The organism is Streptomyces hygroscopicus subsp. hygroscopicus (assembly GCF_030269125.1).
GTDB lineage: Bacteria > Actinomycetota > Actinomycetes > Streptomycetales > Streptomycetaceae > Streptomyces > Streptomyces hygroscopicus_C.
Window position 1 is genome coordinate 228,032 of record NZ_BSSM01000003.1, and the last position, 115,343, is coordinate 343,374.

Here is a 115,343-nt window from a genome sequence, read left to right on the forward strand (position 1 = left end):
ATCGTCACCTCACGGTGGACACCTGCGCGTAGCTCTCACGGGGGACAGGCCCCCGCGCCCAGCCCCGGAACCAGAGCGCACGAAGTGCGCGCGGTGCGCCCAGGAGCACCCGTTCCACCTCGGGCAGGGCCTCGTAGACGGCAGCCGGGACCGGCTCAGCGGTCCGGACAACTCGCTCCGGCTCGCGGCGCTGAGGCGTTCGACGAACGCGGTGTCTCTTACGACCTTGGGGGAAATTGAGATCTGGGTGTGTTGGCCTGGCGGTTTGGCTGGTGGGTGATCAGCAAGCGGTGCCACGGACGAGGACGAGTTCGGTTCTCGTCTGCCGACGGGTAGCGCGCTGGGCGGATCGGTCGGAGACGAGACCGGCGATCGCAAAGTGGGTTTCGGCATAAGCGTCGCGTCGTCCGCCGAACCTCCGCAGGGGCGCCCATTGCCGGAGCTCGGCGTTGGTGTGCTCGACGCAAATCCGGGCCGAGGACTGGCGGCGCCTGGCTTCCTGCCAGGCGTACCTGTCGCCGTTGCACACCTTGTCCGTGGGCTTCTTCGGGGGTGCGCTGACCTGGTCGGGGAACTCCTTGGCCAGCCCCTGGTACCCGGAGTCGACCCGGGCCTTGACCGTGGGACGGGTCCGGAACTGCTCGGCGACGCCTTCCGTGCGTAGGGCGGTCTGGTCGTGCATGCGGCCCGGCCGGACCACGCCGGACAGCAGCATGCGGCCTTGGCCGTCGCTGAACGTGGTGGTCTTGACGGTGTTCTGTCTGCGCTTGCCGGAGACGAACGCCCGGCGGCCCAGGGCGCCCTGCCTTCGGCGGCGGACCTGGGTCTCGGCTCCGTCAGTCCGCAACTCGATGCCCTCGGCGTCCGCATAGGCGAAGACGTCCTCCAGGGTCTTCAGCCGCAGTCCCGCCCGGTCGGGTACGGCGAACCCGCGGGCCGCGAGAAGCGGACGGATCTGACGGACAGCCTCGGAGACAGTGGAACGGTCCACGGCGAAGAGTCCGGCGAGGACCGCGTGCGGCAACTGGTGGCGCAGGTGGACCAGAGCGACCAACAGCCGATCGACGAAGACCGGCTTGGGCTTGCGCCCCCTCCGGCCGCTCGCTGACGTGGCCCGCCACGCCTTTCACGGAGTGCGGACTCACGAGCGGCCTCCCACGATGAGCGATTTCCGCGAGCAACTCGCCGAAGCGCGCGCGGGAAACGCCGGAAAGAGCAGGATGGGCACAGCCCGCACGGGCCCAGGTCGGCTTCACAACTCACCAAACCCGTACAGTCCTCCACGTCGGGCAGACGGACTCCGGGAGGGCGTCGAGCAGGTCGGCCTGGGCGGCACGGACGCTGTGCGGGGTCTGAGCCAAGGAGAAGCTCTGCCTTTGACCTCCTCGCGCTCACCCGGCTTCATCGCAGTGAGTGCGGACGCTGCCGGGCACGACCTCGGTCGGACAGCGTGACCGGGGACCACATGCCGAACCACTGCTCGGCGCCCCAGTCCTCATACCGTTGCACCTCGGCGAACCCCAGCTTCGCCGCGAGGCGCATCGAGCGTTCGTTGGCGGTCTGGTGGTGAGCACCACCGGCTCGCCGGGCAGCGCTCCGGCGCACCAGTCGAGGGCCGCCGCACCCCAAGCCTTGCTGTCCGGGTCGGCATCCCCGGCCGGATAACCGCGCCACGGCTCAAGCTATGAGCAGGCGGAGGCCGCCACGGTTCAAGCTATGAGCAGGCGGAGGCCGAGATCTGCCGCGTCGAGGTCGGCGATGTCGCTGTTGCGCTCGGCCCACCGGCCAGAGTCGAGGTCGTCGCTGAGGCTTCGTACCGCCCGCTGCTCGGCCTCCGGCCCGACCCGCGTCCACACCGACATCGCACGGCGCACGTGATCCTCCAGATAAGCCCCCGGGCGGCGCCAGTACGCCTCGAACAGGCCGTCGGCGCAGTCCCACGGGATGGGCACCGGCTCAGCACGGGCGCCGATCGCGTCGGCCATCCCAGCAAGCGAGGGAAATCCTGCGAGGACGTCGGCGAATTCGGGCAGGTAGTCGCGGGTAAGCCAGAACCGGTCCTGCCATCCGGGCTCGTCAGTGTCGAACGTGAGCACCACCACTCGGCGGGCCACACGCCGCATCTCGCGCAACCCGGCTATCGGGTCCCCCCAGTGGTGAACGGTGGAGACGGCCATGGCGACGTCGAAGGAGTGATCCTCGAACGGCAGACTCTCCGCGGCGGCGGCCACGCACGGCGCCGAACCGGCAGGCCGCTGCCCCCGCATGACCGCCGACGGTTCCACCGCGGTCACGTCGCGATCAGCAGGCTCATAGGAGCCAGTGCCTGCCCCGACGTTCAGCACCGTCCGCGCGTCCCCGAGCGCGTCCCAGATCTGTGCGGCGATCCGCGGCTCCGTACGCCGTGTCGCGGTGTAAGCGCCGCCGATCGCGTCGTACAGCCGCGCGCCGAGCATCTCCAGTTGCTCCTCCGGAGTCACCTTCAGTCCCTTCGCCCGTGCATCAAGTTCCCTGTCGATGGCCGTCACCATGGCGTCAGCGCGATCACGCCGTTCCAGCAGCAGTCCGCGAAGTCGGCGCAGGTGCGCGACCGCGTCGGTGGACGGGTCGCCGACCAGTTCGGCAACCTCGCGCAGCCCGAAGCCCAGTCGCCGATAGGCCAGCACCTCCCGCAGCCGCTCCACGTCGCCCGCCGAATATGCCCGGTACCCGGCCACGGTCCGCGTCGACGGCCGAACGAGCCCGATCTCGTCATAGTGATGCAGCGTGCGGACGGTCACACCGGCCAGCTCGGCCACGCGTCCCACGGTCCAGTGATCTTCCACGGCACCGACTATGGAGCCTGACGCCAGGTGAGGGTCAAGAGCCAGGCGTTGACTGCGGCCCGATGTCCGTCGGGGCCATCTGCCAGCCCTCATCAGGGCCAGCAACAAGTCTTCGCCAGCCTCTGGCCGCCTGCTACCGGACGCCCCGGGGCCACCTGTCGGTCTTTGTCACATCGCGCAGACGGGCGGCCCGGCCGATCAGGGACAGCGGGCGGCAGCAGCCGTCCGCGCTCAGGTGGATCTGGCTGGTGACACCGCCCCGAGAGCGGCCCAGGCCCCCACCGCCTGCACCACCTCCACCAGGCGGGCGACGAGGCTCACGCCATGGCGTCTCGTCCTGGTGTTCTCCCGGCCCGTCCCCCTTTGAGGAAAAGGCTGGTGACGGATCGGTGCGAGCGCCGGCCGCTGCGCTTGCCCGTCTTGGGATCGGCCGATTCGGCCTTGTCACCGGTCTTGATCTTGCCGATGGCCTTGGTCTCGCCGCCGGCCGTCAGGACGGGAGTGCTGGGCGAGACGCTGCAGCGCGAGCGGTCGCCGCCGGAGTTGCCGGTGGTGCCCGAGTTGCCGGTGCTGGGCTCGTCAGGTGCGGCCGCGGCCTTGCTCGATGCGGCCGCCTTGTCCTGGGCGTCGGCCTTCTTCGGTGCCGCCGCGTTGCTGCCGACGGAGTCGGTGCTGGATTCCTTGCCCGCGCCGGAGGCGGCCGCCGCGTCGCCCGAGCCGCTGCCGGCCTCGTGCGGTGCGGCGTCGGCCGGGGCCTTCGGAGCTTCGCCGGAGCCGCCCGAACCGCCCGTGGAGGGTGGGGAGTCGGCGTCGTCCTCGGCTGTCGGTTCACCTTCGCCGCAGCCCATCGCCATGCAGTCGGCGCCGCCGGCCAGACCGCCGACCGCTCCGATCGCCTCTCCGGCGGCCATGACACGTGCGGGGGCCGCGACCACCGTCTCGGTGCAGGCGGCGACCGCGACTCGTTGGCGGCCGCGATGACGCGGGCCTGCTCCAGGCGCGTCTTCGTCGCCCAGGCCGACGGCTCCGTACCTCGACGGGGACAAGTGCCGTATCGAGGCGGCCGACTCCGGCCCCGGCTTCCAGCACACCGCGAACTGCGCCCCGGCCGCCCGGACGACCGAGCACGGCCGCGGCCTCTGCCTGATCCGCGAACTCGCCGACCACGTCCACCTCGGCCCCAGGCCCGGCCGGCACGGCGCGGTGGTCGGCTTCGACGAGATCCTCAAGTGGCGCGACGACGCACCGCTGCCGGCGGTGTAGGCCGGTCCCGTCCGGCGACCAGAGCAGCCTGAGCACGAAATGGACGTCACTCGCCCACGCCGAAGCCCTGAGGGCTGTCGCAGAATGACTTCAGGATTTGATCTTGGTCTTTCCGAGTCTTCCCGACGGCTCCCTGGGCCGATCAGGGGTCGGCCGGGTCCGGCGCATGCGTTCTCGGCGTTCCCTCAGGCCGGGACCGAGAAGTAACGCGGCCTCAGATGGTCGGGGTGTCGTCAACAATCGGCCTGTGAATCTCAACGACCGGCTTCCACCCCGGGGAGAACTCGATGAAGTCCGCACGGGTGGGGTAGGTGTCGATCGCGCGACGGTCGCGCTTGGGGCTGTCGCTCCCCTTGCGCCCCCGGGGAATCTGCTCCTCGAAGATGTCGACCTTCACGTCGGGAACCTCCTTGAGGCCCTGGCGCCAGATCTGCACGACGTCGGCGCCGAACGCCTGCCGGGCCGCAGCGTAAAGGGCCGAGAGGGCCCCCTTGTCCCCACCCGGGACGAAAAGCGCCAGGTCCAGCACGACGCCGGCGGACTGGATGACCTCGATGGTCACCGAGCCGTTCTCGTCGGCCATGTAGATTCCGGCTTCATTCTCGTCGTCGGGAAGGCAGGACACCTCCTCCTGGAATACGGTTCTCGCCGTGATCGAGCCACCCTCGAAATCCTCACCGGACTTGGTCAGAAAAGCAGGGACATAGCAGTCGGGAAGCTTGAGTTCTGCGGTGTCGGCGGAAACGAAGAGCCTGTCGTTCACGCCGAGCTTCGTCACCTCTTCCAGCGAGAGGCGGCGAGCGGCGATCTTCTCCGTGTTCACGATTTCCCTTTCAGGTTGCACTGTCCCTCCGAACAAGACGCTACCACGAAACCCCGAGGTCAACTGCCCAGCAATCTTTGGGTAAATGGGCTCCGACGACCTGCACGGAAGGATACCGAAGCGAGTGCCAACGCATCCGCCAGGTAGTGGCCATCGTCATGGCGTTGGGGATCAACTGGCGGTTGCATTGCGGTGCATTGGGTAGCACGGTGGAGTTTACGGTGAATATCACCCATATCGCCTTCGGGGAGGTGGCGGCGAGGTAAGGCGATCCATTCGTCGTGCGTCTCGAAGAGCGCAGCGGAAACAGACCGGATGGTCCGGCAACGCAACAACGGAGACCCCACCGGCAACATCTGGATGGAGCGCGAACCGGAAGTCGCGTACTCCCGCGCCCTCTTCGGTCAGGACTAACGTCGTAGTCGGCTGACGCATGTTGCCGAGTCGCTCGTCCGGCACACCGGTTCGAGCAGTCGGCCCCAGCGCGTACTCCCGCAGCTGGGCAAGGGCGCCCGGCCAGGGCGCGGTGCGCTCGGCCTCGGTCAGCGGCAGGGCGGTGCCGTGCTCGTGCAGCGGCGGGTAGGGCGGCGGTGCCTGCTCGGGCCGCCCCAGGGCGCGTGCCTGGTCGAGGTAGGCCCGGGGGCTCAGCTCGTGGCGGGGATCGACCGGACCGCCGTCCCACGCCGCGGCAACTCCCGCCGGGGCAGCGGCCCCCGGCGGCTCCGGTGGGCGGTCAGCTCCACGTGAGGGCCGTGCAACCAGCCAGGCCGCAGTCGGATCATGACGGCGCCGTGGCGCTCCCGCAGCTCGTCCACCAGGGGCAGTACTCTGCGGCGAGCCGCCTGGGGCTGATCGGCATACGACTGTGCAGCCGGACCCCGACACATGCGCTGCACGCCGGACTCGCCCTCTCCGCCTTCCTCGTCTCCAAGGGGCCGCACGGCCCCTGCGGCGCGAACCGTCGTGAGCCCGCACAGGGCGGAAACGAGGTGGCTGGCGGGCGAAGACGAGCCGAGGACGCCCCAGCACCCCGTTGAGCGGTCCGCAGCCGAAGCCGATCAGCACGGCCTGCACGACGATCAGCGGCACGAAGCCCGGCCGGGGAGGCGGGGCTCTCGGCCCGCCGCCCGGCGCCCCGCTACCAGGACGGTTACCAGCACGGCCGCGGCGGCCGGCACTGCCGCGACGCGGTACCGCACCGGCGTGCCGGCCGTGCACCCCGGCCACCCCGATCGCGCACCACACGACGCCTAAGACCGACCCTGCCAAGGGCCCCGCGGCACGGCCCGACCGTGCGAAAGAGCTGGGATCCGGCCTATCGACACGGTGTTCGGTCGAGGTCGCGCCGAGTGCCCGAGGCCATCTGCGTAGGGGCAGCGGCGACCAGCAGTGCGGCGAAGATGATGGGGGCGGCCGTCTGGTAGCCCATCCAGACTTCGCCCCCGGCGCTGTAGCCCTGCCGCGCCATCAGAAAGCCGGTCAGGGCAGTCAGCATCCAGCCGCTGTCGTAGGCAATCATGAGCTGCGTGTAGGTGCGCATCGACCGGTAGCGCGTGTACCTGATCTCGATGCCGCCGCCGACCAGCAGGGCTAAGCCTGAGGCGACCATCCGCCGCACCAGGTCGTCGTGGACCGGCGGCTCGGCCTTGGCGTTCTTCCCGTGGCCCCTGCGTTTGCCGAAGGCACTCCACCAGCCATCGTCCCGGCGGATCCGCCGGGCGATACGCTCGGCCATCGCCTCACCGGCGGCCTGGGCCTCGTCGGGAAGGAAGCGGTGCCCGAGCTCGGGATCGTCGCGGTGCGCGTCGGACGAACGTTGGCCCGGTACGCCGCAACACGCGGTCGGCCGCCACCCCGGCAGGTCAGGATCCGCCGAGGTAACCGACGTTCCCGCAGGGGAGCCGGCGCCGTCGAGCCCGTCCTCGGGGTACTGCTCCCCGGCGCGCCGGCCGCGCCCGCCCCCGTTCCGGCATCCGGCCTGGGACCCGGCGGGCACCACGTGTGAGACTCAGGGCATGATCCGTACCGCGACCCCCGCCGACATCCCCGTCATCCACAGCCTGATTCGCGAGCTCGCCGAGTACGAAAAGGCACTCGACGAGGCCAGGGCGACGAAGGAACAGCTCACCGAGGCCCTGTTCGGCGAGCGCCCGGCCGCCTACGCACACGTGGCCGAGGACGCCGACGGCGAGGTCGTGGGCTTCGCGCTGTGGTTCCTCAACTTCTCCACCTGGCGGGGCGTGCACGGCATCTACCTGGAGGACCTCTACGTCCGACCCGAGGCCCGCGGCGGCGGCCACGGCAAGGCCCTGCTGACGGAACTCGCCCGCGTCTGTGTCGCACGCGGCTACGAGCGCCTGGAATGGTCGGTTCTGAACTGGAACCGCCCCGCGATCGACTTCTACGAGGCACTGGGCGCCCGCCCCCAGGACGAGTGGTCGGTGTACCGGCTCACGGACGAAGCGCTGAACGCCCTGGGAGACCAGGGCGGCCGGCCGTAGCCGAGTCCCTTCGGCCGGAACTCGTGAGCGGGTGCCCACCCCCGTGCCGGTGACACGTCCACGAGCGGAGCCGGTCCGTCGAGCCCCCGGCCTGGAGGAGCGGATCAGCAGGAGTCGCTCGGCTTCGGTCGAGGAGGGACTCGGCGACGACAGGGAACCGCGGATACCAGTCGCTGGGTTCCCTGTTACTCCTGATGATCAGGGACCGGCCCTGCCGCTCGGAGACGAGTTCGTAGAGGTCGTCGGTCTGGGGGCGGGCAGTCGGCGCATCGCGAAGTCGCCGAGGACGAGCAGGTGGCGGGGCGGGTGGGCGCGCATGCGTCTGTCCCAGGTGCGGTCTGTGCGCCCGCCGGCGAGTTCGGCGAGGATGCGGTCGGCCTTGGCGAGCAGCCGCAGTCCCTCCACGGCCCGCGCCGTCCACGGAGCCCGAAACGGTCACCCGACCGCGAGATCGCGAACCGGGGCTGGAGTGTCGGTCGTAAGAGACATCGTCCAAAGATCTCGTAGACGATCTGACGCAGGTACCCCATAGTTCAGAGGTATCACTTCGCCTTGGTCGGGGCACGGGGGTCAGGTTGGCGGATGAGCACACACCACATGAAGATTCACCGCTCGCGTCGCGGAAGGAAGTACACAACAAGATCGAGGATGGAGATTTCCATGGCCCGGTGATCCAAGCAGGCATCGTCCACGGTGGGGTGCACACCTACAGCCGTCCCCCGAGATGGCGTCCATCGAAAGAACAGTTGTGGCGTGCGGCCCGGATCACCGCCACCGTCCTGGCCTTGGCAGCTGTCGCGACATACTTCACCAAGCGCGAGTTGGATGATCGTAAGTTCTTGTCACCGCCATACGTCTGTGGCACGATCTGGCAAAACCCAAATTTCAGGAGATGGGTACCCGACGCAAAAGAAGGTGGCCCGCCAGAAATCGGACCCGAAATCACCTCCTGCTCCTGGACGAGCAGATCACAAAAAGCCGAGGTTTCCATTATCGTCAGTCGGCAGGGGGATCGTGGAGAGGCTACTGAGCTTCTGGATAAGTTGAAGAAGGGGCCTGACGTCCAGAGCGGTCAGACCCTCATCCATAGCTACGAACCAGGAATTGGGGATGACGCGACGATCGGTGAATCGATCGCCAGCACCCAGGACATTCTGTCGGACAAGGAAATCTGGCAGGTTTGCCAGCTGAACTTCCGACGGTACAACGTGGTGGTCGAACTCCGTCGGGTGAAAAATCCAGGCGAGTCGACCGGGGAATCGGACAGTATTCTGCGGGAGATGGCTTTCGTGATCGACAAACAACTCAAGAGCTGATCGACATTTCTACGTGGTCGCTGCGCCCCCGCGGGGCCCACTGCACCATCCGGGACAAGGCCGACCAGGCACGCAACCGCCAGAAGCTCGGCTCCCGTGGCGGCCGACCGCCACGCTTCGACCCGACCGGCTCCCGCGAACGCCACGCGATCGAGTGTGCCATCAACCGCCTCAAGAGAAACCGCGCTGCCCCCACGCGCTACGACAAGCTCGCTGTCCGCTACGAGGCGACCGTGCCGGTCGTGCCCGTCAGCGAGCGGATGTGACCAGCACCGTCGCAACGGCCCTCAGACGACGTCGAACTCGTTTCCCTCGGGGTCCTGCATGGCCGCGGCGTAGAGCCCCGTGTCCGGCTCGTCCTTGATCCTCAGCAGGGTGGCACCGGCCTCGACCAGCTGATCCACCGCGGCCCTGACCCGCCGCGCGCGGACGTCCAGCGGGACGTCACGGCCGCCACCGACCTTGAGGTCGAAGTGCCACCGGTTCTTGGCGGTCTTCGGCTCCGGAACCTGCTGGAACCACACGCGCGGTCCGCGACCCACCGGATCGACGATCGACTCCGGAATGTCGCCGGCCCCCGTCGGCAACTCCTCCGCGGGCACCCCCATGGCCTCCCAGTAGGCACGCCACGTGGCGTGCCCGTCCGGCGCGGGCTCGGGCACGTAGCCCAGGGCCTGGGCCCAGAACGCCACCATTCTCTGCGGATCGGAGCAATCGATCGTCAGCTGCACTCTCATCTCCATGCCCGAAGCTTCCCAGACAGGTCTGACAGACGGTCCGCTTTCGCTACATGGCCTATCTTGATCATTAACGCCCCGCGTCCCGGAGTGGAAAGACGGACGACGGCTCCTACGCAACCGCGAGGATCTCACCGACGGCCCGTTCACGCGCATGTGGAACACGCCGCTCGGCGAGGGGAAGACCGGGCAGACACTGCTGACCGCGTGGATCGCCGAGGAGAACCTGCGCAACCTCCTCGCCCTGGCCCGCACCGTCGCCGACCGGCACCAAGTCGGCCACGCCCGCTGGAAGTTCCCACCTGGTGCGCGGACGCCGACATCCCCGACGTGCGGCAGCTCGCCGTCACCGCGGACCGCTGGTGGACCGAGATCGCCGCGTTCATCGACACCGGGCACCACAACGCCGACAGCAAAGGCATCAACCGCGTGATCAAGCTCGTCGCACGAGTGCGTTCGGCTTCCGCAACGCCGAGAACCAGCGGCTGCTGAGACGCTGCGCCACCACCCGCCGAGCCCGCGGATGCCTCCGCACCGCCCCACTTCGAAGACCCAGATTGCCCCGGTCGCGGTCCGCCAGGCCGTCGCACAACTCGCCGACCAGCGTGACGAGCATCGCCGCTGCCGAGGCCGATCGGGCCACGGGCCCTTGCGCCTGCCTGCGGCCCCGTAGCCGAGCGGGGTGGCCGAGCGGGGTGGCCGAACGGCCGGCACGGGGCGTCGGGGATGTCCGACACGGTCGGCCGGGGCAGCGGGGTGCGGCGCGGCGCTCGGGGCGGTCGCCGAGGGCGGCGCCGGTCCCGGTGCCCGGTGTCGACCGCGACCTTGTAGCCGCTCTGCGCAGACGGAAGCCTTGTAGCCGCTCTGTGCCGACGGAACCGGCGCCGGCGTCTCCCCCACGGAGCGCTGGACGGACATCCCACGCATCCCTGGCTTGGGACCGGGCGTTCAACGGGGTCGGCGCCGGCGGCCACGCCCCGGGGGCGGGGCATGGCCGTCGGCTCAGGCGCGGTTGCCCGCTCAGCGGTGCAGCAGGTCCGGGTTGAAGGTCAGCACCGGGGAGGCGTTGGCGGCCAGAGCGTGGGCCTGGTCGGGCCACCAGGCGCCGGCGATCGGGTCGACCGCGCCGTACTCCGGATCGGTCGGGCCGGCGGTGCCGCGGGTGCAGCTGCCGTCGGACTCACCGGGCACCTTCACCCACAAGTAGGCGTCGAGCAGCGGGTTGCCGGTGTCGGTGGTGGGGCGCACGCCGAGGCCGCGGCCGGGCGGGTTGCACCACTCCTGGGCGTCCGGGTAGGAGGCGGTCGGCGTCCACGGGCCCTGGCCGTTGCGGCTGCTGTCGATCACGAAGTGGGTCAGCTGGGCGTCGGCGGGCACATGCGAGGCGTACCACGCGTCGGCGTCCGCAGCCGGCCACGACTGGTCCGCGCAGTCGCTCGGTTGGGCGCCTGCGGTGTTCCGCAGGTACCAGACGCACTTGGAGATCTGCGTTCCGTAGCGGACCAGATCGCTGTCGGTCTGGTAGTTGGAGACATTGAGGAAGAAGCCCTGCGCCCGAGCCACCCCGCCGTCGATCAGCAGCTTGGACATGGTGCCGACGGGCTGCCAGGAGCTGTGGCCGGCGTCCAGGTAGACGACCGCACCGGGCTGCTGCTCCAGCCGGTCCACCGCGCCGTTGATCTCCGCGAGCCGGGCGGTCTGCTGCTCGGCGGTGCCGCCGCAGTACGCGGGCGAGAGGGCCAGCCCGTCGGGCTCCAGGATGACCACGGTCTTGTGGTCGTCGATGCCCTTGGCCAGGGCGTCGACCCAGGCGGCGTACTCCTCGCCGGTGGCGGCGCCGCCCGCGGAGTACTGCGAGCAGTCGCGGCCGGGGACGTTGTACGCCACGGTGACCGGCACCCGCTTCTCCACCGCGGCCTTGGCCTGGAGCTTCGCCATGTCGTCCGTGGTCTGCGCGGGGTCAGCGGTGCCGGTGAACCACTGGGCGACCGGGTACGAGGCCATCGCGGCCATCGCGGCGGCGTCCGCCTTGTCGCCCGCCTTGAGGTCGGCGAGGGACTGCTTGGCCGCCTTGCTCGCGGGCTCGACGTAGAACCTGGTGCCCTGGGCGAGCATGTGATCGTCGGCGGGGGACGCCTTCGCCGCGGCGGCCGGCGCTGCGCACAGGCCGACGAGGGCGGCGGTCGCGGCCGCTGCGGCGAGGAAGGGCCCGGCCTTACGGGTATGGGGCACGGATGGACTCCTCGGGTCGAATGAGATGGGAGCGCTCCCAAACGTTAGTCCCACATCAACTCAGGCAGCCAAGGCGGCGTCAAGAGAGCTGTCGGCCCGATTTCCTCATGACTCCTCCAGCCCCCGCGACGCCGATGATGCGCTGAAGGTCCATCAGGCTCACTTGCTCCTGCCGCAGACAGCCCGCGACCTCCGCCTACGCCAGGATCCGCGGACCGGTCCTCTGCCCGTCCGGGAGCCCCCCCCCGGCCGTGCCCGTCCCGTCGGAGACGACGATCTCGTGCAGATACTCGGCCGGGGCGCGCGCGCCGCCGCCATCGCTCCCGAGGCCGCAGTCGAAGCCGCTCTGCGGCAACAAGGACAGCGTCCCATCCCCGGTCCGCGCCCACAGCACCCCGGGACCGGCCCGATCACAGCGTCCTGACGATCACGGAAGCGATGGCACACTGATGGGCCCGACTCGCCTATCCGGCTTGGGAGAGCATTGATGGACGTCACCCCCGCCGCCGACTTCCAGGGAGCCGAAGAAGCCGAGGGACGTACTGGCGGCTGCCTGTGCGGCCGCATCCGCTTCACGACCCGGGGTCCGGCGGTCTTCCCTCACACCTGCGCCTGCGAGCATTGCCAGAAGCTCGGCGGCGCCCCCGTGATGTGGTGGGTGGGCTTCGAGACGGTCACCTGGACCGGCGAGAGCGAGCCGACATGGTTCGAGACCTTCGAAGGCGAGGCGAAGCGCGGCTTCTGCCCGACCTGTGGCAGCCGCGTCGCGGCGATCGACAGAGACGTCCCGGAGACCGGCATCAACGTCACCGCCCTTGACGACACCAGCGGCACAGACCTTGTGCCCGTTCACGCGTCCTTCCGCGACAAGGCCGTGCATTGGCCGGCGCCGGAGACCGAGGACAGCGCGGCCGGTTGACGGGGCGTCCGCTGGTCGGCGGCTACACCCGCATCCTCAATCGTCCCGGCGAGCATCGTGCCCTCGCCCGCCGGCAGGCGCCACTCCCCCGCCGCTCAGCTCAGTAGCTGGTCAGATCTACGACCACATCGCCCGGGGGCGTCGATCGGCTTCTGCTCATACTCGTTGGCGAGGTACCCAGAGTGATTCCGGCGAGCAGGCCGGGGGGCCGGTGTGGCTGATGATTACGTCGGCGCCGTAGGTGACGCTCCCGTCCACCCTCAAGCCGTACGGTTGTGCGCCGGGCGACGGCATCACGGAGCCGGAACAGAAGACGAGGGCGCGCGCGAGGTCGGTCACGTCCCTCTCCTGAGCCTGAGGCGGGCCCACGATGGCAGTCGCTTCCGTCGAGGGGGGCGGCGCTCGCCGGCGGCGCTCCCCGGTCGCCGAAGATTCACGTCAAGATTGTCTGGTCGTCCTGTCGATCCTTCCCGCGGCCGTTCGTCATACCTGTGCAACCAGCCCGACGCCCCAGGAGGAGCGCACCGTGAAGTACCTCTTGCTGATCAACACGCCGTCCCCCGAATCCACCGGAGAACGTCCGGCCGATGGGCCGACCGTGGAGGAGTTCATGGCGTTCGACAAGGCCGTCTCCGATGCCGGCGTCAAGCTGGACGGCAACGCACTGGACATCTCGAACGCGACGACCGTACGCGTCCGCGTGGATGGTGAACGAGTCGTGACCGACGGGCCGTTCGCCGAGACCCGGGAGATCGTCGGCGGCTACTACCTGATCGACGTTCCCGACCTGGACGCCGCGCTCGACTGGGCCGCTCGCTGCCCGGGTGCCCGGTACGGCACCGTCGAGGTCCGCACCGTCTGGGAGCCGGACCTGTCGTGAACGGGCAGCGAGCGACCCGCTCCGTGGAGGCCGTCTTCCGTGAGGACCGGAGCCGGCTGCTCGCCCTGCTCGCTGCCCGGTTCGGGGACCTCGACCTCGCCGAGGAGACCACCTCCGAGGCCATCGAGGCAGCACTGCGGCGGTGGCCGGTCGACGGAGTGCCGGACAAGCCGCTGGCGTGGCTGCTCACCACGGCACGCCGCAAGGCCATCGACCGGATCCGACGCGATCGCGCGTACGCCGAGCGGCTGGCGGCTCTGCAGGTGGAAAGCGACCGGGCCGCCCCCACGGTTCCGCCCGAGGCCGGCTTCGGCGACATCCCCGACGAGCGGCTGCAACTGTTCTTCACCTGCTGTCACCCCGCGCTCTCCGCGGAGGCCCGAGCCGCGCTGACGCTCCGCTTTCTCGCGGATTTGACCACCTCCGAGGTCGCACGGGCGTTTCTGGTGCCCACCGCGACGATGGCCCAGCGCATCGTGCGCGCGAAACGCAAGATCCGCACCGCGCGCATCCCGTTCCGCGTTCCGGGACCGGACGAACTGCCCGCGCGGCTGCCCAGCGTGCTCCGAGTCGTCTACCTCGTTTTCACCGAAGGGTACGCCGCCAGTTCCGGCGGCGACCTGATGCGCCCCGACCTGGCCGAGGAGGCGATCCGGCTCGCCCGGATCCTGCACCGGCTGCTGCCTGGGGAACGAGAGGTGACCGGGCTGCTCGCGCTCCTTCTGCTCACCGATGCCCGGCGCGCGGCCAGGACCGACGCCGCGGGAGGCCAGGTGCTGCTCGAAGACCAGGACCGCGCTCTGTGGGACGCCGACCTCATCGCAGAGGGACAGCGACTTGTCGTGCCGGCCCTGACCGGTCCCGGCGTCGGACCGTACGCGGTGCAAGCGGCGATCGCGGCGCTGCACGACGAGGCCACCGACTTCGAAACGACCGACTGGCCGCAGATCACCGCACTCTACGACGTGCTGTTCCAGATCGATCCGTCCCCGCTCATCGCACTGAACAGAGCCGTGGCCATCGCCATGCGCGACGGCCCGCAGGCGGGCCTCCCACTCCTGGACGCCCTTGCCGACACCGAGGAGCTACGCGGTTACCACCTGCTTCCCGCCGCGAGGGCCGACCTGTTGAGAAGACTCGGCCGCACCACCGAGGCGGCCGCCGCCTACCGAGCCGCCCTCGACCTCGCGAGCAACGAACCGGAGCGAGCCACGCTCATCCGCAGGCTCGCGACACTCGCCGGTCGGTGACCCGGCCCGCCGACACCAGCTCTGACCGACAGGTCACCGGCACCCGGACCGTTCGTGATCGCTCGGTCTGCGGCTATCCGTCCTCGATGTCCCGGGCCTCTGCATCCGCGTGCGGTCGCACCGTTGCCGCAGGCCCAGCGTCGCGCCGTGGCGTGCCGTCCATGTCTCCGACTGCAAGTCTGCGGCAGGTCAGCCACGGTGCACCCCTCATGCAAGGAACCTTTGCGGGCGAAGATGACCAAGCTCGCCGCCCGGGGCTGGCTGCACAAGCGGGGCGACGGGCGGTTCACGGCACGTCCGTAGGCGCGCGTCGTGGGCCCGTAACTGACGGGCCCACGACGGCAATGGGGATCGCCCTCCCGCTAGAGCACTAACGGCCGCTGAAGAAGTCGGTGAGGGCGGCGGCGACGGCCTCGGGCTGCTCCTCGGGGATGTAGTGACCGGCGTCGGGCACGATGACGCCGGTCACGTTCTCGGCCCACGGGCTGATGGAGGCCGCCATATCCGGGATCGAGCCGTGGCTGCTGGAGATTCCGAGGACGGGCGCGGTCAGTCGCCGTTGCTCGAGCGCCGCGCGGTTCTTGCGCGCGGACTCGGCGGCGTCGCGGTAGTAGGCGAGGCAGGCGCGCAGGCCGCCATCGACGGCGAGGGCCGCGCCGTAGTGGTCGAGCTCTGCTTCCTCGAACGCGTCGGGCGCGAGGGACTTGGTCCTCAGGAACCAGCTGATGTACTCCCGCTCGCGGCCGGCTATCAGCGTCTCGGGAAGATCGGGCACCACGTGGAACGCGAAGTGCCAGGTCTTGAACGCCAGAGTCGGGTCGAGGGGGATCGCTTCCGGCATGGTGATACCGGGAATTCCGGCGTCGAGCAGCGCGACCCCGTGCAGTCGGCTCTCGTAGTTCAGGGCGAGGGAGAAGGCGACCCAGGCGCCGATGTCGTGCCCGGCGAGCCAGTAGTCCCGCACGCCGAGGGCGTTCACGGCGGCCTGGACGTGCGCGGCGACCGTGTGCGTGTCGTAGCTGAGCTCCGGATGCTCGGAATTGCCTTGGCCCGGCCGGTCGATCGCTATGACCCGGAACCGATCGGCGAGAGCAGGCATGACCTTTCGCCAGGCCCACCACGTTTGCGGGAACCCGGTGAGCAGGACGACGACCGGTCCGTCCGGCCGACCGCCTTCGACGGCGTGCAGGCGGACGCCGTCGGCGTCGACCCAGCGGTGCGTGAATCCGGCCAGGTCATGCAGGGGCAGGGTGGGGACGGGGTTGGTCATGGGAATCCTCCATCGAGGCGGGTGGACCGTGCTTCGACGCTAGCACTTCTTGAACTGATCAGTCCAAGATGGGAGGATGGGCCGCATGGCAGGCAAGAAGCAGTTCGACATGGACACGGTGCTCGACGCCGCGATGATCCAGTTCTGGCGCTCCGGCTACGCCGACACCTCGCTCGACGACCTGTCCCGGGCGACCGGCCTGAACCGCAGCTCGATCTACTCCTCGCTCGGCGACAAGGACGCGCTCTTCCTTCGCTGCCTGGATCGCTATGCCACGCGCTACGGCGACAAGTTCGACGCCGCCCTCTCGTGCGCGGCCGAGGACCCCGTCGCCGCCGTCCGTGCGTTCTTCGACGTCACCCTGAGGCGCATCGCCGACCCCGCCGTGCCCGACGGATGCCTGATGGCCCAGTCGGTCATGGCGAGTCCGGCGCTGAGCCCGAGCGTCGCAGAGCATGTCAAAGAGTTGTTCGGCCTCCAGCGCCCGCGCCTGCGCACCGCGCTGAAGGCCGGCGGAATGTCCGACGAGAACGCCGAGGACTTCGCCGTACACATAGCGGCCGTGAACCAGTCTCTCGCGGTGATGGGTAGGGCCGGGTCGAGCCCGGAGCAACTCCGGGCGATCGTCGGGGTGACCGTCGACGCGCTCGCGCGGGCGCTGAGACCGGTCGGATAGCCGGCATGTCAAATGTGCGGAGGGCAGCGGCTGCGGCTGCCTCGTCTTCCTCATCTTTTTGATCTTCTCGCTCTGGGCCTCGATCCATCAGGGACGCTGATCGTTTCCCGGCTCGGGAATCGAACGGTGACTGCGCGAGAGGGGCGCCGTTGCCCAGGTGCGGAAAGCCACCAGCAACTCGACTTCGCCTGCGCCGGTTTCCTGGAGTCGCTCACCTGAACCGGGGAGAGGTAGCTCCTGCCCCGCACCTACACCGAGCTTCTGGACCGCTGGGCGCAGGCGAGGACGAACGGTGTCGACCGCGAACGGATCTGCTCCAGCTGCGGCCTCCAGGGCCCCGAGCCGGGAGGGATGGCGGACATCGACCAGCCAGGGTTACGTCATGAGGTGTCCGCCATGCTCCGGAGCAGCGTTCCGCCCTTACGCCGGCCCCCTGCGTGGGGTGCGGCACGAGTCAGCCCGCAGGCGAGGCAGGGGGCCGGCGGCCGCGGGCGGGCAGCAGGAACACCGTCAGCCACTCACGCTCTGCCACCAGCTCCCACGGCGCGGGAGGCGTTGTGGTCAGGCGGTCCCACACCAGCACGGCGGGCACCTTGACGAGCTGGTGGACGCCGTCGATCAGCGCCGTGAAGTCCCGCTCGCCCATGCTGCGACGTCCGCCTTTGCCCGCCTGGTGGGTACACAGGCGGTGGCACAGCCGGGTGCGGGAGCCGGTGCGCATGGCAATCAGCCCGGTTGCGGACGGGCGTCCCGCCAGCCGTCCGCTCACCGCCACCCGCGGGGTGCGGCCGCGCCGGCCCCAGATGCGTCCCCTGGGCCTCCGACGGGTGAAGCCTGCCTCGTCCCGGAGCAAGATGCTCAAAGTCAGGTCGGCCTGCTGGTCGGCTCGTTACGGGAGCACCGCGCGGATGCCGCGTCTGCGCAGGTGACCATGGATCTCGCGGGAGGAGTACGCCTTGTCGGCCAGGACCACGTCCGGCCCGGGTGCGCGGCCGCCCCCGGCGCCGGGGAACGCGCAGGCGGGCCATCACCTCCGTGAAGGCGGGCGCGGCACCGGCCTGGCCTGCGGTGAGACGGAAGACCAGGGGCCGACAACGGCCATCAGCGGCGAGGTGGATCGTCGTGGTCAGTCCGCCGCGGGACCGGCCGATGGCGTGGTCGTCCGGCTCGCCGGCCGGGGCACCTCTGTACGGGCCCGGCCGCGTGCTGGTGAGTCCGCACGATCGTCGAGTCCACCGAGACCGCACAGCTCAGGTCCTCGACCGCGTCGGCCTGGACCACGGGCCGGTGCACATCCGCTCCCACGTGCCGTCGACGGCGCACATCCGCAGCCGGTTGCAGACGCCTCGCCGGTCGTCGTACCTCTCCGGCGGACGCACCCACTGCGTGCCGGTCCGGAACCTGGAGGCGAGCGTCGATCACTTCACGGTGGCCTCGCCGGCGGCCACCCCGCTTCGCGCCCGCCCCGGAAGCGACGGCTCGATCCGCGCCCACTGCGCATCGAACAACGGCACCTTGTTCCTGCGGCCGATCCGACCGTCACTTACAGCTCGGCTTGGTTCCAACGCATCATGTTTTGGAACAGCTCGGCCTGCTCGATCGCGTCGTCCAACGCATGGTGCGTATGGGGCCGCGAAGAGAGCAGATGCCGCGGCATCGAGCGCTTCGTCGATTCGATGATCGGCGAAGCGGACTTGGCCGCGTAAAGAGTCTTGAGATCCAGACACCGAGAATGCCCGAACGGTGAACCGCCAGCGGCGAATTGCATGAAGTACCAGTACATCCACATCCAGTCATAGCCCAGGGGGTAGGCCAGGAAAACTGGAGCGGCGGCCAGTTCGCCGGAGACAGTTGCGAGCCAGGCAGCCGCAGCATCCATGGCGAGGGTGGGCTCCTGCCCCTCTCGTGCCAGTCGATCCCGATCCAGACCGCTGACCGCCAGGGCTTCCGGGTCGTATGCCTCACTGATCGGTTTAAGCTCGGCATAGAACGTGCGCTCAACCGGGTCGAGCGTCCGGAACGCGGTGCCGTCGTGAAGACCCGCGACTGCCAGACCGAAGCTTGACATCGAGAACGGACCCGGCACAGGGCCGTCGGCCTCCACGTCAGCCGAAACGTAAAATTCCGCTTTCGTCATTTCCACTGCTCACTGAAAAGTCTGCGTGGGGAACTGGGCGGTTACCGTCAGCCCGGCCGCAGCAGCGGCGTCCAGGATGTTCCGACGCAAGGCTTCAGCCTCGTCCGAGGGTAGCGGATCCCGCTCGTAGGTGAGCGCAATCATCCAGTCGTCGTCGGCGTAACGCCAGAGCGTCAGCTTCACATGACCCTGTTCTTTAGATCGCAGGTCTCGCTGTCCGAATTCCTCATCCCAGTCATCATCAAGGCGACCACGCCGGCTCAGCCCCACCTGCTCCCGAAACCTGGAGAGCTGTCCCCCGAGGTGGCCCTTCATTCGAATCCGTAGCTGATCATTCATTGACATCCCCTCCCGGGCGGTTGATGATCCAATCATTCTCACGGAAATGCGTGGAGATTCCGCTGCCTACGTTCGTCCTGTCCGGAGGTCCGGCCGAAAAGAACAACGCTGGTGCAACTTCGCGGCCGAGTTCTCCCTCCCAGCGCGCCTTCCAGTCCTGCAGCGCAGGGAATGCCTGTGCGGCAACTTCTTTGTTCACGAAATCGTATTTCGGGTGGATGAGGTGCGGGCTCCGCGTGCCAGGGTCAGTAGCTTCCCATATCTCCTTGGCCTTGTCGACCATGGCATCAGAGGAAAGCTGGACATCATAGTCACTCGGCGGTTCGGGTGTGCCATCGCCGTCCACCACTCCGAGTACGTGCTTGGCGTCGAACGGGATTCGGGCGGGCCGTTCGGATTCTGCTCTACCGCCCATCCATTGCTCCAGCCTGGCTCGCGCTTCAGGCTGTTCGGCCAGGCTCTGCTCAGTGGGAAAATCCTTGTGGGATCCGGAAAAGAAATGCGCCGACGAGCCCTGCAGTCGAATATCGACCTGCTCTGGATCAATTCCGTCCACTGTCAGCGCTTCTTTAAGGCTTCCCGTGAATCCCTCGAATTGTTCGGGGGTCATGCCCAGCGGCGCCTCGAATCGCTGCCAGGATTCCACCTGGGTGTCGGAAAGTCCCAGGACCCTCAGGTCTTCGCCCCTTATCTCATACCCGGTGTCATCGCACGGCCAGCCCCGCACGCGGTCGCCTGATTCGAGCTCTTCGACCGGAACGCGCCCTGTTTCGTCGATAAGTCCGTTGGCCTGCGCCTCGCGCCTTCTGGCATCCATGGAGTCGACGGACTCTGCCCTCGCTTCCTGCGGGGCCAGTTCCTGGTCGACATCATTCGCCGTGGAATCCCACGGCTCTTCCGGTTCCGCTGGTGTGTCGCTGTCGGCCGGCTCCGCGGACACGTCCGGCTCCACGGGTCCAGGCGCTTCGTCCAGCGTGGCTGACGAGACGGATGCCGACTCCGCCCGTGCTTCAGAAGCTCCGGGAGCATCCGGATGGTCGGGAGCCCCCGATGGAGCCGGCTCGAGTAGACCGGGTGGTTCAGAAGGATCCGGTGCCTCTCGGGCGTCGTCGGTCTCGGCCGGAGGGAGGGTGTCCGCGTCAGCGACCTCCGGTGGGCCCGGGAGATCCATGACGTCCGTCGGGGACGGAGCCTGCGCGGCGTCCGGCGCGTCATGCCCGGTGAGGCCAGAATCGGGCGTCGCGAGCGCCTCGGGTCCGGTGGAAGGCTCGGCGGCCGACGTCGTGTCGGCGGAGCCTTCGAATCGCCCGCTCGTCCTTGACCGCAACCCGTGCTCCGGGCCTGCCGACACGTCCTCGTTCTCCAGCACTTTCCTCGCCCGCGGACGTGGCGGCCCCGCATCCGGCCATCCCGATTCCAGTCCCTCTGGAGCGGGAGAGAGCGTTTCGGGCGTAGGTTCCGCGGCTTCGGGTGACGGCTTCGCACTGCCTTCGTCCCCGGACCCTGAAGCGTCAGCGGGACTGTCCGGGCCGTGATCTCCTTCCATGCTCTGACGGAGATCGTCGGTCCAGGAATCGAAGGCCGCGCGGGCAGCCGCCTCGTCCAGGGCGTTCGCCGTTTGAGCGGCGATATCCGCGCCGGCCTCGGCCACGGCGAGGGCGAGGTCGCCCACACCTTTCGCCACTGCGGCCATGGCCTCTGCCGCTTCATCGGCCGGTGATGCCTGCTCGTCCGTTCTCTCGCCCGCCGGTCCATCGTCAGTGTCCCGGCGTAGTGCGTCGGACTCCTCGGGCATGCCGGACCGATCGGTCCGAGCGGCTTCCTCCAGTGCCTCCTCTGCGGCATCGTCCTTCTCTGGGCGCTCGGACTCCTCCGGCACCTCGGACGGGTCTTCCGTCGGGCCGTCGGGCGGGTCTTCCGTCGGGCCGTCGGGCGGGCCGCCCCCCGGGTCCCGGGTGTCCGTTTCTGGTCCTGGTTCGGGTTCCTGTTCGGGCCCTTCCTCGGTCCTGGGGTCAGATTCGCGTTCGAATGCGTCTTCCGGGGCGGGTACGGGTGTGGTTTCGGTTTCCGAGGCGGCTTCAGGTACCCGGGCGGCTTCGAGTTCCGGCTTGGCTTCAAGCTCCGGCTTGGCTTCAAGTTCCGGCCTGGCTTCTGTGTCCGGTTCGGCTTCCTCCTCGGGCTCGGGCTCCGGCTCGGGCTCGGGCTCGGGCTCGGGCTCCGGCTCCGGCTCGGGCTCGGGCTCCGGCTCCGGCTCCGGCTCGGGCTCGGGCTCGGGCTCCGGCTCCGGCTCCGGCTCCGGCTCGGGCTCCGGCTCCGGCTCCGGCTCGGGCTCCGGCTCGGGCTCGGGCTCCGGCTCGGGCTCGGGCTCCGGCTCGGGCTCGGGTTCGGGCTCCGGTTCGGGGGAGTCCGACGCGGGTTCTTCGGGAGTGAGGTCCTCCTGGGTAGACGGAGTTTCGGAGGGGTCGTCGAATGCCTCGGCGGTGGGGCGGTCGGGGCCGTCCGGGGGGCCCTGTCCCCCCGACGACGTCTCGGTCTCGGGCTGTCCGTTCTGCGCCTGCGCCTCCTGCATGCCGGCGTCGCCGTCCGTCGGCTGCTCGGAGGTGGGGGTGGGGATGCTGCCTGTTTCCGGTTCAGGTTCAGGTTCGGTTTCGGGTTCGGGTTCGGCTTCGGGTTCGGCTTCAGGTTCAGGTTCAGGTTCAGGTTCGAGGGTCTCGGCGTCCGGGTCCTCTTGGAAAGTGTCCTGGGACCCGGTGTCCTCGGTCCCCGCCTCGTCCGGTTCGTCCCCGTCCCGGTACGCGTCGGTCGGCGGCGGTGGGGGCGGTGGAGGGGGCGGCGCGTCGAACGTGCCGCTGAGTTCGCTCACGAACGGGTCTCCCTTCCCTCGGCGCACACCATGGCGACACGCACCGCCGTCTCGGCGACCACCGCGCTGAGCAGCGGACCGTCCGCGCAGGCCAGTTCGAAGGCCCGTGTGACGTGCTCTTTCGTCGTGCCGCCCGTCACCGCCGCCACCGCGTCGCGCAGGCCGCTGCGGTCCACGTCGCCGACCCGGGCGTGGAGCTTCTCCGGTCCGTAGCCGGGGAGGGCGTGGACCTGGAGGCGGTGATCCGCGCCCGAGGTCCCGGTCAGGACCAGACCTCGGGCCGCCCATTGAGCCGCGTGTTCGGGGTAGCTGTGCGGGCCGTCCGGATTCGCCTTACGGGCTCGCGCGATCACCGAGATGACGTCCCGGAAGCGGTAGTTGGCGTACGTGTAGCGGCGCCGGTCCCCGGTCGGCGGGTCCGTGCCGCGCAGGGCGCAGGACAGCACCGCGTGCAGCCGCTCCGCGAAGTCCGCCGGGTCGACCTCGTCCCGCATCAGGGACTCTCGGGCGCCGACGGCCCGTTCGACCGCGTACACGAGGGTGCACTCCAGGTCACGTTCGGACAGGGCGCTCAGCGAGGAACGGACCACCTCGCTCGGTCCGGGAGCGGCCATGCCCATCGCCTGGGCCATGGCGGCCACTTCGGCCCAGATCAGGTGGAGCGGTACCACAGAGCGGTGGTGGGAGTCGTTCATCGTGCGCAGGGTGCACGGTTCGCGGCGGCACGTGGTCCCGCACAGCGGGCTGCGACTGGTGAGCAGGGGTGGCGCCGTCGACGTTCCCTTCGTGCTCTCGTCGTGTTCACCGTGCGGGATCGCCGTCAGCACCGGCCGGTCCATACCGTCGGCGGCCACCGCGGCGCGTCCCGGCGGCAGGGCGACGACGTTCTCGCTCTGCTCCTGCTGGAGGTTCATGGTGGCGCCCACGGACCGGCGGTCGTCCTCCGCGGGAAGCCTGTGCATGATCTTCAGCGCGCTGTTCTTGATCACGTCGGGCAGGATCTTGCTGGGTATCTGTTCCACGATGACGACGCCCTCGCCGTACGCGCGGATCTCGGCGAGGAGCGAGGCGAAGAGTTCGACGGCCGCGGCCGCGGGGCCGTTCTCGACGTTCTTGAGCAGCCGGTGCGCCTCTTCCACCACCAGGACGTGACGCAGAGGCACGCCTCCCGCGCCGTGGTGGACCCTCAGGTGCTCGACGAGCCGGATCAGTACGGCACCGATGAGGAAGGCCTTGTCCTGGTCGTTCGTGATCGATTCCAGTTCGAGGACCACGTTCCGGCTCAACAGGCCCGCGATGTCCAGCGGATGGCCGCCCTCGAAGAACCGGCCCGGCGTGCCCTCCCGCAGCGAACCCATGCGGACGTCGACGAACCCCCTGACGTCCGCGGTGACTTCCTTGCCGTACCCGATCATCTCCACGACCTGCCGAGCGGTCGACTGGAGATCGCCCAGAGTGGGGTAGACCGCCACACGAGGCTCGTCCGGCTCGTCCAGCAGGTATTTCGGTTTGTGCGCCGGGCGCGGCTCGCCGGTGACCAGGTCCCACCCGGCCGCCGTGTAGCACTGGGACAAGGCCCTGGCCAGCACCTGCGGGAACGGCTCGTGACCCTCGAACGCCGCCAGGAAGAGGGCCCGTACGAGGTCCACGTGGCTCTGAAGCGGAAATCCCGGCTCCGGCTCCAGCGGGTTGAGCGAAGCAGGCGGGACGTCCACGCCCCCTGGCCGGATGACGGTGACCCGGCGCGCCGCCTCCGCTCCGCGCGCCGAGGCGAGGCGCCCGGCCATGCGCGCGTACTCGGCCTTCGCCGGCTCGACCGCCAGCCAGGGGACCGGCCGCTCGTGGGTGGACAGGGCGGTGAGCAGGCTCCGTACCGTCTGGGACTTGCCCGACCCGGTGGCCCCGCAGACGAAGGCGTGCCGGTTCAGGGTCGAGCGCGACACGTGAAGCCGGCCCGCGGCGGACAGTGACTCGTCCAGGATGTCGCCGATCAGGAAGCCGTCGTCGACGGCGCCCTCCCTGGGGTCGTCGGCGGTGACGTCGAAGCGGTTCGGGGCGACCGTACGGATGCCGGGCAGTTCGCGCTCCGGCGGCCTGGCGAGCGCCGCGACCAATTCCGCGGTGGCGATGAAAGGAGTGGTTCCCGGCGGTCCGGATCCGGTGGCGGCGGGAGCGGACACGGCCAGCGCGTCCGCCAGGGGCACGGGACACCGGGCGGGTACGAGAACGTACGGCAGATCGTCCAGGTCACCCGCGCCGCACAGCAGCGCCGCCGAGGCGAGAGCGGACTCGGGCCGCTCGGCACCGACCAGTACGCGCACGTTCCACACCCCGGTGGCGAGCGCCCGCGTCAGCTCGCGATAACGGGCCTCGGCCCGTTCGGCCGCCACCCGGTCGGCCTCGGAGCTCTCCCGCTGCCGCAGCCGGGGCAGCCGCACGGCCAGCGCGCCGCGCTCCCGCTCCAGCCGCTCGTACGGGACGGGCTCGGCCAGCACCAGCCAGGCGAAGGCTTCCGGGAGATGGGCCACGGCGTCGTCGAAGGAACCGCGCCGCTCCGTCGGCAGGGCGCGCTCGTCGTCGCCCATGCGCAAGGCGTCGTGGGACCCGAGGCAGGGCAGCCAGTACGGCATCCGCTCCAGCAGCGTGGAAGCCTCACCCGCCGGGACGGCGCGGGCGGTCGCCCCCGGCGGATAGCTCAGGGGATGCTCGCCTTCCGGACGCGGTTCCCGCCCGGCGGGCGGGAAGTGCGGGGCGCCGCCCACGAGGAAGTGCATCGGCTGGTGGGGCCCCGGGCGGACCCACGCCGCGGCGAGCCCCACGGGGGGACCTTCGTGCGTGTTCTCTCCCCTGAGGTGGCCGAGTACGGCATGGGCCGCCGCCACGGCGGCGGTGAGCTGCGCCGCGGTACGGTCCTCGGCGCGCGGGTCCTCCGGGCGGCGGGGCACGGTGAGCAGCCGGTGGAAGCGGTACGCGGCAAGCCCCGCGGGTCCGGCCGGGGCGCCGAAGTCGCCGGTCACCTGAGGCTCGGACGCAGTCGGGTCGACACCCGGGGCAGGACGTCGATCCACGGATCGCAGTCCCCGAGCACGACACGGCGGTCGCTCGGGCCGGCCTCGACGAGCACCGGTCCGGTCAGCGGACCGCCGAGCGTGGCGAGGGGACTCTCCCAGCCGCTGCCCGTGCCGACGACGACGTCGATCCGGCTGGGCTTGGAGGTGAGCGAGATCGGGAAGCAGGTGTCCAGCGTCTCAGTGTGACGAACGTGCTCAGGGTTGTGGGCGGCGAGCCGGCGCCGCCGGGCATTCGTGCGCGCCTCGTGGTCGCTCCGCGCCCGCTCCCTCGTGGAGGCCAGTGTGCGTTCGGCGGCCCGCAGCCCGGCCTGAGGCCGCTCATCCCCGGTGAAGACACGCAGCGCCGACTCAGCGCCGCCTGCGTCTTCCTCCCGGCCCCCCGGACCGCCTTCTTCCCCTAGCTCGGTTCCACCCTCGGCAGCGCTCATCACGACCCCCGTTGAATGTCGGAACATCGTGCCCGCCGCAGGGGTGTCTGTCAGCGCCCGGATCCAGGGTCGGACCACGTTTTGACTCGAACCCACCTGCAAATGACGAGAACCAGGTGGTGCCCGCTCGGCCAGTCGGCGCCGGGGGCGCCTCGATGTCTTCGCTCAGCGCGGTGAACGCCGACAGGAACATCGCGCGCCTCAGCTGACGGTTGCCGCGCCGTGGCGCGTGTGCGCCGTGGATGGAGGTACCCGGCGACTTGGTCGTCGCGCGGCGAGGAGTCTGCGCTGGTCGAGGACGGCTTGGAGCGAGTTGGCGAGGCCGGGGACGATCAGTGCGGCCGCGTCGGTGCCGGGCACCACGACGGTCTGCTCGTCCAAGGCCCTGAAGATGTCCTCGACCAATCGCTCGGCCATGCGCGGTGCCTGGGACGTATCAGGCTGACCAGTCGTCGGCGCCCGGCCTTGCGCTGTCCTTCGGCAGCTGGTCGGCGCGGCGACGGACGTCGGAGGCAATGGGGCGGGCGTGTCGGCTGCAAGGACGTCCAGGTCGCGGTGAAGACCCGCGGCAGACCGGACCGGTGAGCCGGAGGGCGATCTGCTCGTAGTCGCTCCTCCTCATCTCACGGGGCCGGGTCCTCTTGGCGCCCGGCCCTCCCTCGCCTCGCAGGTTCCGGTGCGGCGTCCGGACCGACGGGCTCGTCGGCGGCGTCCGGGGCGCGGGAACCGGGGTCGTCGAAGCCCCGGAGGGCCGGGGCCAGATGGTTCGCCACCGCCAGCAGCACGAACACGCCCGCGAGGCCGAGGACGGGCACGGTCGGCGAGAAGCTGTCGGCCAACGCTCCGCAGGCCAGCGGGGCGAACCATTTCAGGGACTGGGCCGCCATCGAGACCGCCGTCATCACCCGGCCAGACATCCGGTCGGGAACGATCCCTACCATTTGAGCCCTGAACGTGACGTTGAGCGGCGCCATGAACAACACCATTCCCCCGAAACACAGCGCGGCCAGCCAGGGCCGGGCCGCGAGTGCGGCGACACCGACCGTGCCGGCGACCATGAGCCAGGACATCGTGAGAACGATTCGATAGCCCGACACCCACTGCACGAGCCTGCTCGCGACCAGCGCGCCCAACAGGCCACTCGCCGCGACGATCGACTCAGAGGTTCCGATGACCGACGCCGACGCGCCGTGGTCCCGCAGCGCCACGACGAACATGAACGCCAGACCGGCCAGCGTGCAGTTCGACAGTGCCGCCCAGAGCAGCAGGAACCGAAGAAAGGAATTTCGCCACAGGAACCGGAGCCCCTCCCCCAGGTCCCGCCGCACAGAGGCCGGTCGGTTTCCCGCCTCCTCCGCTCGGTCAGGCCCCAGGGAGCTGCGGACGAACAGCGCGGCCAGCGTGACGAAGAGGTAGGACACCGCATCGAACATGAACGGGATCCAGCGCGCCAGGGCGAACAGCACTCCGCCGAACGGCGACCCCGCGAGCTGCGCTCCCATGTCACGCGCTTGCTCCCTGGCGAAGGCCGCCTTGAGCTGAGCGGGCAAAACGATTCGGCGCAGGGCCGGCGTCGTCACCGCGTCGTGCACGGCCGACATGACTCCCTGCACCAGTGCGGTGACGGCTATCTGCGGCACCCACACGTGTCCGGCGGCCACAGCGGCGCCTGCGGCGGCCATGAACACCAGCTGCACCACAGAGGACACAATCAGCAGAGCACGCCGCGACACGCGGTCAGCCGCCACCCCGGCGGGTAACGAGGCACCGAGATAACCGGCGTTCGCGCAGGCCGCGACGATGCCCGCGGAGGAGGCGGATGACGTGACACCGAGGATCAGCAGCGGGTAGGCGAACTGGCCGACGCTGCTCCCCAGTTGAGAGACGGCGGAGCCGCCCCACCACAAGTTGTAGTCCCGGTTGCGCCAGAGCGGCGGTGTCTCGGACTTCGATCCCGGCACGCGGATTCCCCCTTTTTCGTGAACTCCCCTTAAACCCAGGGTCGTTGCCGCCCGTGACTCTAACTTCGCCCCCCTGTGATCCGGTCAGCGGACCGTCATACTGACCAGTTGTGCGCGGCGCACGTCCGGTAGCACACATGAAGCGGGGCCGGACGATCGCCGTGAGGGAGGACCCCTTGTCCGCCGACCAGAAGCGATGGGTGTCCTCTTTCTCGTTGATCATCTCTTAATAGGATGATCTGCCCGTAACTAACGCCATATCTTCCAGCTGGAGTTCAGCGGGCGGGGCGGATGGACGGCGAGGCCCCGCGCCGCCGGTCCGAGGGCGCGTAGTGCTTGAAACAGGCCGGGCAGGCGCCCGGGTACGCGTCGCGCACCGAGCCGCATGGGATGGGCTTCGACTGTGGTCTCCGGCGCAGAAGCTGCCACACACCGGCGTCGTTCCCGTCCCGCAGGCGCCGCCAGCTCGCCATGCCAGTCAGTCCCTCAGTCCCTCAGTCGGTCAGTCGGTCAGTCGGTCAGTCGGTCAGTCGGTCAGTGCACGCGTTCCCCGCACCCCGCTGGAAACAGCACGGCACCCGGTGGCAGTTCGCGCGGATGCCGGGCGATCAACGCAGGCAGGCTTCGAGAGAGCCCTCCGCGGGCGGGTAATCGAGGGTTGACTCGCTCAGCACAGTAACGGCACCGGCGACATGCATTTCCGCCGACCGCACGCCGTCGGCGAGACAACCGGCCAGGGTGCCGAAGGCTGCCGTGCCGCTGCCGTCCGCGACGCACTCGCGGATCTCGAAGCGTCAGTGCGCGGCCGCGTCCGCCAGCAATGACTTGCCCCTCCTGCCCAGTCCGACGAGGAAGTCGGTGCGAGCTCGCAGGTAGTGGGCGATGGCACGACAGAGGGGAACCGCGGCGCCGTCAGGAGCCGCCACCCGCGTGTACCCGGCGTGTGGATAGGACGACAGGGCCTCATCGATCAGCGTCAATACGGTGGCCTTTGCCGCCGGGTGACCCTGCTGGGCGATGTCCAGGAGCAGCGGGGTCACCATCACAGCCGCTGGGAACACCGCCGCGCTGTGGCCATGAACGACTGTCGCGGGCAGTGGTGCCGATCCGGCCGGGCAGCGCGCCGGTGTGCTGCCCGGCCCCGTCCTCATCCCCGGCCCAGCCGCCGCGTGATGGCCTGGAGCAGTTCGTCCAGCGCCGCCTCGTGCGTCCGCTGTCGGGGCCGGGCCAGCCCCACCCGGCTCGGTGAGACCCCGCGGACCGGACGGAACACGACATCCGGGTGGGAGTAGAAACGGGCCGCCGACGCGGGGGCCAGCGCCACGCAGCCGCCGGCCACCGCTCCGAGCCACTCGTCGGGACGGCTGGTGACGGCGCCGACCCGCACGGGGTGCCCGTCCCGCTCCTCCGCCGCCAGCCAGTGCTCCCTCCAGGCTCCGGTCTCGGCTCCGGCCGCGACGAACGGCTCGTCCCAAAGCTCCCGGAACTCCACCGTCTCCCTGTCCGCCAGCGGATGCCGAGCCGGCAGCAGCACTCCCCGCTCTTCGGCGAACAACTCCCGCACCGCGAAGCGCTCCTGCCCCGGAAACGGCAGGCGCACCACTGCCGCGTCGACCTCCCCCCGGGCCAGGCCGGCGCTCGGTTCCGACCAGTCGAACTGCCGCAGTTCCACCCGCCACTCCGGCTGCGCCCGGCGGAACTCGGCGATGACCTCGGGGACGGCACCCACCGCGCCCGCGTCCAGGAAGCCCAGGCGCAGCACCCGCGCCGCCCGGCCGGTTGCCCGCACCGCCTCGTCCCAGCCGTCCAGCAGTGCGGGCACCCGCGCGGCGAGCTCACGGCCGGCCTCGGTCAGCGCCATCCCCGATCGCGAACGCGCGAAGAGCCGTACCCCGAGATCGTCCTCCAGGCGTCTGATCTGCTTGGTCAGCGCAGGCTGCGAGACGAACAGCCTCTCCGCCGCCCCGGTCAGGCTGCCCTCCTCCGCCACTGCGGCGAAGTACCGGAGCAAGCGTGTGTCCACGTCCATGCCACCAGGTTATAGAAGCAGGTATTGGACGGTGCGGAGGTGCCCGCACACCCTGAAGTCATGACCGGTACCCAGCTCGCGCTCGTCGTCGTCCCCCTGCTCACCGCCGCCGTCAACGTCGGTATCGCCGCCGCCGACCTCGCCGGGGCGCGCTTCGTGCTGGCCAACTCGGCGGAGGTGGGTGTCCCCCGGTCCTGGCTGCCCTGGCTGGCCACCCTCAAGCTGGCTGGTGCGGCGGGCCTCCTCCTCGGCCTCCTCGACGCCGCACTGCGCCCCCTCGGCGCCGCCGCGACCTGCGGTCTCGTCCTGCTCTACCTGGGCGCGCTCGCCTTCCATCTGCGCGCCCGCGTGCTGTACAACCTCGCGTTTCCCGGTTTCTACTTCGTCACCGCCGCCGCCTCGCTGGCCGTGACGGTGTTCTGCTGATGGCGGCACCACCGCGAGCGGGCAGGAGCAGCGTGACGCGCGGATGCGGCCCTGGGGGCGGTTGTCTGGGGGGCCCTCTGCGGCCAGGGCTGGCGGCCGTTGGGCAACTGGGCTGACGTGCGGTTCACCGTCTCCAGGGCGCCGGGGCACGGTGCCAGACCGTCGTCGTCTTGGGGCACGTCGTCGCCCGGCCCCGCACCGGCCGGCTGGGCCGTGCTGGGGAAGTCGGTCACCTGGTCGGTCGGCCGTTCGGAGAGGTGACGGGCGGCCGCTCACCGGGTCTCCGGCGGGTGACCGGGGCGGAGCATGCGCGGTACGGCCCGTTCGGCGGGTCCGCGGGTGGCGGGGACGCCGTAGGGTCCTTCGTCGCCGAGCCGGGGCGGCGCGGCGGCGACCGTCACCCCTTCCTCGTACAGTTCGATCACCCGCGGGTTGATGTAGGAGGCGCGGCAGACCGCGGGGGTGTTGCCGAGGTACCCGGCCACCTCGCGCGCTGCCCGCGCGATGGCGCGGCGGCAGGCGGTCTCGCTGGGTGCGACGGGCTGCGAGACGGCGAGGGCCACGGCGGCCATGACGGTGACGTGCCAGGTGCGGATGTCCTTGGCGGTGATCTCCAGGCCGGCCAGTTCCTTGAGGTAGGCGTTGATGTCGTCGCCGCTGAGTTCGTGCCAGGTGTTCTGCTGCCAGTAGGCCAGAAGTCGGTCGCCGCCGCCCCAGCGCTGCCGCAGCGCGGTCAGGGTGCGGCAGGTGGCGGGGTCAGCGGCCGTCTTCATGATCTCCCTGCCGTGCTTGCCGGTGAAGGCGAACAGCACGGCCCCTGCCTGGCGGTGAGAGTGCTCGCGCAGCAGCGTGGTGAGGCCGTAGCTTTGGTTCAGCTCGGTGTAGCGGTCGCTGCCGACGCGGAAGAAGCCGAGGTCGAGCAGGCGTACCGCCGTGGCCGGGACCCGCTGCCGGGTCAGCCCCCGATCGCTCATATGACCCTCGACCGCCTCCCTCACCACGGGCAGGACTTCCGCGACATCGAGCACGTGCTCGTGCTTGGCCTGCTCCTGCTCCGCACGGAACTGTGGGTGATACAGGTACTGGCGGCGGCCGGCAGCGTCCGTGCCCACGGCCTGGAGATGCCCGCTGGCCCGGGTGCAGATCCACACCGGCCCGAGCGCTCCGCCCATGAGGATCAAGAACATCACCGCCGTCACCGGATGAGTGCCGACCGAGTACAGGCCGAGCATGCCCACTGCCTGCGTGGCCACGGGGGTGAGCAGCGCAAGCTGCGGGAATCGGTCCAGCAACGCCCCTGTGATGGTCACACCGGCCAGACAGGCGAGCGAGGAGGCCGGCAGGACACGGTGGGGGCGCGAAAGTTCGTGGGTGCCGGTCAAGTCCCCAGCGCGGCAGACCCGGCGGGCGGCTGCTGGTCGACATGGCGACACCGGCCGACGCTCTGCCGTCGCCGGGGGACCTGATCGGTAGCCAGCGCCGAAGGCCGACCACCCCACCGTGCTGACCGGCAGCGATCGGCCGGGGGCGAGTTCTGCCATCCGTTTCGGCTTTGACCGTCTCTCGACTGACCCTCTACGTACATGCCCGGCCGGGCCGCCCCGGGCCGCGGGGCCCCTGAGTACCCTCCGCTCAGCCGGCGTTGAACGCCTCGGCGACGGTCAGCGTGTCCTCGTATAGGTGCATGCGAACGATCTGGCCGCCCTCGACCGCCAGGTGCATGGCCACCGGTGTGGTGAACTCCTTGCCGCTGGCCGCGACGGTGTGCGTGAAGACCGCCAGCAGCACCACGTCACCACCGTCGACGATGAAGCGCTCCAGCACGACCTTGCTCCTGCCGTGCGCGAAGTGCGGCCACATCGTGGTGAAGTACGGCGCGACCTCCTCCCGGCGGGTACGGCGCCCGGTCCAGGGCAGCGCGTCACTGCCGGGGACGTGCCAGTCGATCTCCTCGGAGAACAGTTCCTGGATGCCGTCGGGGTCCTGCCTGCCGAGGCGTTCCAGGAACTTCTCGGCCACGGTCCGCGAGGTCTGAGTATCTGTTGCCATTGTCCTTTGTCTCTTCGTCTGCTTGAGGTGTCGGTCGGGCCCCGGCCCTGGAACAGGAAGTGCTTGCCGCTCAGCGGCCCGCCGAGTTGCACACTTCTTGCCGTGTCGTTGTGTCGCAGCCGTCGCCCTGGCGACGGTCGCAGGTACGCGGGTCAGACGCCCCGGAGCGTCGAATGTGTCCCTGTCGCCGATGTGGCGCCTAGAGCTGTGTGGCGCCGCCGTCGACGAGCAGTTCCGCGCCGGTGGTGAAACTGCTTTGATCGCCGGCCAGGTAGAGGGCGGTGGCGGCGACCTCGTCGGGATGGCCGAGGCGGCCGAGCGGGGTCGGTGGGGCGGGCTCGGCCGCGGTGGGCCGATCGCCGTGCGGGAAAGCGGCGAGAAGCTCGTCCAGGCCCGGGGTCTCGACGGGGCCGGGGGTGAGGGCGTTGACACGGATTCCGCGGCCGACCAGTTCCGCGGCCCAGGTGCGGGCGAGGCTGCGGATCGCGGCCTTGGTGGCGGCGTAGACGCCCAGGCCCGGGGCGGCCCGCAGGGCCGAGCTGGAGGAGAGCAGCATCACCGAGGCGCCGGCCGTCAGCAGCGGCAGCGCCTTTTGGACAGTGAAGACCGTGCCCTTGAGATTGATCGAGGCAGTGCGGTCGTACTCCTCCTCGGTGATCGCGCCGAGCGGGCCGTAGTCCCCGACCCCTGCGTTGGCCACCACGATGTCCAGGCGGCCGCTGCGGTTCGAGATCTCGGCGAAGAGCCGGTCGAGGTCGTCGAGGTCCGAGGCATCGCCCTGGATGGCGATGCCTCGGGGACCGACCTGCGCGACGGCGGCGTCCAGCGCGGCCTTGCGGCGCCCGGTCAGGTATACGGTCGCGCCCTCGGCGGCGAAACGGCGGGCGATCGCCAGGCCGATGCCGCTGGAGGCGCCGGTGACGAGGGCGGTCTTGTCGTCCAGTTGTCCCATCAGACTCTCCAATCTCTTGATGTAACCATTTTGGTTACATCGATGCCGCGGGAATGCGATCCCCCTCGATCAGGGGAATCGACGGTCCGAGGTCAGGCGGCTTTCAAGACGTCCCGCAGCACGTCCTCCAGCGTGGTCTTGGCCAGCTCCCTGCGCAGGGCGGCCTCCACATCGTCGTACACGGCGGTCATCGCCGGCCCGATGCCGTGGCCCACGACGCACTCGGGGTCCGGTGTCGCGCGATGCAGGGCGAAGACCGGTCCCGGTTCGATCGCCTGGTAGACGTCGAGCAGGGTGATCGCCGCCAGGTCCCGCGCGAGCATCCAGCCCGCCCCCGCACCCCGCCGCGAATCGGCCAGGCCGGCCTTGCGCAGCTCGCCCAGCAGGCGGCGGATCACCACCGGGTTGGTGTTGACGCTCGTCGCGATCTGCTCGGAGGTGGCGACCTCGTGGCCACGCCGCTGATACAGCCCGATCCATGTCAGGGTGTGCGCCGCGATGGTCAGTCTGCTGTTGGCACTCACGTCGGACTCCACCTCCCTCGCCCCTCCACTCCGAGTCGTAACGATAGCTGTTACAACTATATGCGGCAAGTCCTGCGGGGCTGGCCGGACCGGCCTCGTCAAGGAGCACGCCACCCGCGAGCACACCATCGCCGAGTTCGTCTCCGCCAGCCGGGCCACCGTGCTCGTGTTCGAGCTTCCTGTCGGCCTCTGTGAGTTCGCTGATCCGTTCGGTCAGTTTCCTGTTGCTGATCTGGTCCAGTTGCAGCGTCCTCCGGCTCGGACCGTTCGTCCTCGGGCAAGGCCGTCATCCGTTCGCGCGTCTTCGTCGCGACGTCTTCGTAGGAGGTGATCTGGGCGGTGAGGTTGTCGATGCCGAAGCCGGTCGCGTCCATCGCCATCGCGCGCTCCCGGTCCGCGCGGAGGCTGTTGGCGTGATCTTCAATCGCAGGCAGGTAGGACGGTTCTGGTCTGTTCGGCGAGCTTGCGGGCGTGCGCGGTGGTGTCCTCGGCCCGGCGGCGGGCTTCGCGGACGGCCCGGTCGGCGGCCCGCCTGTGGTCGCGGGCCTTCCGGGCGGCCTCCCGGGCCCGCTGCTGCTCGCGTTCGGCGTCCTCCAGCTGCCGGGACAGGTCGTCGACGCGCCGCTCGGCCTGCTGCTGCTCTTCGTCCGCCCGGCTCAGCTCCTCTTCCGCGGTGGCCAGCTCCGCCTCCCGGTCGCGCAGCTCCTGCTCGGCGTCCGTGACCTGCTGCCGGGCCCGCTCAAGGCGTTCTTGCTGCTCGCGGCGACGTGCGCGAGCGGCATCCGGATCGGCCGGATCGCCGGCGGGCTCGGTTCGGCGGGCGGCTGAGGGCGGTGCGGGCTGCCGGGAGAGGGTGGGGAAACCGGCCGGGGCGCTCAGCGGCTTCGCCAGACGGCCCTTCGCCCACTGCTCGGCCGCGTCGGGGTCGGCCAGTACCGCGTGCAGGGTGTCCTGGACCTCCTGCCGCACGTCGTCGCTGATGCGCTGCCCGGCCTGGGCGGTGAGCCGGCCGGCCTGCCGCACCAGGGCGGAGGTGACCTGGTGCTGCTGCGCCGACAGTTCCCGCAGCTGCTCGCCGTCGAGATCCTGGTGGGCCTGACGCAGCGCCTCGCCCAGTTGCAGGAGACGCCGTACTTCGTCCGGCTGCTCGCGCACCAGCAGGTTGCTCGCCCACGCCGCCAGGGTGGGGCGGCGCAGCCGGTGGATCCGCTCGGCCAGTTCCCGGTCGCCGGCTGCTCGCGCGGCCTTGGCACGTTCGTCTCTGGCGGCCGTGAAGTCGCCCGGGGCCAGGGCGTACAGCTCATCGGCGACAGCGTCCAGGTCCATCCTTGCCTCCCAGCCATCACCTCCCTGCGTGTCGATTTTGTCACTATTTGATCTGATGTGGATGGATATGAATTCGGGAAGGCGACCAGCCACCGTGAAAGGCATCGAGCATGACCTGGACACGGCCGGAGCCGATGCTCGCCTCCCCGGCCTCCAGTCCTGATCTGCGGCCGGACCGGGCAGGCGAGCCGAAGTGGGATGGTTCTCGGGCTTACGCACGAAGGGGTGAGGCGCGAGAGCCACGCACTGGCCGCGTGGGTCCGTCCAGGACAGCGTGCCGGACGGCTAACGCTTCGTGCGGCCGGCTGAAGCCTGCTGGGTGTCCGCGCCGGAGCTGACGTGCCGCAGGGTCTCTTGGGGGCCGTGCCAGTCCAGGCACATCACGGTTGCATCATCTGCGAGCCGGCCCCCGGCCGCGTCCCGGACCGCGGACGTCAGCGTCAGCGCCGCCTCCCGCGGGTGCAGGTCCAGGGTGCGCTCCAGCAGGGCGAGCAGGTCGACCGTCTCACCATGACGTTCGAGCATGCCATCGGTAACGATGAGCAGACGGTCACCGGGGCACAGGTCGAGGTCCTGTACACGGTAGGGCTGGGGCGCGGACACGGCCAACCCGAAGGGATGGTCCACCTCGCAGGTGATCGCTTCGGCAGTCCCGTCCCGTACGCGCAGTGGCCAGGGGTGGCCGGCGTTGACGAGTTGGGCGCGACCGGTGTGGAGGTTGATGCGTAGCAGTTGCCCGGTGGCGTGGCCGCGGCCGTGTTCTGCCAGGGCCTGGTCGGCTAGGTGGGCCTGCTCGGCGAGGCCGGCTCCTGTGCGACGGGCGCCACGCAAGGCGCCCACCAGGACGGTGGCGGCCAGGGCGGAATTGATGTCGTGGCCCATGGGGTCCGTCACCGACACGTGCAGGGTGTCCCGGTCCAGCGCGTAGTCGAAGGTGTCGCCGTTGAGGTCTTCCGAGGGCTCCAAGCTCCCGCACAAGGTGAACTGAGCAGCCTCGCACGACAGTGACGGGGGAAGGAGCTGGTACTGGATTTCGGCTGCCAGCGTGGGGGGCCTGGAGCGTTTGCCCCAGGTGTAGAAGTCGGTGAAGCGTCCGTTGGCGATCACGACGTAGGCCAGGATGTGGGCGGCTTCACCGACCTCGTCAAGGACGTCGTCGCCGGGGCTGATGGGCAGGAGCAGTTCCAGCAGTCCGATGGCGTCCCCCCGGTTGGTGACCGGCACGATCACCCGCAGTCCCTGGCCGGTCGCCTCCTGGAACAGCCGCTGGGTACGGATCACCTGCTCGTAGACGCTGCCGAACATGGGAATCCGTTCCGCCTCCCGCCCACCCTTCGCACCGGGGGCAGTCGCCAGGCGCGCCACCGCCTTCCCCGTCAGGTCCACGATGAGGAACGACACCTCCGTGGCCCCGAACCGCCGCCGCAGGTCCTCAGCGACCACCGCGACGGCATCCACCGGCGCGGCCCTCTCCGCCGCGATCAGCAGCCGGGGAAGTCCACTCTGCCCACCGCTCACGATCTCGGCCCCTTCCGCCGACCCCGTCTCCAGCTTGGGGACCGTTACAGCAGGCGTCAATCAGCGCTTGGTATCGCGCGGTGGTCAAGCTGTTCGTACACGGAGATGCATCGGCTCCGACGTCCGTCCCGGGGCACCGCCGTCTGGTCACGCGACTCGACGAGGCCTGCCTTGTCCACCCCCACCGCCGCACTCGCAGCCCCAGTCGTCTCAAGGGGCCCATGTCTCATGAGAGACGGCAGAGTCTGGAGAAGGACGGCTTCAGGACGCTGGTCTCCGTCGACGCGGGCAGGGTCGTACTGCGCTCCAGGCGCGGCACCGAGATGGCGGCGTCGCTTCCGGAGATCGTGGCGGGGACCGTGCGGCTGCCGGACCGCGACCGCGCCGGGCGGCGAGCTGGTCGTATGGGATACCGCGGGTCGGCTGGCCTTCGAGCAGCGTTCAAGTCAGCCAGGTCCAGGATGGAGCGCAGCCAGCCGCGGCAGACGTCGCGCATCTGCTGAGCATCGCCGAACCCGAACGGCTCGCCCATGCCCTCGTGGCCCTCCTCCTCGGTCGACGTACGAGAGCCGGCGCAGACCTCCCATGCCTCCCAGAAGGCGCCCGAGTCACCGGTCAGTCGCTCATGGCCATGGCGCTCGACCGGGACCACAGCCGTCCGGGCCGCGTGACAGGCAGGGTGGGCGACGTGGTGTTGCGGCCGCTGCCGCACATGCCGCCGTCAGCGCGGTGTCCTCAGCGCCCTCCCTCGTTTTCGTCACACGATTCCAACGTTGGCCCGTCGGAGCACCCCGGTCCTGCTCGCGTCGCATCGCTCCGGACACCGAAGTCACGGCTCACAGGCGGATGGTGAACCGGCCGTCGGGCGGATTCCGTGAGCCGGTCACGGTCAGTCAGCCCGACCGGGTTTCCGCGCTTGTCCCTCCCCCAGGGGCAGGGGGCACAGTGGCCCCGTGCAAAAGGACTTGATCACCATCGGCGAGCTGGCCACGAGGACCAGGCTCAGTCTCAAGGCCCTGCGGCTCTACGGGGAGCGGGGGCTGCTGCCGCCCGCCCAGGTCGATCCGCGGACAGGTTTCCGCCGCTATCGTCTCGCCCAGGTCGAACGGGCCCGCCGCATCGCACTGCTGCGCGCCGCCGGTATGCCGCTGGCGCGGATCGCGGAGGTGCTCGATTCGAGCGGTGAGGAATCGGTACGGCTGCTCGCCGCGTACTGGCGACAGCAGGAGTCCCTTCACACCGCTCGCCGGGACGCCGTGACCTATGCCCGGCAGGTTCTGGCCGGAAGGAGTCCGACCGCGTACGAGATCTCCGAACGCGATGTGCCGGAGCAGAAAGTCCTGTTCACCCAGCGCCACGTGACCGCCGCAGACCTGCCCGGCTTCCTCGCGGAGTCGAGCGAGCTGCTCTTCTCCCACCTGCGGCAGGCGGGAGCGTGCTTGTCCGGACCGCTCTTCGCCGTCTACCACGGCCTGGTGAGCGAGGACTCCGACGGCCCGGTCGAGATCTGCGCTCCCACGCAGAGCGCGGTCGATCCGGCCGGCCGGATCGGGGTACGCGTCGAGCCTGCGCATCGGGAGGCGTACACCCCCTTGACGAAGCGGCATGAAGGCTACTCCGCGACGGCTGCCGCCCATGACGCCGTCGGCGCGTGGCTCGCCGAGCACGAGTACGCCGTCAGCGCCTCCAACCGGGAGGTGTACTACCCGAACTGGGCGACCGCCGAGCCGGGCGAGCATGTGGCCGATGTCGCCATACCCTTCCGCCCAGGCTCCGTCGGACAGGGGGCTCCGAGCGTCGTCCCGAACGGAGTTCCGTGTCCGCCCTGCCCGGCGCAGACGCTGTAGGCCGCGTAGGGGCCTCTTCGGCTTCCAGGACTCGTCGCCCCGGCCCCCAGGCCCTGGATCTCACAAGGCGCGGTTGCTCTGAAGGGAGGGTTGAGCAGGTCACCGCGCATGGGCCGGGCCATGGTCACCCGGTCCTTGATCATCGAGCTGCCTCTCGCGCTGCTCAAGCCCTTCGAGGTACCAGCTGCGGAAGGTGTGAGGACTTCCGTTCGTATCGGTGCACGGCTCGAAGGGCGGGTTGACCGCGCAGTCCCGGTCGCGCAGCTCCCCGCGGTGGGGGCCGACGACGATGAGCCAGCTGGTCATTCCGCATCCGTTGTCGCTGATGGGAATCGCACCCCGTCCGCGTTCCAGGAACCAGAGATCCTCGCCGGCGTCGCCGAAGACCTTGCGGTAGTCGTCCAGGTAGTCGTCGTCCTCGTCACGTGGGGTGGGTTCGTACCCGGCGGCGCGAAGAGTCGCGATCTGCTGGTCGGTCCAGTCCTCCGTCTCGACGAACGGCCCGCTGGGGTCGAGCAGCCAGGGATGGTCCTCGTCGTTCTCCCAGACCCATCCCCACTTCCCGTCGATTCGGCGCAACGACGTGAGATCGAAGGCCGGCCCGGGGCCACCGGCTCCGACCTCCGTCAGAAACGTACGGTATTCATCGGGCAGCGGGACACCGAAATGCGCTTCCACCTCGGCGATGGCGGCGGGAGTCAGGGCGGGTTCGAACGTCGGGCGTCGAGAGGGCCCACGGCCACGGGCTCGGCGCTCGGCCTCCTCCACCGCGATGACGCGTTCCCGAACTCCCGGCCACTGCACGCGCGTGTTCACGGCTCTCCTGTCGACGGTGAGCACGGACATTAGTCCTGCCGCCGGCATCCGGCCTCCGTCTGGGCTGTGATCGCGAGCGCCCGTCTGCGTCGTGGTCGTGGAGGAGGAGTGCGGATCCGGGACGCACGCCGGGGCCTGGCGCCCGCGCCGGCGGCCGGAGGAGGCCCGTGCGAAGACCTTCCGCGTGTCTCGTCGCGGGGGGCCGCGGACGGATGCCGATGGTCTCGGCGTCGGCGATCCGCCGCGCCAGGCGCGCCAGGCGCGGCAGGAGCGGCAGGAGCGGCAGGAGCGGCAGGAGCCGAGGGGACCAGGCGGCAGACAGGGCATGACGAGCCCCCATTACCTTCTTGGTGGCCCGCAACGCGGCCCACGCCCGCGCGGCCCGGCCTTGGCCCCATCTCGGCGCGGTCCTCGCAGCGTTGCCCGAGGGGGGATCAGTGGAGTTCGTCCGGGAGGCACCGGACGGCACGGTCAGCCACGTGGTCGTCGACGAGACCGAGTACCGGCAGCTCGCCGCCCTGGTGGCCGGCGCGCGGGCGGCCCGTGCCCTGCCCCTGGATCTCGGCGAAGCCACCCGCGGGCCGGTGCCGGTGGTGGGCGGGACGACGGCAGTGGTCGGCGTGGCCGGGCCGCAGCGCCACTCGAAGGGCGTCTCGGGCGGGAGGTCGTAGTCGTCGTCGAAGCCGGTGAAGCAGCCGGAGCGGGGGCACCTCGTGTCGGGCGGTGGTTTCGTCCGCGCTTGGGCGCTCACGTGGAAGGGAGCGCCGGGCAGAGACAACGATTTGCCAAGTCCCGTGCATCGCATGGGGGTTGTGCGGTGTACTTGCTCCCGGAACGAAGCCGCCGTCTGGTTCGTACGGCGGCCGGAGGGGGGAGACCGTGCCTGATCCGCAGAACACGCAGCAGATGGCGGAGGCGCTGGCGATGACGGGTGCCTCGACGCTGGTCGCGGCGATGGCGACGGACGCGTGGCACACGGGGCGCGGCGGCTTCGCGCGGCTGTTCCGCCGCGGCGGGAACGGCCTGCGCGAGATCGAGAGCCAACTGGACAACGACGCGGTTCTGGTGAGCGGAGACGACGCCGCCTCGGCGCGCGCCGAGCTGATCGGCCCGTGGCGGCTGCGGCTGCTGCGCCTGCTGCGCGACCACCCGGACGCGGCGCCGGAGCTGACGGAGCTCATCGACCGGATCCGGGAACGGCTCCCGGAGGACGGCCGCCGCTGGACGCAGGACGTACGCGCGTACGACCGCTCCGTCGTCAACGCCGTGCAGGGCGGCAACCAGTACAACCACTACATGGACAGGCCCCGCCCGGACGGTGACGTGGACGAGGCATGAGCGGGCCGGACGGCACGGTCTTCATCCAGAACCTCTCGGTGCGCGGCGGCCGGATCAACGCCGTCCAGGGTGGCGACCAGTACAACTACATCTATCGCAGCGCCCCGCCGTACCGGGTCGAGCCGTACCCGCTGGGAGGCGGGACCGTCCCGCCGGACCTGCGGCGCGTGCCCAGCCGCCTGCTGACAGCCCGCCACCGGCTGGTCCCCTTCGCTCCGCGTGCGGAACTGGAGCTGCTGGAGGCGTGGCGCGACGACACCGCACCGGGACTCACGGTGCGGCTGCTGCACGGCGAGGGCGGCCAGGGCAAGACCCGGCTCGCGGCCGAGTTCGCCGCCCGGTCGGCCGGGGCGGGCTGGACGGTGGCACAGGCCCGGCACCGGAGCGAGGTCGCCTCCGCCGGCGGCGGGGACGAAAGCCTGACGGTCCGCCCGCCCGGCCTGGTCATCGTCGTCGACTACGCGGAGCGCTGGCCGCTGCCCGATCTCATCACCCTGATCCGGCAGCACAGCGCTGCCGCACGCGACCGACTGCGGATCCTGCTCCTGTCCCGGCCCGCCGGGGACTGGTGGCAGGACCTGGCCCACCAGCTGTCCAAGCTCGACATCCTCGACGCCGACGCCGTCCGCCTGCCCGGCCTGCCGGATCACCTCGAGGCGCGCGGCGCTGTCTACGCCTCGGCCCGGGACGCGTTCGCCGCCGCCCTCGGCCTCGCCGACACCGCCTCGGTCCGGGTTCCCGCCGAGCTGGGCGATCCCCCGTTCGACCTGATGCTCGCCGTCCACATGAAGGCGCTGGTGGACGTGGACGCGGCCGTGCGCGGCGTCACCCCGCCGTCCGGCCGCGACCTGGCCGCCCTGTCCACCTACCTGCTGGACCGCGAGCACGACCACTGGCGGTCCAGCCACGACGGCGGCCGCGGGCCGGTGCGCACCGGCCCGCGGGAGATGCGCCGCGCGGTGTACGTCGCCACGCTCACCCCGCCGCTGACGGCCGATGCCGCCACCGAGGCCCTGACCCGCACCGCCGCCGCCGAGGCGGCCACCGCCGGGCAGGTCCTGCGCGACCACGCGCGGTGCTACCCGCCGCAGGCGGAGCAGCTGCTTTTCGAGAGTCTCTCACCCGACCGGCTGGCCGAGGACTTCCTCGCCCTCACCCTCCCCGGCCGGGAGGACCGGTACGGCTACCACGCCACGGACTCGTGGGCCGGTGTCGCCCCGGCGATGCTGCTGGAGCACCCGGAGGACGGCCGGCCGCCGCCGTACGCCCGTCAGGTGCTCACGGTGCTCGTCGAAACCGCCCGCCGCTGGCCGCACGTCGTCGACCGCCATCTGATCCCGATGCTGCTGCACCGGCCCGCCCTCGCACGGGCCGCCGGCGGCGCCGCGCTGAGCCGCCTGTGCGACCTGGACGGTCTGCCGGACGCCGTGCTGGAGTTCATCGCACCGCACCTGCCGCAGGGTCGCCACGTCGATCTGGACACCGGCGTGGCGGCCGTGACCCGGCGCATCGTCCGGCACCGGCTCGGCACCGGAGACCTCGGCCCGGCCGAGCAGGCCGCGCTCCTCTCCCACCTCGCCTGGCGGTACGGCAACGCGGGACTGGTCCACGAGGCCGCCGACGCGGCGCGGGAAGCGGTGGCGCTCCTCCGCCGGACCGACGCCGACGGCACCGCCGCGCTGCCCGCCCTGCCCGCGCTGGCGGACGCCCTCAACAGCCTCGCCGCGCAGCTCACCACCGCGGGCCGCTTCGACGAGGCGTCCGAGCCCCTTCGGGAGGCCGTCGACGCGTACCGGGCGCTGGCCGCCGCGGACCGCGCCGAGCACTCCACGGGACTGGCGATGGCACTGAACAACCTCGGTGTCCACCTGGTGCGCACCGGCCGGGCGGCACAAGCAGCCGAGTGCTCCGCCGAAGCCGTCGAACTGCTCCGGCCGCTGGCGGACGGCGACCCCGGGACGCACCTGCCCGCGCTGGCGACCGCGCTGACCAACCTGGGGAACGCGCTGTCGCAGGCCGGGCGCCTGGACGAGGGCGTACACGCCGTGCAGGACGCGCTGGAGCTCAACCGGCGACTGGCCGGCGCCGACCGGATGCGGTACCTGCCCGACCTCGCGATGACGCTGCTCAACTGCGGCCAGTGGCTGAAGGCCGCCGGCCGGGCGGGGCAGGCCCGCGAGGCCACCGAGGACGCCGTGCGCCTGTACCGCGAACTCGCCGAGGCGAACCCGGCAGCCCACCTCCCGCATCTGGCCATGGCCTGGGACAACCTCGGCAACGTCCTCGCCCGTCTGGGGCAGCCCGACGACGCCCTGGAGGCCACGCGGAAGGGTCTGGAGATACGCGAACGGCTCACGGCCGCCGACCCGGAGCGCCACCAGCCCGACCGGGCACGGTCGCTGACCAACCTCAGCATCCGCCTCTCCCAGCTCGCGGAGCCGCACGACGGCCTCGCGCCCGCGGAGGAGGCGGTCGGGCTCTGGCGCCCGATCGCCGCCGCCAATCCGGCTCATCTTCCCGACCACGCCACCGCCCTCCACGCCCTTGACCACTGGCTCACCCGGGAAGGACGCCACGGCGAGGCCCTGGACGCCGCCGAGGAACTGCTCGCCGTGCGGCGACGGCTGGCCGAAGCCGACGCGTCCCAGGCGCCCGTGCTCGCCACCGACCTGCACTCCGTGGGCGCACGTCTCGCCGGTGCCGGCCGCCGGGAGCAGGCCATGGCGTACCTCTCCGAGGCGGTCGACCTGCGCCGCGGGCTCGCGCGGACCGGGACTCCCGCCGACGCGTCACCACTGCTGGACTCCGTGAACCTGCTGGGCACCCTGCTGGTCGAGACGGGCCAGGCACCGGAGGCGGTACGCCAGTCCACCGGTGCCCTGCTCGCCCTCGCGGAACCCGCCAGCGCCGATCCGGATTCCTACCGTCCGCACCTGGCGACCGCGGCGACGCTCGTCGGCATCAGGCTCTCGGAGGCCGGTCATCCGGAGCACGCCGTCCAGTCCCTGAACATGGCGCTGCTGATGCTCCGGCGACTGGCCGAGGCGGACTCGGCGTACCTCCCGCAGTTCGTCAACGTGCTGCGCATCCTGGCTCTGGTCCGGGTGAGCGCCGGCATGGACCTGGAGCCGGCCCTCCAGGCGAGTACCGAGGCCGTCCGCATCGCCCGTGGGATCTCGGAGCACCTTCCCCCGGAATCGCCCCTGCTCACCGACGCCCTGACCGCCCACTCCGTGGTGCTCCAGGCCCTCGGCGACGACGCCCCGACGGAGGCCGGGCCGACGGAGGACGCGCCGACAGGGGCAGCGCCGACGGAGGACGCCTGACCCGGATCGTCCTCTCCGGTCCGCTTCCCGCGGGATCGGCCAGACGGCCGGCAGCGGCGGCTCGTCTACGGACCAGCAGCTCGCGGACGCCCTGAACCGTGCAGGTCAGGTGGGACCGCCGACCGTCAACGCCCTGACCCCATGTCAGCGACCGGCGCCGGTCCTCCCAGCCCCGTGCTGCCGGCCCCTTGGCCGGCTCCGCCGCCGGCTGCGCTGCCTGCTCCTCGCTCAGCCTCGGCAACGACGCCGGCCCTGCGACCGCAACAGCCTCGGCGGGAATGCGGCCGGGGTATTGGTGCGTCGAAGTGGTCAGTCCCAGTTGCAGGTTTGGAGCAGGGCGAGCGTGCTCGTCGCGTAATCCTCGCCCTTGTGCGAACGCCAGGACTCCAGGTCCCACGTGTCATGGGAAAGGTGCTCGCCGAACAGCTCGAAGTCCCACTTCGCATGGCAGGCGAGCTGATCCCTCGTCGAGTCGAGCTGTGTCTGGCTCAGTTGCGTCCCGTCAAGCGGCAAGGGTCCGGGTACCACGTTCCACACCTGCTGCCACAGCGAGTCGTAGTCGGTGGACGCCTGGTCGTATCCGGTCTGCGTCGGCTTGACGCTCACCTCGATATGCCGAGCATCCCCGTTGGGCAGTGCGAACTTGACGGAGACCGAATCAACCCACCGCTCCCCCGCACTCAGGACGTAGCCGACGCACTCCCCGGCGCATACTTCCGCGCCCTCTCCCATTCCGGCGCTCCAGAACAGGTCCGTGTTGCGGACGGAGAAGGTCTGCCGGTATCCGTTCAGGGTGTCGTCGCGCCGCTCGTCCGTTACGGGGTATCCGAACCGGCTGGCGAACTTGCCGTAACGATTCCACAGCCTCCCGATCTGCCCCCACACGGGGTGCGCCCCGTAGGAGGGATGCCAGGCCATGATGCCGCCCTCGAATTGCTGCCCCTTGCCCACCCCGTCAAGGTTGGTCAACTCGTCGTCGACCGGATAGCCCAGGGGCCCGGCCTCCCAGTCGAGTTCGCGCCACTTGTCACCGATGGCACCCCATACGGGGTGCGCACCCGTCGAGGCCTTCCAGTAGATGGTTCCGCCCTTGAACTCCTGCCGTCTGCCGACACCGTCCGGATTGGGCAGCTCACCGGCGACCGGGCAGCCGAGGACACCCTTGTCCCGGTCGAGACTGGTGTACTTGGCGAGGATGTCGCCGCCGACGTTGAACCCGCAGATCGACTCGTCGGCCGCTGCGGGTGCCACCTGAACGGTGAAGGTGGCGGCGAGGATCGCGAGAACCGTGAAGGCTGTCCTGATTACGGGAATTCTCCGTGAAGAACAAGGAGTGAATGTGGGCATATCGGGCTCCTTTCCCGTGCATGACCGTACGGGGGAGGAGGAAGCCGGAAAAGGTTGAATCCGGTCACGCCGCGTGTCGGGAAATCGGCCGTCCCACTCCACGTCCTGGAGGCGGATCCGGGCGCGACTCTCCCTGATCTCGACGAGGCCGGAGCCCGCGGCTCACCGCGTGCGGAACCTCAGCAGTTGTCTTCGACATAGAGCATGCGGCGTCCCGGCTCGGCGCGGAACTCGTGGGCGAGGTATCGGCCGGTCGGCGACGTTCCGCCGGGGCCCATGTACTCGCCCTTGAGCCGGTCCCAGAGCATGGGACGTTCGGTCTCCGTCGTCAGCCGGGGGCTCGTACCGCCCATGTCTCCCCAGATCACAGGCGTGCAGGCGTCCTTGACGAGCCGACGGACGACCCGGAGGTCAAGCCGCTTTCGGTGGAGAACCCAGCTCGTCCCCTGGTCGTCAAGGAGCGTCAAGGGTCCGTTCACGCTGTCGGGGTTCACGGGAAACTGCTGCATACGAACGAGTCTTCCAGACGCCCTCACTGCGGAGCCTCCGGCGGCGGGCCCTCTCGGACGCCGGCTCCGCCGGCGCCCGGGTGAAGTCCACCCCCAGAACATTGCGCGTCCACACTCACCAGGCCCAGGGCTGCCTGGACACGATCTTGAGTGGTCCTTTTCGCGCGCCGTCAGTCATAGCCCCGTCAGTGGTCCAGCTGCGGCCGACCACATTCAGCGACACTGCCCGCCGGCCGCGTCCTCGCCACGCCGACAACCGCAGACGGCCACGGTGACCGGGTCGGCGCCGTTCATGCCCGCGCCGCCGGCGGCGGACGCGTCCGCAGGCGCGACGGCGGACCGCCGCGGTACGGCGGCGGGTTTCCGGGGCGCCGGTGGCCGGAGCACGGCCGGCGACGCGGCGGGCAGGTCGGCGACGGCGTCGACCGCGTGCGGCAGACCGGCGGCCGCCGGACCTCACGCCACCGCCGCGGCGGGCCGCCGGGCAGGCACACCCTGTCCGGCCACAGCCACCGCCGGCACCGCCTCTTCGACTACTGGTGATCACCGGCACCAGGCATGCGGGCAGTTCCGACACCCCACACGCCCCGCCCCGTGGGCGCGCTCGGCTCCCGTCAGCCCGCCCCGCCGTCCGAATCAGCCCTGTCCCCGGCCCCGCCGGTGCGGCCCCTCGACACCAGCGCCGTACCGGCGATCACGGCGCCGATCGCCACGACCTTGCCCGCGCCGTAGTACAGGCCCCATTCCTCGTCGGCGCTGTGTCCGCCGAGGAACAGCCAGGCCAATAGGGACAGTCCGGTCACGACGAGGATGCCGCCGCCGAGCGGACCGAGCCCCGCCCACCAGGGAGCGAGAGCAGCCGGGGGAGAGCTGGGCCGACGCCCGTGCCCTGCGTCCTTCATCCTGGGTTCCTCCTGCCGGTGACACCTGCACACATCTTGTCCAGACGATCACAGGCGGTTCGACGTTCCGGCGTCCGAGCACGATCCGCCGCTTCGCGAGGACACCAGACACCCGGGCTGTCACCAGGCCGCGGCGGCGCCCGGCCCTGCGAACGTCCCCGAACCACAGAACCACCACTGCGCCACGGGGAACAGGACGTCACCCCCGAAGGGCGCCTTGTCCCCAGGCCCCCGCCGGCGCCGGGGAGCAGAGCCGGCCGTGCTCGCGCGGCGCGAGCCTTGGGGGGACCATCCCACGGGTACCGGGGTGAGGATCGCTGCCACCGGGATCTTGCGGCGTTCCTCGAAGACGTCCTCGATCGTCATCGTGCGGCGCTCACGGCTACCTCAGGAAGCGGCGGATCAGCTCGCCGGTCTCCTCAGGGGCTTCGAGATACAGCATGTGGCCCGCGTCCACTTTCGCCACCGTCAGGCGTTCGCCCAGCGTCGCCCGGCACGCCCGGACGTACTCCGTGGAGACGAAGCCGGATCGCCCGGCGATGACGAGGAGCGTCGGCACGGCGGGTGGTGGAGTGACGGGCGGTCCCGCCATCTCGGAACAGGCCGTCACGACGGCCGCGGGCTCGAAGCGCCAGTGCCACCGTCCATCGCCGCGTCGTACGAGGTGTTCGGCGACCTCCTCGTCGGCGGCCGCGGCAAAGGCGGCCGGCCACGCCGACCTCCGTTCCGCGCGCGCCTCTTCCGGGCTCGCGAACGATCCGGGACAAAGGGTGCGGCGGGCCTGTTGGTGCAACTGCCCGGCGGGGAGCCCGACCGAGGGGTCGAGCAGGACGATGCGGCCCACACGTTCGGGGGCCGCGTGGGCCAGACGCAGCGCGATCAGCCCACCGAACGAGTGCGCGAGCAGATCCACTCGGTCCACAGCGCGGGCGTCCAGCACGGCGAGCATGTCCGCCACGTGGGCCTCGGTGTTCCACGGCGGCGCGTGGTCGGAGCGTCCATGCCCGCGCAGGTCCGGCGCGATGACCGAGAAGTCGTACAAAGACGTCTCGGCGATGCGCCGCCAGCGAGCGCCGTGCCCCTTGATCCCGTGCAGTGCGAGCAGTGCGGGTCCTGCGGCCGCACCGTAGTCACGGACGTACGGCGCCGTCACGCGTGGCCGCCCCCTTCGGTGCCGGAAGGCTGGGGCATCGGACCACGTGGTGTGGTGGAGCGGTAGGAATGGCCGAGCTCCGGGCCGAGACCGAAGTAGTGCCGGAAGTTGTAGATGAGCGGGCTCCACGTGGCCGGGTCGATGTGATCGGTACCGGGGACGACGATGCGGGGGTCGGCGTGCACCTTCAGCACGTGGGCCTCGACGATGAGGAACTCGCCGGAGGCGTCCGGCCGGAGGCGTTCCGCTCGTGCCTCCAGCTGGAGCGGGCAGCCGTCGACCCGCGGCGGCCGGACCGTATGGGACGGGCGGCTGCTCAGCCCCGCCGCGCCGAACTTGTCCTTCTCGAAACGGCAACCGTCGTGCTTGGTCGGGGGAACCGGATGGCGGCCGGTGAGTGGAGCCAGGCGCTCCACGGCCTGCCACTGACCGGGGGCGGCTAGGTTGATCACGAGTTCGGGACGGGTGGCGAGGTTGTGCGCGGTCTGGCCGTCCGGGCCCAGGCCGAGCACGACCACCTTTCCCAGGGCCCATGCGGAGGAAATCGGCGCGACGTTGACCGAAGTGTCCGGGTTCTCGGTGGTCAGGAGCACCACAGGGGTGCCGAAGTACAGAACGCTCGGCTCTATGGAGACACAGGGTTCGCTGTCGGAGCCGGGCCGGACGAGGGGCTCGATGATCTTCATGGCCGAAGCGTACGAGCGGATCACTTCGGCACCCGCCGAACCGTTCCCGTCCCATGAGACCGAGAACTGTGCACGGGCAGTCACGGGATGACCGGGAGGATTCGACGGGGCCGGCGGAGTCCGGTCGGCGGCGTCCACGACAGCTCAGGGACCGTGGCGCGGCCGGACCGCCATGTGTCAGCGAAGTCCGGGCCCCGTCCTCGTCTCAGTTCCTGCGGCGCCGTGCGGCGACGAAAAGGGTGCCGCCCGTGATCAGGGCGACCAGGGCCGCCGCGGCCGCGTACCAGGGCAGCGCGCCGGTGCCCGTGTCGGCCATCGAGCCCTGCCCGGTGCTGCCCGAAGCCGCGGTGCCGGAGCCGGTCGAGGCGGAGCCGGAGGTGCCGCCGGAGGCCGAGCCGGAGCCGCCACCGGAACCGGAGCCGCCACCGGAGGAGGAGGACCCGGAGCCGTGGCCCGGGGAGCCGTCGGCGGTCACCGTGATCGCCGCGGTGTTGTCCTTGGGGTTGCTGTCCTGGGTCGACAGCGTCACCTTGATGGAACCGGGTGCGAGGTCGGCCGGCTTGTCGATGCGGAGGCCGAACACGAACGGCGTGAGCTGTCCGGCGTCGAAGTACGAGTCGTTCTCGTCCTGGAAGCAGGTGTAATGCCTGGCGCCGGGCTCGCCCTGCCGCCAGTCGTCGTCCGAGCGGCAGAGTCTCGGGACCTTCACCGCCGTCGTGCCGGGCGGGATCGTCACGTGGGCCTCGGAGGTCGGGCCGTCGCCGGGGCCCTCGCCGCGGTCGTACTGCTCGATGGAGGCGGGCCCGTTGTTCCGGACGCCCAGCTTCGCCTCCACCACCTGGCCGGCCGTGCCGTGGACGGTGGCCCCCAGCGCTTCGAGGTCGAACGGGTTGTTCGTGTCGACCCAGCCGGTCCCGTAGTTCCGGTCGAACGGCATGGGGCCGCCGGCCCGGGGGGTGACTTTCAACGCCCGCCCGGTGCCGCGGTGGACGTCGGTCAGGTTCAGGTGCTTGTAGTCGTATCCGTCGGTCGTGCCGGACACGGCCACGGACCACGATTCGCGCCTCGCGGTGCTGCCGACCTTCACCGAGAAGTCGTCGAGGTCGTAGGAGCCGCCCGCTGTGACCGGGGTCTCGACGTAGCAGCGGGCTCCGAGGCCGGCGTCTCCCACGCGGCCGTACTCGCAGTTGCCGAACTCCTCGCCGAACGAGAGCCCCTGGCTGACGCGCAGGGCGATGTAGACACCGCTCAGGGGCCGGGCACTGAAGTTCGTGAAGCCGAGTTCGGGACGCACCGTCTCGCCGGTCTTCGACCAGGTGGCGCTGGGGGTGCTCCGGTCGAGGAGCGGGCCCTTGTCCGGCACCTCCGCCTTGAGCGTCGTCCCGCCGAGCGTTGTGTCACCGGCTTCGGCGGAGATCCGGACGTCGCCCGTGAAACCGGGTTGCGCGGTCGAGAGGGTCTGGAACCGCAGGGTGAGGCTGTCCAGGACGCCGCCTGGCTGGAGCGGTTTGCCGTAGTTCAGCTTCTCGCCGTCGCACACGTACAGGAGCTGCTGCTTCTCGACGCAGGCGGCAGGGGGCTTCAGGCTCATCTGGCCTTCGACGGCCGTGGCGTCGACTGTCACCGTGAAGTCCGTCAGCTGCTGCGACCCGGTGTTGCGCGCGTGCAGGTAGGCGGTGGCGTAGTCGTCCTGGTACGGCTGCACCTGCAGCGGGTCGCCGCCGTCGGAGACCGTGAAATCCAGTGTCTGCGCGGCTTCCGCGGCCCGGCCGGGGGAAGGCGCGCCCAGGGTCAGCAGGCCCGCCGCGAAGGCGGCGGCACTGGCCCGGAGGGCGTTGCGGGGCAGAGGTCTCGGCACGGATGCTCCTTCGGCGGCTTTGCGTTGAGGCGGACCGGTGATCCGCCATCGCCCACTCAGATCGCCAACGGCAGGCAAAGGTTGTAGGAACGCGATGTGTCCCACGGTGTGCGCCCCGCCCTTCCTCCGCACGCGGAAAAGCAGCACCGGTGGCACGGCACGGCCGACGGAACTCATGATGAGCCGTCACGAACTGGCCAGAACTGGGCAATGCTCCCCCACCCCAGAACTATTCCGGAGCGCCGCCGCTGCGGTATGCCCCAGGACAGTCGTAGGCATGAAAATGTCGCATGGCTGAACGCGATGCCGGTTCGGCGCCTGTCGCAGGCCGCCGATAACCCCTCGCCGACGGGGGTGACACTGCGCTACAACCGCTTCATGAGCTTGATCGTCGAACGGGTGGACGCGCGGGACTGGTCTGATGAGCAGATGGAGGAACTGTTCAGCGAAGGTTTCCCCGAGTTCGTCACGGCCGACCGACTGGTCAAGCGGTACATCGGCAGGATCCGGGAGTGGTTCGCCGATCTGAACGTGATGCTCGTCGATGAACAGGGCACGCCTGTCGCCACGGGCTGGGGCGTCCCGATCCGGTGGGACGGCAGGGTCGAAACACTGCCATCCGGCTACACCGCGGCCGCCATCCGTGCTGTCGAGAACCACGAGCAGGGCGCCGAAATCAACACCTTGGTCGTCTGCGGCGCTGTGGTCACACCCTCGCGGAAAGGCCGCGGCCTGGCCGGTGAGACCCTCACCGCGCTCCGCGGCCTCGCCGTCGACGCCGGGTGGCGGCACGTCATCGCCCCGGTCCGCCCCACCTTGAAGTCGCAGTACCCGTTGGCGTCCATAGAGTCGTTCATGAACTGGACCCGCCCAGACGGCACCGCGCTCGATCCGTGGATCCGCACCCACCAACGCCTCGGCGCCCGCATCCTCACCGCCGCGCCCGCCTCGCAGACTATGACCGGCACCGTCTCCGAGTGGGAGCAGTGGACGGGCCTGGCTTTCCCGGAGTCCGGCGACTATGTGATCCCGCAGGGCCTCAGCCTGCTCCGCATCGACAAGGAGACAGACCAGGGCGTTTACATCGAGCCCAACGTGTGGATGCAACACATGTGATCGTCAGACGTCTGGGCTCTGAGAGCCACGACGGGGGTGACGTGTTCCTCGCCCTCGTTCTCAGGGTGAGTGATCGGACCTGACGGGCATGGCCAGGGTGGTGAGATCGCCGCGGTCGGCGGAGCGGATCGTGACGGGCCGGTCGTGTCCCCGCAGATCGAGCATCCCGTCGAGGCCGACGGCCGTGCTCACGGCGGGACAGAGCGTGGTCGTCTCGAACCGGATCTGGAGGTTCCCCGCCCGTCACGGTGGTTGTGCCGCGCCTCCGAACTGTTGGTGAGGGCGGCAGCGCACCGCGCCCCGCGCCGCTCGCAGAGCCTTCGCGCAGGTCTGGTCGAGCGGTGTCGGTCCGGGGGTGCGCCGGAGCCGCGCTCCGGGAGGCTCGCCGTTCGCCACGCGTCCAGGCGATCAACGGGTCGGATATCAGCCGCGCATCAGAGGTATGTCAGAGCCGTTCAGCAGCATGCCCGTGTTGTCCGTGACCCGAGAGCGAGCTCAACTGCCGGTATATCGGCCTCGTCTCGCCCACGGCTTGAACATCTGCTACCCCAGGACGGGTCGGACCGGTATTCGCATGGTCGCTCCCGCCCCCGCTCCCATCAACCTCCGTGGTTGGAGATCATCATGAAGAACGAGCCCACTGTCTACATCGCGGCCACAGCTGTGTCCCTGGCCGACACCGTGTCCGTGAGCGAGGCCATCGCCGAGGGCTTCGTGCCGCCCACGCACCAGGAGCTCGGCTTCGAGCGCATCGCGGTCTCCACCAGTCAGGCCGGCCCGGAAATGGCGGCACAGGCGGCACGATCGGCGATCAAGCAGTCCGAGCTGGACTCCGCCGACATCGGCCTGGTGCTGCACGCCAGCCACTGGTTCCAGGGCCTGGACCTGTGGCCGTCGGCGGCCTACGTCGCCAACGAGTCGGTGGGCGCGCATCCTTTCTCCATGGACGTCCAGCAGCAGTCGCTGGGCGGGCTCGGTGCCATGCGACTCGCCTCCGCCTACCTGCGCGGCGGCCTCGCCCACGCGGCGCTCGTCACCACCGGCGACCGCTACGCCCCGCCGGGCATCGACCGGTGGAACACCCTGGACAACATCATCTTCGGGGACGCCGGCACGGCTGTGGTCCTGTCGACCGAGGGCGGCTTCGCCCGGATCGTCTCCTTCGCCGTCGGTGCGGACAACTCGCTGGAGCGGGTCACCCGTGGCACCACGGACTTCGCGCCCGCCCCCGGGATGCGCCAGCCGGTACCGGTGCCGGAGCGCGTGCAGCAGTTCTTCACCCTTCCCGAGGCACCGGCCGCGTGGGGGCAGTACGAGAAGGGACTGTTCGCCTGCCACGACCGAGCGCTGAGCGACGCCGGGGTCGGCCCCAAGGACATCCGCCACGCGGTGGTTCCGTTCCTCCACCGTGGCAACGGGCTCACCGAGAACTTCGAGATCCTGGGCTACACCGAGGAACAGTCACTCTGGAGCTACGGGCGTACCGTCGGCCACCTGGGTGCGGGTGATCAGGCGGCGGGGCTGGCCTACCTGCGGGAGAACGGGAAGCTGGCCTCCGGGGACCTGGTGATGCTGGTGGGTGCGGGGATCGGGTTCAACTTCGCGGCGACGGTGCTGGAAATCATCTGAGTCCCGTACCGGAACACAGCCCTCCACCCGCTCCGTGGCGCCCGGACACGTCCGTCCCGGTCGGATCGAGCGCAGGCCGGCCGAACAGGCGGTGATGGCCGCCGCGGCCGTCGGCGCCGGCCTCACCACCAGGAGGTTCCGTCGCGGAGCATCGCGAACAGGACGTCGGCCCGGCGGCGGGCGGAGCAGGGCAGGGCCCGGGTGCGGTGCTTTCCCTGAGCGGGGCCACGTCCCCGGCACGAAAGGGACACGGAACCCGACGCGAGACGCCGTCGGCCCCGTGGCCTGTCGGGTGCGCGGACCGCGCACGAGGAAGCACACCGCCGGCATCCGGTCATGCCGCCACCCGCGCAGCCCCGACGCCATGCCCCTGGCCGCGCGCCTGATCCCCCGGCCCCGGCCCGGTCCCCCGCACGACGCTGACGTGCGCCGGCACGACCGAGGCCTGCTCCGGGCCGCCGCAGCGCTGCCCGAGGCCGAGCGCCCGCCGAGACGGAACGGACGCGCCGGGCGCTGGTCGACGCCGGCGACGTGGATCTCGCCCAGACGATGGCGGCGGGCTGACCGGCCGGGCCCGGCCTCCGCCGGGTCGCCGGGTCGGGGGTGATCGGCGGGGGATGGCCCCCCGCCGGCGCGGAGTCGCCGTTCATCACCCAGCCGCAGTGCGACGAGGTCGTCAGCGGCTTCCTCGGTGCCGATGACGGCTTGGCGGGGACAGCCCGTCACCAGCCGCGGACGAGCGGTCGGGGCGCAGCCGCCAGCGCCTCGTCGCGGTCCACCAGTGTTGTGTACAAAGGGAGTTGGGAAGAATACCCGCGTCGACGCGGCTGACGACGAAGGGGACGGGGCCCGCGGATGAGTGCGTTGCAGGGCGACGAGAGGGAGCGGACTCGGGGGCTGGCCCGCGAGGCCGTGCGGCGGCTGGCTCCGCAGGAACTGGTGCTCTTCGAGGAGACGGCTGACGCCTACTTCGAGGATCCGGTGCGAGCGTCCTGGAAGGCACGTGCCGAGCCGCTGGGCATTGGTATCGACGCTCTCGCCGTCGGCTCGTGGACGCTGTTCGCGTTGCCGGTCGCGTCGTCGGTCGTCGGGAACATCGTCACCGACCGCGTGCGTGAGGTGCGGAGGGGCGGTTGGTGGCGAAGGCGCCGGGCGCGGGCGCGGGCGGACGACGGCCTGGGCGGTGTTCCGGCCGATGACGCGGTTGGTGGTCCGAGGGGGGTCACGGACAACCCGTACGCCGCACCGAACGCCGCGCGGTCCGCTGTGCGGGAGGGGCGGGGGCCCGTGGACCTGGAACTGCTGCGACGCCTCGCATACGACCACGCGGTCGCGCTGGGCCTGCCGCCGGATCAGGCACGGCTCCTCGCCGACGCCGTCCTGGGCGGGGTCGTCGCCGGGTGGGACGCAGGTGCCGCGGGGGACGGTGATCAGTCCGGAAGCGGCGGCGGGGAGGACGACCCTTCGTGACGGGGCTCTGGAGCGGGATGGCGGCCGGCGGCCCGAGGGGGGTGCAGCACCCGTTCCGCCTGCCGTCCGGTACTTCCCTGCGGTTCGCGTTGCTGATCACGAGTACGTCGGTGGCGATGGCGACGGAACTCGGCGCGATGGCCGGTACGGCGGCGTACTTCACGCTCGGCGGCGGCAGCGTGGGCTCACTCACCAGAGCTCTCGACTGCGGGCGGAGGAACTTCGCCGTGGCCGCGTCCGATCCCGCGGCGCTCGCCCGCATGTGCGAGTTTCCGGACGACGCCGGCGGCGGGAGCACCGTCGGGCTGGCGGCCTTCGCCACGCTGTGGCTGACCGTCGGCATCACCTACTGGTTGCTACCGGTCTACCGGCTGCGTCGCCGCCGGCTGCGGCCCTTCCGGCCTGACCTGTACCCCGACATCCAGCACACGCTCACCGGACTGATGGCACTGGCCGAGCTGCGGTGCCCGGTGCGCTTCGTCGTCGACCTGCGTGACCAGCGCCCCACCGGACTCGCCTTCGGGAGGATCGGCCGGCGCCATGTGATGCTCAGTGGCGGCCTGTTGCGTCTGCACGGCATCGACCCCGAGGCGTTTCGCGCGATCGTCCTGCACGAACTGGCGCACCTGCGCAACCGCGATGTGGACATCGCCTTCCTCACCCTCATCTGCCACCGGCTGTTCGTCTTCGCGGTGGCACTCCCGATGGCGGTCACCGCGCCCTTCGCCCTGCTGGTCGGCTGGCTGGTGCTGCCGGGCGTCGCGATCTTCCAGACGCTGCTCGTCGCCGCCCAGTGCGCTCTCGCGGTCACGGTCGCGCATGCCGTCGGCGCGGTGCTGCGCAGCCGCGAGCTGTACGCGGACGCCCGGGTCGCCATGTGGACGCACGGCGCCTACTCGCTACGGCGCCTGCTCGCCGCGCAGCACGGCATCGAGCGGGCCGCGCCCCGTCGGCCGTTGCTGCGCCGCACGCACCCCTCCGCCGCGAAACGGCTGGCCGCGCTGAGCGACACCAGCCTGCTGTTCCCCTTCTCCTCCTGGGACGCGTTCGGACTGGCACTGTCCTGCTCGCTCGTCTACTTGCAGGTGGCGCAGTGGACCGGGGCCGCGGTCGGCCTGACCGACCGCGGCAGCGTGCTCAGCGCCCTCGTCCCCGCCGTGCTGCTGGGCGGCAGCGTGGCGGCGGGCATCTGGCGCGCGACGCTGGCCGCGCACCTGGATCACACCAGGTGGGCGGGAGCCCACCGCACGGGGTTGGCCGTGGGCTGTGGCCTCGCCCTGGGCACGTTCGGGGACGATCAGCACCGCACGGCCTTCGCCCTCGGCATCGCCGACCCCCTCGCGGTGCAGATGTCGTGGTGGCTGCTCCTCGCAGCCGTCGGTTACGGATTCGTACGGTGGAACGCGGTGACCGCCCGCGCGTGGGCACCCGTCGTGCTGGCCGCCCGCCGCCCGTTCGCGCCGATCGCCGGCTGCTGCGCGGCCGGTGTGGCGCTGCTGGCTGTCTGGCTCGGACACGTCTATCCCGCCGGAGGGCCCGGGTTCGGGCTGCTGACCCTGCCGAGGCCCCTGAACCTGCTGCCGACGCCGCTGGACTACTACGGCTATGTGTTCTCCGTGGCCGCCGTCCTGCCACCCCCGCCGGCGGTCATCACAGTGGTCGCGGCAACCGCCGCGATGCCGCTCGCCGCGCCTTTCGCGGCACGGCTCCTCCACCGTGTCAGGGACGGCGCCCCCGCCGCGGGACCCGGACGTTTCCTGCTGTGGCCGTCGCCCACGCAGGCGTCTGCGGCGCTCCTCGCCCCCCAACGCCTCCGCCCCCTGCGGGCGTTGGCGGGTGGAGTCGCGTTCGGCGCGGCCGCGGGGTTCGCGCTCTGGGCGGTGCACGTCGTCAGTGCCCTGGTCTTCCCGTGGCCGATCCAGTGGCTCGGTTCGGTCTTCACCTTTTACCACGTGGCCGTCGCGATGCTGCTGCAACTGGCCGCGGGATTCTTCGTGGCACGGCGCAACGCGCACCATGACCTGCGCGCCCTCCACGGAGTGCTCGCCGTCCTCGGCTCGGGGATGCTGCTCCCCTTGGCCGCGTTCGCCTCACACGACCACTTCGCCTGCGTGCGCTGGGGCACCAGCCACCCGGCATGCCAGGAGAATCCGCTGGTGGGGATGGGAACCATCCCCGCGACGATCACGGCCTGGACCGCCGCCCTCGCGCTCCTCCTGCTGCCCGCCTGGGCAGCGCTGCGCGACAGCATCCGACAGCAAGGCCCACTCCGTCCCCCCGGCAGTCTGCCGAGCCTGCCCCGGACGCGGTGACCCGCCTGAGCACCGGGGCGGCCACCTGGCCACTCGGAGCGTCCCAGCCGGCCGGAGGACAGCGATCGATTCGGGCGTCTGATGCCGGCTCCGGTCGAGTCGACCGCGATGCCGGGTTCAGCGGCTGTGCCGGCCTGGTGGGGGGCTCGTCGCCGCCCGCACCGCCGGCTCGGCCGACGTCCCATGTCAGGACTCCACCGGGAAGTCGTCAAGCGCCGCGTTCACGAGCGCGACGAAGTCGGCGCTGTTACCGAACTCGTGGTGGATCGGCCATGCCGTCCCGTCCTGGCCGTGCAGGATGTACGCGCGGCGGACGACCCTGGTGCCTCGGACGTAGTCGGGGGCCCGCTGCTCCACCACCTCGATGCGCGACAGCGCGTCCCAGCGTGCGCTCAGCGCCTGCCCGTCGGCACCGCTGACGACGAGCCCGTCGACGAAGACGTACGCGGACGGGGCGGCCCGACGCTCCCGCACGGCCGAAGCCAACAGGTAGCTCACGGCGACGGCGATCAGCAGCATGAGGACGAGGACGAACGCCGGGGACACCTGCCCGCCGTTCCACAGGAAGACGTCGCCGTTCGCCCACGAGGAGATCACCGCGCCCACGGCCGCCCAGGAGACCACGCACCCGACGGCGTACCTGCCGACGTTCCGTACGGCCGGGCGGTGTATCGCGAGGAGGCCGCCGAGGTTCCCGCGGTCGGCCGTCCTGCGGACGGCCGACGGTACTTTTCGTTCCATGGGCATGAGTCTCGGCGTGTCCGCGGCGCACGGGTACGGGGGAAATACTCGAATCCGTCGCTGTCGACGAGGCTTGCCGAGGCGGCTCACCCGCAGGTGCACACCGTCCGGCGTCCGGCCGCGGGGCTTCAACGGGCCGGGCCGGCGAGGACCGGCTTGAGTCATGAGGGAGTGGGGGTGGCGAGATCGCCGCTGGGGTCGTCCAGCTGGATCAGGACCGCCGGGTGCGGGCCCTGGCCGGCGTAGTGTGCCCCGGGGTCGTACGGGACCTTTCCCTCGCACCGGTTCCCGCTCGTGCCGCCCAAGGTGGGCGCCGTGGGGCTGGGGGTGTCCGGGACCGGTGACGGCGATGCCGGGTGACCGCCCGCTCTGCCGCAGCCGACGAGCCCGACGGCCAGGGCCACGACGACCGGCGGGGCGGCCGCCCGCGGGCGGGCGCCGCGGCTGCGGCGAGGTCCGGTGCTGTGCCGGTCTCCGCGTTTCAGGACGAGAACTCCTGTCGGCTCAGGCCGGCAGGCTCGGTGCCTCGGCGAGCATGACGCGCAACGCGACGTAGTCCGTGCCGGGACGATGCATCAGGTCCCAGACCTCGAGCAGGTCACCCTTGGTGCGGTAACCCGCCTTGGTGGCGCGGGACGACAGAGCGGTACTGCCGACGAGCTTGGCGAGACCGGCCACCCGCAGGTGCACACCATCTTCCGGATTCGCCTTGACGAAGCTGATCCGGGACCAGGGGACGACGCCGGTGAACGGAGTGATCGTCATGCCGGCCCTGGTGAACGCCAGCGGCCCGAGCCGCACTTCACCGCCCTCGCGCAGCTCGGCGAGGTACCGCGCCGCCCGGTCCGCGCCGACACGCTGGGCGGCCTGGGCGACGAAGACCTCGGCGGTGTCACGCGCGGACCACAGGCTCTTGCCCGGAGTGACCGCGAAGAAGTCCAGCGCCCGGAAACGGATCCGGGGGCCCGCGTAGGGCGTGATCACGGTCTTGAGTACGTCGTGCGAGTGGGAGAAGTTGATGAAGACCCGGACCCGCTCGGAGTTGATCGAGGCGATCTCCCGCCACGTGTGCCCGAGGGGCCGCCGTCCCGGCCGCTCGATCCGGAAGCCCTCCTCGTGCAGGTGGATCCGTATGCGGGTGTGCCGCACGATGAGCGCCACGCACAGCACCATGACCGCGATGACGAGGGCGAAGGACGTCAGGAACCCCCCGTCCGAGGAGTAGTCGCCCCACATGGTGCACAGCACGATGAAGACGATGACCGCGATGACCATGACCACCATCGGCCGTCGGGGCGGACCACCCCGGTAGGACTGCACGAGTTCGCCCAGCTGTTCCGTTCGTTCCGGCCCCGTCGACACATCCACCTCGCAAGATCTCCGGCACTGTCCGGCGACGAGTCTCGGCCTGGCCGTCCGGCGGGAACAGGGGGGAAATACTCAAAGCCAACAGCCATTACAGTGATCGCACATGGGAACGGGGGGCACTCGTGACGACGGCCGGCGGCGTGAGCGCCGAACTGACCACGCTGATCGGCCGACGCGCCGAGATCACCCGGGTCCGACGGCTGCTGTCGAGCGCTCGCCTGGTCACGCTGACCGGGGTCGGCGGCGTGGGCAAGACCCGGCTCGCGCTGCGGGTGGCGCGGGACGCGGGCCGGGTCTTCCCCGACGGCATCCACGTCGTGGAACTGGCGGACCTGCGGGAGGCCGACCTGCTGGCGCAGAGCGTCGGCACCGCGATCGGCCTGGCGAACCCGGGGCGGGACCGGGCCGGCGCGACCGAGGCGCTCGTGGCCCATCTGCGCGACAGACAGGTCCTGCTGGTGCTCGACAACTGCGAGCACCTCGTCGACGCCTGTGCCCGGCTCGTCGAAACGCTGCTGCGCACGGCACCCGGAGTGCGTGTCCTGGCGACCAGCCGTCAGACGCTCGGCGTCACCGCGGAACACGTCTTCCCGGTGGAGCCGCTGTCCGTCGTGGACCCCGACGGACAGCGCCCCCTCGGTGAACTCCTCGACTGCCCGGCCGTCGTGCTCTTCGCCGAACGGGCCGCTGCCGTACGCCCCGGTTTCACCGTCACCGAGCAGAACGCCGAGACGGTGGCCCGGCTCGTGCACCGGCTGGACGGACTGCCGTTCGCGATCGAACTCGCCGCCGCCCGGCTGCGTACCCTCACCCCGCAGGAGATCCTCGACCGGCTCACCGACCGCTTCGCGCTCCTGACCACCGGCAGCCGCACCGCCGTGCCCAGGCAGCGCACCCTGCGCGAGCTGATCGACTGGAGCCACGCCCTGTGCAGCGCCGAGGAACGCGCGTTGTGGGCCCGGTCCTCCGTGTTCCGCGGCGGCTTCGATCTGGAGGGCGTCGAGGGAGTCTGCGCCGACGGCGGCCTGCCCGCCACCGCGTTACTCGACGTCCTCGACGGGCTGGTGGAGAAGTCGGTGCTGATCCACCGGCAGTACGACGACCGGTCCCGCTACCGGATGCTGGAGAGCGTGCGGGAGTACGGGCTGGAACGCCTGGCCGAGTCGGGGGAGTCGGCCGTTCTGCGCCGTCGGCATCGCGACCACTTCCTCGGGCTGACCGCGCGGGCCGGCGACGAGTGGTTCATCCCTCGGCAGGTGGAGTGGTTCACCCGGCTGCGGCTCGACCACGCCAATCTGCGGGCCGCCCTGGAGTACTGCCTGGAGCAGCCCGGCGAGACGGCGGCCGGCCTGGCCCTCGCGGTCTCCCCGCGGCACTACTGGATCACCGCCGGCTCGCTCGCCGAGGGCCGGCGCCGGCTCGGACGCCTGCTGGCCGCCCCGGACGCCGGCGCCGCCCCGCTGCACTCGCTGGCCCTGGGCACCTACGCCTACCTGGGCATCCTGCAAGGCCACATGGCCGGCGAGACCCTCGCCGCCCTGGACGAGTCCGCGAAGGTCGCCGAGCGCCACGGCGATGTGCACGCTGCGTCCTGGACCCGGCACCATCGTGCCGTGCTCGCCACCTGGCAGCAGGACTACGCGCGCGCCGCCGAGCTGTTCGAGGAGGCGGCCACGGCGTTCCGTGCGGCGGGCCGTCTCGACGCGGCTGTCGAGTGCACGGTCAAGCTCGCCATCGTCCACGCCCACGCGGGTGACATGAAGCGGGCGGCGCGGCTGTGCCACGAGGCGGAGGCGGTCACCGAGGAGCACGGCGAGTCGTGGCTGAGGGGGATGGCCCTGTTCGCCGGGAGTCTGCTGGCCCGGCGGGCCGGCGAGGCACGGGAGGCGGCCACGCTGGCCCGCCGCGCCATCCGTCTCATGCGTCCCTTCCAGGACTGGTGGGACATCGCCATGTGCGTGGAGGTCCTCGCCTGGAGCAGCGCCGACGACCCGCGACACGCGGCCCGGCTGCTCGGCGTGCTGCACCTGCTGTGGGAGTCGATCGGAGGGACCCTCAGCACCGCTCCGTTCATGCGCGACGAGCGCCGCCGGTTCGAGGAGCGGGTGCGCGCGGCCCTCACCGCCGCCGACTTCGACCGGGCCTTCCGGCGCGGCGCGGACGCCACGGTGACCCAGGCCCTGGCATACGTACTCGACGAGTCGCCGCCCGCGACCAGGGAACGCGATCCCGACTCGGGCCCGCCCCTCACGCGGCGCGAATGGCAAGTCGCGGACCTGGTCGCGGACGGCCTGACCAACAAGCAGATCGCCGCCCACCTCATGATCGCCCAGCGCACCGCCGAGAACCACGTCGAACGGATCCTCACCAAACTGGGCTTCTCCTCCCGGTCCCAACTGGCGGTCTGGACCTACGGGCGAAGGCAGGAGGGCGCTGCCCGCGCCAAGTGACCTGGCGCGCAGCCCTGCCCGAGCGTGACGTCCTTGCGTACGACGCGCGTGCCCGGTCGGCGGGTCCTGGACGTCGGCGGCCGCACCGCCACCGGCACCGCCCGGTCCGATCGCCGAGAAGGCGCGACGCCGGCCCCTGCGGGCACATCCGCTCATGAAAACCACGCCGCCGGGGCCATCCGGTCCTTCTTTCTACGGGTGCTCGGCCTCCGGCCGGACCAAGGTGCCCTCGCTCAACGGGAGTTCGCCCTCATGGCGTCGAACGCCAGGCGTTGGCCGGCGGGCGGCAGCCTGTAGCCCCGTGCACGTGCTCGAGTTGGCGAAGATGGCCGTGGCCCCCGCCGCGCAGGGACGCGGCATCGGCCGCCAACTCATCGCCTCGGCGATCGACCGCGCCCAGGCACTCGGTGGTACCCGGCTCTTCCTCGGCACGAACAGCAAGCTGGCTCCCGCCATCCACCTCTACGAGGAAGCCGGGTTTGTCAGGATCAGCCGTGACCGACTGCCGGTGGCCGACTATGACGCCCGCGCCGACATCCTCATGGAACTGGAGTGACGCCCCGACCCGGAGGCGGACTCTGCTTCGGCACGGTCGTCTTCCCCAAATGCGCTGGACCCGTCGCCGCGATCGCCTGTCCGCAAGGCCCCGGCCGGTAGTTTCGGAGAAGGCCGCCGACAACGACGACCACGACGAGGTTCGCCTCGGTCATCCCCTTGGATCGGAGACAGATGCAGCCCGGACGGTACGAAGAGGTGGCCGACACCGCGGGACTTCCGGCACGGCTGAGGCACGTTTTCTGGATCGGCGGCGGGAGCGGGGCGGGCAAGTCGACGACCGCCCGCCGACTGGCCGGCCGCTACGGCTGGCGCCTCTACGCGACCGACGACGTGATGCGGGATCACGCGGGGCGGACCACCCCCGAGGAGGCCCCCTTTCTGCACGAGTTCATCGCCATGGACATGGACCAGCGATGGGTGGACCGGTCTCCGGAAGTCATGCTCGAGACGTTCCACTGGTTTCGAGGTGAGGGCTTCGGTCTGATCGTCGAAGACCTCCTCCGCCTGCCGCCGAAGCCGTGCGTCATCGTCGAGGGATTCCGGCTGCTGCCGCACCTCGTCAAGCCTCTGCTCGCTGCTCCTGAGCACGCCGTCTGGCTTCTTCCCACACCCGAGTTCCGCCAGGCCGCCATCCGCAGCCGGTCGGTACCAGGGGAAGGGTTCCTGGAAAAGACCAGGGACCCGTCGAAGGCCGGCCGCAACCTTGCCGAACGCGACCGCATGTTCACAAGACGCCTCAAGGAGGAGACCGAGCGTCTTGGACTGCGCGCCATCCATGTCGACACCACGACGACGGAAGACGATCTCGCTGAGCAGGTGACCACGGCGTTCCGACTCTGACGTCGCCGTCCGACTCGACCAGGAGGACAGGTCAGTCGTCGACTGCCTGGTAGAGGGTGGTCCAGAAGTCCTGCATGGCCCGCGCCGAATCCGGGGTGGACATCCCGGTCTGGGTGAGCAGGATGCCGACGAGCTGGTGGTGCGGGTCGGCGTATGCGGTGGTGCCGGCTCCGCCGTCCCAGCCGAACTGGCCGATCGGCGCGTAGTCGCCGCGGTAGGTGCGCACCGTCATCCCGAAGCCCCACCCTCCCGTCTGCCCCTGACCGTGTGACAGATGGACGACGCTGCGCGCCCAGGACTGCAGGGCGGATGTCTGCTCGGGCGTGAGGCGGTTGGTGGTCATCAGCTCGACGGCGGGCCGGGACAGGATCCGCTCGGTGCCGTGCATCCCATGGTTGAGCAGCATCCGGAAATAGGCGTGGTAGTCGTCGACGGTCGAGTCGAGTCCACCGCCGCCGGACTGGAACGCCGGAGGCTTGCTGTGGTGTCCCCCCTGGGCCTCGTCCTCCACCCGGAACTCGCCGGTCTGCGGATCGGGGGCGTAAAGGGGCGGCAACCGGTCGATCTTGTCGGCCGGCACGTGGAAACCGGTGTCCTTCATCCCCAGCGGGTCGAAGACGCGTTCGCGCAGGAACGCCTCGAACGTCTGGCCGGTGACCCTGGCCACCAGCACCCCGAGCACATCGTCGCTGACGTTGTACAGCCACCGCTCTCCGGGCTGGTACATCAGCGGAAGTCTGCCCAGGCGGCGCATCCACTCGTCCGGCTCCACTGCCGGCAGCAGCCATCCGTTCTCGCCGTAGACCTTCTGCTCGAAGTACGCGCTCATCATCGGGGAGCCCATCGCCGTCATGTCCAGCCCGAGCCCGCAGGTGGAGGTGAGCAGATCCCGTACGGTGATCGGACGCCGCGCCGGCACCGTGTCGTCGAGCGGGCTGTCGGGCCGCTTGAGCACCTGCCGGTCGGCCAGCTCCGGCAGCCACTGGTCTATCGGTTCGTCCAGCCGCAGCCGGCACTCGTCCAGCAGGACCATGGTCGCTGCGACCGCGACCGGCTTGGTCGTCGAAGCCATCCGGAAGATGGTGTCCCGGCGCATCGGCACGCCGCCGTCATGGCGCATCGTTCCGATCGCCTCGACGTGGGTCTCGCCGCCCCGGGCGACCAGGGCGACGAGTCCGGGGATCTTCTTGGACTCGACATGGGCTTCCAGTACCTCGCGCAGTCGGCGCAGTCCTGCTTCGGACAAGCCGTTGTCGCCGTTTCCCATCATGAATCTCCTTGCACGCGTTGGTCGGTCTCGACGGTGCCGCGGGCATGCGGCAGAAGCGGCCGGCAGACACGAGGGTGCGGCCGCGTGGTGCGGACAGGCGATGAAAGCGGTGCTCGGCCCCGGGGAGGGCGATGTGCTCAGGCGCGATCAGACCGTCTGGTCTTCTGTTCCGGTCTCGTACCCGGCGGCGCGCTCGATGTCGTCGGCCAGCTGCTTCCGAGCGCGGGCGGGGACGTAGCCGCCCTCCGAGTAGTTCTGGGCGAACGTCTCGACGAACTCCACCGGGTTCTCCCCGACGATCTCGCGGATCGGCGTTCCGCCCGCCACGGCCTGCTCGAACAGGTCGGCAAGGTCTTCGAACATCGACTCGGCGCTGTCGCCGTCGGTCGGCACGAAGTGCATCAGGTACCGCTCGATCGCCTCGACCGCCGTGCGGTGGCTCTCGGGAAGCTCCTTGACGCGCGCCTTGTACGCCCTCCAGCGCTTCTTGGGCCCGATCAGCTTCGCGAGGAGGCCACCCTTTTCTGCATCGGACATGCTTACTCTCCCCCTTTTCGGAGCTGTTCCAGTCGTTCCGTGAGGAAGCTCCAGGCCCTCCAGAACTCTTCGAGGTACTCCCGCCCCTGAGCGTTGAGGGAGTGCACCTTGCGTGGCGGCCCCTTCTCGGAGGGCACCTTCTCCACATCCACGAGGCCGCGCTTCTCCATCCTGAGGAGCAGCGCGTAGACGGTCCCTTCGGCGATGTCGGAGAAACCCTGCTCCCGCAGCCGCGCCGTGATCTCGTAACCGTAGGCGGGCCGCCCGGCCAGGGACGCGAGGATGATGCCCTCCAGCGTGCCCTTGAGCATCTCCGTCTCCAGCTTGGCCATGGAACACCTCCTCCCTGCGCTAGTCAGCGCTATTGAGTACCGGTACACAGTAACGCTGACTAGCAGTACTTAGCAAGACCGAATAGCGGAGGGCGAGCCGGCATCGCGGGCGCCCGCTTTCCGCGCGAATATTCAGACCGAGGGCCGCCGGGTCGACAACGGTTCGGTAGCCCGTGCCGACGCCGTTCTCCTCCAGCCGTCGGATACGCGCGCTGGCCGCGGGCCGCGAGAGTCCGGCGCTGCCACCCGGGACGCATCCGACAGAATCTGCGCCAGGCGCCCCCGGAACGGCAGGGAGCGAAAAGTGGAACGGTGGTGGGCAGTGGTCGCGTACGTCGTCATCCCGGGTATCGACGGCTCGGACGAACAGCACTGGCAGACCTTGTGGGAGCGGCGGTGGGGCACCTCAGCGGTGAGGATCTCCCCTGCCTCATGGTCCGCCCCCGATCTGGACGACTGGGTCGACGCTGTCCAGGAGGCGTACGACGACGCTTCGCGGCGCGACAGCCACGTTGTGCTGGTCGCCCACAGCCTGGGCTGCTGGGCGGCGTCCACCTGGCTGAACAGGAACCCCTCAAGCCCGGCGGACGGCGCGTTCCTGGTCGCGCCGCCCGACCCGCACGGGCCGGCCTTCCCACGCCAGGCGGCCGCGACGTTCATGGAGGTGTCGGCACAACCGTTGCCGTGCCCGGCCCTGGTGGTGGGCAGCGCCAACGACCCGTACTGCACCCCCGAGGCGGCCGCCGGCTTCGCGGCGCGGTGGGATGCGCGATGGCACCTCGCGGGCGCGTGCGGACACATCAACTTCGCCAGTGGCCTGGGTTCGTGGCAGTACGGCCGCGGGCTCCTGGACTCGCTGACCCGGCAGTGATCGACCACCGCGTCTTTCCGGTCGCGCCTCGTCCACCCGGGCGGCGGCGGACCGCGCCGGTTCCTCCAGCGGGGTCAGCAGGAACGCGGCCGCCTCCTGGGGGCCGGCGAACGCGTCGGCGTCCGCGAGGAACTTCTCGTACGCCGGCCGGGCCGCCCGGACGGCCGCCGCACGGAACTCGGTGCCGTACAGGGTGCCGTAGTAGATCAGCGACATCTCCAGCAGGATCAGCGGGAAGCACCGCGGTCGACGTGGACGCCACGACGCGCTAGGTGGCCCTCGACCTCTTCGCCCGGCAGCACTCGGCACTCGGCGAGTTCCAGGAGGAGTCACCCGCGGTCCGGACACCCCGTGCCGTCCGGTGAGGAACCGTCCCGCGGGGTGTCGAGACGCGCGGCGAGGCCGGTGAGGTCGTCCGCGGAGGGCGTCCCGCGGGGGCGGATGCGTGCGCGGCGTGCCGCGGTGACGACCTCGCGCGGGTCCAGTTCGTCGAGGGCGTGGCGCATCCGGTCCGTGAGCCGCCGGACGTGGGCGGTCAGCGCGGTGTCGTCCAGGGGGCGGGGCTGTGCCGTGAAGCCGGTGAGGAGCAGCCTTTGCAGGGCCGCGTAGGCGTCCTGGGCACCCGCCTCGCGGATCGTCATCGACAGGTGGACGGAGAGTCCCCGGTCGCCCGTGGCGCTGTGCGCGAAGCCGCGGGGGATGTAGAGGACATCGCCTTCGGCCAGGGTGTCCTTCAGCAGGGGCGCGCCCACGTTCGACGCCGCGCCCGGAGCCCAGTCGCCGTCGGCCGGGCCGGGATGCACGGTCCACCGCTTGCGTCCGCCGATCTGGAGCAGCAGGACGTCGGCGTCGTCGCGGTGCACGGCGAGCCCCCGGGCACCGGGGGGTGTGACGAAGACGAAGCCTTCCACCGCCCGTCCCAGGGCCTCCTGCCACCGGTCGGCCAGGGCGGCGACGCCCGCGTGCCAGTGCTCCACGTTGCGCAACAGCAGGGTGCATCCCTCGCGCAGGCCCCGGAGGATCGCCCCCGCGTCGGCGAATCCGGCCAGCACCGTGCCGTTGACCGTGCGGCTGGTGGTGTAGTCCGTCTCGGGCACCGGGGCGCCGTCCCTGACGAGCGCGAGGTGCGGGGTGCGGAGCAGGGGGTCGCGGATCGCCGCGTCGACGTCCCGCACGGTGAGCGGCGGTACGGGCGAGGTCCGGTACACACGCGGTGCCGTCCGCCACTGCCGCGTGAGGAAGGCGGTGGTGGAGCCGGTCCAGTCGTCCAGCGCTGTCGAGGTCATGCTGCCTGGCTCTCTCGGTGGGTCGTACGGTCTCACGGGTCAGGCCACCAGCAGGGCGCGGTCCCAGCCGGACCGGGGCGCCTCGCCGGTGGCGTAGGCGAGGAGGGCGAGGGCCACTCCGGCGGTGCCGGACAGCAGCCCGAACGCGTCCTCGGGCGGCCGTCCCGGGCGCGGCGACGCGGTGAAGGGAGGGTCCGTGTCGCCGTCCGCGAGATCGAGGAGGTGCCGGGCGATGCCGTCGAGGCGGTCGTGGAGTTCCGCGTCGCCGGCGTCGGCGGCCATGCGCGCGGTGATGAGCAGCAGCCCCGCCCGGCCGTGGCACAGGCCGGGGTCGGCCGGCGGGAGCGGTCCGGACGCCGGTGGCAGGACCGCCTTCAGGGCGGCGACGGCCTCCTTGCGCCATCGGGGCTGTCCGAAGGCGCCACCGGCCAGATACAGGGCACGGGCGACGCCGGGGGTGCCGTAGCACCACGAGGGGCGGCCACTGCCGGTGAGGGGCCCGGCCTCGGTGGTCATCACGGGCCACCCGGGGGCGTCGGACAGACGCTGCTCGCGCAGCCAGCGGACGAGGACGTGGACGGCGTCCTGCTGGCCCGCGACGCGTACTCCCTCGCGCCACGCGAGCGACAGCAGGGCCAGGGGTCCGGCGATGCCGTGGGCCAGACCGAGGTTGGCATGTCCGTCGTGCACCGGGGCCGGCGCGTAGTCGGTCGTGCTCTGGGCGACCCACCAGCCCGGGAGGGAGCGCCCCCGGACGGTCAGCGGGCGGGTGAGCGCGACGAGCGCGTCGAGCACCGAGCGGGTCGGACGGTCCTGCCCGCGGGCCAGGGTCAGCGCTCCCAGTCCGGTGAGTCCGGTGATCACGTCGTAAGCGGTGATGCTCACGCAGCTCCCCTGCGCGAGCCGTCGGCGTTCCGCGTCGGTGCGCGTCCGGACCTGCGCGGCGACCTTCGGCTCCAGGTGCGCCAGGGTGCCCGCGTAGCGCCCCGTACCGCCGGCGGCGGCGTGGGCCGCGAAGCACAGGGCGGCGGTCCCGTCGTACAGACCGACGGCCGGGGCGGCCGGTCGGGCGTGTGCGGCCCGGGTGAGCCAGGTGTGCGTCGTGCGTGCGAAAGCGTCGTCGTGCCGGGACAGTTCGGCGAACAGCAGGGCCATCCCGGGCAGTCCGTCGGCCAGGCTTGTGGTGCGGGCGGTCGTGCCGCGAGCGGTGGCCTGCCAGGCGGCCGCGGTGGCGTCGACGTCGGAGAACCGCCGCGCGATCGAGGCGACCGTGTGGGCCGCGTCGTCCCTGAGGCTCATCCGGGCCGGCCCTCCCCGGCTGCCGCGCGGGAGCGGGCGGCGACGGCCCGGCATGCTCGGGCGGCCAGCGCCAGCGCCTGCCTCTCATGGGCCCGGTCGATACCGTGCACCCGGTTGTGGTGCATGTGCAGCACGGAGGCGAGGACAGTGTCCGCCGCGGTGGCCGCGCCGGCCGTCCCGTCCGCCCTCAGCCGGTCGGTGAAGTACTCCAGCGCGCCGCCTCGTTCCGCCCAGAGCCCGGTCAGGCGCTCGCCCCAGGAGGTCGAGCGCAGCACGCTCCAGCCGTCGGCCGGGTCGAGGACCCTTTCCGGCCGCGGGCCCGAGGTGCCGGCGTCGCGGCCGACGACGACGGGGGTGGCGGCGGGAGCGGTGTCGATCAGGCGGCGGTGCCCGCGCTCCGGGCCGAGCATGCGGTGGGCGAGGTCCATGAAGTCGGCGGCCATGACGACCAGGGGGTCGATGTCCGCCGGCAGTTCGCGCATCATGCGGATCTCTTCGAGGCAGGTACGGCTGTCGGCTTCGAAGAACGCCTCCGCGGCCGGCAGGGCGTCGGCACCGCCGTACCGCTCGGCCTCCGGGTCGTAGGTGTCGAGGACGAGCCGATGGGGGGTGCCGGTACCGGAGAGGTCGCGCGCCCAGGCGGTGATCCGGGGCAGCAGGCGGCCGGTCAGGGCGCCGGGGTCTCCGTGGAAGCGGAGCCGCAGGTGGGGAGCGTCGTCGTGGTACCTGACGTAGAACCAGCGGTCCACCTCGGGCGGCAGCTCCGCCAGGAGTCCGGGCAGGCGGTCGGCGAGGATCTCGTCGTGGCGTTCGGCGGCGCAGTAGACCTTGGCGTAGAGCCACTCGGATCCCGGTGGGTGGACCGTGCGTCCGGGCAGGTACAGAAACGGCACGGCGCGGTCGGGCGACCGGGATGCGCCCCGGTGTGCGCCGTGTGCGCCGGACAAGGCTCGGGGCGACTGCGGCGAGTCCGGGGCATTCGGCGGACCAGGGGTGTCCGGCGTGGTCGCGGCCGGTACGGTGCCCGGTGCTCGTACGAGGGAGAAGACGACTTCGGCGACGCCGTCCACCGCCGGAGCGCCCCCGTCGGCGGGCGCCAGCCAGCCGCATCCCGTGCCGCCCCCCGCCGGCAGCTCCTCCAGCACGGCGGACGGACGGCGTCGCAGTTCGCCGCGGAGCAGCGCGAGGTGCGAGGGGGAGTCCAGATCCAGTGTGATCCTCCGGTCGCTGTCGGCGACGCGTACTCGGTCCGGCACCTGCCACCGCTTGCGCCACCGCTGGAAGTCCGTCGCCCACTGCTCGTCGGAGGAGGCGGTGTCGTGCAGCGCCGGCTGGACCGGCCTCCACCGCGCGGAGGACAGCACGGTCCGCCCGTAGCGGACCCGCGGCAGGTAGGGCAGTGCTTCGGCCCTTCCCCAGTGCCAGCCGGGGGCGGCCGTGTCACCGCTGCGCACGATGTCGTTCAACAGTCGTACGGCGTTGGGGGCGTGGGCGTCGGTGGCGACCATGCCGGCGAGGGTCGGCACGATCTCACGACCGGTCGACAGGGCCACGGCGGCCAGCCGGCGGGAGGTCGCCACGATCGCGATGTCGTGCAATCCGAGCACCTGCTCGTCCCCGCGGTCCGCGAAGAGCCCGGCCTCGATGCGTGTCGCGCCCCAGTACGCCGTCCGTGCCACATTGGCGGCTCTCGGTTGCAGGGGTGCGAACACCAACTGCGCGCGCACCGAGTCGGGTTGGTGTGCGGGCAGGGTGCGGAGCAGGTGTGCGTGGCTGTCCGGGCCCGTGGGCAGCAGGGGGGCGAACCGCCCGGCGTAGGCGCCGGCCTGCGTCCTCACGCCCAGCACGACGAGCCGGAAGTCGCCGAGGGCCAGGGAGGCGGTGGAGTCGGCGAGCAGATGGGTCAGCAGGTCGAAGGACTGCAGGGTGGACGCGGCGGGGAGGCCGCTGTCCGCTCCCCCGCCCTCGCCGCACAGGGCCCGCGTCAGGGTGTCGTCGAGTACCACTTCACGCTCGCCCCGCAGGGATGCCTCCTGGGCCAGGGCGACGAGCAGCGCGTCGACGTCGTCCGGTCCGGGCGTACTGGGTGCCGCTTGTCTCGCGGCGCTGCCGGGATGGCGGTACCCGGCCGGTGCGCCCAGTCCCCTGTCCGGATCGAGGAGTTCGAGCAGGGGGACCGCCCGGTGCGTGCCATAGCGTTCGAGGAAGTCGGTGTGGTACGCGGCGAGGAAGTCCGGGCCGGGCCGGCGGGCCGCCATCCGGGTCAGCACCTCCGCGGCGCGTTCCACTTCGCCGGCCACGGCCGCCGGCAGAGTGAAGCGCACGTCGAGGCCGAGGTCCACCTGGACCGGCTGCGCGCAGGCCCGCAGCGCGTCCATGCGCGCGGTCACCGAACCGAGGACCGGGCGGCCCCCGCCGAGCGGGGTCCCGGCGTACTCCGCCAATTCACGGCGCACCGCGTCCAGTTCGGCCACCGTGTGGCGGCTGGCGGCGGTGGCCTCGTCGAGCGGCCCGGACAGCAACCCGAGCACATGGCCCAGCGGATCGTCCGCGGCCAGGGACGGCCGCAGGTCGGTGAGCAGGACCCCCGCGGCCACCAGTTGCCTCAGCAGGTTCGCCACCACCGCGTCGGTGACCGCCGGGAACCGGGCGGCGAGCGTCTTCTCCAGGTGGGTGAAGGCCACGGGCCGGGCCGCCGCGGTGAGCGCGGCGCGTACGGCGGCGGTGTGACGCAACGAGATCTGCCGTACGGCACGGCCGTCCACGGCGGGGGCATGGGGGACGACGAGACGGCCGCCGCGCGCCCAGCACAGGTCGCTCGTCGTCACGTGCAGCATCCGCAGGACGCCGAGATCGCCTTCGAGTTCCCTGAGGACTTCCATGAGCCACTCGGCGTCCGGGTACACGCTCTTGCGGTGGCCCGTCCCCCAGCGCACTTCCGGCTCGGGTCCGAAGCCGCCGGCCGCGACGCCGGCCAGGATGCCGAAGGGGGTGGCCCGGCCGGACAGACGAAGGCGGTAGCGGGTGATCGCCCGCACCGCGCGGCGGAGTCTGCGCTCCGGCACCGGTTGCCCGGCCTCCACCTTGTCCAGCGTCGCGCTGAGCGACGTGGTGGACAGCAGGAGGGCCTCGCGGAGAAAGGCGTCGTCCGCGACGGCGCGCAGGAACCCCGTGTCGTCCGGTGCCGCCTCCTCGTCCGCGTCCTTCGGCGGGAGGAACCGCGGAACGGCGGCCCGCAGCAGGACCGGGTCCGCGCACCGGAAGACCACCGCGGCCCCCTCGGTCCCACCCGTCGCCTTCATGCTCGCTCCATGTCGTGGGGCGGGGCGGTCGAGACGGCCGCCCCGCCTGCGTGGATCAGATGCAGTCACACGGGTTCGACGGGTAGCTGATCGTGACCACCGCCGTGTCGGTGCTCTCGTCTCCGGCCAGCTCGACGACGTCCAGCTCGAATTCCTCGGCCGCGGTGTTCATTCCTCGACTCCTCACTCGCCGCGTTGGCGACGCTTCTCTCGGACAGGCGCGCGGCGCCCTGTCGGCACTCTTTCTCGAACGCGCGCGCATATGCCTGTCCGCCGTGGGGCGTTCACTTTCGGACACATGGGTGTGCCCGTCCTTACACGGCCGGATGCCGACGACGGTGGTCGCGGGCCGGTCGGCGGCGTGGCAGAGGGGCGGCGGCCCGGAATGTGCGCGGCCGGCAGGCGGTCGTCGCCGGAAAGGCTGCTCAGCGGGACCGGCGCCATGACCCGCGTACCCGTCCAGACAAGGGCCGGGCCCCGCCGACGTCACTTCTTCTTGTACTTCGGGGACTTCCCCTCGTTGAGACGCTGGACCAGGTCGAAGGCGGCGAGGGCGATGGGCAGGAGGTCCGCGGTGGGCACGCGCTCCCTCATCCGGCGCAGCTCGGCGACCAGGGCGCCCTCCTCCTTGCCGGGCCTGCCCACCTTGTCGTCCACCGTGCCCAGCGCGCCGAGGGAGCCGTGGATGTACTCCCAGTCCGCCCTGCGGTCGGAGACCTGGTCCTTCTCCGCTTCGGTCAGGTGCTTGTAGTTGCGCAGCAGATCCTTGCCGGCCGGCATGCCCATCAGCCATTCGGCGCGGGTCAGCGGGATCGCCCTCGTCTCGCGGCGGCCGGCGTCACCGTGCGCGACGGGCTTGCCGTACAGCGGCTCGCTCCCGTCCTCCGGGAGGCCGGCCGCCTTGAGGGCGAACGCGACGAACCTGTTCGGATCCTCCTGGAAGTACGCCCGCAACGTGTCGGGCAGCAGCGTGAAGTTGTGGGCGAAGGAGGTGCGGGACATCAGACCGCCCGCGATCGACTTCGAGTTGGGATTGACCTCCAGGTTGGAGCCGTACGAAAGATAGCTGCCGATCAGGGTGACCAGACCGACAAGACCGTCCGTCGACGCGTCCCCGATGATCCCCCGGGGAAGCTCCCTGGCCTGTTCCTCGGCCTGCCGGCGGATGCCGACGATCGAGGCGACGGAGTCCCGGTGCAGATCCTGCTTGGCCTCCATGCGCTGCTTGTGGGCGGAGCGTCCGAAGAACCTGGGAGCCTTCGCGGGCACGTCGAGGTACTCCACCAGCCGGGGCAGCTCGGCCAGCTTGAACCCGCCGGTCATCTGCGGCTCGTAGAGGAGCGCACCCCTCAGCGGGAACACCATCATCCCGGGGAGCGCCGTGAAGCTGCCGAGGTCGACCTCGTCGAGCCGGAAGGACTCCTTGTCCTTCCGGCTGTCCAGGGCGGTCGACAGGGCGGTGATCTCCCCCATCACCCGGAGGAGTTGTTCCCTCGTGGAGAGCGGATCGGTCACCCACTCCAGGGCCGAGCCGCCCGTCGGGCTGACGTCCGAGGTGAGCCGGTAGTCGGTGCCCCTGCCGAGCGTGCCCATCTTGGGGACGTTGCGACCCGGGAGGGGGGTCTCCCGGATCCGGTTGTTGTGGAGCAGGGCCGGTACGGCGTCGGCCGCGTGCCGCTGGTAGCTGTCGGGGTGCTCCCGCTTCGCCCGCGCGATCCGCGCGCTGCCCTCGGCGGTGAGCTGGAACTGGTCGGGATCGCCCCCGGGCAGGCGCGTGAGCCACGTGGTGAGCAGGTCCTGTCCGGACTCCTGTTCGGCCGCGTCCCGCAGATCGCAGACCTGCTTCCGGTCGGCCATCTTCCACAGGATCTTCGCGTCGATGACGGCGTCGCGTTCCGAGACCTCTGTCTGGTAGTCCCGCTCGTCCTGCTCGGTGAGGTCGCCGTGATCCCGCACCTGCCACAGCGACTCGAACTCGAAGCCGACCCGGCGCTGGATCGCGCCCGCGTCCCCGCCCCCGTGCTCCTCGCCGTCCCCGGCACGGCGGTGGACGCTCTGGCCGCGCGCGACCCGAGCCCCGACCTCGGATGCCTCGCGTTCCCACTTGCCGTTCGGATCGCTGAGGCCGCTCGGGGCGTCGTGCTGGGTGGTGTGGTGGATCTCGTGGGCCATCGTCTCGACGTCACGCAGGACGCTCGCGTTCTGGACGACGATGTTGTCGCCGACGGTGTACGCCTTTGCGTCGATGCCCGCGGCGGCCCGCTCGTCGACCGACACCCTGAGGTGGCCGAGACCGGTGCCGAACGCGCTCTCCATGGACGTACGCAACCCGGTCGGCAGCCGCCTGCCGCGCCGTCCGGCCGCCCTCGCGGCCTCCCGTACGGCGTCGGGCCCGCTTGCCCCGCCGTTCCCGCGGGTCTCCGCGGCGTCGCCCGGATTCCGCTCGCGCGCGATCATGCGGGAGACGGCGGCGTTCCCTATCGCGCCTTGGAGGGCGCCCGGCGAGCGCGCCGGGAGGGGGCCGGTGGTACGAACGGGGCCGTGTGTCCTGGTCTGTTCACGATCGGTGCTCCGTCGGGACTCTGGGGTACGCCGCATAGAAGATCCGTTCGAACGGGAACTGTCGCATCGGTCTCAGGAAGCGACTGTGCCGCAGGCGTTTCCGAAGGGAAAGGGCAAGAGGGCGAACGAAGGGTCACTCCCGGCTGCCCTCGCGGTCGCCGTCCCCCTCCTTCCGCCGGCCGCGGTGCCCCCCGTCTCGCGGCCACGACAGACCGGGAGTCGCCGCCCGCTTCCGCCGGTTCAGCGGACACCGGAACGCGGTCGAGCCAGGCGGCGAGCGCGTTGCCGGCGGGCATCTCGTGCGTATACCTCGTGGGTCATGCGCGACGGCATCGAGCACCGGCGCGCGGGCCTGGTGAACGCGTTCCCGGCGCCTCCGCGCCTCCGGCGGCCCGGTCGGCACGACGGTCCGGGACGGAACCCACCGACCGGCTCGCCGACAGCCGACAGCGAGCCGTGCTGTTCGCAGGTGTTCCCTGTCCTGACGGCGAGTCGGTGCCCGTGACGAGAGCGACCGCTCCGGCTGCTCCCGCACGCTCACCGGAACGCCGTGCCCCCCGGCACGTTCACGCCACCGGGTCGAGGAACGTCAGAACGGAGGCGTCCTCCTCGATCAACGGGCTGAGTGCGCTGTTGAACGGGGCGCCGTAGGGGGCGTCGAGGTGGGCCTGGAACGCGTCCTCGTCCCGGTACACCTCGAAGACGCAGAAGGCGCGCGGATCGGAAGCCTTGGTATGGACGTCGAAGGCGAGGTTGCCTTCCTCCTCGCGCACCTTCCCGGCGTACTCCACGATCAGACGGGCGACCTCGTCCTCGGCTCCCTCGCGGGCGGTGAACTCGGCCAGCAGGGTCTTCTTCACGGTTCCGTGTCCTTGTCAGTCGCGGGAGGAGTCGAGGTGCCAGACGGTGGCCTGGTCCCGTCCCACCGAGCCGTTCTCGCCCGCGGAGCGAGCGTGGTCCCGGCAAGGGTGCGGACGGGCGCCACCGCCGCGATCAGTCCGTGTGCGGGCGTGCCGGCGTATGCGTACGGAACGCATGGCGTCTCCCGTGTCGGCGATCCGCGCGGCGGAGCGCTGCCTGTCCGGCGCGGACGAGCAGCGGGGGATGCCCTGGCCGGCCACGTCGTCCACGGCCGGCCGGAGATGTCATCGTCGACTTGTGTCATCGATGACAGCGAGAGTCCGATGATGAGCGCAGGGCGGCCGACTCGTCAACGGTTCCGGCGCGACGGTCCGCCCGCCCCTCAGACGGTGTCGACGGCTTCGGACCCCGCCAACTGGTCCCGCCACGGCGGGTTGGGACCGGCAACCGAGCAGGTCAGGGCCGCCACACGGGTGCCGAAGGCACAGGCGTCGACCACGTCGTCCGGCCGCAGTTCGGTCAGCCGGCCACCGAGCAGTCCGCGGGCGCCGAGGTGGTGCAGCAGGCCGGCGGTGAAGGAGTCTCCCGCCCCGACCGTGTCGACCACCCGCGTCACCGGCGCGGGTACGTGGAGCCGTTCCCCGTCGAGCGAGGCCAGGGCGCCGTCGGCACCGCGTGTGATCACGACGAGCCGCACCCCGGCGGCGTGCCAGAGGTCGCACGCCTGCTCGGGAGACACCCGCGGCAGCAGGAGCGCGAGGTCGTCCTCGCTGAGCCTGAGCACATCGGCGAGGCGGCACCAGCGCGTCAGCCGCGCCCGGTAGACGTCGGGACGCACCAGCAGCGGCCGGACATTCGGATCGATGCTGATGGTCGTGCGAGGCGCGGCCGCCGCCAGGAACTCCTCCACCACGACCCCGCCGGGCTCGCGGACCAGGGCCAGGGAACCGGTGTGCAGACAAGCGGTGCCGGACAGGTCGACCCGTTCGAGTTCACCGGCCGTCCACTGCCAGTCGGCGGTGTCCTGTGCGTGGAAGGAGAACGCGGCCTGTCCCCCGGCGTCCAGCTCCGCCACCGCCAACGTGCTGGGCTCCACGGCCGCTACGGCGTCCGAGAGGTCCACCCCCGACGCCTCCAGGTGGGCGCGGAACAGGCGGCCGAACACGTCGCCGGACAGGCGCGCGAGAAAGCGCGCCGGAGTACCGAGGCGGGCCAGGGACACCGCCGTGTTGGCGGGTCCGCCACCCGGCAGTACACGCAGAGCCAGTTCGTTCGAGGCGCTCGCGGGTTCGGTGAACGCGTCGGCGACGCACTCTCCGAGGACGGTGATCTGACGCGGGTTCATGGGCTGCTCTCCTCTGCCGGACGTACAGGTGTGCGGGCGCGCCGGCCGCCTTGCGGTGCGGCTGCAGGACTGGGCACGGCAGCCAACGCCCGCCGGAGTTTGCCGATTTGTGACAGCCGCGAGGCATTGACGTTTCCCGGAGCCGGAGTCCATCATCCTCGCCATGCAGTGTCAACGATGACACAAGTCAACGATGACACTGCGGGACCACGTGTTCCGATGCCGCCGCTCGCCCGCAATCCCGCAGGAGTCGTTCATGTCTCGCACCCCTCGTCCGTCCTCTTCCCTGCTCGGAGTCGCCATCTGTACGTCGCTGGCGGCCCTCGCGCTGACGGCCTGCGGATCCGGCTCCGGGGCTGGTTCGGCGGCCTCCGGCTCGGGCACCGTGAAGATCGGGCTGATCACCAAGACCGACACCAACCCGTTCTTCGTGAAGATGAAGGAGGGCGCGGAGCGGGCGGCCAAGCAGGACGGTGCCCAACTCATCTCCGCTGCGGGCAAGTTCGACGGGGACAACGCCGGACAGGTCACGGCGATCGAGAACATGGTCGCCGCCGGGGTGAAGGGCATCCTGATCACCCCGAGCGACTCCAAGGCGATCGTGCCGGCGATCGAGAAGGCCAAGGCCAAGGGCGTCATGGTCATCGCACTCGACACCCCGACCGAGCCGCAGAGCGCCGTCGACGCCCTCTTCGCCACCGACAACGTCAAGGCCGGCGAGCTGATCGGCGAGTACGCCAAGGCCGCCATGAAGGGCAGGACGGCGAAGATCGCCACGCTCGACCTCGCGCCCGGCGTCTCCGTCGGCGTCCAGCGGCACAACGGGTTCCTCAAGGGCTTCGGCGCCACCGACAAGGACGTCGTGTGCGCCCAGGACACCGGCGGCGACCAGGCCAAGGGCCAGACCGCCATGGAGAACTGCCTCCAGAAGGAACCCGGCATCAACGTCGTCTACACGATCAACGAACCGGCCGCGCTCGGCGCGTACACCGCGCTCAAGGCAAAGGGCCGGGAGAAGGACGTCCTGATCGTCTCCGTCGACGGCGGCTGCACCGGCACCCGGGCCGTCAAGGACGGCGAGATCGCGGCCACTTCGCAGCAGTACCCGCTGAAGATGGCCGCCGAGGGCGTCAAGGCCGTCGTGGCGTACGCCAAGGACGGCAAGAAGGCGTCCGGCTCCACCGACACCGGTGCCACCCTCATCGCCGACAAGGCCGTGGCGGGCGTCGCCTCCAAGGACACCGGCTACGGGCTGGAGAACTGCTGGGGCTGAGCCGCGCCGTCCGCCCCCTCGTCGTACGAATCCGCCGGCGGGGCGGCTGCCCACCACTTCGTCCCCGGCCGGGCGGCCGCCCCGCTTCTCCTCCGACAAGGACTTCGGTCTTCCGACAAGGACCTCGCATGACCGCTACCTCCACACCCCCGAGCGCATCCTCGCCCTACGCCGGGCTCACCGCGCCGACCGCGGCCCGCAGACTGCTCACGGCGCCGACCACCGGCCCGCTCGTCGCCCTCCTTCTCGCCTGCGCCTTCTTCTCCGTCTCCTCGGACCAGTTCCTCACGGGCGGGAACTTCTCCCTGATCGTTCAGCAGGTCATGGTCGTCGGCACCCTCGCCATCGGACAGACCCTGATCATCCTCACCGCGGGCATCGACCTGTCGTGCGGAGCCGTGATGGCGTTCGGCAGCATCCTCATCGCCAAGACGGCCGCCGAGGGTTCCCTGCCCCCGCTCCTCGCCATCGCTCTGGGCCTGGGGGTCTGCGGCGGATTCGGTCTGCTCAACGGGCTGCTCGTGCAGAAGATCCCGCTACCGCCGTTCATCGTGACCCTCGGCATGCTCAACGTGGCGTTCGCGCTGACCCACATCTACTCCAAGGAGCAGACGATCAGCGGTCTGCCGGGCCCGCTGACCGCCCTCGGGCAGACCTTCCCGCTCGGCCACACCGACATCACCTACGGGTCCCTGGTCACCATCGCCCTGTTCCTCCTCCTCGCCCACGCGCTCGGCAACACCGGCTGGGGACGGCACGTGTACGCCCTCGGCAACAGCCAGGAGGCGGCACGCCTGAACGGCATCCACACCTCCCGACTCACCATCGGCATCTACACCGTCGCGGGCGTCCTGTACGGGGTCGCCGCCCTGCTGCTCATCTCCCGTACCGGAGTGGGCGATCCGCAGGCGGGGCAGACCGACAACCTCGACAGCATCACGGCGGTGGTCCTCGGCGGCACCAGCCTCTTCGGTGGACGCGGTTCGGTGCTCGGCACGTTCATCGGCGTCCTCATCGTCGGCGTGTTCCGCAACGGCCTGCAACTCATGGGCGTCGCCTCCATCTACCAGACCCTGATCACCGGAGTGCTGGTGATCCTCGCGGTGACCGTCGACCAGATCTCCCGGAAGAAGGCCCGATGACCGCCACGATCCCGCCGACTCCCGTACTGCAGGCCCGTGGCCTGGTCAAGCGCTACGGCCACGTCACCGCCATCGACGGTGCCGACTTCGACCTCCTGCCCGGCGAGGTCCTCGCCGTCATCGGCGACAACGGAGCCGGCAAGACCAGCCTCATCAAGGCCCTCACCGGCGCCGTGGTCCCCGACGCGGGCGAGATACGCCTGAACGGACAGCCCATCCAGTTCTCCGGGCCGCAGAGCGCGCGCGCCCACGGCATCGAAACGGTCTACCAGGACCTCGCCGTCGCCGCCTCCATGGACATCGCCTCCAACATGTTCCTCGGGCGCGAACTGCGACGCCCCGGCGTCCTCGGCAGCGCCTTCCGCATGCTGGACAAGAAGCGCATGCGCCAGGAGGCCGCCGAGCACATGGCCGACCTGAAGATCGGTCTGCGCTCGCTCACGCAGGCGGTGGAGACGCTCTCCGGGGGACAGCGGCAAGCCGTCGCCGTGGCGCGTTCCGTCGCCTGGGCCCGCAGTGTCGTCGTCATGGACGAACCCACCGCCGCGCTCGGGGTCAAGGAATCCGGTCAGGTCCTGGACCTCATCCGCCGCGTCCGCGACAAGGGCATGCCGGTCGTCCTGATCAGCCACAACATGCCTCATGTCTTCGAGATCGCCGACCGCGTCCACGTTCACCGGCTCGGCCGGCGCGCCGCCCTGATCAAGCCGTCCGACTACTCCATGGCGGAGGTCGTCGCCATCATGACCGGCGCGCTCGCCGTCGACGACACAGGAGATACTGTCGTCGCGGATTCCGAGGCGGCGAAAGCCGCAGGGGTCCAGGCCACCTGACCACACGCACCCAGACTCACGGGTTCCGGCCGAGGCCGCGGCCGGAACCGGAGAGCACAGGAGACGGCTTCCTCCATGGCAGCGAACCGCCGCCCCACGCTGGCCGACGTCGCACGCGAAGTGGGTGTCAGCGCCAAGACGGTCTCCCGCGTCCTCAACGAGGACGGCCCCGCATCCGCCCGGACCAGGGAACAGGTGCTCGCCGCCGTGGCGAAACTCGGCTTCCAGCCAAACCTCATGGCGCGCAACATCCGCGTCGGCGGCCCCGACACCACCATCGGCCTCGTCATCCCCGACCTCGGCAACCCCTTCTTCGGTGCCGTGGCCCGCAGCATCGAGGACACCGTCCGCGACCGTGGTCTGACCCTCCTGATGGGTTCCTCCGCGGATGATCCCGACCGCGAGCGCGCGCTCACGGACAAGTTCCTCGCCCGTCGTGTCAGCATCCTGATGGTCGTCCCGTCCGTGGGTGCCGACCACTCCGCGCTCAGGAAGCACCGTGCCGCCGGACTGCCCGTGGTCTTCATCGACCGTCCCGGAGCGGGTCTGTCCACGGACAGCGTCGTCAGCTCCAACCGCGCGGGCTCCCGCGAGGGCGTCGCTCACCTGATCGCCCACGGCCATCGGCGCATCGGCTTCGTCGGTGACCTGCCGGTCAACCTCTACACGCGCCGGGAGCGCCTGGCCGGGTACCGCGAAGCCCTCCAGGAAGCCGGCCTCCCGTACGACCGCGCCCTGCTCACCAACGCCCACGACCAGCAGGAAGCCGCGGCCGCGACTGCCCAGCTCCTCGCCCTGGGCGACCCCCCCACCGCCCTGTTCGCCGGCAACAACATCGTCGCCCTCGGGATAATCACCGAACTCGTCCGCGGCAAGCGGAAGGACGTCGCCGTGGTCGCTTTCGACGACGTGCCGCTCGCCGAGGCCCTGGAGCCGGCCCTGACCGTCGTCGCCCAGGACGCCGACGAGATCGGCAGAGCGGCGGCGACCACCGCCCTGGCCCGACTCGACGGCGACCGCTCCCGCGCCCGCACGGTCACGGTCCCGACACGGCTGATCGTGCGGGGCTCCGGGGAGCGGCCTGCCCGGTGACGCGGGGGCGTGACGGCACGGTCCGCGTTACCCCTCAGCCACTCGTATGCCGAAACCTGCTCGTACGACGCCGTTCCTTGTCATCCGCGCTGAATGGGGACTGCTCGTCGGGCGGCCAACGACCTCGCCGGGGAGAGTCGGTCACGGACCGGTGCCCACTCGCCCGGGGTCACGCAGCGCTCCGAAGCGGTGCTCGGTCCGACCAGCCGGGAGGCGTGCGGAGCCGGTCGACACCGCGGCGGCATGGTTGGTCACTGACTGGGGTAGTGACATGAGTTTCTTCTTCTCGCGCCACTGTTCCGGTGCACTCACAGGCGTTATCAGCGCTGCGTGAACCGGAAACACATGACTGTTGACATGGCATCAATCAGTGATCGATGATCACGGCAGTTGTGCGGTCGCAGGTACTCAGGCGCGGCTTTCCCGTGTGGGAAGGGCCGTTCACTTCCTTTCCACGGGAAGGTCAGGTTCATCGGTGCACAACCCACCCCCACTTTCATCCGATTCCCATCCGGCCTCGTACGCCCAGCAGCGTCTGTGGTTCCTCGCCCAACTCCCCGGGGCGGACGTGGCGTACAACGAGACCCTGGCGTTCGAACTCGCCGGCCCCCTCGACCGTGACGTCCTGGCGCGTTCGCTGGACGCCCTGACCCGGCGCCACGAGACGCTGCGCACCCGGCTCCTGGCGGAGGACGGGGAGGTCCGTCAGCACATCGACGCGCCCGGCTCCGGCTTCTCCCTCACCTTGCAGGACTTGAGCGGCTCGCCCGACCCGATCAGTGGCGTCCTCGCTCTTCAGGAGGCGGAGGCCCGCACCTCCTTCGACCTGGCGGCCGGTCCGCTCGGACGCGGCCGGCTGATCACCCTTGGCCCCGAGCGCCATGCCCTGCTGCTGACCTTCCACCACAGCGTCTACGACGGCCGGTCGATGGAGGTGATGATGCGCGAACTGGGTCTCCTCTACGAGGCGTTGGCGGAGGGTGGTGCCGACCCGCTGCCCCCGCTGCCGGCCCAGTACGCCGATCACGTCAGGGCCCAGCTCGACGCCGTGCTCGGCGGGGCGCTGCGCGCGCAGGAGACGTACTGGCAGGATGCCCTCAAGGACGCACCCGCCTCACTGGACCTGCCCACGGACCGCCCGCACCCGCCGGAGCAGAGCTACGACGGCGGACGGGCCGAATTCACACTCGACGAGGAGACCACGGCGGCTCTGCGCACGCTGGCCCGGCGGCACGGCGCCACCCTCTTCGTGACGGCTCTGACCGGCTGGGCGATCCTCCTCTCCCGGCTCTCCGGGTGCTCTGACATCGTTATCGGGAGCCCGGTCGCCAACCGGCGCGGCCCCGCGGCCGCCGGTCTCATCGGTTTCCTGGTCAACTCCCTGGCCCTGCGCATCGATCTGTCCGGCTCCCCGAGCGCCGCCGAGGCCGTCGCCCGGACCCGCGCGGTCCTGCGGGCCGCCCTGGCCCACCAGGACCTGCCCTTCGAACGCGTCGTGGAACTGGTCAACCCGCCCCGCAGCGCGTCCCGCACACCCCTGTTCCAGACCATGGTCGCCTGGTCACCCGACCGGCGGAACCTGCTGCGGCTGCCCGGTGTGACGGCGGAGCCCCTGCCCATCCGGCACGCCCCCGCGAAGTTCGACCTCGCGCTGTCGCTGGCGGAGTCCGGGGACCGGATCGTAGGCCACCTGGACTATGCGACGGCCCTCTACGACGCCGCCACCGCCCGGCGCTGGGCGGACCACCTGCGCCGCCTGCTCGCCGACATGGCCCGCCATCCCGACCGTGACATCGCGGCGCTGGAACTGATGGACGCGGAAGAGTGGCGGGCACTGTCGGCCGACTGGGACGCGACGGGGGCCCTCCGGGCGGGCGGAGGGGCGGCGGTCCTGGCACCGGGCGACCACGGGCCGGCCGTACCGGCACCGCGCGGACCCGGAGGACCGACGGCCTCCGCCGCGCCCGGCGCGTCCGGCGTCCCCGCCTCCCCTCTCCCCGTCCCCAACCCCTTTCTCTCCGCCCCCGGCCTCGTCCCCCTCTTCGAGGCACAGGTCCGCGCCCGTACCGAGGAGCCGGCAGTCGTCGCGCCGGGCGGCGAGACGCTGACGTACGCGGCGCTCGACCACCGTGCCAACCGGCTCGCGCATGCCCTCGTCGCCCGCTCCGTCCGCCCCGGTGACGTGGTGGGGCTGCATGCCACCCGGTCCGTGGAACTGGTCGTGGGCATCCTCGGGATCCTGAAAGCGGGTGCCGCCTGGCTGCCGCTCGATCCCGGGCAGCCCCGCGAGCGGCTGGCCGGTATGACCGAGGACGCCGACTGCCGGGTCGTGCTGAGCGACCGGCGAGCCGGAGAGCGCCCGCAGCGGTGGCTGGACCTGGCCGCGACGGAGGCGGAGGCCGCGACCGGGGAGCACCCGCCGCCCGGGGTCGGCCACACGCCCGACCGCCTTGCCTACGTCATCTTCACGTCCGGCTCCACCGGGCGGCCCAAGGGCGTGGCGGTCGAACACCGCAGCGTGCTCGGTCTCTTCGCCAACTGGCACGCCCGCATGGGCACCGTGCCCGGTGAGGCCGGTTCCGCCTGGTCCAGCATCGGTTTCGACGCCTCGGTCCACGAACTGCTGCTACCGCTCACCACCGGGGGCGTGCTCCACATCGTCCCCGAGGAACTGCGCGGTGACCCGGGGAAGTTGCTGGGGTGGATGCGCGAGCACCGCATCGCGCAGGCGTTCCTGCCGCCGGCGTACGTGAAGTGGATCGACGAGGATCCGGCCGGGCGGCTGCGCGGACTGCGGCTGCGCACGCTGCTGACCGGTGTCGAGCCGATCCCGGAGGCGGCCCTGCACCGGCTGACCCGGTACCTGCCGGACCTGCGGGTCTGCTTCGGCTACGGGCCGACCGAGGCCACGCTGTACAGCACCGCCTACTACGGCCCCCGACCGCTGGACCGGCCCTGCCCGATCGGACGGCCGCTGGCCGGCAGCCGCCTGTACGTGCTCGACGCCCGCATGCGGCCCGTGCCGCCCGGCGTGGTCGGCGAGGTCTACCTGGGCGGCGCCTGCCTCGCCCGGGGATACATCAACCGCCCCGACCTCACGAAGGAACGTTTCCTTCCGGACCCGTTCGTCCCCGGCGAACGCGTCTACCGCACCGGAGACCTCGCCCGTCGGCTCCCAGACGGCAACGCCCACTACGCGGGACGCGCGGACGACCAGATCAAGCTGCGCGGGTTCCGGATCGAGCCGGGTGAGGTGGAGGCGGCGCTCACCGCCCTTCCCGGTGTCCGCGAGGCCGTGGTCCTCACCGACCGCGACCCGGCCGGACAGCCCCGGCTGGTCGCGGGGATAGGCAGGGGCGCCACCGCTGCCCGCACCGCGCACGAGTGGCGCACGGCCCTGTCCCGGCGGCTGCCGGACCACATGATCCCGGCCGTCTTCCTCGACCTGCCCGCCCTCCCGCTGAACCGCAGCGGCAAACTCGACCGTCCGGCCCTGCTGCGCCTGGCCGGCGAGCACGGCGCGGGCCGGGTGAACACGGCCAGTCCGCGCGACGGCGTCGAACACCGCCTGTACCGGATCTGGCAGGACATCCTGCTCCACCCCGACATCGGCATCGACGACGACTTCTTCGACATCGGCGGCACCTCGCTGTCGGCCATCAAGATGGCGCACGCCGTCACCGAGGCATTCGGTCGGCCGCTGCCGGTCGCCGAGATCGTGCTGCATCCCACCATCGAGGCACTCGGCGGACGCCTGCGCGAGCACGGCACGGTCCCGGAGACGGGCAGCGTCATCGAGTTCCGGGCGGGCTCCGGGCCCCGGGTGGTCTGCGTCCACCCGGCCGGCGGCACCGCCTTCTGCTACCTGCCGCTCGCCCGTCACCTGCCCGGGAGCGTCGCCCTGTCCGGCATCCAGTCACCGGGCGTGAATCCCGGTGAGGAGGCGCTGCCGACGGTCGAGGCGATGGCGGAAAGGTATCTGCGGCTACTGGAACCGCTGGGGGACGGCCCCTTGGTCCTGACCGGTCTGTCCTACGGCGGACTCGTCGCCCACGCGATGGGACGCCTGCTGGCCAGGGCCGGGCGCGATGACGTCAGCGTCGTCCTGCTCGACACGCAGGCCACCGACGACCTTGCCGCCCGCGCCGGCATCACCCCGGTGGACTTCGGCGAGTTCCGCGACAAGCTGGTGAGGTTCAACGGGATGTACCCCGGTATCGACGACGCCCAGATCGAGCGTTACTTCCGCATCTACAACCACAACCGCCTGACCGCCCGTGACCACGACCCGGCCGCCTCCCCGGCCCGGCTGGTCCTCGCCCAGGCCGTCGCGGGTGGCACGGACACCCCGGAGCACGCGGAGGTCCGCGACTTCTGGCAGCGGCGCGCCACCGGCGGCCTCCGCGTGGAGACACTGGACTGCGACCACTGGGAGGTGCTGGAAGCCCCGCAACTGGGCCGCGTCGCCGACATCCTCATCGCGGAACTCCACCACCACGGCGCCCGTCCGTCCGGCCCACCGGCTCCGCCTCGTCCGGCCACCGTGGCCGATCCCGGCGGGGAGGCGCGATGAACACCGACGCCGACCGCACCGAGTACCTGCCCACCGGCCCCGGCCGGGCGGAGTCCGGACACGCCGACGACGGCCGCGCCGGGGCGCCTCCCGCCGCACCCGCTGCCGCGCCGCCCGGCGCCCCCGCCGCCCCGGCCCCCTCCTGCCTCGCCGACGCCGTGCTCGCCCAGGCCCGCCGTACGCCGGACCTGCCCGCTGTCGAGGACGGCGGTCTCGTCCTCGACTACGCGGGGCTGGAACGGGTCAGCGGACGGGTCGCCGGCCGGCTGCGCGGGGCCGGGGTACGGCCCGGCGACGCGGTCGCCGTGTGCCTGCCCAGATCGTGGCGGCTGGTGTGCGTCATGCTCGGCATCCGCCGCCTCGGTGCGACCGTCGTCCCGCTCGACCGGCTGAGCCCGCCGGACCGGCGACGGCACATCCTCACCGACGCGCGGGCCGTCGCCGTCGTGTACGACGGCGACGGCCGGCACCCGCTCGCCCCGCCCACCGGCGTCCGCGCGCTGGAGGCGGCCCGGCTGGTCGGCGACGACGAGCCGGCCACGGACACCCCTCCACCGGCCGACGTCCCGGTCCCGCCCTCGTCCCCCGTCGCCTTCCTCTTCTACACCTCCGGTACCACCGGGCGTCCCAAAGGTGTCGAGGTCACCGACGCGGGCGTGCGAAGGCTGGCCGAGCCGGGATACGTCCGGCTCGGGGCCGGGGCGCGATACGGCTGCCTGGCCAACCCGGCGTTCGACGCGATCAGTTTCGAGGTGTGGGCGCCGTTGCTCACCGGCGGTACCTGCGTCGTTCTCGGTGAGCGCGCGCTGCACGATCCCCGGCTGCTGGCCGCCGAGTTGCGGGACCGCCGCGTGGACACCCTGTTCCTCACGACCGCGCTGTTCAACGCCGTCGTGGAGAAGGTGCCCGGCTGTTTCGCCGACGCCCGGCAGGTGCTCATCGGCGGGGAACAGCTCAACGCCCGCCTGGTCCGCCGTTGGTACGAGGCCAACCCCGGCTCCCGCGCCGTCCTGCACAACGTGTACGGGCCGACCGAGGCGACGACCTTCGCCCTGTGCCACGCCATCCCGAGGGACTTCACCGGCGACCTCATACCCGTGGGCACCGCCCTGCCCGGCACCGGCGTCACCGTGCGCACCGCCGACGGGCGCCCGGCAGAACCCGGTGAGGTCGCCGAACTCCTGCTGTCCGGACCCGCGTTGGCCCTGGGTTACCACCACCTCCCCGAAGAGACCGCGCTGCGCTTCGTACGGCTGCCCGACCCCGACGGCGGCGAGAAGCGCTGGTACCGGACCGGCGACCTGGTACGTCAGGACACCGAGGGCCGGATCACCTACGTCGGCCGGGCCGACCGGCAGGTCAAGGTGCGCGGGTTCCGCATCGAACCCGGCGAGGTGGAACGCCGCGTCCTGGCCCACCCCGCCATCCGCCAGGCGTACGTCTGCACCCGGCGCGACGAGGACGGCCGCAACGAGCTCCTCGCCTTCCTGGTGCCGGGGCAGGCCCTCGCCGAGGACGCCTACGACGCGTACGACCGGCATCTCACCGCCGCCCTGCCCCCGTACATGCGCCCCCACCACACCCACCTCGTGGACGCGCTGCCCCGGACCGCCAACGGCAAGGTGGACCAGGCCGCCCTGCTGGCCGGTGCCGGGGAGCCCTGGCGCGGGCGGGCCGGGGCCGCCGTACCCGTGACGGCCGCTCAGCGGCGCCTCCTGGATCTCGCCGAGGAGGTGCTCGGGGTCACCGGACTGCGCCCGGACGACCGCTGGATACCCAGCGGCGGCGACTCGCTGAAGGCTCTGCGACTGCGCTTCGAGATCCAGCGGCGCCTGGCCGTCGACATCCCGCAGGAACTGGTGTTGCGCGGGGACTTCGCCGCCCTCGCCGCCGCCGCGGGGGACCCCGGCGCGTCCGCCGGCGACCACCCGCCCGTGCCCGCGCCCGCCGACGAGCCCACCGCACCGGCCACCAGCGAGCAGGAACGGCTGTGGCTGCTGCACCAGCGCGATCCCCTGGACGCCTCGTACGACGTGCCGCTCGCCTTCGAGGTGCGCGGGCCGGTCGACACCCATGCCCTGCGCGCCGCCGTCCGTGCGCTGGTACAGCGGCACCCGGCGCTGCGCACCCGGCTGGCGCCCACCGCCCGGGGACTGCGGCAGCACGTCGACGCGCCCTACGATCCCTGGGAGTCCGATCCCCGGGAGCCGTTCGAAGCCCGGCTCGGGGAGTCCTGGCGGGACACCGCCGACCGCTTCTTCGCCCGCCGTTTCGACCTGCGCGACCGCCGGATGCTGCGGGCCGCCTGGCTGCCCGGGGACGACGGCGGCGTCCTGTTGCTGCATCTGCACCACATCGCCGTGGACGGCTGGTCGTTGAACATCCTCTTCCGCGATCTCACGGCCGCCTGCGCCGGCGGGGCGGAGCGGCCGGCTCCGGCCGCCGTGACCCCGCTGGAGTTCGCGCACTGGCAGCGGGCCTGGCACGCGAGCCCCGCCTACGGACACCGCCGCTCCCGCCTGCGCGAGCACCACCGCGGCCACGAGGACCCGTCACCGGCCCTGGACACCGCCGGGCTGGGCGAACGCCCCGCCGCCCGGCTGCTGCGCACGACCCTGGACACCGGACGCCGGGCCGCACTGGACCGGGTGGCCGCGGAGCGCGGCATGACCAGGTTCGAGCTGCTGCTGCCCGCCTTCGCCTGGGCACTGTACGGAGTGACCGGCCAGTCCCGCCCGCTGATCGCCGCGCCCGTGGCAGGCCGGCACCGGCCGGAGTTCGAGGCGTGCGTCGGCATGTTCGCCAACACCGTGCTCGTGCCGTCGCACCTGGAGCCGCACACCCCGCTCGGCGACCAGCTGCACCGGCACGCCGCGTCGGTGCGCGCGGTGCTGGACGGGCAGGACGTCGCCCTCGCCGACGTACTGGCCGACCAGGCGTTCGCCGGGCGCAGGCCCCTGTTCGACTTCCTGTTCGTGCTGGAGAACACCGAGTTCGACGCCTTCCGGGTGCCGGGCTGCCAGGTGCGGCCGCTGTGGCCGGGGCCGCTGGGCGCCAAGTGCGCGCTGACCCTGTCGGTGGTGGAGGACGAGGCCGGGTTCGACTGCCTGTGGGAGTACCGCGACGACATCGGCGCCGAACGGGCCGAAGCGGCGGCCCGGCTCTTCCGCGAGGCGGTCGACCTGCTCGCCGACGGCGCGGACACCACCCTGCACGAGCTGGTCGCGTCCTATCGGCGTGGCCTGCCCGAGACCGGCCGGGGCCCCGAGCCCGCCGCCGGCTTCACCACCGTCGCCGAGGGCTTCGCCGAGCAGGTCAGGCGCACCCCCGACGCCCCGGCCGTCGCCGCCGGCGGCACCACGCTGACGTACGCCCAACTCGACGCGCACGCGGCGGCCCTGGCCGCCGACCTGGCCGCCCGCCACGACCTCCCCGACGACCCCGGGGCACCGGCCGCCGTCGCCCTCCACCTGCCGCCCTCGCCGGAACACGTGGTGGCGCTCTTGGCCGCCGCCCGACTCAACCTCACCGTCGTACCGCTCGACCCCGCCTATCCGCGCTCCCTGCTGCGGCACGTCCTCGATCAGGTCGACCCGGTGTGCGTCCTCGTCCCACCCGAGCGCGTCGCGGACCCCGATCCGGTCGCACCGCCCCACCTGGCACGCCACGCCGTCGTGCTGGCCGGCACCCCCGCGCCGCCGGCCGGCGCGGCCACACCGGCGCACGCGGGCCGTCGGCCGCTGTACACGCTGTTCACCTCGGGTTCCACCGGCACGCCCAAGGGTGTCCAGGTGTACGACCGGACCCTGTGCAACCTGCTGCACTGGCAGCGCGGCGCCGGTGGCCTGTCCCGCCCGGCCGTCACCCAGCAGTTCTCGATGCTGTCCTTCGACGTCTCCTTCCAGGAGATCTTCACCACCCTGTGCGCGGGCGGCCTCCTCCGCCTCGTGGACCCCGCGTGGCGGCGGGACATGCCCGCCCTGCTGGAGCAGCTGGAGGCCGGGGGCGCGGAGCGGATCTTCCTGCCGTACGTGGCGCTCCAACTGCTCGCCGAGCACGGCGTGCGCACGGGGCGGCACCCCTCGCGGCTGCGCGAAGTGATCACCGCCGGCGAGCAGTTGGTGTGCACCGACGCCATCCGCGGCTGGTTCGCCGGCCTGCCCGGAGCCCGTCTGTTCAACCACTACGGCCCCACCGAGACCCATGTCGTCAGCGGTCTGTGCCTGGAGGGCGACCCGGCCGCCTGGCCGCTGCGTCCGGCCATCGGCCGGCCGGTCGCGGGTGCCGTGCTGCGAGTGGTGGACGAGGGCGGCCATCCGGTCCCGCCCGGCGCCACCGGACACCTGCTGCTCGGCGGACTCATGGCCGGGCGGTGCTACCTCGGCGACACCGACCTCAATCGCCTTCGCTTCACCGACGACCCCGAGGCCGGCACCTTCTACCGCAGCGGTGACCTGGCCCGCTTCGACGCGCAGGGCCTGCTGCACTACGCCGGCCGCGAGGACGCCCAGGTCAAACTGAGCGGCCACCGGCTGGAACCGGGCCAGGTGGAGGCGGCGCTGCTGGAGTACCCCGGCATCACCAACGCGGTGGTGTCCCTCGTGGACGGAGTCCTGGTGGCCTGCCTCCAGTGCCGGGACGACGACCCCGACCCCGCGGACCTGAGCCGCCACCTGGCCGAACGGCTGCCCGCCCACGCGCGCGTGGCCCGGTTCCGGCGGCTCACCGCGCTGCCGCGCACCCCGAGCGGGAAACTGGACCGCCGGGCGGCCCCCGGTGCTCCCGGCCACGACCTGGCGCCCCGGAGCGGGGGCGTCCAGGAGACGCCACCGGCCGCGCTGGAGGAACGGCTCTCCGTCCTGTTCGCGGACGCCACCGGCAAGACGGTCGACACCCGGCAGCGGTTCTTCGACGCCGGTGCCACCAGCCTGGACCTGATGCGCTTCCACCTGCGCTGCGCGGGCGAGGGCGACCTCCCCTTCGACGTGCCCGACCTCTTCGAGCACGTCACGATCAGGGAGCTGGCCCGCGCCGTCGAGTCCCGCAGGGGGCCCGCGACACCGCCGTCCACGACGCGGCGGACGGCCGGAGCAGCGGTCGTTCCCGCCGCCTACGACGGTCAGGCGCGCGCGGACACCCCCGGCCGTCCGGAGCCCGTCGCCGTCATCGGCATGGCCGTACGGCTTCCCGGCGCCCCCGACCTGGCCGCCTTCTGGGACCTGGTGGTCTCGGGCGGACGCGGCATCGAGCACTTCCCCGCTTCCGGCGGCCGGGTCGGCGCCCGCAGCCAGCTGGAAGGGCCGCTGTCCTTCGATCCGGCGCGGTTCGGCATCAGCCCGGCCGAGGCCCGGCTGATGGATCCGCAGCAACGGCACCTCCTGATGAGCTGCGTGGAGGCGCTCGCGCACGCCGGACTCGCCGATCCCACGGCGCGGCGCGTGGGCATCGTCGCCTCCTGCGGCGAGGACACCTACGGCCGGCGCATGCTCCACGAGGCCGATCCGGCGGCCCTGCCCGACTCCTTCCGGCTGGCCCTGCACCACGAGAAGGACTTCCTGGCCAGCAAGGCCGCCTACCATCTGGGCCTGACCGGCCCCGCCTTCAGCGTGCAGTCGGCCTGCTCCAGCTCGCTCGTCGCCGTGCACGTCGCCGCCGGGCTGCTGCGGCAGGGCGACGCGGACGTGATGCTCGCCGGCGGTGTCCTCGTGGACCCGGACCTGACCGACGGCTACACCTACCGGCCGCAGCACATCTTCTCCCCGGACGGACACTGCCGGCCCTTCAGCGCGGACGCCGCCGGCACCGTCGGCGGCAGCGGAGTGGGCGTCGTCGTCCTCAAACCGCTCGCCCTGGCACGCCGTGACGGCGACACCGTCTACGCCGTCGTCACCGGCTCGGCCGTCAACAACGACGGCGCCCGCAAGCTGGGGTACAGCGCCCCGTCGGTGCCGGGCCAGCGCGACGCGATCGAGACGGCCCTGCGACGCGGTGGGCGCGGCGGCGGCGACCTCGGCTATGTGGAGGCGCACGGCACCGGCACCCGGCTGGGGGACCCGGTGGAGGCCACCGCCCTGCGCCAGGCGTACGGACTGGAGGACGGGGCGCGGCTCGCACTGTCCTCGGTCAAGAGCCAGATCGGGCACCTCGGTGCCGCGGCCGGGGTGGTCGGACTGGTCCGCGCCGTGCTCGCCGCGCACCACGGGATCGTCCCGCCCACCGTGGACTTCGACCGGCTCAACCCCGAACTGGAGGGTGGCCCGTTCCGCGTGCCCACCGAAGCGGAGCCCTGGCCGGTACCGGGTCCGCGCGTGGCCGCGGTGAGCAGCTTCGGGATCGGCGGGACCAACGCGCACGTGCTGCTGGAGGCACCGGACGGGAAGAGCGGCGCGGACGCCGGGGTTCCCGTGGTGCCCTGTCTGCCGCTCTCCGCCGGCAGCCCGGAGGCGCTGCGCGCGGACGGCCGCCGTATCGCCGACCACCTGGCCGCACACCCCGAGCACTATCCCCGGGTACTGCGCCACCTCCAGGCGGGCCGCCCCGTCCTCGCGCACCGGGCCGCCGCGGTCTGCCCCGACGTGGAGTCGGCCGTGTCCTGGCTGCGCTCGCTCACGCCCACCCGTCCGCCGACGTCCGACGTCCACGTCGTCGCCGAGCAGCACGACCCACGGGAACTGGCCGACGCCTGGACGACGGGCCGCACCATCGCCTGGCCCCCGGGCCCGGCACCGGCACCGTGGAACTTCCCCCCGCCGGCCTTCGACCTGGCCGAGTACGACTTCCCGCGCCGGGCCGCGACACCGGGCGGGGACGGGACCGGTGGCGTCGGCCATGAGCGGGCGCGGGACACCGGTCCGGAGAGCGCTCGGGGCACCGGCCACGACGCCGCGGGGTGCGGTGCCGCTCCGGTCGCCGCCGGCGGCACCGGGTGGCCCGCCCGGCTCCCCGCCGACCGCTGGTTGCACCAGCCGCTGTGGGTGCGGCTGCGCAGGGCCGGGGTGCGCTCGGGTGGGGGGGCCGCGTCGGGCCGTACCGCCGTGGTCGTCGTACCGTGCGAAACCGGGTCCGAGGGCTGGCGGGGGCTGGAGCGGTACTACGCGCGGGTGGTGCTGGTGCGGGCCGGTGACACCTTCGTCCGCCGGGACGGCACCGGCTACGAGGCCGACCCGGCTGATCCCGCCCAGCTCGCCGCCGTGCTCGCCGAGGTGAGCGCGGCAGCCGGGACGGCCGGCGTGGACTGGCTGCACGCGCTGCCCTCGGCGGTCCGCGGTGAGGTCGGTCCGCGCTCCCTGGAGACCGCCCGGTGGGCGTGCCTGGACACGGTGGCGGCCCTGTGCCGGGCGCTGGCGGACGTACCCGCCGCGGACCGGCCGCGTGTGTGGCTGCTGTCGTACGGGGCACAGCCGGTGACCGGCGAGGTCGCCCGTCCGGAGGCCGGGCTGCTCGCCGCGGCGGTCCGGGTCCCCCGCCAGGAACTGGGCCTCTCCCTGCGCTGGGCCGACCTGCCGAGCCCCGAACCGGCCGACTGGGCGTCGTACCTGCCGGATCTGCCGGACGAGGAGCGGGACCGGGACGCGGCGCGGTCCGAGCCGGTGCTCGCGCTGCGGGACGGGTACTGGTGGCGGCGTACCGTGCAGACGGTCGACGCGCCGTTCGCCGTGGACTCCCGCCCTCGCTCCGGCCGCATCGGAACCCACCTCGTCCTGGGCGGCACCGGGGGCATCGGCGGCACCATCGCCGCCGACCTGCTGCGGCAGTCGTCCGGCAACCGGGTGGTCCTGGTCGGGCGCCGGCCCGACCCGCCCGCGGTGCTGGCGCCGTGGGCCGACCGGGTCACCCTGGTGCGGGCGGACCTCGCCGACGAGGCGCCCGAGCCGGTCGCCGACCGGCTCGCACCCCATCTCGACGGACTCGTCGGCATCGTGCACGCCGTGGGCGTCGCCGCGGGCGGACTGCTCGTGCGCCGCGACCGGGCGAGCGCCCGCCGGAGTACGGCGGCGAAGCTGGGCGCCGCCCTGCTCACCGAGCGCCTGATCGCCGTGTACCGCCCCGACCACGCCGTCTACTGCTCGTCCATGTCGGCCCGGTTCGGTGGCGTCGGTCTCTTCGACTACGCGGCGGCGAACGGCCTCCTGGACGCCTTCGCCCACTACGCGCCCGGCACCGGCGCCGACCGCACCACCCGGATGTCGATCGGCTGGGACGCCTGGCGGGAGGCCGGTATGGCGTGGGACGTGAGGGCGGCGGACGACCGGCACGAGCACCACCTCGCCGTCGCCCTCACCCCGGAGGAGGGCGCGGCCGTCTTCGGGCAGGCGCTGGAGCTGGGGCTGCCGCACCTGATGGTGAACACCACGCCGTTGTCCGAGGCCCGCGTCTTCTACGAGCGGATACCGGCCGGGGCACCGCCGGCAGCGGCACCCCGGGCACCCGCCCCGGCCCCGGCCACGGCACCGGAACCGGCACCGGTCACGGCACCCGTCGGCGTCAGGGCATCCGCACCGGTCACGGCACGGCCACCGGCCGCCCCCGCCCCGACCGGCCGCACCACGCCGGACACCACGACCGCGCCCCCGCCGCCCGATCCCCTGCGCCAGCTCACCGTCACCACCGCCCATCTGCTCGGCCTCCCCGGCGTCGACCCCGACGCCTCCCTCTACGACCTCGGTGCCGACTCGCTCACCCTGCTCGACCTCCTGGACGAGGTGAAACGGCGCTTCGGTGCCGACCTCGACCTGTCCCGGCTCAGTCACCGCGTCACGCTCACGGAGATCGCCGGTCACCTGCGCACCCGGGCCCACCCGGTACCCGGCGGCACGGCGTCGCCGGTGGACATCGAGGTGTGGCAGCGCGGCACCGGCCCGGACGTGCTGTGCCTGGTCCACCCCGTCGGCGGTGACATCCAGGCGTACCGTCCGCTGGTGTCGGCGCTGCCGCCGGGGCCGGCCGTCTGTCTGATCCCCGACCCGGCGCTGCGCGACCCGGGCCGGCCGGCCTGGTCCATCGACGAGCGTGCCGCGCGCTATCTCGCGGCCGTCCGGGCGGCGTTCCCGCCGGCCGCTCACCGGCTGCGCCTGGTCGGCTGGTCCTTCGGGGCCTGGACGGCGCTGTCGATGGCAGCCCTCGCCGAGGCGGACGGCGACCCGGTGCCCGGCCTCTACCTGCTGGACCCGCCGCCGCCCGACGCCGGACGGCGGCCGGCCGTCCACGACGAGCGGGAGCTGAACGCCGTCTTCGCGCGCGAACTGGCCGGCAACGCGGGACCGCCGACCGAGCGGGGTCGCGGTTACGCGGAGCGCCTCGCCCGCTGCTGCCGGGCCAACCTGACGGCCATGGCCGGGCACCGGCCGCCGCGGCTGACCCGTACACCGGCCGCCCTGTGGCTGGCCGGGCGGCCCGTGCCGGACGCGCACGCCCTCGCCCCGGAGCCCGCCACGGCGGCGCGCTGGCGTGACCACCTGCCGCCGTCCGCCCGCGTCCTGCGCGTCGACACCGACCACTACGGGCTGGTCGGCCCGCCCCGAGCGGCCGAGATCGCGTCCCTCATCGGCGCGGACCTCGGCCCGCCCGGTACCCGGGAGGCGTCCCACCCGCCCGTTCCCGCCCGGACTAGCGGATCGGCCACCCGTCCGGCGGACAACCAGACCACCAGGAGGAGCCCCTGATGCCACACCCTTACGCGCGCCTCCCCGACCGCTCCTTCTGGCGCACCGCGGTCGCCGAGCGGCGGGCGGCGGACATCCAGGACCTCTGGACGCCGAAGTCCCCCATCGGGCAGGACGACCCGGTCATCACCGCCGGCTCCTGCTTCGCGGGGCACATCGGGCCCGCCCTGCTGCGGGAGGGCATGCACTGGTACGACGCCGAGCCCCCGCCGCCCGGACTGACCGAGGAGGCCCGGCGGGCCCGCGGCTACCGCCGCTTCTCCTTCCGCACCGGCAACATCTACACCGCGGCGGGGCTGCACCAGTGGTTCGCCTGGGCGCTCGGGCGGCAGACGCCACCCGCCGAGGTCTGGCGGGATGCGGACGGTCGCTTCCACGACCCGTACCGCCCCGCCGTCGAACCGGACGGCTTCTCCTCGCCCGGGGAGGCGCTCGCCTCCCGGGAGGTCACCCTCGACGCGATCCGCCGCGCCCTGGCCGCGGCCGACGTGCTGGTCTTCACGCTCGGGCTGACCGAGGCCTGGCACGACGCGACGGACGGCACCGTGCTGCCGATGTGCCCGGGGACGGTCCAGGGCTCCTTCGACCCGGACCGCCACCGCCTGCGCAACCACACGGTCGCAGAGGTGCAGCGCGATCTGACGGCGGCCCTCGCCCTGGCCCGGGAGGCCAACTCCCGGCTGCGGGCCGTTCTCACGGTCTCGCCGGTGCCGCTGACGGCGACCGCCACCGGCGCGCACGCCCTCGTGGCCACGACCCACTCCAAGTCCGTCCTGCGGGCGGCGGCGGGGCAGCTGGCCGCCGAGCTGGAGTACGTCGACTACTTCCCCTCCTACGAGATCGTCACCGGCTTCCCGTACCGGGCGGCGTTCTACGAGCCCAACCTGCGCACTGTCAGCGCCGACGGCGTGGCCTTCGTGATGCGGCACTTCCTCGACGCGCTGCGTGGTCGGCCCGACCACGCCGAGCACGTCACCGACCCGAACCCCACCCCCACCCCCGGCTCCGGCGGAGAGGACCCCTGGTGTGACGACGCCGTACTCGACTACTACAGCCCCGGCCACCGCCCCGGTCACACCCCCGGCCCGGTTCCTGCTCCTCGGTGACTCGCACGCGGCGTGCGTCGGGCGGGCCGCCGAAGCCGCCGGGCTGTCCTTCCAGGGTGGTCCGGTGGGCTCCGGGCGCGACTTCCTCGGGCCCTTCTTCGACCCGGAGGGCGCCGACGTCGTCTTCCGCGACGCCGAGGCCCAGCGCCTGTACCGCCGGTTCCTCGAAGCGCTGGGCGCACCCTCGCTGGGCCGGTCGCCGGTGCCGCTGGTGTGCACCTTCGGCTTGAGCGCGCACACCGTCGCCACCCGGGAGAACTGGGCAATCCACCGCGACGCCCATGGTGCCCACGCGCCCGGGTTCCTGGGCGGCGACCTGTTCGCCGCCCTGGTGCGGACCACGGCACGCGGCGCTCTCGCCTTCTACGAGCACGCCGTCGCGCTCGGCCTGCGCGTGCTGGCCCTGATGCCTCCGCAGCGGGTCCCCGCCATGTCCGACCCGGCGGTCTTCTTCGCGGCCCAGCACGTCCTGTGCGCCGAACTCGTCGAGCGCGGTGTGGAGGTCGTCGACCTGCGGGCCCGGGTCACCGACCGCTCGGGGCTCCAGCGCCCCGCGTTCTGCGAGGCCGACGATCCCATCCACGGCAACCTCGCCTTCGGCCGCCTGCTGGTCGCCGACCTGCTCGACCGCGGCCTATGACCCGGCCCGGACATCCCTGGCACCGCCCTTCGCAGCCCTCGCACCCCCATTCCTGAGGAGGAACCACGTGGAGGAGTACGCACTGGAGGCCGTCGAGCGCCTCACGACCCGGCCGCCGGAGCCGTACGAGACCCTCTCGGTCCGGATGATCACCCCGGTGCTCGGCGCGGAGGTGTCCGGCCTGGACCTCTCGCGGGAACTGACACCGCAGGAGGAGAAGGAGGTCAAGCACGCGTTCCTCGCCCACCACGTGCTCGTCTTCCGGGACCAGGACCTCACCCCCGAGCAGCACAAGCGGTTCGCCGGCCTCTTCGGCGAACTGCACCCCGTGGCGCTCCCGGCCGAGGGCTCCGATCCGTACATCCTGGAGATCAAGGCCACCAAGGAGTCCCGGACGGTCGCCGGTGACGGCTGGCACGCCGACGGCACCGCCGACGCGGCCCCCTCCCTGGGCTCCATGCTGTACCTCACCACGGTCCCCGAGGGCGGCAGCGGCGGGGACACCCTGTTCGCCAACATGCACCTGGCCTACGAACTGCTCTCCCCGGCCCTGCGCGCCTTCCTCGACGGTCTGACCGCCCTGCACGACGGCGCGCTGCCCTGGTCGGCGGCGGGCCTGACCCCGCCCGCGGAGTACGACGTCCCGCGCACCGAACACCCCGTCGTGGTCCGGCACCCCGACACCGGCCGCAGGCTGCTGTTCGTCAACGCCCCCTACACCTCGCACATCACCCAGCTGTCCCGCGCCGAGAGCGCCGCCCTGCTCGACCTGCTGTACGCGCACGTCGCCCGCACCCCGCTGTTGCAGTGCCGGGTCCGCTGGGAGCCCCGCACCCTGGTGTTCTGGGACAACCGCTGCGTCCAGCACCACGCGGTGTGGGACTACTTCCCGCACACCCGGCACGGCCACCGCGTGGCCATCGAGGGCACCCGCCCGCGGGCCTGACTCCCGCCGCACCGGTGGGGAAGGAGACGAGGACGCACGTGAGCACCGACACCGCGGGGGCCGGGGCCTTCCGCACCGCGCTGGCCACCGCCGCCCCCACACCCCCGGCGGACGCCTCCGTACCGGACGGGGTGTGGCCCTTGCTGACCGCCCTGTACGAGGAGCTGCCGGGCTCCGCCGCGGACGGCTGGGCCCGTGCGGTGCACGGCGCCCTGCGGGCCGGGCCGCCGGCGGCCGGGCTGTGGGCGGTGCACGCCTGGCAGGCCGGTACCGTCCTGCCGTTGCTGGCCGCCGCCTGGCCGGACGACGGGTCCGGCGCGGTGGCCGCGCTGACCTCCCTGCACCGCGCGGCCATCCGCGCCCCGGTGGCCTGCGACAGCTGGCGGGCGGCCCTGCCTCCGGTGCTGCTGCGCGTGTACGGGGCGGCGTACGACCACCGCTCCGCCTACGCCGAGGCGCACGCCAACGCGCGTTCCTACGCCCTCGCCCACGGGCACACCCCGGCCGAGGCCGACGCCTACGGGCACCGGTACGCGGAACTCAGCACGGACGCGAACGCGGCGGCCTTCGCCGAGGCCCATGCGCGAGCGGTGGGCGACGCCCTGGCCCGTGCCTACGCCGGTGACCGCGCCGGGGCCTACGCGGCGACGTACCCGGCCGCCCAGGTCCGCGCGGTGGTCCGTGCCCTCGGACGTCCCGCGCCGCCCTCCGTCCACGCGGCGGGCGCGGCACCGCACCCCGCGCTCGCCCCGGCCTACGGGCTGGCCGATGTCCTGCGCTCCGGCCGACGCCCATAGCGCTGCGCGGTTCCTACGGGGCCGGGGACGGACGCCGGTGCCGGCGGAACCGGCTGTCCACCGGTTCGCGCGCGTGGGACGGGACGAGCGCGAAGGAAGAGCACTCGTCCGCACGGGTGTGGGACCTGCTCGCTGTCGGCGCGTCAGACCGCCGGCTTCGGAGCGGCGTTCGGGCCGACGGCGAGCAGCGCGGTGATCTCGTCCGCGAGGTGCGGGGCGAGTTCGCCCCAGCCGTCCTTGTAGCCGTAGACGCCGGCCAGGGTACGGGCCTCGTAGCCGCCGTTCATGATCTCGATGTCGTTGGCCGTGATGAGTGCCGGGTGGGCGACGCCGACGGCCGCCGAGACCTTGATCAGCTCCTTGCGCAGGGTACGCAGGTAGACAGCGGCCCGGGTGGCCTTCGAGGCCGGGTCGAGGCCGCGCGCCAACCACGGGTTCTGGGTGGCGATGCCGGTGGGACACGTGTCGGTGTGGCACTTCTGCGACTGGATGCAGCCGATGGACAGCATCGCCTCACGGGCCACGTTAATCATGTCGGCGCCCAGGGCGAAGGCGACCGCGGCGTTCTCGGGCAGGCCGAGCTTGCCGGAGCCGATGAAGGTCAGTTGGTCGGTCAGTCCCCGCTCGGCGAAGGTGCCGTAGACCCGGGAGAAGCCCATCCGGAACGGCAGCGACACCGAGTCGGCGAAGATCCGCGGCGCCGCCCCGGTACCGCCCTCACCCCCGTCGACGGTCACGAAGTCGACACCGCGGTCACCACGGGCCATCAGCGTGGCCAGCTCCTGCCAGAAGCCCATCTCCCCGACCGCGCTCTTGACCCCGACCGGCAACCCGGTCTCGGTGGCGAGCAGTTCGACGAAGTCGAGCATCGAGTCGACGTCGCTGAACGCGGTGTGCCGCGACGGGGAGGCGCAGTCCTCGCCGACCGGGATGCCGCGGATCGCGGCGATCTCGGGAGTCACCTTCGCGCCCGGCAGCATCCCGCCCAGCCCTGGCTTGGCGCCCTGCGAGAGCTTGATCTCTATCGCCCTGACCGGAGCGCCGGAGACCACGTCCTTGAGCTTGTCCAGGTTGAAGCTGCCGTCCTCGTTGCGGCAGCCGAAGTACGCCGTACCGATCTGAAGGACGATGTCGCCGCCGTTACGGTGGTACGGCGAGAGGCCGCCCTCGCCCGTGTTGTGCATCGTGCCCGCCAGCGCCGCCCCCTTGTTGAGCGCCGTGATGGCCGCCCCGGAGAGCGACCCGAAGCTCATCGCCGAGATGTTCACCACGCTCGCCGGCCGGAACGCCTTGGCACGCCCGCGCGGCCCACCCAGCACCTTGGCCGAGGGCAGTGGCGCCTGCGGGTCGTGCGCGTCGGGCAGAGGGCCGGCGAACGTGCGCTGCTTCAGGTAGGGGTGCCCCTGCACGTGCTCGACGTCGACTTCGGTTCCGAACCCGAAGTAGTTGTTCTCCTCCTTCGCCGACGCGTAGATCCAGGTGCGCTGGTCACGACTGAACGGGCGCTCCTCCTCGTTGGATGTCACGATGTACTGCCGCAGCTCGGGCCCGAGCCTCTCCAACAGGTACCGGGCGTGCCCGATCACCGGGAAGTTGCGGAGCAGTGCGTGTTTCTTCTGGACGAGGTCGCGGGCAGCCAGAAGCGCCACCGCTGTCGCGGCTGCCACGCCGATCCTCCGGGCATTCATGAAACGTTCCTCCTCGATACACGACTCCACGCCGTGCGGTGCGGTCGTCGTGTCGTGTGGGGCGTTGGACGGCGGGCACGGTCAAGCGGGTCTCAGTGTCCGTCGAAGAATGCGAAATGATATTAGGAGGCCACTCGGACAGGCGTGGGCAGGGGCATGGTCCGGGGGCACCCCGGACTTTGCTGACCCTCCGTCAGATCAGCGCCGCGAGTTCCGCGTTGGCGCGCTCGGTGACCAGGGCGAGGACGCGGCCCGCGGCGGTCAGGTCCGCTGCGGGTATCCCGCCCCAGATACGGGCGGAGATGGGGGCGGTCTCCTCGCCGACGGCGGCCATCAGCTCGCTCCCCGCGTCCGTGGGGCGCAGGTGCGCGCCCTCCGCGACGAGCAGGTGCCTGGCCAGCAGTTCGTCGAGAGTGGCGCGGATGTCGGCCGGATCGGCCTTGAGGGAGTCCTGGACCTGGGCGACGAGGTCGTCCGGTGTCCGCGGGGCGTCGGCGGTGATGGCGGCGCGCAGGGCGACCTGCTGTTGGAACGTGATGCCGTGCCGGGCCAGTACGTGCTCCAGGACGCCGCGGGCGGCGTAGTGGGCCAGAGCGAGGTCACGCGGGCCGACGGCGGGTGCGGTGGTGGTCATGGTGTTGTCCCCTGAGTGTTCTCGTCGTTCGGTGCGGATGGAACCAGAGGTGCGTCGAGCAGGGTCGTCAGCTCGTCGGTGAACGCGCGTACCCGCGGGGCGTCGAGGCCGCCGATCGGCTCCAGCAATTGCTGGAGCAGTTGCTGGACCACCGTGATGGCCTGCCGCGTGACGGCCCCGCCCCGCTCGGTGAGGGCGAGCTGTACGGCGCGGGGGTCGCGGGGGTCGCGGGTGCGCTCGATCAGGCCGGCCGACTCCAGGGCGCGCGCGAGCTTCGAGACGTACAGCGCCTCCAGGCCGGTGTGGTCGGCGAGCCGGCGCTGACTGGGCCGCTCGCCGGCGAGCTGCATGCCGTACAGCGACGCGACCAGTGAGTACTGCGCGTGGGTGAGGCCCAGCGGAGCCACCGCGCGATCGACCGCGACGCGCCACTTGTTGGCGAGCCGCCACACCAGGAAGCCGGGCGTCGGGCCCGGTGAACCCTTGCTCATGCCAGATAGATTACATGGCTACTATGTCCATGGCTACTATTTTCCGGCCGAAGGACCGCCCGACGGCCCGGGTGACGCCACCGCCGTTGTGCTGCTCGGCGGTGCCCCGGACGGACACGTGGCAGGCCGAGGACGGCGCGCTCGGCGTCGCCTGCCAGGAACCCTTCTTCGCGCCCGCGGGGCTCGACGCCTGTCCGCTCATCCGACGCCGAACCGAGCCGGCGGATCGCGACCGACCTCCCGCGAGGACATGGCTTCGCGGCGGGCCCGGTCTCGCCTCGTCGCCGGCGCGACGGGCGGTCACGCGATTCCTCGCCATGCGTCAGGCCCGAACGAGCCCTTGATGTCGGAGGCGATGGTGGTGGCGTTCACGGTGGCCTGCAAGCGGTAGACGGTCGTCTTCCGCGTTCCGCGGACCGAGAGGTGGACGGGGTTCTCACCGGGGTGGGCCTTCACGATCCGCCTGAGTTCGCTGATCGCGGGCTCGTTGATGCGGTGGTAGGGCAAGGCGAGTACCACAGGTGCCGCGCCGGCGCGTTCCGCCGAGGTGACGTCGAGTACCTGTAGTTCCTGCCCGAAGACGCTGACCGAGCCGTCGCGGTCGTTGACGCGGCCCTGGACGGACACAACGCTGTCTTCGACCAGGGCCCCTGCGACGAGCTGGTAGGCGGCGGGGAAGAAGAGGACCTCGATCGTGCCGTCGCGGTCGGCGAGGTTGACGATGGCCCAGCTGTTGCCCTGCTTGGTCATCTTCAGCTGGACGCCGGTGATCAGGCCCGCCAGGCGCACGACGCCCTCGATGCGGCCGGAGGACAGCAGGTCGACGATCGTGGTGTCCCGTTGGGCGGCGAGGATGTTCTCGGTGCCGTCCAGCGGATGCGCCGAGACATACAGGCCGAGCATCTCGCGCTCGGTGGACAGCAGTTGCTTGCGCGGCCACTCGTCCTCACCGATCCTCATGTCGAGGCCGAACCCGGAGTCGCCGTTGCCGCCGTCGGCGCCGCCCAGGCCGGCGAACAGGTCGTGCTGCCCGTACGCGGCGGCCTTCTTCAAGGGCACGACCGCGTCGACCGCCGTCTCGTGCACGGCTGCCAGGCCCTTTCGGGTGTGCCCGAGCGAGTCGAACGCCCCGGCCTTGATGAGCGAGTCGATGGCCCGCTTGTTCAGCGCGGGCAGGTCGACCTTGTCGAGGAAGTCCTGGAACGAGATGAACTTCCCCTTCGACCTGCGTGCCGTGAGGATCGACTCGATCACGTGCTCGCCGACGTTGCGCACCGAGAGCAGGCCGAACCGGACGTCGTCGCCGACGGCGGCGAACTCGGCCAGGGACTCGTTGACGTCGGGCGGCAGGACGGTGACGCCGAGCTTGCGGGCGTCGGCCAGGTAGACGCCGGCCTTGTCCTTGTCGTCGCCGACCGAGGTCAGCAGCGCGGCCATGTACTCGGCCGGGTAGTTGGCCTTCAGGTACGCGGTCCAGTAGGAGACGAGCCCGTATCCGGCGGTGTGGGACTTGTTGAACGCGTAGCCGGAGAACGGGAGCATGACGTCCCAGATCGCCTTGGTGGCCTCCTCCGAGTATCCGTTGCCCGTCATGCCGGCGTGGAAGTTCTTCCACTCGGCGGCCAGGACCTCGGGCTTCTTCTTGCCCATCGCGCGGCGCAGCATGTCGGCGCCGCCGAGGGTGTATCCGGCGAGGGTCCGGGCGATGGCCATGATCTGCTCCTGGAAGATGAGCAGGTGGTGGGTGCTCCCCAGGATCGGGTCGAGGACGTCCTTCAGCTCCGGGTGGATGGGATCGGGTTCCTGCTTGCCGTTCTGCCGCAGCGCGTAGTTGGTGTGCGCGTTGGCCGCCATCGGGCCGGGCCGGTACAGGGCCAGGGCGGCCGCGATGTCCTCGAACCGGGTCGGTTCCATCAGCTTCAGGAGCGCGCGCATGCCGCCGCCGTCGAGCTGGAACACGCCGAAGGTGTCGCCCCGGCCCAGTAGTTCGAAGGTCTTCTTGTCGTCCAGGGGGATGACGGTGGTGTCCGTGTCGCCGTCCAGCGGGTCGACGGTGGCGAGCTTGACGCCGCGGTTCTCCCGGATGTTCTGCAGTGCGTGGTCGATGACGCCCAGGTTCCGCAGGCCCAGGAAGTCCATCTTGATCAGGCCCATGGCCTCGCACGACGGGTAGTCGAAGCCGGTGATCTTCACGCCGTCGGAGGCCCGCATGTGCAGCGGGATGCGGTCGGTCAGCCTGGTCTTGGACAGGATGACCGCGGCCGCGTGGACGCCGGTGCCCCGGGTCAGGCCCTCGACGCCCTTGGCGGTGTCGATGACCTTCTTCACGTCCGGCTCGTTCTCGTACATCTGCCGGATCTCGCCGGCCTCGCCGTAGCGCGGGTGCTCCGGGTCGAAGATGCCGTCGAGCGGGATCGACTTGCCCATGATGTCGGGCGGCAGCGCCTTGGTGATCCGCTCACCGTGGGAGAAGGGGTAGCCGAGGATCCGGGACGAGTCCTTGATCGCGTTCTTGGCTTTGATCTTGCCGAACGTGTTCACCATGGCGGTGTACGCGTCGCCGTACTTCTCGGTGACGTAGCGCACCATCTTGTCGCGCCGGCGGTCGTCGAAGTCGAGGTCGACGTCGGGCGGGTTGATGCGTTCGGGGTTGAGGAACCGCTCGAACAGCAGTCCGTGCTCCAGCGGGCACAGTTCGGTGATCCGGGTCGCGTAGGCGACGATCGAGCCGGTGGCCGATCCACGTCCCGGTCCGACGGGGACGCCGTTGTCGCGGGCGTACTTGCAGATGTCGGCGACGACGAGGAAGTAGGAGGAGAACCCCATCGGGCCGATGACGGCCATCTCGGTCTCGAAGCGCTCCAGCACCTCGGTGGGGACCGGGTCGCCGTAGCGCATGGCGAGCCCCTTGAGGACCTCCTTGCGTAGCCAGGACTCCTGCGTCTCCCCCGCCGGCACGTCCGGGAACTGCGGCATCTCGTCGACGTAGTCGAAGACCTCGTCGTACGAGCCGATCCGCTCGGCGATCAGCAGCGTGTTGTCGCACGCCTCCGGCAGTTCGGAGAACAGGGCACGCATCTCGTGCGCGGTCTTCAGGTAGTAGCTGCTGCCCTGGAACCGGAACCGCTTCTCGTCCGCCTTGTTCTTGCCGACGCCGATGCACAGCAGGTTGTCGTGCGCGTCGGCCTGGTCCTCGTGCACGTAGTGCGCGTCGTTCGTGGCCAGGAGCGGGAGGTCCAGCTCCTTGGCCAGACGCAGCAGTCCCTCCCTCACCTGCTGTTCGATGGGCAGCCCATGGTCCATCAGCTCCAGGAAGTAGTTCTCCTTCCCGAGGATGTCCTGGTAGGCGGCGGCGACCTCGCGTGCCTCGTCGTACTGGTTCAGCCGCAGCCGGGTCTGGATCGCGCCGGACGGGCAGCCGGTCGTCGCGATGACGCCCTCGGCGTGCTCACTGATCAGCTCCATGTCCATGCGCGGCTTGCCCGCCGGGAACTGCCCGGTGTAGCTGGCCTCCGTCGACAGGTGGAAGAGGTTCCGCAGGCCCTGCGCACCCGTCGCCCACATCGTCATGTGGGTGAAGCGGCCACCGCCCGAGACGTCCTTCGATCCCTCGCCGTCGTCCGACATGGCGCGCTGCCCGCCCGGACCCCAGAACTCCCGCTTCCGGTCGCGCCGCGACGACGGAGCGACGTACGCCTCGATCCCGATGATCGGCTTGACGTTCTCGAAGCCCTTGGCCACCTGCTGGAACTCGTACGCGCCGAACATGTTTCCGTGATCGCTCATCGCGACCGCGGGCATCCCCTGCTTCGCGACCTCGGCGAACATCGGCTTGAGCTTCTGAGCGCCGTCGAGCATCGAGTACTCGGTGTGGTTGTGCAGGTGGACGAAGGACCTGGACATCGGGTGCACACCTCCGCGCGGGGCCAGGGGGAAGCCCGCAGGCTACCCCCGGACCCCGTCGACCACGGCGACTCGACACCCCGAACCGGTCGACGGATCGACGCGGGCCCCGGGACACCGCCGAGGCCGTACCGGCCGTCCGCCGCCCGGAGGCGGAGCTGTTCGCGATGTCCGCCGACGCGGACGTCCCCAAGGCCGTCCGCTGGCGGTATTGACTGGCTACTCCTCGGGCTCCCAGGCGATCAGCTGCTCGAACACCTGCTGGTCGCCCTCGATCTTCAGGTCGCTCATCGTGAGGCGGCCCCAGACGAAGAGGAGCAGTTGCTCGGCCGTGCCCGTGGCGGAGGCGGAGGCGGGCGCGGCGCCGTCCGTGAGGGGTGCGGGCCAGGCGCCGGTGCCGTCCAACGCGAGGAGCCAGGAGCGCCCCTCGATGGCGTGGTAGTGGATGGTGGCGTCCTCGTGCGGCCAGGCCGCCGGGGTGGAGTTGCAGGTGTCGAGGAACTCGGCCACGCCGTCGATCGCGACGTCCACCGGCATCGGCTGCACGGCGCCTGCGGCGAGCTGGGCGTCGTAGGTGTGCACCAGCACCTCGTGCACCCGGCGCCGGGCAACGCCCCGGGCATTCGCAGGCGACACGCCGGCGCCCCACCACGCCCAGCACTCGCGCTCCGGGCCAGCCGCGCGAAGCGCACTCAGCAGCAGCTCGTTCGACTCGGCGTACCAGGCCAGTAGCGCCTCGAGCTCGCGCGGCACCTCCGCGGCATCCTTGGCCGGCGGAGCCTCGGCCGGGCCCGCGGCGACGATCGCGGCCCACCAGCGCTGGCCCGTACCCAGGTGCTGCACCAGATCGAACAACGTCCACTCGGGGCACGACGGCACCGGCGCGTCAAGGCTGGGCGCGGCGGCAACCGCACTCCGGAACGCGGCCGACCGCTCGTCGATCAGTTGCAGCAGGGCGGGAAACTCAGGACTCTCTGTCACATCGCTTACGTATCACCCCAGCTCAGCCGACCGCACCCTGTTTTCCAGGCCGTCAGCTGCGAGAGCCGGAGCACCTGATGGAAAGCCTGGTCACAGCCAAATTCCCTTCCCAGCCGGCTCGTTGAACGAGTCATGGGGAAGGGGAACGGTCCTCCGTGGATGGTGCCGGATGACCTGTTGGGGCGGGTCGAGGCGTCAGAACTCCTAACGAAATGATCTTCAAGGTGGTTGGATCACTCCGGACCGATGATCCGGAGGTGTGGGGTGGCTCGGCGGAAGCCGTGGGATGTCGATGACGAGCTGTGGGCGGTGATCGAGCCGTTGTTGCCCAAGGTGGAGCGTCGGGTTCGGCATCCAGGGCGCAAGCGGCATCCGGACCGGCTGGTGTTCCAGGGGATCCTGTTCGTGCTGCACACCGGGATCGCCTGGGAACATCTTCCGCAGGAACTCGGCTTCGGCTCCGGCGCCTGGCCGAATGGACCGAGGCGGGGGTGTGGCCACGGCTACACAAGGTCCTCCTCGCCGAGCTCCGCGGCGCGAATGCCCTGGACTTCTCCCGTTCGGCTGTCGACGGCTCCCACATCCGCGCGTTAAGGGGGCCCCAAGACGGGACGAAGCCCTGTCGACCGGGGCAGGGCGGGCAGCAAACACCACCTGATCACCGACGCGACCGGCATCCCACTCGCCGCCACTCTGACCGGCGGTAATCGCAACGACGTCACTCAGCTGATCCCGTTGCTCCAGGCCGTACCACCGGTGCGGGGCAAGCGCGGCCGGCCCCGGCGCCGCCCTGATGTGGTGCTGGCCGACCGGGGCTACGACCACGACAAGTACCGCCGCCTGCTCTGGGACCTCGGCGTGAAGCCGCAGATCGCCCGCCGCGGCACCGAGCACGGCTCTGGCCTGGGCACCCAACGCTGGGTTGTCGAGCGAGCGTTCGCCCACCTGCACTGGTTCCGCCGCCTGCGCATCCGCTGGGAGATACGCAATGACATCCACGAAGCCTTCCTCAGCCTCGTTTGCAGCATCCTCTGCTGGCGACGGCTGAAGAAGCTCCGGGCGCGTTAGCTTTCGTTGTCCTGGGCAGCACTGAAGCCGCGATCTTGGATCACCGGGAAGACTTGCTGTGTGGTGGTGATCCAGGCGTCGATGTCGGCATGGGACGACCTGATGGCGCTGATCAGTGCCTCGATCACGTCCAGCTTCGGCGTGCCGACGTTCCGGCTGAGCTCGTCCATCGACACCTCTTGGTACGACATGACCAGCTGCCACCAGAACCGCATGAGGAAGCGGCATTCCTGCGGGTCACGGTCGTCTGCGAGGCGATCATGAATGACCCTCTGGACGTGCCGCCGCTGCTCATCGTCACGAAAGCCGTTGTTGAGGTCAGTCAGAGTCACGTCCGGACAGTAGCAACCGTTCGTTCACGTCCCCTGAGTTAGCTCTCAAGTCCGCGTAGAGCATTCCGTTAGGGGTTCTTACTGCCGGTCAGGCAACGACGTCCACGCGCCATCCCGGCAACCTGCCAGTGGACGACCGTGGTCGCCCGCCGGGCATCTTGTTCGTGCTGCACACCGGGATCCGGTGGCGGAGGACGCCTTCCACCTGCGGGCCCGGCCCGGCGCGAGAGCGGCGAGGCATACGTCGGCACCCACAGCGCCTGGGACCTGCTGCGCTGGGCGGGCGTCATCCACTCCAAGGACACCCTCAAGGACGCGCTCCGGCACGGGCAGCGGCCGACCACGACCGTCGTCGCGCGGCGCCTCCCCAGGAGGAGTACCGGGAGCCCACTCCGCAGGGGCGGCACGCCTGCTTCTCTGAACTTGGCCGCTCGGGCATCTGGTTGGTCGAGACAGGCGGCTGACGTCTCGCGAGGACCGCGCCGGCGGCCGGTGTCAGCCGACTCCACCCTTGATCGGCGCAATGGGGAACGCTCGTCGGCGTCGGCGTCGGTAGGCGTCGGCGTCGGCGTCGGTAGGTCAACTGCCGCGCTCGCGGCGGTTCCGGCCATGCGGACGCTGCCGGGCACGACCTCAGTCGGACAGCGTGACCGGGGACCACATGCCGAACCACTGCTCGGCGCCCCAGTCCTCATACCGTTGCACCTCGGTGAACCCCAGCTTCGCCGCGAGGCGCATCGAGCGTTCGTTGGCGGTCTGGGTGGTGAGCACCACCGGCTCGCCGGGCAGCGCTCCGGCGCACCAGTCGAGGGCCGCCGCGCACGCCTCCGCGGCGTACCCGTGTCCCCACGCCCGCGGCAGGAACATGTAGCCGAGCTCGGCCTCCGAGGCCCCGGGGCGGACGTGGACCGGATGCTCCGGGTCGCGCCGGTCGAGCGTGACGATCCCGATCATCGCTCCGCCGAGATCGGCCACGAAGAAGCCGGGGCGCCGCTTGGGTGTCTCGGGCAGCGCACGCTCGAACTCGTCGCGCTGCCGGGGGCCGCCGATGTAAGTACCCACCTCCGGCGAGGTGAACAACTCGATCACCGCCGCACGGTCCCGGGCCTCGGGCTCACGGAGCACGAGCCTCTCGGTCCTGATCGGGGCAGGTGGCCAGGCGACGGGTCCTAACTCAGTCATGCAGGCCAGCCAATCAGCAGGCTCGGTAGCGATCAAGGCCCGCGGACCGATCAACCCGCCTGTCCGGCACGTCCTGCACGTCCTGGACGTCGGAATGCATCACAGTCGACCGCCACGTTCCTGGTCCGGAAAGGGCATCCGGACTTACCGAACTCCTTGCCCGAGAAGTCCGCGCCCGCGACCGCCAGGTCGACGTCGAACACCTCCGCGTCCATCTGCCGCGCGTCCTGAAGACGGCGGCCGACACCGACACCGGCACCGGCACCGGCACCGGAGCGAGCGCATGACCGCCACCGGCCTCCACGACCTCGTGACCAGCGAGGGTGACGACGGCACCGTGCACCCCGCCGAACGACTCTGGACGCCCGGCGAGGACGCGGTGGAGAACGGCTTCATCGTCCACTGCGGCCTTCGTCACCGGTCTCGATGACCCCGCCGACGACCACGGCCCATCGCCCGCATCCCGCGCGCTGTCCACACCCGAGCTTGCGCGGCCGGACCCCGCCGGGTGGCGGGGCCGATCTGGATCACGCCCCAGGTCGGACACGCGCGGGGAGCAGTGGCCCTCTGGCGCTCCGGGCCGCCGCGCATGTCCCTCGATTCGGCCGGCGGGCCGGTGGTCGGGGCTGGAACAGGGTCACCAGGGGAGGGTGCCGGAGCGGTCGATGAACTGTCCGGTGGGGCCGTCCGGGCCGATCGTCGCGAGGGCCACGATGGAGTCGGCGCCCTCGGCGATACTGTGCCCGATGCCTCCGGTGAAGTCGGTGGCGGTCTGGCCGGGGTCGGCGGCGTTGACCTTCACGTCCTTGAGTTCCCTGGCGTACTGCGTCGTGAGCATGGTGACCGCTGCCTTCGACGCGGCGTAGAGGGGCAGGGCGTACCGCGACTCGACCCGGGCCGGGTCCTGGGTCATGCTGAAGGAGCCCATTCCGCTGGACACGTTGACGATGACAGGGTGCGACGACTTGCGCAGCAGCGGCAGGAAGGCGTGCGTGACGCGCACGACGCCGACGACGTTCACGTCGAGTACGGCACTCATGTCGGCCCCGGTGTAATCCTCGACGGGCCCGACCCGGCCGAGAACGCCGGCGTTGTTGACCAGGACGTCGACGACCCCCTCGTGCGCGGCGACGTCGGCCGCGGCGGCCTCGACCGAGTCCTCGTCGGTCACGTCGATCTGGACGAACCGGGCGCCCAGCGACGCCGCCGCGGCCAGGCCGCGCTCGGGATCACGGGCGCCGACGACAACGGTGTGACCCGCCTCGATGAGACGACGGGCGGTCTCCAGACCGAGGGACTTGTTGGCTCCGGTGATGAACGTGGTGGTCACGCTAGGTTCTCCGCTCCGAACAGCGCCGCGGTGCGCCGTTCACGGACTCGATGCTGCGCCCCCGGGAGCCTGACCGGGAGCCACGGCACTTCCTGGTACGGCGCGTACCACCCACAGGAGCGGGGCCCTCACTGCTGAAGGGACATCTTCTGGACGCCGACGGCGGTGAGCAGATCGAGTTTGCTGCGGGCGTCGGTGCCCGGCTGCGGTGTGTACACCACGAGCCGGAGATTGCCCTGGGTGGTCAGAACGTCGGAGACCAGGGCGATGTCTCCGACCTCGGGGTGTTCGGCGAACTTGCGCGCACTCTCGTGACCGCCCACCGAACGGCGGCTCCACAACTCACGGAACCGTGGGCTGCGGCTCAGCCTCTCGATCAGCGCCGGCAGCTCGGGATCGTCGGGGTACCGGCTGGTCGTCGCGCGCAGGTCGGCGATGAGCGACTCCTCGAACGCCGCCCGCTCGGACGCCGTCTGCCGCACCCGCGGCAGCTCTCCCAGGAACACCCACACCAGGACGTTGCGCTCCTCCGACTCACGGACAGCCAGCTCACCGAACGTGGCCGCGAACAGCGGGTTCCAGTACAGCAGCCGCCAGGTGGCGTCGTAGAGCGCCAACGGATTGGCGGAGAGCTGGTCCATGATCCGGTACAGGTTCGCCGGGACCACGCGCGGGACCCGCCGGGGGTCTGCGACGTGGCCGGCCATGCGCAAGAGGTGGGCGTGCTCGTCGTCGGACAGCTGCAGGGCGCGGGCCAGTGCGGAGCACACCTGCGCCGAGGGCGTCTGCACCCGCCCCTGCTCAAGCCGGACCACATACTCGACCGAGATGCCGGCCAGCATGGCGAGCTCCGCACGCCTGAGACCAGGGACCCGACGGGCTGACCCGTGCGCCCACCCCACCTGCGCGGGATCCAGCCGATCCCGCCATGCCCGCAACGCGTCACCGAGTTGATTCATGCACACCATCATCTGTCACCCGTCGCACAGCCGGGTGGTACGCGGTGTACCAGGAAGCCCCGTGGCTCCCGCCGACGCGCTCCGGGACGCAGGATCGAGTCCATGCGCAGCACAGAGGGTGCTGTTCCGGAAAGTCAGAAGGAAGTCAGCATGACCGCCACGTCGAACCGCTACGTCACCGTGCTGTGGGAGGCCCGTGCCAAACCCGGGAAGGAGGCCGAGATGAAGGCGTTCATGACCGCCGCCGTCACCCCCTCGCGCAACGACGCGGGCAACATCGACTACGAGGCCCACGAGGTCGAAGGGCAACCGGGCACGTTCGTCATCCTCGAGCGCTGGGAGACCCGCGACGCCCTCGAGAACCACCTCCAGGCAGCCCGCATGCAGACACTGGTTCCCCAACTGCTGGAGCTGATGGACGGCACCGTCGAGGACGGGATCCGCTTCCTCCAGCCGTTCCGCCCGGCGCGGTAGTGCGACCCGGGTCTCGGACGCCTGCCTGCCGAGCCCCGCCCTGCCGTCGCCGCAGCCGGAGTCCATGACGGTGAGGATCTCGGGATCGCCCGGCTGCCAGTGCCTGGCCATAATCAACCGGGCTCCCCCGTCCCGGAGTTGGCTGGCGGTGACCTGGGTGGCGTCGTCCACCCGGCCCAGGCGGACCGCGTCCAGGGAAGCGACCCAGGAGATGCGAGTTCGTCGCGCTCGGCCCGCACCTTGGCCAGCTGGACGGCCGGATTTTCTTCGAGTTCGTCGAGTTCCGCACGTCGCGCGGTCATCCGTTCCAGCAGTTCGGGATCCAGCATGCATCGGATCGTAGAAGGCGTCCTGGCCACGGCAGGCAGGAACTGGTGAATCGCCCTGCCAGACGATCTACTGCGCAGACTGCCGCCCACGAACACGAGCACCCCCGAGGACCCGTCACACCAGTTGCCTGATCAGCGACTTCACAATCGTGGAACTTCTGGGAAGGCAGACAAGCTCACAGGCGAAACCAGGTGCGGTTGCCGGCCCGCCTCTTCTGCCGGATCTGCTTCTTAAGTGCTGTGCGCAGGGCGATTGCCAGCGCCGCCTGCCGTTGGTACTCGTTGCCAGGTCTGTTTCTTAGCGTATTGAGCAGGGTTTCCAGCAGGGACAACGCGCGCTCTGGCTCTCCGGCTTCGGATACGCAGTGTGCGTGCTGGATCCGCAGGCGTACGTCGCTCCTCGCCAGGGCTGCGGGACTGGTGGGCAACAGCTGTTCGTACAGAGGAAGAGCCGCGCGGTAGTCGCCGACCTGGTAGGTGTCGAGGGCCAGCCGCAGCCTCACCTCGACGATGCGAGAGTCGTCGTCGCCCAGCCCTTGTTCGAGGTCGGGCAGGAGTGGTTCCAGCAGGGCACGGCGGCGGGCCGCCTGCTCGTCGTCGCGCGGTCCGTTCCGCGGTAAGGGCCGACCGTACGCGTCGTATTCGCGGTCCAGGGCTTCGGCGAGGTCGAGTCGGGCGATCAGGGTGATGGGATCGCGGGCGCCCAGTACTCGGGTGGCCTGCGCGATGATCTCTCTGAGTTCGGGGATGTACCGCCTGCCGTCGACGTGCCCGCGAGCCGCGGTGTTTCCGGTCAGGACGGCCCGGACATCAATGGTGCGGCGATGCTCGGGGCCCAGCACCCTGATCAGCTGCGGCAGCATGCTCTCCAGACCGCCCGGGTCGTGCGCCGACTGCCAGGAGTGCATCGCGCGCTGATAGCCCGCCTCGACGGACAGGGGATCATCCGCTCCGAGTGCCTCGCCGAGGTCATGAACCAGCAAATCGAGCATCCGTACGAACTCTGCCTCGTCGGTGGTGGCGTAGTGGGCCAGGACCCGGTCGAGCCGTCGCTCCAGGGCCACGCGTACGGGGTCGCCCTCAACCTGCTGGAGCGTGGGGGTGTAGCCAGGGGGCGGGCTCGGGTCCTCGCGGGCGGGTGTCGTGTGGTCGGAGGTCGGATACCGGGCCTGCCGGACGATGTCCGCCAGACGGTCCGCCACCTGCTGGGCGCTTGCCGGCCGCTGAGCGGGATCCTTGGCCAGGAGGTCCATGACCAGTCGGTCCGCCACCTCGGGCAGCCCCGGGCGCAGCGAACTGGGGCGGGGCGGTGTGCCGGCGACATGCTGCCCGAGCAGTTCGTGGGTTCCCCGTCCGGTGAAGGGGGGTTGCCCCGTGAGCATCTCCATCAGGACACAGCCCAGGGAGTACAGGTCGGCGCGTCCGTCGACCGCGGCGCCGCTGTCCAGCCGTTCCGGCGCTATGTACGGCCAGGAGCCGATGATCTTTCCATCAGTGGTGATGCCCGTGTCCGCCTGGTACTTGGCGATACCGAAGTCGAGGACCTTCGCCGTGCCTCCTCCGCCTTCCATGATGATCACGTTGGCCGGCTTGATGTCCCGGTGCACGACTCCCTTGTCGTGTGCGGCGCCCAGCGCTTCACAGATGTCCTTCGCCCAGGCGAGACAGGACGCGAGCGGGGGAACGCCGCGGCTGAGGACTTTGGCAAGGGTCTCGCCCGAGACCAGTTCCATCACCAGATAGATGAGAGCCTGCCCCTCGTGCAGGGCCTCACCGTAGTCGTACAAGACTGCGATGTTCGGGTGGGTGAGGTTGCCCGCGAGATGGGCCTCCTGAGCGAAACGTCGCGCTTCTTCGGCCGACTGCGGATAGGTGATCTTGACGGCCACCTGACGTTTCACCCTGGTGTCGAAGGCCTGCCAAACCTGGCCGTACCCGCCGCGCCCCAGCAATTTCGTGAGTTCGTAACGCTGTTCGAGCACGTCCTGCGGCTGCATCCGCCCCCCGAATCCGTTTGGCCCGTCATCTTCGCGCTTCAGAGCAGTATGCGTGGCTGACGGCGATGCCTGACAGGCTCAGGTCGGACCACTACGTATCACGCCGCGACACGTTCTGGTCCACTGCCGGACGGTCGACGTCGACCTCGGCCTCGTGCCGCCCCTCGACGTGGTGGGAGGATCCGCTGGCAGATGATCTCGGTCGCAGGCAGCCGCCCGCGACCAGTACGAGTACGCGCTCAACGACTCACGCCAGCCCCGTGACCAGCAACGTCAGGATGGTAGATCCTCAGTGGCGGTCGCGTTCCCCGCGTGCGTGCACGGGTGCAGTGCGCCCTTCGAGCTGTGCGAGGTGTACCTGCCGGGCCCGGTGTTCGGCGTGACCGAGGTGAACGTCGACGGCCAGGTCCTCCCTCTCGGCGCCTACCGGGTGGACGCGCCCGGCAACTTCGTCCGGGCCGACGGCGAGTGCTGGCCGGACTGCCAGGACATGGCGGCCGCGTCCGGGCAGCCGGGGACGTTCATGATGACGTACCGGTGGGGCTGCCGCTGGACGAGGCGGCGATCGCTGCGGTGCCCGAGCTGACCTGTCACTTGCTGCGGGGCTGCGGCGGCGAGCCGTGCGGCTGCCGGGCGAACCGAACATCACGCGACTGTCCCGCAGGGCGTCGACCTCGGCTTCGGGGACCCGACGGTCATCTTCAGGAACGGCCGGACCGGGCTGTCGCCGGCCGACCTGTGGCTGAGCGTGGTGAACCCGTACCGGCTGACCAGCCCGAGCCGCGTGTACTCGCCGGACTTCAAGCGGCCGAGGCCCCTGGCGTTGCGTTCCAGGTCGTCGGACCGGCGCTCGCGCCGGTTGGCGCCGCTGTCGCCCGGCTGCTGTCCGCACGGACCCCGCGATGACCTCTACGCCGTAGATTAGGCACATGGTGGAGGGGACGCCGGGCGCGGCGAGAACGCGCTTACCGGGGAAGCAGAGGCGAGGGCGGCACGCCGCGACGAAGTCCGGCGCGGCAAAGGACGGGTTGATGCGCTCGTCCATGCTGATGGCAGCGGGGACAGTGGTGTCCCGGGCAACGGGCCTGCTGAGAACAGTCCTACAGGCCGGGGCACTCGGAACGGGACTGCTCGCTACGACGTACAACCAGGCCAACGTGGTGCCGGCGAGCCTGTACTTCCTGCTCATCGGCGGCGCGCTGAACTCCGTACTGGTTCCGCAGCTGGTGAGGGCCAGGATGGAGCAGCCGGACGGCGGACGGGCCTTCGAGCAGCGTCTGGTCACCCTCACGATGTCCGTGCTGGGAATCGGCACGCTGCTGGCCGTCTGGGCGGCGCCGCAGATCGTCAGCCTCTACCAGAGCGACTCACCGGCCAACCACGAGGCGTTTCAGCTGACGGTGGTCTTCGCGCGGTTCCTGCTCCCGCAGATCTTCTTCTACGGACTGTTCAGCATCCTGGGCCAAGTGCTCAACGCCCGGAACAAGTTCGGCGCGATGATGTGGACCCCCGTCCTCAACAACGTCGTCCTGATCTCCATGTTCGGCGTATACCTCGGCATGATGACCGTCCCGGACTCGGTCCAGGACATCACCCAGACCCAGGTCACGCTCCTCGGCGCGGGCACCACACTCGCCCTCGCGATCCAGGCGCTCGCCCTCATCC

89 protein-coding genes and 6 pseudogenes (1 of these 95 cut by a window edge) are annotated in these 115,343 nt (G+C 71.2%); 36 read left to right on the forward strand and 59 right to left on the reverse strand.

The features are described from left to right. Nucleotides 1-280 precede the first annotated feature (280 nt). The 4 genes and pseudogenes from QSK45_RS09175 to QSK45_RS09190 all read right to left on the reverse strand — a co-directional run bounded on the left by QSK45_RS09175 (nucleotide 281) and on the right by QSK45_RS09190 (nucleotide 3,736). Nucleotides 281-1,054 (reverse strand): transposase family protein, encoded by a 774-nt coding sequence (locus tag QSK45_RS09175; RefSeq protein ID WP_285555006.1) that lies wholly within the window; start codon nucleotides 1,052-1,054, stop codon nucleotides 281-283. Nucleotides 1,055-1,401: 347 nt separating this feature from the next. After that, nucleotides 1,402-1,622, reverse strand: a pseudogene (locus QSK45_RS09180) (hypothetical protein); the annotation flags it as partial. A gap of 87 nt (nucleotides 1,623-1,709) precedes the next feature. Then, nucleotides 1,710-2,807, reverse strand: coding sequence for a MerR family transcriptional regulator (locus QSK45_RS09185; protein ID WP_285555527.1), 1,098 nt, complete (start codon nucleotides 2,805-2,807; stop codon nucleotides 1,710-1,712). Between the two features lie 335 nt (nucleotides 2,808-3,142). Next, on the reverse strand, nucleotides 3,143-3,736 hold the full coding sequence (locus QSK45_RS09190) for a Hint domain-containing protein (RefSeq protein ID WP_285555008.1): 594 nt from the start codon (nucleotides 3,734-3,736) through the stop codon (nucleotides 3,143-3,145). Between the two features lie 79 nt (nucleotides 3,737-3,815). Here QSK45_RS09190 and QSK45_RS09195 point away from each other — a divergent pair. Next, nucleotides 3,816-4,088, forward strand: a pseudogene (locus QSK45_RS09195) (ATP-binding protein); the annotation flags it as partial. A gap of 214 nt (nucleotides 4,089-4,302) precedes the next feature. Here the strand turns inward: QSK45_RS09195 and QSK45_RS09200 are convergent. Beyond that, the gene (locus QSK45_RS09200; RefSeq protein ID WP_285555009.1) at nucleotides 4,303-4,911 is read right to left on the reverse strand and encodes a hypothetical protein; all 609 of its coding nucleotides are present in this window, start codon (nucleotides 4,909-4,911) and stop codon (nucleotides 4,303-4,305) included. Between the two features lie 1,315 nt (nucleotides 4,912-6,226). Beyond that, the gene (locus QSK45_RS09205) at nucleotides 6,227-6,646 is read right to left on the reverse strand and encodes a hypothetical protein (protein WP_285555011.1); all 420 of its coding nucleotides are present in this window, start codon (nucleotides 6,644-6,646) and stop codon (nucleotides 6,227-6,229) included. 280 nt (nucleotides 6,647-6,926) lie between these two features. On the opposite strand from QSK45_RS09205, the gene QSK45_RS09210 reads away from it, so the two are divergent. Next, nucleotides 6,927-7,412, forward strand: a complete 486-nt coding sequence (locus QSK45_RS09210) for a GNAT family N-acetyltransferase (RefSeq protein WP_285555013.1) — start codon at nucleotides 6,927-6,929, stop codon at nucleotides 7,410-7,412. A 198-nt stretch (nucleotides 7,413-7,610) separates the two neighbouring features. On the opposite strand, the gene QSK45_RS09215 is transcribed toward QSK45_RS09210, so the two are convergent. Then, the gene (locus QSK45_RS09215) at nucleotides 7,611-7,817 is read right to left on the reverse strand and encodes a hypothetical protein (protein ID WP_285555015.1); all 207 of its coding nucleotides are present in this window, start codon (nucleotides 7,815-7,817) and stop codon (nucleotides 7,611-7,613) included. A gap of 170 nt (nucleotides 7,818-7,987) precedes the next feature. On the opposite strand from QSK45_RS09215, the gene QSK45_RS09220 reads away from it, so the two are divergent. Beyond that, entirely contained in the window at nucleotides 7,988-8,728 is a 741-nt protein-coding gene (locus QSK45_RS09220; RefSeq protein WP_285555017.1) for a hypothetical protein, read from the forward strand. A 287-nt stretch (nucleotides 8,729-9,015) separates the two neighbouring features. Here QSK45_RS09220 and QSK45_RS09225 read toward each other — a convergent pair whose 3' ends face one another. Further along, nucleotides 9,016-9,471, reverse strand: a complete 456-nt coding sequence (locus QSK45_RS09225; protein WP_285555018.1) for a VOC family protein — start codon at nucleotides 9,469-9,471, stop codon at nucleotides 9,016-9,018. 201 nt (nucleotides 9,472-9,672) lie between these two features. Between QSK45_RS09225 and QSK45_RS09230 the strand changes: the two genes are divergently transcribed. Then, nucleotides 9,673-9,957 (forward strand): transposase, encoded by a 285-nt coding sequence (locus QSK45_RS09230; protein ID WP_285555020.1) that lies wholly within the window; start codon nucleotides 9,673-9,675, stop codon nucleotides 9,955-9,957. Nucleotides 9,958-10,485: 528 nt separating this feature from the next. On the opposite strand, the gene QSK45_RS09235 is transcribed toward QSK45_RS09230, so the two are convergent. Further along, nucleotides 10,486-11,697 (reverse strand): glycoside hydrolase family 6 protein, encoded by a 1,212-nt coding sequence (locus QSK45_RS09235; RefSeq protein WP_285555022.1) that lies wholly within the window; start codon nucleotides 11,695-11,697, stop codon nucleotides 10,486-10,488. Between the two features lie 487 nt (nucleotides 11,698-12,184). On the opposite strand from QSK45_RS09235, the gene QSK45_RS09240 reads away from it, so the two are divergent. The 3 genes from QSK45_RS09240 to QSK45_RS09250 all read left to right on the forward strand — a co-directional run bounded on the left by QSK45_RS09240 (nucleotide 12,185) and on the right by QSK45_RS09250 (nucleotide 14,746). Beyond that, the gene (locus QSK45_RS09240) at nucleotides 12,185-12,616 is read left to right on the forward strand and encodes a GFA family protein (RefSeq protein ID WP_285555024.1); all 432 of its coding nucleotides are present in this window, start codon (nucleotides 12,185-12,187) and stop codon (nucleotides 12,614-12,616) included. A 526-nt stretch (nucleotides 12,617-13,142) separates the two neighbouring features. Next, nucleotides 13,143-13,496 (forward strand): YciI family protein, encoded by a 354-nt coding sequence (locus QSK45_RS09245; RefSeq protein ID WP_285555026.1) that lies wholly within the window; start codon nucleotides 13,143-13,145, stop codon nucleotides 13,494-13,496. Beyond that, nucleotides 13,493-14,746 carry an RNA polymerase sigma factor gene (locus tag QSK45_RS09250; RefSeq protein ID WP_285555027.1) on the forward strand — a complete coding sequence of 418 codons (1,254 nt, stop codon included), beginning with the start codon at nucleotides 13,493-13,495 and terminating at the stop codon, nucleotides 14,744-14,746. Before QSK45_RS09245 ends, QSK45_RS09250 begins: the two co-directional genes overlap by 4 nt. A gap of 370 nt (nucleotides 14,747-15,116) precedes the next feature. Here QSK45_RS09250 and QSK45_RS09255 read toward each other — a convergent pair whose 3' ends face one another. Then, a complete protein-coding gene (locus QSK45_RS09255) occupies nucleotides 15,117-16,016 on the reverse strand; it encodes an alpha/beta fold hydrolase (RefSeq protein ID WP_285555028.1) in 900 nt (299 codons plus the stop codon). An 85-nt stretch (nucleotides 16,017-16,101) separates the two neighbouring features. On the opposite strand from QSK45_RS09255, the gene QSK45_RS09260 reads away from it, so the two are divergent. After that, nucleotides 16,102-16,692, forward strand: coding sequence for a TetR/AcrR family transcriptional regulator (locus QSK45_RS09260; protein WP_285555029.1), 591 nt, complete (start codon nucleotides 16,102-16,104; stop codon nucleotides 16,690-16,692). Nucleotides 16,693-17,182: 490 nt separating this feature from the next. On the opposite strand, the pseudogene QSK45_RS09265 reads toward QSK45_RS09260, so the two are convergent. The 11 genes and pseudogenes from QSK45_RS09265 to QSK45_RS09315 all read right to left on the reverse strand — a co-directional run. After that, a pseudogene (locus QSK45_RS09265) lies at nucleotides 17,183-17,509 on the reverse strand (IS630 family transposase); the annotation flags it as partial. Nucleotides 17,510-17,584: 75 nt separating this feature from the next. Next, nucleotides 17,585-17,843 (reverse strand): annotated as a pseudogene (locus QSK45_RS09270) (transposase); the annotation flags it as partial. Between the two features lie 392 nt (nucleotides 17,844-18,235). Then, nucleotides 18,236-18,829 (reverse strand): 3'-5' exonuclease family protein, encoded by a 594-nt coding sequence (locus tag QSK45_RS09275; protein ID WP_285555033.1) that lies wholly within the window; start codon nucleotides 18,827-18,829, stop codon nucleotides 18,236-18,238. 9 nt (nucleotides 18,830-18,838) lie between these two features. After that, nucleotides 18,839-19,168: a hypothetical protein gene (locus QSK45_RS09280; protein WP_285555035.1), complete on the reverse strand. Its 330-nt coding sequence runs from the start codon at nucleotides 19,166-19,168 to the stop codon at nucleotides 18,839-18,841. Beyond that, nucleotides 19,161-22,031, reverse strand: coding sequence for a hypothetical protein (locus QSK45_RS09285; RefSeq protein WP_285555036.1), 2,871 nt, complete (start codon nucleotides 22,029-22,031; stop codon nucleotides 19,161-19,163). Before QSK45_RS09285 ends, QSK45_RS09280 begins: the two co-directional genes overlap by 8 nt. Then, nucleotides 22,028-25,048 (reverse strand): ATP-binding protein, encoded by a 3,021-nt coding sequence (locus QSK45_RS09290; RefSeq protein WP_285555038.1) that lies wholly within the window; start codon nucleotides 25,046-25,048, stop codon nucleotides 22,028-22,030. Before QSK45_RS09290 ends, QSK45_RS09285 begins: the two co-directional genes overlap by 4 nt. Beyond that, nucleotides 25,045-25,530 (reverse strand): hypothetical protein, encoded by a 486-nt coding sequence (locus tag QSK45_RS09295; protein WP_285555040.1) that lies wholly within the window; start codon nucleotides 25,528-25,530, stop codon nucleotides 25,045-25,047. The genes QSK45_RS09290 and QSK45_RS09295 overlap by 4 nt, the downstream gene beginning before the upstream one ends. 157 nt (nucleotides 25,531-25,687) lie before the next feature. Then, nucleotides 25,688-26,000: pseudogene (locus QSK45_RS09300) on the reverse strand (IS110 family transposase); the annotation flags it as partial. Between the two features lie 153 nt (nucleotides 26,001-26,153). Beyond that, on the reverse strand, nucleotides 26,154-27,491 hold the full coding sequence (locus tag QSK45_RS09305; protein ID WP_285555042.1) for an MFS transporter: 1,338 nt from the start codon (nucleotides 27,489-27,491) through the stop codon (nucleotides 26,154-26,156). Nucleotides 27,492-28,285: 794 nt separating this feature from the next. Further along, nucleotides 28,286-28,534: a hypothetical protein gene (locus tag QSK45_RS09310; protein WP_285555044.1), complete on the reverse strand. Its 249-nt coding sequence runs from the start codon at nucleotides 28,532-28,534 to the stop codon at nucleotides 28,286-28,288. Nucleotides 28,535-28,638: 104 nt separating this feature from the next. After that, nucleotides 28,639-29,520 (reverse strand): LysR family transcriptional regulator, encoded by an 882-nt coding sequence (locus QSK45_RS09315; protein WP_285555046.1) that lies wholly within the window; start codon nucleotides 29,518-29,520, stop codon nucleotides 28,639-28,641. A 60-nt stretch (nucleotides 29,521-29,580) separates the two neighbouring features. Here QSK45_RS09315 and QSK45_RS09320 point away from each other — a divergent pair, with 60 nt between their 5' ends. Continuing rightward, complete coding sequence (locus QSK45_RS09320) at nucleotides 29,581-29,946, forward strand: DoxX family protein (protein ID WP_285555047.1); 366 nt, start codon at nucleotides 29,581-29,583, stop codon at nucleotides 29,944-29,946. A 272-nt stretch (nucleotides 29,947-30,218) separates the two neighbouring features. Here QSK45_RS09320 and QSK45_RS09325 read toward each other — a convergent pair whose 3' ends face one another. From QSK45_RS09325 to QSK45_RS09350, 6 genes are all read right to left on the reverse strand, one after another. Then, nucleotides 30,219-31,328, reverse strand: coding sequence for a DNA topoisomerase IB (locus QSK45_RS09325; RefSeq protein WP_285555048.1), 1,110 nt, complete (start codon nucleotides 31,326-31,328; stop codon nucleotides 30,219-30,221). A gap of 250 nt (nucleotides 31,329-31,578) precedes the next feature. After that, nucleotides 31,579-31,995 carry a nuclear transport factor 2 family protein gene (locus QSK45_RS09330; protein WP_285555050.1) on the reverse strand — a complete coding sequence of 139 codons (417 nt, stop codon included), beginning with the start codon at nucleotides 31,993-31,995 and terminating at the stop codon, nucleotides 31,579-31,581. A gap of 199 nt (nucleotides 31,996-32,194) precedes the next feature. Next, nucleotides 32,195-32,947 (reverse strand): SDR family NAD(P)-dependent oxidoreductase, encoded by a 753-nt coding sequence (locus tag QSK45_RS09335; RefSeq protein ID WP_285555053.1) that lies wholly within the window; start codon nucleotides 32,945-32,947, stop codon nucleotides 32,195-32,197. Nucleotides 32,948-33,039: 92 nt separating this feature from the next. Beyond that, the gene (locus QSK45_RS09340; RefSeq protein WP_285555055.1) at nucleotides 33,040-33,471 is read right to left on the reverse strand and encodes an Rrf2 family transcriptional regulator; all 432 of its coding nucleotides are present in this window, start codon (nucleotides 33,469-33,471) and stop codon (nucleotides 33,040-33,042) included. A gap of 420 nt (nucleotides 33,472-33,891) precedes the next feature. Beyond that, on the reverse strand, nucleotides 33,892-34,797 hold the full coding sequence (locus QSK45_RS09345) for a hypothetical protein (protein WP_285555056.1): 906 nt from the start codon (nucleotides 34,795-34,797) through the stop codon (nucleotides 33,892-33,894). A 285-nt stretch (nucleotides 34,798-35,082) separates the two neighbouring features. After that, entirely contained in the window at nucleotides 35,083-36,255 is a 1,173-nt protein-coding gene (locus QSK45_RS09350) for a PP2C family protein-serine/threonine phosphatase (protein WP_285555529.1), read from the reverse strand. A 1,013-nt stretch (nucleotides 36,256-37,268) separates the two neighbouring features. Between QSK45_RS09350 and QSK45_RS09355 the strand changes: the two genes are divergently transcribed. Beyond that, a complete protein-coding gene (locus QSK45_RS09355) occupies nucleotides 37,269-38,162 on the forward strand; it encodes a MerR family transcriptional regulator (RefSeq protein ID WP_285555058.1) in 894 nt (297 codons plus the stop codon). 99 nt (nucleotides 38,163-38,261) lie between these two features. Here QSK45_RS09355 and QSK45_RS09360 read toward each other — a convergent pair whose 3' ends face one another. Beyond that, nucleotides 38,262-39,002 carry an SMI1/KNR4 family protein gene (locus QSK45_RS09360; RefSeq protein ID WP_285555060.1) on the reverse strand — a complete coding sequence of 247 codons (741 nt, stop codon included), beginning with the start codon at nucleotides 39,000-39,002 and terminating at the stop codon, nucleotides 38,262-38,264. A gap of 413 nt (nucleotides 39,003-39,415) precedes the next feature. Between QSK45_RS09360 and QSK45_RS09365 the strand changes: the two genes are divergently transcribed. The 3 genes from QSK45_RS09365 to QSK45_RS09375 all read left to right on the forward strand — a co-directional run bounded on the left by QSK45_RS09365 (nucleotide 39,416) and on the right by QSK45_RS09375 (nucleotide 43,642). Next, nucleotides 39,416-39,649: a hypothetical protein gene (locus tag QSK45_RS09365; protein WP_285555061.1), complete on the forward strand. Its 234-nt coding sequence runs from the start codon at nucleotides 39,416-39,418 to the stop codon at nucleotides 39,647-39,649. A gap of 208 nt (nucleotides 39,650-39,857) precedes the next feature. Continuing rightward, entirely contained in the window at nucleotides 39,858-40,316 is a 459-nt protein-coding gene (locus QSK45_RS09370; protein WP_285555063.1) for a hypothetical protein, read from the forward strand. Beyond that, the gene (locus QSK45_RS09375; RefSeq protein ID WP_285555065.1) at nucleotides 40,313-43,642 is read left to right on the forward strand and encodes a tetratricopeptide repeat protein; all 3,330 of its coding nucleotides are present in this window, start codon (nucleotides 40,313-40,315) and stop codon (nucleotides 43,640-43,642) included. Before QSK45_RS09370 ends, QSK45_RS09375 begins: the two co-directional genes overlap by 4 nt. A gap of 309 nt (nucleotides 43,643-43,951) precedes the next feature. On the opposite strand, the gene QSK45_RS09380 is transcribed toward QSK45_RS09375, so the two are convergent. From QSK45_RS09380 to QSK45_RS09410, 7 genes are all read right to left on the reverse strand, one after another. Next, nucleotides 43,952-44,893, reverse strand: coding sequence for a DUF2599 domain-containing protein (locus tag QSK45_RS09380; protein WP_285555066.1), 942 nt, complete (start codon nucleotides 44,891-44,893; stop codon nucleotides 43,952-43,954). A 275-nt stretch (nucleotides 44,894-45,168) separates the two neighbouring features. Further along, nucleotides 45,169-45,357: a hypothetical protein gene (locus QSK45_RS09385; RefSeq protein WP_285555068.1), complete on the reverse strand. Its 189-nt coding sequence runs from the start codon at nucleotides 45,355-45,357 to the stop codon at nucleotides 45,169-45,171. A gap of 755 nt (nucleotides 45,358-46,112) precedes the next feature. Next, nucleotides 46,113-46,283: a hypothetical protein gene (locus QSK45_RS09390; protein ID WP_285555070.1), complete on the reverse strand. Its 171-nt coding sequence runs from the start codon at nucleotides 46,281-46,283 to the stop codon at nucleotides 46,113-46,115. A gap of 237 nt (nucleotides 46,284-46,520) precedes the next feature. After that, nucleotides 46,521-46,766 carry a hypothetical protein gene (locus QSK45_RS09395; protein WP_285555072.1) on the reverse strand — a complete coding sequence of 82 codons (246 nt, stop codon included), beginning with the start codon at nucleotides 46,764-46,766 and terminating at the stop codon, nucleotides 46,521-46,523. A gap of 16 nt (nucleotides 46,767-46,782) precedes the next feature. Then, a complete protein-coding gene (locus QSK45_RS09400) occupies nucleotides 46,783-47,553 on the reverse strand; it encodes an alpha/beta fold hydrolase (protein WP_285555074.1) in 771 nt (256 codons plus the stop codon). Then, a complete protein-coding gene (locus QSK45_RS09405; RefSeq protein ID WP_285555076.1) occupies nucleotides 47,550-48,239 on the reverse strand; it encodes a flavin reductase family protein in 690 nt (229 codons plus the stop codon). The genes QSK45_RS09400 and QSK45_RS09405 overlap by 4 nt, the downstream gene beginning before the upstream one ends. A 205-nt stretch (nucleotides 48,240-48,444) precedes the next feature. After that, nucleotides 48,445-50,097, reverse strand: a complete 1,653-nt coding sequence (locus QSK45_RS09410) for a hypothetical protein (RefSeq protein WP_285555079.1) — start codon at nucleotides 50,095-50,097, stop codon at nucleotides 48,445-48,447. Nucleotides 50,098-50,352: 255 nt separating this feature from the next. On the opposite strand from QSK45_RS09410, the gene QSK45_RS09415 reads away from it, so the two are divergent. Then, nucleotides 50,353-51,213 (forward strand): hypothetical protein, encoded by an 861-nt coding sequence (locus QSK45_RS09415; RefSeq protein ID WP_285555081.1) that lies wholly within the window; start codon nucleotides 50,353-50,355, stop codon nucleotides 51,211-51,213. Between the two features lie 60 nt (nucleotides 51,214-51,273). Here the strand turns inward: QSK45_RS09415 and QSK45_RS09420 are convergent, their stop codons facing one another. Further along, the gene (locus QSK45_RS09420; protein WP_395485265.1) at nucleotides 51,274-51,405 is read right to left on the reverse strand and encodes a hypothetical protein; all 132 of its coding nucleotides are present in this window, start codon (nucleotides 51,403-51,405) and stop codon (nucleotides 51,274-51,276) included. 432 nt (nucleotides 51,406-51,837) lie between these two features. Between QSK45_RS09420 and QSK45_RS09425 the strand changes: the two genes are divergently transcribed. The 3 genes from QSK45_RS09425 (at nucleotide 51,838) to QSK45_RS09435 (ending at nucleotide 56,624) form a co-directional block, all read left to right on the forward strand. Then, entirely contained in the window at nucleotides 51,838-52,842 is a 1,005-nt protein-coding gene (locus tag QSK45_RS09425; protein WP_285555084.1) for a ketoacyl-ACP synthase III family protein, read from the forward strand. Nucleotides 52,843-53,697: 855 nt separating this feature from the next. Further along, nucleotides 53,698-54,312: a hypothetical protein gene (locus QSK45_RS09430; protein ID WP_285555086.1), complete on the forward strand. Its 615-nt coding sequence runs from the start codon at nucleotides 53,698-53,700 to the stop codon at nucleotides 54,310-54,312. Next, nucleotides 54,309-56,624 (forward strand): M48 family metalloprotease, encoded by a 2,316-nt coding sequence (locus QSK45_RS09435; protein WP_285555087.1) that lies wholly within the window; start codon nucleotides 54,309-54,311, stop codon nucleotides 56,622-56,624. Before QSK45_RS09430 ends, QSK45_RS09435 begins: the two co-directional genes overlap by 4 nt. A gap of 186 nt (nucleotides 56,625-56,810) precedes the next feature. Here QSK45_RS09435 and QSK45_RS09440 read toward each other — a convergent pair whose 3' ends face one another. Next, entirely contained in the window at nucleotides 56,811-57,365 is a 555-nt protein-coding gene (locus QSK45_RS09440; RefSeq protein WP_285555088.1) for a hypothetical protein, read from the reverse strand. A 504-nt stretch (nucleotides 57,366-57,869) separates the two neighbouring features. Beyond that, complete coding sequence (locus tag QSK45_RS09445; protein WP_285555090.1) at nucleotides 57,870-58,727, reverse strand: hypothetical protein; 858 nt, start codon at nucleotides 58,725-58,727, stop codon at nucleotides 57,870-57,872. Nucleotides 58,728-58,873: 146 nt separating this feature from the next. On the opposite strand from QSK45_RS09445, the gene QSK45_RS09450 reads away from it, so the two are divergent. The 3 genes from QSK45_RS09450 to QSK45_RS09460 all read left to right on the forward strand — a co-directional run bounded on the left by QSK45_RS09450 (nucleotide 58,874) and on the right by QSK45_RS09460 (nucleotide 62,581). Then, nucleotides 58,874-61,183 (forward strand): ATP-binding protein, encoded by a 2,310-nt coding sequence (locus tag QSK45_RS09450; RefSeq protein ID WP_285555091.1) that lies wholly within the window; start codon nucleotides 58,874-58,876, stop codon nucleotides 61,181-61,183. Between the two features lie 154 nt (nucleotides 61,184-61,337). Then, on the forward strand, nucleotides 61,338-61,739 hold the full coding sequence (locus QSK45_RS09455) for a GNAT family N-acetyltransferase (RefSeq protein WP_285555093.1): 402 nt from the start codon (nucleotides 61,338-61,340) through the stop codon (nucleotides 61,737-61,739). 173 nt (nucleotides 61,740-61,912) lie between these two features. Next, nucleotides 61,913-62,581, forward strand: a complete 669-nt coding sequence (locus QSK45_RS09460; protein WP_490993525.1) for a hypothetical protein — start codon at nucleotides 61,913-61,915, stop codon at nucleotides 62,579-62,581. Between the two features lie 31 nt (nucleotides 62,582-62,612). Here the strand turns inward: QSK45_RS09460 and QSK45_RS09465 are convergent, their stop codons facing one another. The 3 genes from QSK45_RS09465 to QSK45_RS09475 form a co-directional block, all read right to left on the reverse strand. Next, on the reverse strand, nucleotides 62,613-63,848 hold the full coding sequence (locus QSK45_RS09465) for a serine hydrolase domain-containing protein (RefSeq protein WP_285555531.1): 1,236 nt from the start codon (nucleotides 63,846-63,848) through the stop codon (nucleotides 62,613-62,615). 150 nt (nucleotides 63,849-63,998) lie between these two features. Beyond that, complete coding sequence (locus QSK45_RS09470) at nucleotides 63,999-64,388, reverse strand: DUF1048 domain-containing protein (protein WP_285555096.1); 390 nt, start codon at nucleotides 64,386-64,388, stop codon at nucleotides 63,999-64,001. 2 nt (nucleotides 64,389-64,390) lie between these two features. Then, nucleotides 64,391-64,720, reverse strand: coding sequence for a PadR family transcriptional regulator (locus QSK45_RS09475; RefSeq protein WP_285555098.1), 330 nt, complete (start codon nucleotides 64,718-64,720; stop codon nucleotides 64,391-64,393). A gap of 304 nt (nucleotides 64,721-65,024) precedes the next feature. Between QSK45_RS09475 and QSK45_RS09485 the strand changes: the two genes are divergently transcribed. Continuing rightward, the gene (locus tag QSK45_RS09485; RefSeq protein WP_285555101.1) at nucleotides 65,025-65,591 is read left to right on the forward strand and encodes an RBBP9/YdeN family alpha/beta hydrolase; all 567 of its coding nucleotides are present in this window, start codon (nucleotides 65,025-65,027) and stop codon (nucleotides 65,589-65,591) included. Nucleotides 65,592-65,920: 329 nt separating this feature from the next. On the opposite strand, the gene QSK45_RS09490 is transcribed toward QSK45_RS09485, so the two are convergent. The 6 genes from QSK45_RS09490 to QSK45_RS09515 form a co-directional block, all read right to left on the reverse strand. Next, nucleotides 65,921-66,877, reverse strand: a complete 957-nt coding sequence (locus QSK45_RS09490) for a JmjC domain-containing protein (protein ID WP_285555103.1) — start codon at nucleotides 66,875-66,877, stop codon at nucleotides 65,921-65,923. A 39-nt stretch (nucleotides 66,878-66,916) separates the two neighbouring features. Further along, complete coding sequence (locus QSK45_RS09495; RefSeq protein ID WP_285555104.1) at nucleotides 66,917-68,176, reverse strand: lanthionine synthetase C family protein; 1,260 nt, start codon at nucleotides 68,174-68,176, stop codon at nucleotides 66,917-66,919. Then, the gene (locus QSK45_RS09500) at nucleotides 68,173-71,478 is read right to left on the reverse strand and encodes a lantibiotic dehydratase (RefSeq protein ID WP_285555106.1); all 3,306 of its coding nucleotides are present in this window, start codon (nucleotides 71,476-71,478) and stop codon (nucleotides 68,173-68,175) included. Before QSK45_RS09500 ends, QSK45_RS09495 begins: the two co-directional genes overlap by 4 nt. Nucleotides 71,479-71,964: 486 nt before the next feature. After that, nucleotides 71,965-73,935 carry an eCIS core domain-containing protein gene (locus tag QSK45_RS09505; RefSeq protein WP_285555108.1) on the reverse strand — a complete coding sequence of 657 codons (1,971 nt, stop codon included), beginning with the start codon at nucleotides 73,933-73,935 and terminating at the stop codon, nucleotides 71,965-71,967. A 671-nt stretch (nucleotides 73,936-74,606) separates the two neighbouring features. After that, nucleotides 74,607-74,900 (reverse strand): putative quinol monooxygenase, encoded by a 294-nt coding sequence (locus tag QSK45_RS09510; RefSeq protein ID WP_285555110.1) that lies wholly within the window; start codon nucleotides 74,898-74,900, stop codon nucleotides 74,607-74,609. A 383-nt stretch (nucleotides 74,901-75,283) separates the two neighbouring features. Beyond that, nucleotides 75,284-76,246: a carbohydrate kinase family protein gene (locus QSK45_RS09515; RefSeq protein WP_285555112.1), complete on the reverse strand. Its 963-nt coding sequence runs from the start codon at nucleotides 76,244-76,246 to the stop codon at nucleotides 75,284-75,286. Nucleotides 76,247-76,502: 256 nt separating this feature from the next. Between QSK45_RS09515 and QSK45_RS09520 the strand changes: the two genes are divergently transcribed. The 10 genes from QSK45_RS09520 (at nucleotide 76,503) to QSK45_RS09565 (ending at nucleotide 98,310) form a co-directional block, all read left to right on the forward strand. After that, the gene (locus QSK45_RS09520; protein ID WP_285555113.1) at nucleotides 76,503-77,519 is read left to right on the forward strand and encodes a sugar ABC transporter substrate-binding protein; all 1,017 of its coding nucleotides are present in this window, start codon (nucleotides 76,503-76,505) and stop codon (nucleotides 77,517-77,519) included. A gap of 128 nt (nucleotides 77,520-77,647) precedes the next feature. Then, on the forward strand, nucleotides 77,648-78,661 hold the full coding sequence (locus tag QSK45_RS09525) for an ABC transporter permease (protein WP_285555115.1): 1,014 nt from the start codon (nucleotides 77,648-77,650) through the stop codon (nucleotides 78,659-78,661). Further along, nucleotides 78,658-79,494, forward strand: coding sequence for an ATP-binding cassette domain-containing protein (locus QSK45_RS09530; RefSeq protein ID WP_285555117.1), 837 nt, complete (start codon nucleotides 78,658-78,660; stop codon nucleotides 79,492-79,494). Before QSK45_RS09525 ends, QSK45_RS09530 begins: the two co-directional genes overlap by 4 nt. Nucleotides 79,495-79,569: 75 nt before the next feature. Beyond that, the gene (locus QSK45_RS09535; RefSeq protein WP_285555120.1) at nucleotides 79,570-80,586 is read left to right on the forward strand and encodes a LacI family DNA-binding transcriptional regulator; all 1,017 of its coding nucleotides are present in this window, start codon (nucleotides 79,570-79,572) and stop codon (nucleotides 80,584-80,586) included. Nucleotides 80,587-81,061: 475 nt separating this feature from the next. Further along, nucleotides 81,062-85,159, forward strand: a complete 4,098-nt coding sequence (locus tag QSK45_RS09540) for a non-ribosomal peptide synthetase (RefSeq protein WP_285555121.1) — start codon at nucleotides 81,062-81,064, stop codon at nucleotides 85,157-85,159. After that, nucleotides 85,156-94,821: a non-ribosomal peptide synthetase gene (locus tag QSK45_RS09545; protein WP_285555122.1), complete on the forward strand. Its 9,666-nt coding sequence runs from the start codon at nucleotides 85,156-85,158 to the stop codon at nucleotides 94,819-94,821. Before QSK45_RS09540 ends, QSK45_RS09545 begins: the two co-directional genes overlap by 4 nt. Then, complete coding sequence (locus tag QSK45_RS09550) at nucleotides 94,821-95,927, forward strand: GSCFA domain-containing protein (RefSeq protein WP_285555124.1); 1,107 nt, start codon at nucleotides 94,821-94,823, stop codon at nucleotides 95,925-95,927. Before QSK45_RS09545 ends, QSK45_RS09550 begins: the two co-directional genes overlap by 1 nt. Next, nucleotides 95,848-96,567: a hypothetical protein gene (locus QSK45_RS09555; RefSeq protein WP_285555126.1), complete on the forward strand. Its 720-nt coding sequence runs from the start codon at nucleotides 95,848-95,850 to the stop codon at nucleotides 96,565-96,567. The genes QSK45_RS09550 and QSK45_RS09555 overlap by 80 nt, the downstream gene beginning before the upstream one ends. A gap of 67 nt (nucleotides 96,568-96,634) precedes the next feature. After that, entirely contained in the window at nucleotides 96,635-97,513 is an 879-nt protein-coding gene (locus QSK45_RS09560; protein ID WP_285555128.1) for a TauD/TfdA dioxygenase family protein, read from the forward strand. 38 nt (nucleotides 97,514-97,551) lie between these two features. Continuing rightward, on the forward strand, nucleotides 97,552-98,310 hold the full coding sequence (locus QSK45_RS09565) for a hypothetical protein (RefSeq protein WP_285555130.1): 759 nt from the start codon (nucleotides 97,552-97,554) through the stop codon (nucleotides 98,308-98,310). Between the two features lie 143 nt (nucleotides 98,311-98,453). Here the strand turns inward: QSK45_RS09565 and QSK45_RS09570 are convergent, their stop codons facing one another. From QSK45_RS09570 to QSK45_RS09595, 6 genes are all read right to left on the reverse strand, one after another. Beyond that, the gene (locus QSK45_RS09570; RefSeq protein ID WP_285555131.1) at nucleotides 98,454-99,998 is read right to left on the reverse strand and encodes an FMN-binding glutamate synthase family protein; all 1,545 of its coding nucleotides are present in this window, start codon (nucleotides 99,996-99,998) and stop codon (nucleotides 98,454-98,456) included. 193 nt (nucleotides 99,999-100,191) lie between these two features. Next, entirely contained in the window at nucleotides 100,192-100,632 is a 441-nt protein-coding gene (locus QSK45_RS09575; protein ID WP_285555133.1) for a MarR family transcriptional regulator, read from the reverse strand. Then, nucleotides 100,629-101,123, reverse strand: a complete 495-nt coding sequence (locus tag QSK45_RS09580; protein WP_285555135.1) for a MarR family winged helix-turn-helix transcriptional regulator — start codon at nucleotides 101,121-101,123, stop codon at nucleotides 100,629-100,631. The genes QSK45_RS09575 and QSK45_RS09580 overlap by 4 nt, the downstream gene beginning before the upstream one ends. Nucleotides 101,124-101,133: 10 nt before the next feature. Next, entirely contained in the window at nucleotides 101,134-101,325 is a 192-nt protein-coding gene (locus tag QSK45_RS09585; RefSeq protein ID WP_285555136.1) for a hypothetical protein, read from the reverse strand. 98 nt (nucleotides 101,326-101,423) lie between these two features. Beyond that, a complete protein-coding gene (dnaE, locus tag QSK45_RS09590) occupies nucleotides 101,424-105,026 on the reverse strand; it encodes a DNA polymerase III subunit alpha (protein WP_285555138.1) in 3,603 nt (1,200 codons plus the stop codon). Nucleotides 105,027-105,245: 219 nt separating this feature from the next. Continuing rightward, nucleotides 105,246-106,007 carry a maleylpyruvate isomerase family mycothiol-dependent enzyme gene (locus QSK45_RS09595; RefSeq protein ID WP_285555139.1) on the reverse strand — a complete coding sequence of 254 codons (762 nt, stop codon included), beginning with the start codon at nucleotides 106,005-106,007 and terminating at the stop codon, nucleotides 105,246-105,248. A 246-nt stretch (nucleotides 106,008-106,253) separates the two neighbouring features. On the opposite strand from QSK45_RS09595, the pseudogene QSK45_RS09600 reads away from it, so the two are divergent. Beyond that, nucleotides 106,254-107,075: pseudogene (locus tag QSK45_RS09600) on the forward strand (IS5 family transposase). Here the strand turns inward: QSK45_RS09600 and QSK45_RS09605 are convergent. Both QSK45_RS09605 and QSK45_RS09610 read right to left on the reverse strand, forming a co-directional pair. After that, nucleotides 107,072-107,407, reverse strand: coding sequence for a hypothetical protein (locus tag QSK45_RS09605; RefSeq protein ID WP_285555141.1), 336 nt, complete (start codon nucleotides 107,405-107,407; stop codon nucleotides 107,072-107,074). The pseudogene QSK45_RS09600 and the gene QSK45_RS09605 sit on opposite strands and share 4 nt — an antisense overlap. Before the next feature lie 633 nt (nucleotides 107,408-108,040). After that, a complete protein-coding gene (locus tag QSK45_RS09610; protein ID WP_285555142.1) occupies nucleotides 108,041-108,589 on the reverse strand; it encodes a GNAT family N-acetyltransferase in 549 nt (182 codons plus the stop codon). Between the two features lie 283 nt (nucleotides 108,590-108,872). On the opposite strand from QSK45_RS09610, the gene QSK45_RS09615 reads away from it, so the two are divergent. Beyond that, nucleotides 108,873-109,019, forward strand: coding sequence for a hypothetical protein (locus QSK45_RS09615; RefSeq protein ID WP_285555144.1), 147 nt, complete (start codon nucleotides 108,873-108,875; stop codon nucleotides 109,017-109,019). 207 nt (nucleotides 109,020-109,226) lie between these two features. Here the strand turns inward: QSK45_RS09615 and QSK45_RS09620 are convergent, their stop codons facing one another. Both QSK45_RS09620 and QSK45_RS09625 read right to left on the reverse strand, forming a co-directional pair. Continuing rightward, nucleotides 109,227-109,919, reverse strand: a complete 693-nt coding sequence (locus QSK45_RS09620; protein WP_285555146.1) for an SDR family NAD(P)-dependent oxidoreductase — start codon at nucleotides 109,917-109,919, stop codon at nucleotides 109,227-109,229. Nucleotides 109,920-110,047: 128 nt separating this feature from the next. Continuing rightward, entirely contained in the window at nucleotides 110,048-110,890 is an 843-nt protein-coding gene (locus tag QSK45_RS09625; RefSeq protein WP_395485294.1) for a helix-turn-helix domain-containing protein, read from the reverse strand. A gap of 138 nt (nucleotides 110,891-111,028) precedes the next feature. On the opposite strand from QSK45_RS09625, the gene QSK45_RS09630 reads away from it, so the two are divergent. Beyond that, nucleotides 111,029-111,352, forward strand: coding sequence for a putative quinol monooxygenase (locus QSK45_RS09630; protein WP_285555149.1), 324 nt, complete (start codon nucleotides 111,029-111,031; stop codon nucleotides 111,350-111,352). A gap of 113 nt (nucleotides 111,353-111,465) precedes the next feature. On the opposite strand, the gene QSK45_RS09635 is transcribed toward QSK45_RS09630, so the two are convergent. Both QSK45_RS09635 and QSK45_RS09640 read right to left on the reverse strand, forming a co-directional pair. Continuing rightward, nucleotides 111,466-111,681 (reverse strand): hypothetical protein, encoded by a 216-nt coding sequence (locus tag QSK45_RS09635; RefSeq protein WP_285555151.1) that lies wholly within the window; start codon nucleotides 111,679-111,681, stop codon nucleotides 111,466-111,468. A 176-nt stretch (nucleotides 111,682-111,857) separates the two neighbouring features. Beyond that, on the reverse strand, nucleotides 111,858-113,678 hold the full coding sequence (locus tag QSK45_RS09640; protein WP_285555153.1) for a serine/threonine-protein kinase: 1,821 nt from the start codon (nucleotides 113,676-113,678) through the stop codon (nucleotides 111,858-111,860). Nucleotides 113,679-113,970: 292 nt separating this feature from the next. Here QSK45_RS09640 and QSK45_RS09645 point away from each other — a divergent pair, with 292 nt between their 5' ends. Together QSK45_RS09645 and murJ are read left to right on the forward strand one after the other, a co-directional pair. Further along, the gene (locus tag QSK45_RS09645; RefSeq protein WP_285555154.1) at nucleotides 113,971-114,264 is read left to right on the forward strand and encodes a hypothetical protein; all 294 of its coding nucleotides are present in this window, start codon (nucleotides 113,971-113,973) and stop codon (nucleotides 114,262-114,264) included. A 343-nt stretch (nucleotides 114,265-114,607) separates the two neighbouring features. Further along, a protein-coding gene (murJ, locus tag QSK45_RS09650; protein ID WP_395485298.1) for a murein biosynthesis integral membrane protein MurJ crosses the window boundary here: on the forward strand, nucleotides 114,608-115,343 show its start. Its footprint extends 953 nt past the window's final position; only the first 736 of its 1,689 coding nucleotides appear in the window; it begins with the start codon at nucleotides 114,608-114,610; its stop codon lies off the right edge, out of view.

Coding starts and splice junctions, on each gene's coding strand:
- QSK45_RS09190 (WP_285555008.1), bottom strand. CDS start 3,736: ATGGCCGCCGGAGAGGCGATCGGAGCGGTCGGCGGTCTGGCCGGCGGC.
- QSK45_RS09205 (WP_285555011.1), bottom strand. CDS start 6,646: ATGGCCGAGCGTATCGCCCGGCGGATCCGCCGGGACGATGGCTGGTGG.
- QSK45_RS09210 (WP_285555013.1), top strand. CDS start 6,927: ATGATCCGTACCGCGACCCCCGCCGACATCCCCGTCATCCACAGCCTG.
- QSK45_RS09225 (WP_285555018.1), bottom strand. CDS start 9,471: ATGGAGATGAGAGTGCAGCTGACGATCGATTGCTCCGATCCGCAGAGA.
- QSK45_RS09240 (WP_285555024.1), top strand. CDS start 12,185: ATGGACGTCACCCCCGCCGCCGACTTCCAGGGAGCCGAAGAAGCCGAG.
- QSK45_RS09255 (WP_285555028.1), bottom strand. CDS start 16,016: ATGACCAACCCCGTCCCCACCCTGCCCCTGCATGACCTGGCCGGATTC.
- QSK45_RS09260 (WP_285555029.1), top strand. CDS start 16,102: ATGGCAGGCAAGAAGCAGTTCGACATGGACACGGTGCTCGACGCCGCG.
- QSK45_RS09275 (WP_285555033.1), bottom strand. CDS start 18,829: ATGACGAAAGCGGAATTTTACGTTTCGGCTGACGTGGAGGCCGACGGC.
- QSK45_RS09280 (WP_285555035.1), bottom strand. CDS start 19,168: ATGAATGATCAGCTACGGATTCGAATGAAGGGCCACCTCGGGGGACAG.
- QSK45_RS09295 (WP_285555040.1), bottom strand. CDS start 25,530: ATGAGCGCTGCCGAGGGTGGAACCGAGCTAGGGGAAGAAGGCGGTCCG.
- QSK45_RS09310 (WP_285555044.1), bottom strand. CDS start 28,534: ATGGTGACCCCGCTGCTCCTGGACATCGCCCAGCAGGGTCACCCGGCG.
- QSK45_RS09315 (WP_285555046.1), bottom strand. CDS start 29,520: ATGGACGTGGACACACGCTTGCTCCGGTACTTCGCCGCAGTGGCGGAG.
- QSK45_RS09320 (WP_285555047.1), top strand. CDS start 29,581: ATGACCGGTACCCAGCTCGCGCTCGTCGTCGTCCCCCTGCTCACCGCC.
- QSK45_RS09330 (WP_285555050.1), bottom strand. CDS start 31,995: ATGGCAACAGATACTCAGACCTCGCGGACCGTGGCCGAGAAGTTCCTG.
- QSK45_RS09335 (WP_285555053.1), bottom strand. CDS start 32,947: ATGGGACAACTGGACGACAAGACCGCCCTCGTCACCGGCGCCTCCAGC.
- QSK45_RS09345 (WP_285555056.1), bottom strand. CDS start 34,797: ATGGACCTGGACGCTGTCGCCGATGAGCTGTACGCCCTGGCCCCGGGC.
- QSK45_RS09375 (WP_285555065.1), top strand. CDS start 40,313: ATGAGCGGGCCGGACGGCACGGTCTTCATCCAGAACCTCTCGGTGCGC.
- QSK45_RS09395 (WP_285555072.1), bottom strand. CDS start 46,766: ATGACGATCGAGGACGTCTTCGAGGAACGCCGCAAGATCCCGGTGGCA.
- QSK45_RS09405 (WP_285555076.1), bottom strand. CDS start 48,239: ATGAAGATCATCGAGCCCCTCGTCCGGCCCGGCTCCGACAGCGAACCC.
- QSK45_RS09415 (WP_285555081.1), top strand. CDS start 50,353: ATGCCCCAGGACAGTCGTAGGCATGAAAATGTCGCATGGCTGAACGCG.
- QSK45_RS09425 (WP_285555084.1), top strand. CDS start 51,838: ATGAAGAACGAGCCCACTGTCTACATCGCGGCCACAGCTGTGTCCCTG.
- QSK45_RS09430 (WP_285555086.1), top strand. CDS start 53,698: ATGAGTGCGTTGCAGGGCGACGAGAGGGAGCGGACTCGGGGGCTGGCC.
- QSK45_RS09440 (WP_285555088.1), bottom strand. CDS start 57,365: ATGGAACGAAAAGTACCGTCGGCCGTCCGCAGGACGGCCGACCGCGGG.
- QSK45_RS09455 (WP_285555093.1), top strand. CDS start 61,338: ATGAAAACCACGCCGCCGGGGCCATCCGGTCCTTCTTTCTACGGGTGC.
- QSK45_RS09460 (WP_490993525.1), top strand. CDS start 61,913: ATGCAGCCCGGACGGTACGAAGAGGTGGCCGACACCGCGGGACTTCCG.
- QSK45_RS09465 (WP_285555531.1), bottom strand. CDS start 63,848: ATGGGAAACGGCGACAACGGCTTGTCCGAAGCAGGACTGCGCCGACTG.
- QSK45_RS09470 (WP_285555096.1), bottom strand. CDS start 64,388: ATGTCCGATGCAGAAAAGGGTGGCCTCCTCGCGAAGCTGATCGGGCCC.
- QSK45_RS09475 (WP_285555098.1), bottom strand. CDS start 64,720: ATGGCCAAGCTGGAGACGGAGATGCTCAAGGGCACGCTGGAGGGCATC.
- QSK45_RS09490 (WP_285555103.1), bottom strand. CDS start 66,877: ATGACCTCGACAGCGCTGGACGACTGGACCGGCTCCACCACCGCCTTC.
- QSK45_RS09495 (WP_285555104.1), bottom strand. CDS start 68,176: ATGAGCCTCAGGGACGACGCGGCCCACACGGTCGCCTCGATCGCGCGG.
- QSK45_RS09500 (WP_285555106.1), bottom strand. CDS start 71,478: ATGAAGGCGACGGGTGGGACCGAGGGGGCCGCGGTGGTCTTCCGGTGC.
- QSK45_RS09505 (WP_285555108.1), bottom strand. CDS start 73,935: ATGATCGCGCGCGAGCGGAATCCGGGCGACGCCGCGGAGACCCGCGGG.
- QSK45_RS09515 (WP_285555112.1), bottom strand. CDS start 76,246: ATGAACCCGCGTCAGATCACCGTCCTCGGAGAGTGCGTCGCCGACGCG.
- QSK45_RS09520 (WP_285555113.1), top strand. CDS start 76,503: ATGTCTCGCACCCCTCGTCCGTCCTCTTCCCTGCTCGGAGTCGCCATC.
- QSK45_RS09525 (WP_285555115.1), top strand. CDS start 77,648: ATGACCGCTACCTCCACACCCCCGAGCGCATCCTCGCCCTACGCCGGG.
- QSK45_RS09530 (WP_285555117.1), top strand. CDS start 78,658: ATGACCGCCACGATCCCGCCGACTCCCGTACTGCAGGCCCGTGGCCTG.
- QSK45_RS09535 (WP_285555120.1), top strand. CDS start 79,570: ATGGCAGCGAACCGCCGCCCCACGCTGGCCGACGTCGCACGCGAAGTG.
- QSK45_RS09545 (WP_285555122.1), top strand. CDS start 85,156: ATGAACACCGACGCCGACCGCACCGAGTACCTGCCCACCGGCCCCGGC.
- QSK45_RS09550 (WP_285555124.1), top strand. CDS start 94,821: ATGCCACACCCTTACGCGCGCCTCCCCGACCGCTCCTTCTGGCGCACC.
- QSK45_RS09570 (WP_285555131.1), bottom strand. CDS start 99,998: ATGAATGCCCGGAGGATCGGCGTGGCAGCCGCGACAGCGGTGGCGCTT.
- QSK45_RS09575 (WP_285555133.1), bottom strand. CDS start 100,632: ATGACCACCACCGCACCCGCCGTCGGCCCGCGTGACCTCGCTCTGGCC.
- QSK45_RS09580 (WP_285555135.1), bottom strand. CDS start 101,123: ATGAGCAAGGGTTCACCGGGCCCGACGCCCGGCTTCCTGGTGTGGCGG.
- QSK45_RS09585 (WP_285555136.1), bottom strand. CDS start 101,325: ATGAGCGGACAGGCGTCGAGCCCCGCGGGCGCGAAGAAGGGTTCCTGG.
- dnaE (WP_285555138.1), bottom strand. CDS start 105,026: ATGTCCAGGTCCTTCGTCCACCTGCACAACCACACCGAGTACTCGATG.
- QSK45_RS09610 (WP_285555142.1), bottom strand. CDS start 108,589: ATGACTGAGTTAGGACCCGTCGCCTGGCCACCTGCCCCGATCAGGACC.
- QSK45_RS09615 (WP_285555144.1), top strand. CDS start 108,873: ATGACCGCCACCGGCCTCCACGACCTCGTGACCAGCGAGGGTGACGAC.
- QSK45_RS09625 (WP_395485294.1), bottom strand. CDS start 110,890: ATGATGGTGTGCATGAATCAACTCGGTGACGCGTTGCGGGCATGGCGG.
- QSK45_RS09630 (WP_285555149.1), top strand. CDS start 111,029: ATGACCGCCACGTCGAACCGCTACGTCACCGTGCTGTGGGAGGCCCGT.
- QSK45_RS09635 (WP_285555151.1), bottom strand. CDS start 111,681: ATGCTGGATCCCGAACTGCTGGAACGGATGACCGCGCGACGTGCGGAA.
- QSK45_RS09640 (WP_285555153.1), bottom strand. CDS start 113,678: ATGCAGCCGCAGGACGTGCTCGAACAGCGTTACGAACTCACGAAATTG.